Origin of the sequence: Dyadobacter bucti, from assembly GCF_005869225.1 — a bacterium.
GTDB lineage: Bacteria > Bacteroidota > Bacteroidia > Cytophagales > Spirosomataceae > Dyadobacter > Dyadobacter bucti.
Genome location: NZ_SWFP01000013.1, coordinates 1 through 115,343 on the forward strand (window position 1 = coordinate 1; position 115,343 = coordinate 115,343).

Sequence of the window (115,343 nt, forward strand, 5' to 3'; positions counted from 1 at the left end):
AAAACGTCGGCATCAGGATAAGCATATTGCAGGGATCAAACGACGGGACGGCCTCTTATGTGGAAACGCATGCAGCGGTTACCAATGCCAATGGGCTCGTAAGCCTGGCCATCGGGACAGGGACAATTGTTTCCGGCACATTTGCCGCTATCAACTGGGGCAGTGGGCCGTATTTTATCAAAACAGAAACCGATCCGATCGGAGGCACAGCTTATACCATTACCGGGACCACAGAATTACTGAGCGTACCTTATGCTCTTTATGCAAAAAATACAGCACCAGCCAGCTCCTTAGGGTTCGCGGATTTTTTCGCACTAATGCCTCCTGACAATGCAGCAACGGTTGCGCCGGGCACCGACGTAAGTTTTCCCCAGGATGGCCCGACGAGTGCAAGCGTGATCTCACGCACCGGGCCAAGCACTTTCAATCTAGCTGAGACGGGTACCTATCAGGTATCGTTTCAGGTCAGTATCTCTGAGGCTGGCCAGCTGATCCTGACTCTCAATGGGGCCGATCTACACTACACGGTTGTCGGACGGGCAACTGGCACTTCGCAAATTGTAGGGATAGCATTGGTTACCACCACTGTAATCAATTCAATCCTCACTGTCAGGAACCCAGCAGGAAATGCGACAGCATTAACAATCACTCCGCTTGCCGGAGGTACACGCCCGGTTTCCGCGCATCTGGTTATTACCAAACTTTAATATTATCACATGCACTTAGCAGAGGCATCCTATAGATCTTCTCTGTGGGATGTCACCGCTCAAAAATGAAGAAAGACCATGTAAAAAGCGATTATATAGTCGCCTTTTGCATGGTCTTCCATACTATAGAACTGGTCAGTTTCATAATACTCCCGATGAGGTTGTGCTGTATCATAATTGGTGTAAGAAAATGACAATTGAGCAAGGTTATCCAGCCGGCAAACCAATGCCAAAATGGATAAACAAGCGGCAAGCTTTGTCACATCAATTGGAAGCGGCCGATGTTTTCCAGTACCGAGTAATCAAATCCAGCAAATCCTTCAACTCATTAAATTCCGTTGGCTTCACGAAAAATCCCTGAGCTGATTCGCAGTACGCGTCGATCACATGCTGGAGATATATCGCCGTTGTCAGGTAAAGATGGGGGACACATTTCAAGGCTATATCCGCATTTTTTCGCAATTCTGCCCGTAATTCAATTCCGCTAAGTTTTGGCAAACTTATGTCTGATAAAATCAGAAAGGACGGTTTACTTGGTCCGCCCAGATAGTGAAGTGCAGCGTGGCTATCAGGTAAGTAGATTCTTTGATTTGGTATTTCAAGCTCTTTAAAAGCTTCTTCGAAAAAAAATTGATCGTCCAGGTCGTCCTCGATCACAATAATGACTCCATTTTTATTCACTGTCGGGGTTTGTAGTTGTATTCTTATCCCTACAATTAATAATCCAGCGCGACACAATCCAGAACCAATTATGCCGCAGGTGAGTGGGAAAGGGAATAAATAGCAATCCCGCGTCAGCAAATTTCCTTTATTCGGAATTGATCTAAATTAAATACAATGATTTGTATCAAAATTGATATTTGTGTAGACCTATTGCCCATTATTGGGAAACCCCAACCGGGATAGCGGTTCAATAAATCAAAATACTCTGGTATCGACTCAGTAAATGGCATATTCCACCATCATCGGCTCAACGGTGCAAATTGCATCGAAATATTCTTAAACCTTAACCTTAGCGATCTTCGTCCTGTGGTTGAGATACCAAAAATGCAGGCTGCCGTAGAGAAGCTGGTTACCGGGAACCTGTTGTTCGGTGCCGGCAGTTATAAGCACCGGATTGTTTTGGGGCTTGTTGACCTGATCAAAAACTATCCCAATTCAGATATAGAGAAAAGTGTAATCCTGGATCTTTTCCTAAAATCCGCCGTTGAATTTGATCAGATCATCAAACAGATTTCAAAACAGACCCAGTGCATCCGATGAGCATTATAAAGTGTATTTCTCGCAAGTTGTGTCAGTCATTGTACGATGCTAAGCTGAATCAACTTCTGATTTCCCTTCGCATAAAAAGGTAATATGAACAGGCAAAGCAAAAAAGGGTGGCGGCTAAAAGCCCGCTTACCTGTGGCCAGACTACCATTAGACTTTCTTTAAAAGGCAGCGGTGAGGGAATAGCCCCTGCCATTTGTTCCATGCTCATGGGACCCAGGCTTCTCACCGATGGCATCAGCAATGTTGTTGTTGCATCGGAAAATAGCTGGCTTGGCGCTAAACGAAGAAGATTTAAAATCATATCATTGTACTTGATGGCATCGGGCTGGGTCAGCATCGCCTGTTCAGGAATGAACATCTTCATGGCCATATTGACGACAATCGGATAAAACACCGTGAAAAATAACCACACGCCTACCCCCGCTATGGCTGAGGTGGCTGTCTGTTTAAAACCAATTGAGAACACGATGGACAGACTTAACCAAAAACCGACATAAATGATGCTAATGAAGATAAAACTAAAAATTCGAAGTACCTCTATCGGTTCCATATTAGCGCCGGTGATAATTAATCCGGCGCCAATCATCAGCAGAGCCAGGGCAATGAAGAGGTGGCTTATGATGATTAATGCGCTCACAAATTTAGCCAGGATGAGATTGTCCCGGTACACTGGCTGGGCCATCAGGCGTATCAGGGTACCGTTGCTCTGCTCCGAATTGATGGCATCAAAACCGAGGGCAATTCCCAGTAAAGGCCCCAGGAAGTTCAGAAACACATGAAACGGGGGCATACTGCCGTCCGTTATCGTAAGTAGTTTCAGGTAAACAAACGTTCCGTCCGGATCCTGTTCAATTGTAACTGCGTTTTTAATATTTCCCAGCGAAACGTACAAAGACCCCAGAAATGTGAGCACAATCAGGGCCAGCAATACGATGAACCGCCAGCTGCGGATTTGATCGGCCACTTCTTTAGCCACCATCACCTCAAAAGGGCCAGAGGCAGTTTCAGCGCCTCTATCCCTGGTCAAAATTCCTTTATAAAGTATCCCCAGACTTTTCATTGGTTTTGTATTCGACTAATTGTTATCAAAATATTTTTGATAGATCTCATCAAGCCCGAATTCTTTCTGGTGAACGCCTGTCACGTCGAGGCCCTTTGTTACAAAAAAGCGGACAATGTCGGGCGTGATATCGGAAGAACAAGCAATTGTGGCGACGTTTTCATGAATGTCTAATTTTCGGGCACCATGGATACTTAACAGTTCCGCCGCGTGTTCCCAGGGTTCAGGGAATTGGTTCCTGAGGATGATATTTACCGAGTAAGGATCTTCGGCAAAAAGATTTTTTGAGAGCGTTTCGAGATTCCCTTCCAATTGCATTTTGCCGGCCGCAAAAATTCCAAAGCGGTCGCAAACCTGCTGTACCTGATGCAAATGGTGCGACGACAGCAAAACCGTCAATCCTTGCTCACAGCTCAGTTGGCGGATCAGGGCAAGAAATTCCCTGACGCCCGCGGGATCGATCCCCAGCGTTGGTTCATCCAGGATAATTACCTCAGGCCGCTTGATCAGTACTTCTGCCAGGCCAAGTCTTTGTTTCATCCCTCGGGAAAAAACGGAAGTTTTTTTATGCATTGCATCGCCCAATCCGATCGCGTTCATCAGTTCCGTGGCACGTTTGTTAGCCTCGGTCGCCTGGATCCCGTTCAGCTTGCCGGTGTACACCAGGTTTTCTATGGCTGACATGTTATCGTAAAAGCCTACGCTATCGGGCATGTAACCTACTTTGCGTTTCACCGGGATAGGATTTGTGGTTGCATTCATGCCACAGACCATGGCCTTTCCGGAAGTAGGCTCGGTAAGTCCCAGCATCATCAGGATGGCCGTCGTTTTTCCCGCCCCATTCGGCCCCAACAAACCGAATATCTCGCCCTTGCCGATGGCCAGGTTTAGGTTATCAACTGCCCGCAGAGGTCCGTAGCATTTTGTCAGCCCCTGCAGATCAATGACAGGATTTTCCATGCTTTTTATCGTCTACCGTACTTTTTGATTAATCTGTAAACGAGCCCGATCGCCAGCAAAATGACCATTATTCCGAACCAGCCCGACAGTACAGAAGTCTTTACGGTAATCCTGAAAGTGGTGTCGGAATGAGTATTCTGATTTTTTGCCGTAAAAGTAGAGACATAGTCGCCGGCGATTGTTTTATCCGGAACCTTGATTTTAGCGGTCACATCTATCGATCCGGCAGGGTCTATACGTTCTATCTTGGAAGGTTCAAATGTAACTTCCCATTTTGGGGGCGTCTGGGACGTCAGCTCTACATTTTCAAGGGGTAGGGTACCGGTATTTTTAATCGTGCATATGATCTGTTCCACACTGCCTTCGGTAACATTTTCACTAAGCCTCCCCGTTGGGGTAGTGAGCTGGATACCGTAAGATCCTTTTAGTACCGCTTCCAGATTGAGCCTAAGGGTGTCTTTCGCCGAAACAGCCGTGACAGGGATTTCATACTTATGAGGCTTGGCATATGGGCTGGCGGCAATCTCTATGGACACTTCCTGGGTTTTTCCAGGGTCGACCTGTACTGCTGTGATTTGGCTGCCTAATGTTTTAAAGGTGATAAACCATCCGGGCGGGAGCTTCGCATTCAATGCGTAATACCTGGATTCTCCTGAGCCATTTTGAAGCGTTGCTGAATACCTAAATGCCTCGTTGCCAGTTGACTCCAGATTAAACAAGGAGGTTTTGAAAGAGGATTTTTCGTCGGATTTTTGGGTTGTTTGGGATTGTACATTTGCGGTGGATCCGATCAGAAAAAGTAAACCGCAAAAAGAGCAAATACTGGTCTTTTTTGAAATTGGGTGAAAAACGGACATGATCTTACAAACAAAAGTTATCACTAAGCTTTATTTATAAAAGAATGGCTGCAAATTCTTCGTCAAGATTTTGCATGACATGATGCCGCGAAAATAAAAAAGGACCGAATTTTTCACAAAGGCCCCGGGAATTTTTTTTCCGGTCACCGGGGTAAAAATTTTCAAGGCTCCGTGACCGCTAACGGCTGGCAGCATTTATGCTAAAAAGAAGTCGCCGCCCGGGGCAGGTAGCAATCGGCTCAATTTTTCCGACTGGTGAAATTATGGCTTGTAGAATATCGAAAGCTGATCCAGTCGCTGCCTGACCAGCGCATTTTTCATGGGTTCAAACCGGGCCAGCTCCATATTGTTTTGGGTAACCACAATATAAAATGGCTGCTTTAACTTAGTGGTGAGGTGGTAAATGGTGGCAAGCTCGGCGATATCCTCGGACCACGCGGCCATTGCATACAAAGAAGGAAACGGTGTTTTTGAGAGCCGGCTATAAACACCAGGCGCCAGGCTGATCGGTACTGGCTTTCCGCTCCGGAAACGGGTTTGTTCCAGCAGAGAATCAATGTATGGTTCGGCAGGCACATTCATCAGGCGCCAAATGTCTTTTGTAAACGCGGTCGGTTGCATGGCTGCCTTGGCTTCGGTCTGGTGCGGGGTAATGTTTGTCACCACATCAATAATATGCGTGGCCTCATGCAACAGCACATAAACGATCCCGTCCATCTTACCTCCTTCGACGCGCACGCTGTAATTTGAATCTGCCTCCTGCTTGAAACAAGTATTTTCTTTCCATGTCGCCCACTGAGATATGTTCTCGTCGAATAAGCTGGCCCGAAAAGTGATGTTGAACATTTTTGTTGCGCCAGCTGTGTCAACGGGTGAGGTCAATGCCGTGTTCGGCATGTTGTCCATGAAGCTGATGCTTTGCAGATGTTGTTTCAAAATGCGCTGATGCAGTGGCGGCAATAGCGTAAAAGCGTGAGTCACTTTGTCTTTTTCAGTTGGAGTCAATGCATGGTTAACCGGCTTCATACCAGCCTCGCGGAAACTTTTAAAAACACTTTCAGGCGCAATTTGTATGCGTTGAGAAGGATCTTTCTGAAGGGAGGAATTCGACTTTTGTGCAAAAATAAAAGCTGGATAAAACAGCGTTAAAAAAGCTGCAACCGATAATTTGAACCCCAAATTTCTGATCATAAATGTTTTCGATATTTGAAATGAAAAAGGTTTTGCAGGAAGGCTTGTCGCAGATTGTCTCAAAGCATTCCTGCAAATTTGAACATTAAAGTATTAATCCGTAATCTTCAACGAACCAATAGACGAACCATCCAGTTCAAGGTGATAATCCATTACGGCCGGACTGCCCGGAAATGTGCCGCTTACTTCTACGGTGAGTTTTCCTTTTGAGCCGCTTTGCATAAAGTCAACGGGGGTCAACTGCATGTTATACTTTTCAGTCGCCGATTGTATCCATTGCTTGATTTCCTCTCTACCCGAATAGGAAGATCCTTCATCGGAAACGGTTGCATGTTCTGTAAAGTAATTTGCAAATGCCGTGCTGTCCATTTCATTCTGCGCTTTAATAAAGCCTGCTATGTTTTCAGGAAGTTTCATGATCATGAATGTTTGTGTTATTTGAAAAATGGTTTTTGTACTGAAATGAAATTGAAAACGCCTGCCTAAATCGTAGGCGAGATACGTTTAAGACAAAATTCAGCACAATACGTATTAATGACAAGTACGGATTTACGATTCATATAGGGATCAATTTATCCCTGTTGGTCCGGCAAAGCAAGCCAGGAATTGGCGTACCGCCCGTATTGTCTTTTCATTCGCATCAAGTTAACATGACAGGGGCTGCATTGAACCACGTCCCTAAACTGATGCAAAATTCAGAGGCTGAAATATGGGGAAATGGACAAAATGGATGGGCAGGAACATTTCGCCAACTCTTGTACCTTCGACATTAGCGTTGGGAATACTTTTCGTCCAGGCAAGAGTCCAATGGTTATTCAGTTGTTTTTGTTCGGTTTAAGATGACACTCTTAATGAATGGGCGATTTTTTTCTCCCCATTCGTTCATCTGCCTCAAAAGAGGCATCAATGTTTCACCGCGTTCGGTAAGCCGGTATTCTACCTTGGGCGGTAGCTGGTGATAGATTTTCTTTTCAATCACTTCGAATTCTTCCAGTTCCTTCAACTGCAGATTTAAAACCCGTTTGGTTGACTGCGGGATGGCACGGTGTAACAGGCTTGGGCGATTGATGCCCTCCGATATGGCAAGTAACAAATTTGGTTTCCACTTGCCACCCAGGATTTCTCTTGTCATCACCAGGCCGCATTCGAGCGGCAGGGGTATCTTTTTTTCGTACATTTTCTTTTTTGTATTGTATACAAAAGTAAGCATAGATCCAGACCTGGCATACAGGGGACAAAATTATCCCCGGAGGAACATTATCCCTCTTATTGCAATCCTTCTACACCGACGCCAACTTTGTAAGCAAAAAGAACAATGCAAAATCATTCAAAAATAAGGGTAGGAATTGTTGGCCTGCAAGCAGGCAGTAGCTGGGCTGCCGTTGCACATCTGCCCGCTCTTCGTCAATTGAGTGACCAGTATGAGATAGTGGGTGTCGTGAATTCCAGTCTGGAAAGTTCGCGCGCTGCTGCCGAAGCTTGCCGAATTCCATGGGCTTTCGGCAGCGTTGAAGAAATGGCTTCATCGAACCAAGTGGATTTGATTGTTGTGACGGTCCGGGTCCCACTGCACTACGATGCTGTCAAGACGATACTTTCGCACGGAAAGCATGTTTATTGCGAGTGGCCACTTGGGCGCACCCTGGCCGAAGCAGAAGAATTAGCAGCACTGGCACGTGGAAGATCCCTGGTTGCTGTTGCAGGGACGCAAGCCCGTGTTTCTGTGGCCTTGCGTAAGGTGGCCCACCTGATTAAGAATGATCTTATCGGCTCTATCCTGTCAAGCAGCATACGGGGGTGGGCAACTCCCTGGGGGGATACGATCAGTAATACAAAAAATGAGGAATATTTAAGGAAAGAGCAGAGTGGTGCTGATCTGTTAACAATTCCGTTCGCTCACACACTTGCGGCAGCCTGCGATGTCTTGGGAGATATCAGGCATTTGTCCGCGATAGTTCACACACGATATCTAAAAGTTAAAGCGCTTGACACCGGCAAGGTGATTGATGCTGACGCTCCTGATTACATTTCGGTAATTGCAAACCTCAGTAATGGCGCCCCGCTTTCAATTTATTTCCAGGGTGGTCATCCGGAATATGGCGATCCTTTTATTTGGGAAATAGAAGGGTCAAAGGGTAAAATTGTTCTTAAAGCCCAAACCGGGCACACCCAAATGGCAGATTTCACAATTCACCATTATATACCGTCAGGCCAGCAGCCAGCGCTGATCAACATTGCTAGTGCAGATGATCGCTTTGGACCCCATACCAATGTCGGAGAAATATACAACAGAATCGCCAGCGACATTTTGCATGGAACAAGTTCAGTCCCTTCATTTGACGATGCCGTTATCCTGCACAAACTGATTGATGATATTCGTCTTTCTTCCACTCAAAGACAATGGGTAATGACATCATCGCATGGCAGAATTCTGCCCGAAGTTTAATATTTTGGCAGAATTGGAAAAGAAAAAAGCCTGCTAATCTGTTCTTTTGATGCTTTTTGTTATTTCTTCAATTGATCCCGATGAGAACAATTTAATTCCTGAAGACGCTTGTATGTTAATTACTTGTAATTCCTTCCAAAATAGGTAACCAAAATGATAATCGATTCTTTTAGCCAGTATTGACACATTTTAGTGCATCGATTTGTTGTTTAGAAGATACACAAAATTGAAGCATCTTCAAAGGTTTTAGTGGAAAGAAGAGATTATCCGTGTAGGGGCGCTTGCCCATCAGTATGTAAAAATTAGACATATTCAGCTCGAAGATTTCTTCTGTTTGGCCATCGCGGATTTCAGGGATTAGTAAATAGCCGTCAGTCCACGTATCAATAATGTCGAACCAAAACTGTTTTTACTGCGATAATATGAGTGATCTAGTTTTCAACCAACGTGGTTTATGTAGGATAATCTATGAATGTACGCGTTAACGGCAAAATCTGCATTTCATTCTTCCGGATTAAGTGATTATAATTAGCACGACGCATAAAAGTTAGAGATGACAGATAGAATTCGATATAAGACAAAGATTATGGTCATCGGTGCCGGGCAGGCCGGCCTGTCGGCAGCTTATCATTTAAAGAAATTCGGATTGGAGATTGGACCTGACTTCATCGTACTAGACGCGGCTCCGTCAGCGGGTGGTGCGTGGCAATATCGTTGGCCGTCGCTTACGCTTAGTATTGTGAACAAGATACATGATTTACCCGGAATGGCTTTCGAAGAAACCCTGGATAAAGCCAGCCCGAGCGTGCAAGCGAGCATTGCTGTACCCCATTACTACGAGCTTTACGAGCAAAAATTCGGTATCCGGGTATTTCGCCCGGTGAAAGTAGAGAATGTGTACCTTCACAACGATCGGTTCTACATTGATTCTTCGAAAACGTTGTTTTCAGCATTGGGGATCATTAACGCCACCGGTACATGGGAAAACCCGTACATTCCTTCTTATCCGGGAGCAGACTTGTTCATGGGTGAACAGTTGCACACAAAAGATTTTAAAACAGCCGATTATTTCAAGGGAAAGCGCGTGGTTGTGGTTGGCGCTGGTATATCTGCCATCCAATTGCTCGACCAGATTTCAAAAGTGACCACTACTATCTGGGTCACCCGCCGCGTGCCCGTTTTTAGAGAAGGTCCTTTTGACGATGTTGCCGGCCATAACGCCGTGGCGATGGTGGAAGAAAGGGTGAGAAACGGTCTGATACCTTCCTCTGTCGTTTCCGTAACCGGGCTGCCTTTTTCGCCGGAAGTTGTAGACATGAAACGTAGAGGCGTACTGAACCGCTTTCCGATGTTCAGCGAGATCACCCGAAACGGTGTTAAATGGGAAGATGGCAGGGAAGAAAAAGCCGATGTCATCCTCTGGAACACCGGCTTTCGAGGGGCGCTGGATCATTTGAAATCCGTTTTACCCAGGGAAGAAACCGGTGGCATCATCATGTCCGGCCGGTTGGCAACCATGGTCTCAAAAGAACCCCGCATTCATTTACCAGGATACGGTCCGTCCGCGTCCACTATTGGAGCCAACCGCGCCGGGTTGGTGGCGGCTCGGGAGTTGATGGCGACTCTGGGTTTGGTCGAACGGCTGTCTAACTGATTTACAAGTAGCCACTTATAGAAAATACAAGGTGTAAGCCGCTGAGCCGGCAACAAGGAACAATACATGTCGACATATTCAACCTTAACCGATTTGCAATTGATCGATCATTTAAAAAAAGACGATGGCAATGCCTTTTCTGAGATTTACAGTCGATATGCAGCTTTGTTGGTAGGTTTTGCAAGTTCCAAATTATGGATGTGGGCTATGGCCTTATGACGCGTATTGTCCGTAACGATGCTTTTCAAAAGGTTTACAGATGCCGGATTGTGTTTATTTGTAGAAAATAATTGTTACGACTCCCCAGAATCCTGATTTGGGATCAGTTTTGAAAATAGCTTTCGATTTGAAATTCAACAAGTTAGTTGATAAAAAGGAATTGTTTAATCGCTAAATGAGCTGACAATCGTTATAATTGGTTTGATACCTTAGGTCGATAAGACTTTCAGATTTCGATACAAAAGGCAGATACAGGCGCTTATCAATTGACTTAAAATAGTCGATACCAACCTTGGGGAGCTATCCAAAAATCGTTCTGATGCTGTTTCAGGTTGAGCTATTTCCGTTTGAAATCACTTTTTGACGGATTTGTGAGGTAAGTGATTGCTACACTGACCGAAAGGAAATATTTTTACTGCTTTCCTAATCAGTCCCAAAGCATCTCCAAAATGAACGTATTAATCATCGAAGACGAAGAGCTAGCCGTTCGTAAACTGACCCGCTTGCTCAAAGAAGCGGACCCCTCTCTCAACGTGGTGGAAACAACCCCTAGTGTGCGGGCCTCGGTGAAGTGGCTCGAAAGCCACGCCCCCGGCCAGCCCGACGCCCCGGACCTGATTCTGATGGACATCGAGCTGGCCGACGGGCAGAGTTTCGAGATCTTCGAGCAGACCACCGTCACTGCCCCTGTCATCTTCACCACCTCCTACGACGAATACGCCCTGCGGGCTTTCAAGGTAAATAGTATCGACTATCTGCTCAAGCCCATCAAGCTACAGGAACTGCAAGCTAGCTTGGAAAAGCACCGAAAATTGAGTAAAAACCCTGCCCCCGCTGTGGCTATCGACGCTCTGGTGCAGCAACTCCGCCAGCAGGTGGCCCCACCTGACTACCGTCGCCGCTTTCTGGTGCGGCACCTAGCGCAGTGGGTACCCGTTGAAGTGGGCGAGATCGCCTATTTTCATAGCGAGGCGGGTGTCAGTCTGTTTCGTACCCGCACTAACCAGAAATTTACACTAGACTACACGCTTGACGAATTGGATCCGATGCTCGACCCAACTCAGTTTTTCCGTGCCAACCGGCAGTACATTGTGAATATCGGTGCAGTACAGCAGATTCATCCTTATTTCAATAACAAGCTAAAACTGACGCTTAAACCCGGCACTGACGACGAGGTGCTGGTGAGCCGCGAGCGGGCTACCGAGTTCAAGAAGTGGATGGGGAAATAATTTTGAAAAAATTAACGCGCTGCCTCAATTAACGGAAGCGTTACTGTGAACTGCCCGTCATCATCCTGAATCATCGGGGCGGGTTGGTTCAGAATTTCATACTTATTGAGGATGTTGGATAAGCCCACTCCGTTGGACGACACCCGGACATTCTTGCGCTGCACATTATTGCTAACCAGCAAATATCCATCCTTATTGGTAATGATATCGATTATCAGCGGCTGATCGGGCAGCACGATATTGTGCTTAAATGCATTTTCAATCAGCAGTTGCAGGGTAAGTGGCGGGATTTTATGGTGCTGGTATTGCTCATCTATTTTAACATTCATCCGTAGCCCGTCGCCCAGTCGGGTTTTTAGCAGGTGATAGTACGACTGGATAAAGTCCAGCTCCTTGTTCAGTTCGGTTAGGTGGTGCTCGTTGGAGCGTAACAGGTAGCGATACACCGTGCTGAGTTCTTCCAAAAACACACGGGCCTGCCTGGGATCGTCCTCGATGAGCGAATCCAATACATTCAAGCTGTTGAACAGGAAGTGGGGATTGACCTGCTGTTTCAATGCGTCGAGCTGGCTTTGCAGGTTGGCAACCCGGAGTTTTTCCCGTTCCTGTTCTGACTGTATGAGCCGCTTTTCCCGAACAGAGGAGTCATGGATGAAGAACATGATTTCGTAAATGGTCTGGAAGAAGATGAAAGTAGTGACAGCCTGGACGAAATCGAATTCGTACATACTGAGGGCAATTTTCCGGTTACTGATCGTTATGCTCCCAATTTCATCACCGATCCGGTAAATGGCCGGCGACCCGCTGGTGACCCACTGCTGCAAAGCACTAAACAGCCAAATCACCAGCGTAGTCGCGATGCTGCCCGACACAAACGTAAAGGCCAGTCGCTGGACGGTATGTGTTTTATGAGGGTATTGGCGTCGGAAATAAAAAATACATGCCCGCATCACCTGCCAGAACACAATGATAGAAATCAGGGTAACCACGGCTTTGAGTGCCATCCGGGGCCTGAATGGTTGATCATAATAGTCAGTTACAGAGATGCTGATAGCCAGTAGCAAGGCAATGCCAAAGATACGCAGCCATTTATCGTTCAATCGGTCCAAAACAAAGTAAGGTAAGGCGGTCTAAAATCGTGCAGTTAAGTATAGGCTATTTTCGCGAAACTTTATCATCGGGGTCCCGATGAAACCGGAACGGCCGGAAACGGAGCTGCACTTTACTGCTATGACCCGTATTTTCTCATTCACTAACTTCAATACTCAGTTTGTATCGTCCTTCGGCTCCAGTGTACGCCGGATCGAAGCTCGCCGTGACTGCGGCACCGTATTCTTGTCCGGTATTGCGTACCCGCACCCGTAAGAATTGTCCACCGATGCTGGCCTTGACCGTGTACTTACCCAGCGGCACGTTGTCCAGGTACGACTGTTGGGGTTTGGCGGTGATTGGTTTTCCAGTTGAGCCATCCAGCAGATTGCCGACTGGTTGAAGGTTTAGCATAATTTGCTCAGTGGGCAAGCCCCAGGCAAATACTTCTATCTGGCCTCCATAAAAGCCATCGTTGCCAAACTGCCCCGTGCGTTCGCCCGCTATTCTCAGGCTCAAATTACGCACTGCACCCTCTGTTCCAGCGAAGGGGGTGTCGGAATCGGGATGCAGATCGAGGACGTAGTTCTTGTTGTCAAACCGGATTTTAGTAGTTCCCCGCACATACCACGAACCGGGTGTGAGGGACAGGCTGTACTTTCCCTTAGCGTCGGTTTCTCCCAGAACGTTGTGGTTGTAAAACTGTGTGTTGTTGACCACGATCGTGGCATTGGGCAGCGGCTTACCTGCCGCATCAGTGGCGCTTCCCGAAACGATGCCTTTTTGTGGCCGACCGGGATCGGGACTGACTTCTTGGGTGGCTGACTGCGTGCATGAGAAAAGAGTCATTACAGCACCAAGCAGCATTGCAGCTACAATCGTAGGCACAAAGGTTTTTGCCATTTCTATTCGAAATTTATGTTGTTTGTTATGATTTCGGACCGATCCCGAACCGGGCTGCTGTTTGGGGGACTAACCCAAAAAACACGATACCCATCGCCTGAATCAGCATGTTGCCACGTTTATCCCATGGCCGACAGAGAGGCCGGTTTCGTGATTATTGGTTCGAGCGGCTTTGCAACCAGATCTTGGATATACTGCATGGCCAATTCGTTGGCGTTGTATTCGGAGAATTCCAGGCTCATTTTCCGTATGTTTCGACGGTAGCTAACGTCGTTTAGTACCTGATCCACCGCCTGACGGATTTGTCTGGGCTTCGGCGTTTCGGTTTTCAAATTGACTCCTACCCCGCAGTAGCCTACGCGGGCAGCGATTTCGCTCTTGCCCTCATGTACGCCCGCTGCCACAATGGGCAGGTTATGCTGTAGACCTAGCATCACTCCACCATAGCCACCGTTGGTCACGTATACGCTGGCGAAATTCATCACGGAGTGGAAATCAATAAAATCTTCGATGATAAAATGTTCCTGTGGGAAACGTTTGCGTAGTTCAGCCGTGCATGAGCCGCCCGTTGTGGCAATTACCAGTGTGCCGGGGTCATCAGCAAATGCTTGCAGGGTGGGGGCGAGAATTTTTTCTACATCTTTTTCTACGGTTCCCTGGGTCACAAGTATCACTCTTTTGGCCACCAGGGCTTTGTCGGCGTGTTCAAAACGTTGTTTGACACCTCGATGGTGAGGCAGCATGGCACCCACAAAACGTACATTAGGGCTAATGTGCTGGCGTGGGTATTCAAACGATGGCACGCCACTTTGTAGGTATAGATCGGCCGAACGGACCGCATAATCGAAAAGAGAGTCCGATGTGGGGGCCAGGCCATGTTGTACCCGGATTTTATTGTGCAGGTCGTCACAGGGCTTAAACAGGATATCCTGAACCAAGTAGTTCAACACCTTTTGCGCCAGACGTCCCGGCCAACTCCGGGCTGGGATCTTCCCCAAGCCCATTGGCGGGAGGTTGTTGTCCGACTCGAACAACGGTGACACACCTACCGCCACGGATTTTACGGGGAGGATTTCACGGATCATGGAGCCGCCCAGGAACAAGACGTCGTGTACGATCAGATCAAATGGCCACTCTGCATAAATTGCTGTCAGGTCTTCGATAAAATTGGGTACCGGATGCAGAAACACCCGGTTGATATCGAAGCGTATACGGGCTGCAGTTCCCCTTATTTTCGAAGCTTCGGGAAAGAGTTTGTCTAGATTTTCCTGGTTTAAGTCCTGGGCTTTGGTGTAAGGATAGTGTGCAAGCTCCAACTTTTTAACTTTTTCACCGTAGGCTCCGCCCACGTACCAGCGTACGTCGCAGCCCTGAGCCTTAAGATGGACCGCCAAACTGGTGAGCGGACTAAAATGCCCGTCCATGGGCATGGTAGCGAAAAGGATATTCAGATTTTTCATGACTGTTTTTTGTTTTTTTAAAGTTCAGGTCTACAGACCGGATTCCGATTGCCAAATTTGGGCTTAGATTGGCTGGCCCCCAACGATGGATTCCCTGAAACGGAAAAAGCCACTGATGAAGCGGCTTTTAGAATAAAGCAAGATTGGCAACGCAGCTAGTAAGCCGCCGGAATCAAAGGTAGAGCCACGACAAACTGCCCGTCCAACTCCTGATCTGCGGCATTGACTGGCCCAGCATGGCGTATTTGGCCAGGATGTTGCTGACCGGGGAACTCGCCAGCATCACTAGAAAGTCATTGTGGTCAAGCGTGAAGAATTTTTTCATCCAATGGATTTACTACAAATAAATTTAGCAGTCGAAAAGGTAAAATGCCATAAATCGCTGGGGGAATATTAGAAATCAACCGTATAGAGCATTTCCAATTGCCGCTCACTCAGAGAGGAGGGTACTCGCCGGAACAGGTAGTTCCTTGTCCGGGTCAGGAGCGGATTACTCCACTGCGCCACTTGCCCGATACGCCAGGAAGTGTTGGTAATGGTCCGGGTGCGCGCAAGGCGTCGTTGCTCAAAGTCACGAAAGGCGGTTTCGAACGAAACGTTCTTCGCCATTGTGTCGGCAAGTACTGCGGCATCCTCAATCGCCTGGCAGGCACCCTGACCCAGGTTGGGTGTGGTGGCGTGGGCAGCATCACCCAATAACAGGATTCTCCCGAAGGCGAAGCGCTTCAGAGGCTTGAGGTCGATGATGTCGTTCCAGAGCAGGTTTTCGTCCGGTGTACCGGCCAGAAGATCGGAAATGGGTGCGTGATAGTGCCTGAAATGATCGGCCAGATTGCGACTCGTCAGTAAGCCCATCTGCTGGTTTTGAGGTGAAGCATTGATACACGCAAACCAATAAACCCGCTCCCCTGTTAGTGGCACGATGCCGACCCGGCCACGGCGACCCCAGGTTTCCGAGGCTTCGGTCAGGGGTAGATCGGGCCGGTGCGCCACGCCGCGCCAGCAGGTGTAACCTGCATACCGCGGGGCCGACTCGGGCAGTAACTGCCTACGAATGGGCGAATGAATGCCATCAGCTACCAGCAGATAATCGGTTTGGTGGCTGGTACCATCCTCGAAGAAAACAGTTACGGCTTCGGGTTGCTGTTCCATCCGGATTGCCTTTTTACTTGTAAAAACACTGGAGGAAGGTAGATGATCAAGCAATACCTGATGTAGCTCTGCCCTGTGAATGGCAAAATTGTCGATACCGTAACGTTTACTGATAGCCAGGCTGTCGGTGCGGGTCACCACCCTTCCCGATTCGTCATAAATCGAGAGCGCATGGAGTTGACGTCCGCGTTGGATGACCGCGTCAGAGACGCCCAGCCGTTCGAATGCCTGGATGGCATTTGCTGCAAGGGCCAGCCCCGCACCCAACGGACGAACATGAGGTGCGGCTTCAAAAACGGTGGCATTCAGGCCAAGTCTGGAGAGGGCAATGGCAGTGGTGAGTCCGGCGATGCCCCCGCCGATGATGGTGAATGATGGATTGGTTTTCATAAAAGATGAATTTAAATTACCAGCAAAGGTCGTCGCGTATATAATCGAATTTGATACCTGACTTGATGAACCGTAAAAAGCCACCGGTCAAGCGGCTTTTTGATTCTGAAAAGGCCAGGATAAAGCATATGCTTTATGCTGTTACCCCGGCTCTCCAATACTTCATAACCTTATTTTTCAATCAGCACATTTTCTTGTACGTTAGACTCGAAAATATTGGCGGTGGTGAGATCGGTATTGGTAGATGAACCGTGCCCTACCATTACCCCGTAACCTCCGCTGCCGCTTATTTTGGTATTTTTGATGTTCATCGTAGCCTTGGTTCCCCAGATGGCGATGTTGGCTTTTTTGCCGGATACAATGATATTGCCGCCTGCGTTGCGAACCTCAGTGTTTTCAAGGAACGTCTTAGGATCGGCCGAGTAGCAGATAATACCACGCCAGTAGGCCGATGAGCCGTCGGCGCTAGTAAAAATAACTTTGTCGTTCGTGGTGCCTATGGCCGAAAGGTAGCCGCTGGTATTGATACGGATCACCGCGTCGCGGTTCATTTCCATCGTAACGCCTGGCTTGAGTTTCCAGCCTGTATTGACGTTCAGTTCGCCGTTGATTCGGTACGGAGCTTTATCCGCGAAGCCCGGCCAGGTTATTTCGGTACCGGTTTTAAGGTTAGAGGGTGTTACCTCTACCACATTGCTGCCGTTGTTTCCTTTAAAGGTCGAATTGTAATCCAGTTTCTCTACGTTGGCCGCGTCGAGCAAAATACCTGCCTGCGTATTGTTCCGAAAACCATTCTCGGTGAACTCGCGCAGTATCCCTCCCTCGTAAACATATATTCCATAGCCATCATTGTCGGTAAAAGCAGTGTTCTTGATCGTCATCTGTGCTTTGCTTCCCCCCGAGAAATACAAAGCCGACTTAGTGGTGCTGTATATGGGACGACTTCCTGCGTGGCTTACCTCTACATGCTCCAGGATGTTGGCGTTGCTGCCCGAATAGTGGGCGATCCCAACCCAATATGCCTTGGTTCTCTGCACGCCCACAAACTTGATCTTGTTGGCGGCTTCGCCTCTGGCGATCAACAAACCGCCGTTGTCGTTGACATTCATACGCACATCGCGCTCAAAGGCAATCACCACGCCAGGATTGATCGTCAGCTCGTGACTCACATCGATATTCTGGGTCACGATGTAGTCGGGCAGGTCGGGGTGGGCAATCCGATCTGCCAAGGTGGTCTTGACCGTGATATTGGCGCTTATAGCCAGCGGTTCGGCGACATTGGCGGTTACCAGTACCTTATCGGTGGCCTTCCCATTGGGACTGGCGACGGTGAGTTCCAGTTCGTACTCACCCACTTCATCGGGTTTGAAGGTAGGTTTGAACGAGGCAGCTTCGGAAAGTGTAACGGAGCTTTTGGCAGGCTTGCGTAGCACCGCCCATTGGTAGGTGAGCGGCTTGCTCTCACTGTCGGTCGAGCCCGAGCCGTCGAGCGTAACCAGTTGACCTACCTGCACCGTCTGGTCGGTCCCGGCCTTAGCCGTTACGGCCGCGGAAGGTGCAACTTCTTCTGATTTTTCCTTACAGGCAGTGGCCAGGAAAAGCCCCGTAAGCAGGATCAGTAGCCTGATGCGAAGGGTAGGGGACAGGGTAGAGATGAACGCGGGTTGCACGCGAATGGGTTGGGTAGTTGGGTATTTTGTTTTCATGGCTAATATTGGAGTTATTCGGGATGGTCCCGAGTTAGTTATTGGGTTTTTGTTTTTTTGTTTTTCAAAAGTAGGAGCTCGCCTTAGAATGGTCAGGAGGAAGCCACATGGAGCGTAAAAATGGTGTGATGAAACGACAGAAATTGTCACTTTTTGCAAAACCAAGCTTTCTCGTTCATTGTACAAAATCCAGCACTGCCCGATTGAATTTCTCGGTTTCGGTAATGAAAGGTTCATGCCAGGATTCGCTGAAACGTGCTTCCGTAACCGAGGCATTGGTCAGCACTTTCTTCGTGGCGTCGCCCACCTCAACCGGCACTACACCATCCTTTACGCCCCAAAACAAGCCCACCGGTATACGGATATCTTTCAGCAATGGTCCTTTCTCGAACCTGCGACTCTCGACGTTTCCGTAATAAGTGTATGCTTTTGCGTGCGTAAATTGCGCCAGCGCGGTGTTAGGAGAGTTGAAGCTGTAATTCAGGAGGTACTTACCATCTTTATAGAGCGATACCGGATTTCCGCCCAGCTTGTACATCCAGCGGTAGATAGGTTCCCACTCGATGGTGGCAGCGTTTTCGGGTGTGACCGGGTTGGCCAGCAGGTAAGTTTCGGCTTCTGTCTTTTTCTGCTGCTTCGCTTCGCGCAACGCCCAGTCCCGCACCGCCGCCAGCCAGTTAGCAAACGAAAACATGCCGTTTACCACGATTAACCCTGCAATCTTTTGTTGGTTAGTACCCGTCGTCAGGTACTGCCAGGAAAGCTCGACGCCGAAGCTGTGGGCCAACAGGTAGACTTCTGCATCTGGATACTGTGTTTTTAAAAGTTGCACCACATACCCAAGGTCCTCGCTGAACTGGGCGTAACGCAGGGTACTTTCGTCAACTTTTCCGGAGGATGCCCCGGCTACGCGCTGATCCCAGTAGGCTACCATCGTTTCGGTTTCCAGTCCCTTCAGATAATAGCGGTAACACATGGCGCAGTCGCCCGGCCCGCCGTGTACATACAGAATTATCTTTTTGGATTGCCGTTTTCCTTTGACCCAAATGGGCATATCGGCTCCTTTGTTGCGTAGAAACAGTGTGTTATTTTCAATGGGTTGTGGGTCGCGGTCTCCACACGCCAGCAGCATCAGCAAGCTGGCAAGAGCGAGGTAACTATACATAGATTTCATCGTTTTTTGAGAGAAAAGTTGATGCCCGCTTCCAGGCTGAATCGTATGAGTGTCGAGGTATTATAGGGGCGTTGTTGCATCACGTTCAAGCGTGTAAACCACGCGACAGGTACCTGCCGCCGAAGTGATAAATCCTTTCCTACGCCGACAAAAACCGTAGGCAAAAAGGCGTCTTGACCCGCCCAACGCACCCTGCGGAGTCCCCCCGACTCGTCGGGGGTGTAGGTAGCTCCTTCCAGAAAATAGTAAGCATATGCCGGGGCCAGGCCAACCTCAAAAATCCCTCCGCGCCGACTCGTCCGACGGTAGGTCAGTTCGGGAAAGAGTACCAGTCCAATATGGTTCTGCGGGTGGCGATACGTAGCCAGGGCTGGACCGACCAGAAATTCTTTGCGCGCCTGATTGCGCTCTTTAATATAGCTTTTTAACGACCACTCAGCGGCTACTTTAAGGCCGTAATGGGTCACGGTTTCACCGTAGTAGCCTACCCGTAGCGATTGAGCTTGGACTGAAAGTACCCCCAGGACGAACAGCCCCAACAAGATTATTATGATTTTCATAGGTTGGAATTGCTATTTTTTGTCAATTCTATTGTACCCGCTTCATGCGAAAAACGCCTTTAATGTTGGCGGTACCCATCGGATCCAGTGGCGTAGAGGTTCTGATCCAACCGGCGGGATTTAGAATAAAGGTACCCAGTGCCCAATCGGGGTGCGAGTCGTCCACCTTTAGCGAGCCACCGCTGACTGTTGCCTGAGTGCCATAAATATGCTGGTAGATCATAGGGCCTGCTAGCAGATTGAAGGCTACATCGGTGCTTTTAGTCCAGTGGTAAGTGCCGTTTGGTGCACCTTTCCATATAACAGAGGCCGATTCGGAACCGATTTTTCCGGTCACGACATTATGGGTTGCATTGATGTTTGCCCCGCCTGGGAAGGTCCGCCAGTCCCCGCCATCGATCTGCACTGAAATCCCTTCCGGTGCTACATATACGTTGGAGATCAGCCGGATGTCTTTGTATTCCCTGCCTTCAATCGTAACCGATCCTTTCAGGAATACCGAAACAGCGGCTGGGTTGGTGGCGGGTATGGAGTTGGGAGCCTGGTAGTCAGCGGAGGTCTTATTAGGTGTCAGCGTGCCTTCACCGGCTAATTGCCAGCGATCGAGGTGTTTGGCATCAGTCCTTACGGGTAGGTGCAAAACTAGCTCATCATCGGTGCTGGTTTGGGCTACGGTTTCAAAAACATCCAGTTGAACCTTGCTTCCAGGGTCTACAATGGCGGTCAGGGGATTGATAAACATCCTTTTAAACAAAGCCCAGTCACTGAAATGGGTCGTCTCTACGGTTACGGCGTGATTAGTGGTGTCCAGCCCCTTCACGACAGGTGCCTGCCAGTGTCCTTTGTCGGTTTGGTACGCCACTTGCAATGCCTCAGGGGCAGAACCGTTTACGTCATGTTCATTGTATTGGAAGGTAATAAGAGCGGCTTTGGCGAATGTAAGGCCATGAGGAGTGAGCCGAAAAGCTTTGCCTGCCCCAGCCGGGCAATGGTTTCCAATTGGCTGTATTGAGATGGTCTTGGATTGGGTCAAGGCTCCGGCAGGGATGGAAATTGTGAGTCTCTGGTCGGCAGATTGGATCGTACCTCCAGCCGGACCGATGGAGGCGGTCTGGACGGGCCCTTCGGGAGTACCCACGGGAGTGATGGTACCAGTGGCCGGCGCGGTGGGCGTTACGGGTTCTTTGTCGGCATCGCAGCAGAAACACAGGATGGCCAGTGAAAGGCCGAGCAAAAGGTTTAATGATTTTTTCATGGCTTTTTTGGGTTGTTTTGATAGCCCAAAATTGCGGCCTTCCCCTGACCTGCCCAGCGAGTTGTTTCTTGAACCGGTATAATTTGCCGTTGAAACGGACTAATGGACGTGGGCTATTTAACTAATAGGGTTCCGGCTGCTATGGTAAGCTCTCCTACGTGATGCGGATCGCAGTGAACTGGGCTGCCGGGTGCCCATCTGCGATATAGATGCGATTTTTAGCAGTTATCCACTGTGCATGATTGGCAAATGTTATGCCGGATCTCGCCCGGCATAACACCTCCAACAAGCCGGATTGGCGGGCCGTCAGACCCACCTGGCAAGTGTAAATTGCCTATACCTTCTCCGGAGATCATTTTTTTATCATTTACAGTTCAGCATTCTTGCTGTCAATGTCATTCTTGATCTTCGGGATAGTTTTCAGGTAGTCGTAGATCGCCCCTACCTCCCGATCAGAAAGTCCCATCTTGGGGGTCATAGGGTATTTAAGGATACTACCGTCGGGCCTAACGCCCAATTTGACGGCTTTTATAAATTGCTCTCTGGTATATTTTCGTCCGATCCCGGTTTGTTCGTCGAAGGTCAAATTTGCTGTAAGCACCTTTTGTCCGTCTATGCCTACCATCTCGTTGCCACCGCCGTAATAGCCCTTCGTGCGTTCGGTATGTATTTTGTCCTGATCCGCGAAGTCGGCCGAATGGCAACCGAAACAATCACCGAGCGCATCGGCCGTATATTTGCCCAAAGCCAGCGAGTTGGTGCTATCCGGAGGGGCAACGAAATGCTGGGGATAGGGTAAGGGTTTCATCACAAGATGGGTCAATAATTTTGTAAAGATGCTGAACTCCGACGACCGGGGTTCTTTCGAAGTGGCCTGTACCGGAAAACGGTCTGATCGCAACCAGGCTACCACCGCGTTCAAATCTTCATCTGAGAGGTTGGGGTATTGAGGCATCACTGGAGCGTAGGAGCCATCCGCCCGGAGGCCCGTACGCAGGAAATAAATCAGTTGACCGTCGGTCCATTGGCCGATCCCATTCTCTTTATCCTGGGTGATGTTTTTAGAATAGATTTTACCGAACAGGGCGGGTACTTCGCCCATATATTTGCCTGTCAGCTGGTTGTTGTTATCCGAGTGGCACCCCATGCACTGGATTTGGGAGATTATTTCACCTCGTGACACCCGTTCGGGCGTTACTTCGACTGAAACGACAGGTACGTTGGGTTTGTCGTAGGTAGGTACCCCCACGATGGCTACATACGTACAAAAGGAACCCGCCAATAGCACAAGGCTACCTAGAATGATTCCAAGAACTTTCAAAACTTTTTTCATGTGCTTGATAAATAAAGATGGCCAGTAGATGCAATCGGGCCCACAATTGTGTGGCCCGGGACAAAAGTGAAAAAGCGTGCTCAAGCATTGAATGACCGGAAGGATGAAACGGGAATAAAAGCCAATGGAGTGCATATTTTTGGCCTTGACTTACCCTTGATGAATAAAATTCAAAATCCCTATGAAACCGTCCAAATGTCGGTTCTCGGGGGAATGCAATATTTGACTGACATTAGGAATATTTGCAAGTTGAAAATTTCACATTAATTTCTGAAATATCGAAACGATACACTTTTTTGGCCTTTCAAGAAGGTTCGGGTACAGCTATCGCCGATCGCAAAAAACTGACGTCTCGTGAGAGTCATAATTGCCATGTGGGTATGTAAAGTCCATCGTACTTGTGTTTTGATTTTGTGAGTAATAGGTAAGTCAATGGCCCAAAATTGGCCTGTTGTTTTTCAGGCATCAACGAGTAACCCGATGAAACGTTCAAAGCCGCTGGCGAAGCGGCTTTGAACAGGTTTACCGGCTGGTGTCGGACGAACAGTAATTGGTTATTCAGGCAGCGTTCAGTAGCTTTGACTACCTGAATCTTTCGACATTTCGATGAAATCGCCCGCTAACTCCCGGTATTTTATACTCCTGCAAGTCGCTATCATCCCGCTCTGCTGCGGCCTTATAAACTGGATACTTATTGGTACGGTTTATTGGCAAAACTGGCGCACATTCGGCCTGGCATCAAGCATTATCGTGATCCTTTCCATCAGTAACTTCATGGTCAACGGGTTTATCGTCCCCAGACTGCGTGAAAGTAGCCCCGAACCAGCCCAATACTTGACCAAAACGATCAGGCAGTATATGAGTACTGCCACGTGTTCGTGTCTGCACTTCGGCCTTGCCTACTTTATTTATCAATGGATCGACCTGCCCGGTTTCGTACCCGACCCTCTTCGGCTGATGTTCTGCGTACTGTTCACGCTACTCGCAGATGCTGTTGTTACGGTATCCTATGAAAACATCTACAATTTTGGCTACTGGCAGCAATCACGTCAGGAGGTAGAAACGCTCAGCAAGGCGCAGCTACAGGCCCAGCTGGACGCCCTTCGCCAGCAGGTGAACCCCCACTTCCTCTTCAACAGTCTCAACACCCTCACGACTTTGATTGGCGAAGACCCTCAAAAAGCAGAAATCTTCTGCTATGAGCTAAGTTCAGTCTATCGGTATCTTCTCCGAAGCAATGAGACAGCCCTAGTGCCGCTGACTAATGAACTAGAGTTTATAAACTCGTACTATCATCTGTTGAAGACCCGTCACGGCGATGGAGTAACGCTCGTTACGCACATCCAGCCCGGTTTGAAGGCCTTGCATCTGCCGCCCTTAACGCTGCAACTGCTTATTGAAAATGCCGTGAAGCATAACGTCATCCTGCCTGAAGAGCCCCTGACTATTACGCTTAGCACCACCGAACAACAGCGCCTGACGGTCAGCAACAACCTGCAACGCAAGCCCCATCGGGATATGTCCAACGGCGTGGGCCTAAGCAACATACTGACCAAGTACCAGATGCTCAACCTGCCCGCACCTATCATCGAAGATGACGGGCGCGAGTTCCGGGTAACTATATCCCTTGTCTGAAAGCAGGCTGGATGGGTCGTAGATAGCCCCCACCTCACGATCCGACAGCACCGTAGTATCCCATGGTACGCTCGGGGTGCAATTTATCCAGATCGACCAGTTCGGTAGGCACTGAAGCCGGCCAGCAATAACACGATGATGACCAGTACAAGGCCGGTAATTTTCATGGCCATATCTTGGTTAAAAAAAGAGGAGTAACCGATGCGGGAACGGCTATCGCTGCCGACGGGATGGGTACAAAGCTTACCTACTTGTGTCATCGACCCAACTGCTTGCTCACCGAAACGAGAAAAGTTGGCTATGAACCGTCAGAACAGGGATGTTAAATTGGTACCGCAACCGGCTTTACTACTTACTGTGCTACCCATCCGGTTGAGCGTCTTTTTCTCCTGTGTCGGCGCATATCAGTAAGAATGCCGGAAGTGACTACGCTATTTTGTGCTGAATAAACCTGACCCAGACACCAACCCATCACTTCTGAACAATGGCCGACCCGCTTACCTGAATCGTTTCGCAATCTACAAAAGAGCTTTGCGAGGTCTCCATAAACGGCAGCAGCCCCAGTTGACAGTTCGGAGTTGCTTATGGAACAGTGTATAATTACTTGGCTAAGAAAAAGGAATAATCCCAAACCGATATTTTCTGTCCATTTGTAACGGGAACAAACATTCTTTGATTGCGGTCTCACAAATCAATGTCTCAATATCAGAAGTTCCCCAAATAGATGAGACATGCACAAATAGAGGAAAAACTGCATGTATGGATTCTGTTTATTGGAATGAGTCGGCCAATTATTCGGTGGTTTTTCTGTACTTCTAGGCACCAGAATCTCTTCACGTTTCATTCGACTAGATTTTGAGCATATCTATTGTGCTTTTTTAAAGATCTATTCCGTTCATAATCGAATTTCTTTGGCCATCAAATTTCAAGAGAAGATCTAACAATGGCACTATAGTAAGTTGACTATAACCATTTGAATATCAGAAAACTAAATAAATAGTAAGTTTGTCTCTAATAATCTGATCCAATTAGAAATGAGCAACAAACATTTTTATAGTATTTCGGTAAGTTTTTTCTTGGTCACCATGTTGTGTGGTGCCTTACCTATAAAGCTTCATGGCATCCAGGGAACCAGGAGGAATAAGGCAACATATGCCATCAAGAATGTAAATATTATTCCGATGACTGGGAAGAACGAGGTTATTCATAGTGCTACTGTGGTAATTAGGGATAATAGAATAGAATCTATAAATGGACAGATTCCACAAGGGGTGGAGATTGTTCAAGGCAAAGGTAAATGGCTTGTTCCAGGTTTTATAGATATGCATGTACATGTACCCACAGACTTTCATATTGGTGCAAAGCTTCCTACGCAAGAAGCCTCTGTTTTCTTCGATATTCAAGATCTCATGACGCCTTTTATAGCTAATGGCGTTACCACAATATTCAACCTAAACGCAACTACGGGCTCTTTTTCCCAGAGAAATGCGATTGCCAGGGGTAATGTTACTGGACCTAGAATGGCTTTTGCTGCCCTCATTGACGGGGGGCAGGGGACGGGAAGAAAGGTAAATACTGCCAGTGATGGGCGTCAGGCTGTCCGCAGTGCAAAGGCCGAAGGATACGAATTTATAAAAGTGTATTCAGCCCTAAATGTTGACACTTATCAAGCAATTATCGATGAGGCCCACGCCCAGGGATTAAAAACCATCGGGCATATTCCTGACGCATTTCAAGGAAAGTTGAAACGGGCTTTCGTTCCTTACTTTGGAATGGTAGCGCATGCTGAGGAATTCGCCAAGCACTCGAAAGATTTTAGTGAACAAGACGCCCAGCAATTTGCAGTGATGGCAAAAGAGAATGGAACCTGGCTGACTCCAACCTTAACAGCCTTATCATGGATTTCAAGCCAGGTTCGTTCTCTTGAGGAGCTTCGCTCGTTACCGACGCTTCAATATGTACACCCGCTCTTGCAGAGCAAATGGTTGACCGCTAATAACTACCATCGGGATACCACCTCAGAGCGCCGGGATTATTTTAAGAAAATGGTTGATTTTAATAAAAGGCTGGTTCGCGTATTTAAACGCATGGGTGTGCCGATTGTAACAGGAACCGACACAGGAGTTTCAGGAGTTGTGGCTGGCTTTTCAATGCATGATGAAATGGAGCAATTAGTAGAAGCTGGCTTGACTCCGGAAGAGGTGTTGTGTTCGGCAACAAGCCTTCCCGCGATCTGGCTTGGACTAGAAGGCGAAATTGGAACGGTTGAAAAAGGTAAACGCGCGGATCTTGTCTTACTTGATGCTAATCCGCTCGAAGACATAAAAAATACAAAGCGAATTGCCGGAGTTGTCGTAAATGGACAATGGCTTGATAAATCCTCGATATCCAAAATGCTTTCAGAATTGTCCAATCGAAACACTGCGGCAAAAGAAAAATACGATTGGAATAAAGTTATGGGAAAGTAAAGCATTTGTGTTTTTCTTTTCAACTCTTATGTCACCACTTGGAGGATTTCAGAAATTCGGTGGTTGAAATGAACTGTTCTTAATTGGTCGTGATTATAAAAAAGTGCCTGTGATTAATTCATAGGCACTTTTTTGTTCAATAAACTCGTCGAAGGGCACTTAAAAATGTACACTTCGATCAGAAGAACAGGTACTCATTCATTTTCTGGTTGGAGATGATTGGAATTTGGCCGGTGTATTTGCTCAATAGCCGCTGGGCTTGCGGCAGAACGGGGATCGTAAACGGTGCATCCCCTTTCTGGCGGGTGAACTGGATGATGTCGCGGCCCTGTAACTGTACAATATGCTTCCTGGCATCAAAGCGTTTGAGATCACAATAGGCCAGGCCGGTGTAGCATTGGAATAGGGTAGCGTCTACCACTCTCTCGAGATGGTGGGTCAGAAGAGGGTTGTCCGTCATCAGTGCCAGTTCATGCTCCGTATAAAATAGGATCTGCCCCGGTTCCTCCCTTTCTTCATTCAATTGAGATAGGGGGTTTGTCGACAAGTAGCCGTCAGCCTGCGCCTGGTCAAGTATTCGTTTCAGGTGGCTTGCGTTTCGTACGATGTAATTTTGCGAGTACTGCTTTTCATCCTTTAGAAGCTGACAAACCCTTTCCCAAACGCCAGGCGGATTTCAAGGAGGTCGATATCTTTTCGTTTGAGGTAGGCAAGATAATTCCTGATAATACGATCCATGCTCTTGTGGCCCTTCCTCGTTCCGCCATTGTAGCCTCGGCTCCCAGTCTTTTTGAGAATACTGTGAGGTGGTGATCGTAGCAGTTCAGTAATGTTCGTTTTTCTGATCGCCTGCAATACGTGTTTCGCAGATGATGCGCTGTGATATCGTCTTTACTTCTTTTCAGTTCCTTGTAGATGAGCTTGATGTCATCGATAATTTCAGAAAGCTGATCATTCTCGAACTGGTATTCCTTGCAATTGAAATGCTGGCTGGCCTGGTCCCAGTGGTCGGTATGCCGGATGTGGGTTGAAAAATCGGTAGCGTCCACGCCGTTCAGTTTGATGCGGCAATAAATGAATGCGTTGTTTCCTTTTACCTGTTTTTTAGGCCGGAAATTAATTCTGAGAGGGATATGTTTTTTAAGCATAGCGGTGTAGAAAAAGGTATTAATTGGTTGATAGATAGTTCAGTACCTCTTATAATACCAGTCAGTTCACGATCTATCTTTTGCACGATTATCATGATTATTCACCGGCAGGCGCGAGTTACCAAACGGCAAAAAAATAAAAAAAGGCCCTTCTAATTGCTTAGAAAGGCCTCTTCGAATACTCTGAACTAATTCTTTATGAAATAGTGTCAATTTGGTGATCCCGCTGGGATCATAGTTTTTGAGATAACAAATTATTTATCAAGTACTTACCTCCGGCTAAATCTTATACTCACCTTGTCACTCACCAACTTGCAGTGACTGGCTTGCAATTGTTGTAAAGATAGGAATTATTAAAACTACCTAGCTAAGGTCAGGATGGAATTTGGATCAGGTATGCTTGACAACTAAGCTGGTCAACTAATTTTGTCTAAATCGCTCAAATGTTTGCCAATATTTGTCCTTAAAAATGTCATATTGGATTTCAAAGCTATTGTGATGCTTACGTTGAATCTCATCAAATATCTTGGATGGCCTTCTGAAATCTTTGCAAGCGAAATAAATATCTCTCTCATTTTTCGCAGTTTGCCTTCCGACATTCAAAAATCCCTCGCTATCAATTAGATACGTCATAATTTCATCCTCAATCTCATTCATTAACGCATAGTCGACACTGTTCGGCAGACCATTGCTTTCACTTCCATCATAATTTATCGTCACAATGGCTAACCAAGGATGCGAAGCTTGCCTATCCCACGCAAGCAACTTTGAATTGATCACTGCTAAGAGGGGGCTACCATTCTCTAATTCAGCTTCCAAAATTGAATACTCATCTTCATTTGTATCATATCTGGTGCCCTCATATTTCTCCACAAATTCTTTTGCTCTCCAACCTAAAAAGTCTTTCAACTTGCCAATAGGAAACAACTCTCCTTGTGCTTCATTTTTAGCAATGACTTGCAGATTGTCAATATTGTTTACAAAGTCAAGTTCTCCTAAATAGTTTTCCAAAAAGATATAGATTCCCCTGATTATCTGCTCACGATTTTCATCTGTCATATCACTATGGACGATGCAAACATCAATTTCATCCGGATAGTCGCTGTGGTCGTTGGCATAAAAGAATAAATTATCTGAATGAAATTCTAAGTCGGCCATTGAAATGGAAACATTCTCGATGTCCGTAGCGGGTTTTAAGGCTGTAAATTTCCATCCAGCTAACTGAGGGGCGGACTGAACAAGCTCTTCTACAAACACTATATTTTTTACATTCCCATCGGCTGTCAAAATGAGCTCCGCAGTATTATCGTCATACATGCCCGCTAGATAAAAGTATCCATCCCGCAGTTCTTCCAGTTTCTCCGAGAGTTTGTTGAAAAAATATTTTTCTATATTCTGGCCACTTTGAACTTCTTTGAAAAATTTCCTCTCATTTTCTGCAAACCATTTCCAGAAGTCTGAACAGTTTTGGATTGGCTTGCCTTTTATGCCCAGAATGCTTTTTACGAAACCCATATTCAACATAATTGTGTTTGTTGTAACTAAGCAAAAATCTCTCAATTGAGTGATACATTCGCAAAGTTTATTTTCCTGATCTCAGAATATTTATAAAATTCTCCCGCCAGCGACTCCGGAGCGTTTGGGCGGGCCAGATTAGATTGTGACACAATCTGACATCTGGCCGATTGCGGTTAAGAGGCAATCGATACTTTAAAAGCTGTGAATCTACTTGGCAAACACACAAAGGAAAAGTTATAAGCTCGTTCAGGGAATGATGGATATGAGATTCAATCTAAACTATGTAAAATGATGTATCTTGATTAAATTGCACTTACGAAAACTGAAATAAGGTGTATAAATATATTGGCGCAAAAGGCTCAGTATTGCAGATCAGATTGATTCTGATAGTGATATGCATAATTTTCTTTTGGCTATTTGTCTCGGCTATCTGCGACAACAGTGACACATGGGTATTCATCTTTCTTACGTCATCCTTGCTATTGTGGATGTATTTAATCTTTGCATTCTCAGGTGTAAAGTACGACCATTCGAACATAGTTATTGTTAATGTTCGAGGTGAGATTCGGTATCGAAAAGAGGATTTGAAGACAATTAGACCAATCTTGTCATTTTTACCGTTGTATACAATTGTGTTCCAAGACGGAAAATTTTATCGTTTTAGCGCGACCCCTGGAAGAATTATTGGCTTTACCGACGCAATAAATGGAGCCGAACAGATAAGGTCGGAGCTCTTGTCTGTTGATTATTACTAACGGTTTGCAATAGGTTGATTCACCGTCAGATGATAACGTCAGTGATAAGAGGCTGATGGCAGGAAAGGTCTACCAATTTCCTGAAACACGAAATAGTCCCGCGAATTATCTTTTCGCCTTGCTATTTTCACTTTCTCTCTCGCGATCCCCTTTCACAATTAGGAGGGGTCGTGAGAGAGAAGGTGCAGCGCTAACCTTCCGTGCCAGATCGCTTGGAAAGCCGTCCCTTTAAAGCCTGCATATCTTCACTAACCTTGGTATCCAGGATCTTCGCATAGATCTGTGATGTACGAATGTTAGTATGTCCAAGAATTTTAGAAACACTCTCAATCGGAACACCATTTTGGAAGGTAACAGTCGTCGCGAAAGTATGCCTGGCGACGTGTGAAGTAAGAACCTTGTCAATCCCGCAGATTATGGCGATTTCTTTTAGGTAGTCGTTCATCTTCTGATTGCTCGGTACAGGCAACACGAGGCCGCGAGATTCACAGAGCGGATGGTCTTTGTATCGGTAGATGATTTGAAGCGCTTCCGGCAGTAGTGGAATATGCGATTTGACGTTCGTTTTCTTCCGCTGGGTGAAAATCCATTGCTCGCCATCAATTCCCCTTACTATCTGACCTTTTTCGAGTTTCTGAACATCCGATAAGCCAGGCCGGTGAAACAACAAAAGAGAAAAGTGTCTCGAACCTGAGTGAGCCGATCGCTCGCGAATTCCTTAGTGGCCATTAAATCTAGCTCGGCTCTGGTCAGGATCGCCTTATCGACTTTCTTGTACTTGCCTTTGAAGTTCAAATACGGATCAAGGTTCATCCAGCCATTGCCGAGGCAAAGGTTTACGATCTTGCGGAACATTTTCATGTGCTTCACCACTGCATTATTGCCCATCTGGCGGACAGAGCGCAGGTAGAACTCGTAATTTGCGATGAAAGCGAAATCGATACGGCTGATGTCAAATTCAGTGGTATTGAAGTTCTCTTTCAAAAATGCCAATGTATGGCGCTGCAAAACCTTATAGCGGTTGAATGTGCCTATCGCATATTCTTGGCCGACCAACGCCTTCATTCGCTCGTTATGGTCAGCGATCACTGTCATCAGTAACCGCTGCTTAGGACCCACGCCAAGAAATTTGTTTTTGATTGTCTCCGCGGTTATCAAAGCATCGTCACGAACCAGGGCGGCGTGGGCATCTAACAATTGCTGTTCGAGATTACCGAGATAGGCATTAACAGACTTCACGGCCTCTTTCGCGCCAGTCACTCTGCCAGCAACCGCATTCCACCGGCTGGGCTCACATTCTCGTCCGGTGGTAAATTCCACCCTTTTACTTTCAACCGTAATCCGCAAGTAAATTGGTACAGGCCCTTTTTGATAATTCTTCGGCTTCTTCAAATAGAAAAGCAGACTGATCTTTGTTTTCATACCTTTTTCAGGTTAAAAGTTGAACAAAAGTAGTCTTGCAAGCCTAATCAGCACAAGATGTTTACGCCGTAAACATCTTCGCATACAATGAGTTACAGCGATTCTGGTGAGTAAAATTTGCAGATCTCCGAACTCACCGAATTACTCACCAAAAATTTGTGAAAAATTGAATATTTTGGCACATCCGGAAAAGAAAAAAGCCTGCTAATCTGTTGATTTGCAGGCTTTTGATGCTTTTTGTTATTTCTTCAAGTGATCCCGCTGGGATTCGAACCCAGGACCCATACATTAAAAGTGTATTGCTCTACCAGCTGAGCTACGGAATCCTATTATTGATTTACTGTTCAATATCAGTTTGTGCAGTTAAGGTAAAAGGCCCAGGGCCCATACATTAAAAGCGGACGCCGCGCGGTGTATTGCTCTACCAGCTGAGCTACGGAATCCTATTATTGATTTACTGTTCAATATCAGTTTGTGCAGTTAAGGTAAAAGGCCCAGGGCCCATACATTAAAAGCGGACGCCGCGCGGTGTATTGCTCTACCAGCTGAGCTACGGAATCGTTTTTGGCTGTTACCTGCTTTTAAACACAGGTCGAAATTTAAATTGAATAGCCAAACAAAACTGCCAACTGTTAGTGCTATTTGTAATTGTTGCCAACCACATTTATTGCTTTATAAGATTGTATATCAATGCCTTACGGCGATGTAATTAACTTTCTTATTGATTTAAATTCCGTCATTGCTGATGGTGGTGCAAAAGTAGATTTTTGAAATTTAAGATGCAACTCCAAAGAAGAAAAAAATTACTTTTTTCTGAATAATAAATGTAGCCCCGGCATACCTTAAAGGGCGAAAAATGACCGAACCTGATCATTTACAGATGGGTTACGCCTAATTCTTTCCGAACGGCAGGCGCCACTTTTGTTCCAAATAATTCTATTGCCCGAAGTACTTTCGCGTGCGGAATGTAACCTGTCACCAGCTGCGCAAGGAATCTTGTGTTCCCGAACAGCTCGTGCTGATGCAAGATTTTCTCCGTAACTTCTTCGACATTGCCCACCATGAGGGGGCCATAATTGCGGTTGTATTCAAACTTGGAGCGGTTAAGCGGTTCCCACCCGCGTTCGCGGCCCACCCGGTTCATGAGTATTTCGTAGGATGGATAGAACTCGTCGGCCGCCTGGTCGGAGTTGTCGGCAACGTAAAACTGGGAACTGACGGCCAGTTCTAGCTTTGAGGGATCATGGCCGGCTTTTTGTGCTGACTCCCGGTACAAATCCACAAACGGCACGAACTGGTCGGCACGGCCTCCAAGAATCGCCAGGGCCATAGGAAGGTTCATTCTCCCGGCGCGTACTGCCGATGCAGGTGTGCCTCCCACAGCCAGCCACACCGGGATGGACTCCTGGATCGGACGGGGATATATGCCTCTGCCAGGGATTGGTGCCCGGAATTTTCCATTCCAGGTAATAGTTTCGGATTGATTGATTTTAAGCAGCAGGTCGAGTTTTTCTGTGAACAGTGCGTCGTAATCGCTGAGATCGTAACCAAAAAGGGGGAAGGATTCAATAAAAGAACCGCGACCGGCCATGATTTCCGCACGTCCGTCCGAGAGGAGGTCCACAGTGGCAAAATTCTGAAAAACCCGCACCGGATCGGCTGAACTGAGAACGGTCACCGAGCTCGATAATCTTATGTTTTTGGTAACAGCCGCGGCGGCGGCCAGGATCACTTCCGGGGCAGATATGACAAAGTCGGGCCGGTGATGTTCGCCGAATGCATATACATCCAGGCCGACTTCATCTGCCAGTTTTACTTCTTCCAGCAATTCTTTCATACGCTGGCGGGCATTTACTGCCTTCCCCGGCAATCCGTCGGGCTGCACTTCTCCGAAGGTACTTATTCCTAACTCCATGCTATTTTATTTTGTATTCGACTGATATAATTCTGGTAATTTATCTTTTAATACAATGGAAAACGGATAATAAATCCCGGAGACGGGCTGAAAAAGGTGTCCGTGACAGTATTGTCGCAATACGCCTCCAACAATGTCGTATTCACCCATTCTCGCTTTTGAAGGCGCCACATAAATTTGCATCTAAGGTTGAATTAACAAATCACGAAAATAACGATCATGGAAACATCAGAAAAAACAGCCATTACAGTAGAAACAACAGTGAATGCACCAGTAGAAAAGGTGTGGAAATGCTGGACTGAGCCGGACCACATCACCGGCTGGACCTTTGCGTCGGACGACTGGCATGCACCTTACGCAGATAACGATCTTCGTAAGGATGGTAAATTCAAGACAACCATGGCGGCAAAGGATGGCAGCTTCAGCTTTGATTTTGGGGGTACTTATACCGACGTAACGGAACACAGCCTGATCGCTTACACAATGGAAGACGGGCGGAAAGTGAAAGTCTCATTCTCCGGCGACGGGGACACCACAAAGGTGGTTGAAACTTTTGATCCGGAAAATACACATCCCGCTGATTTTCAGAAGGCAGGGTGGCAGGCTATTCTTGATAATTTTAAAAAATATACGGAAGCTGCTGCCTAGAAATATTTGCAGGGCTGGTTTAAAACCTGGAAGTTTAAATCGCACGAATGGTGTCCGATAGCGGACATTGTTTGTGTGATTTATCTTTTTTAATGTATTGTAAATTAGTGACATATAAGATTTTTTTCTTTTGGCAAACTATTTGAAGTCTACACGGAAATTCGCTTCGACAATCGCATAAAATCATTAGTGGCACTCTAATAAGCTCTGATATATGTTAACTAATTATCTCAAAATCGCTTTCCGTAACCTTTTGAAAAATACAGGGTACTCAGCCATCAATATTGGTGGCCTGGCAGCGGGAATGGCTGTAACCATACTGATCGGTTTATGGATACTCGATGAATTTTCATACGACAAGTACCATAAAAATTATGGCAGGATCGCGAAATTGATGCAAAGCGGAGAGTTTAACGGTGAAAAATTCAAGGGTGAATACATGCCTGCACCGATCGGCAATGAGCTGAAAACAAACTTCGGGGCGGATTTCAAGTATGTTGTAATGTCGTCGTGGACCGGGGAGCATATCCTGGCCTATGGTGACAGAAAGTTTACAAAAAAAGGAAATTACCTGAGCGAGGAAGCGCCCGATATGCTGACGCTGAAAATGCTTCGTGGCACACGTGCCGGCCTGAAAGACCAATCGTCGATCATGTTGTCAGAATCTGTTGCAAAGGCATTGTTCGGACCTGAAAATCCGATGGACAAGATTGTCAGGATGGACAACCGTATGGATCTGAAAGTGACGGGAGTTTATGAAGATCTGCCTTACAATACCGAGTTCAGGGACTTGACTTTTATTGCGCCCTGGAATTTGTATGTGGCTACTCAGAACTGGGTGAAAACTGCGCTGGACAATGTGGAGTGGAACAATAATTCCTGGCAGACGCTGGTACAGATCAGCCCCAATTCGGATTTCGGTGTTGTTTCGGATAAAATAAAAAATATCAAGCTGGAACGTGCTCCTGAAACCGCTTTTTTTAAACCGGTTATGTTCCTGCATCCTATGGAACAATGGCATCTGTATTCAGGCTGGGACAAATCCGGAAACCTCGAAGGGCGTATTCAATATGTGTGGCTTTTCGGGATCATAGGTACGTTTGTGTTGCTTTTGGCTTCTATCAATTTCATGAATTTGAGTACCGCAAGATCGGAAAAGCGGGCGAGGGAAGTAGGTATACGCAAAGCGATTGGTTCGATGCGGACGCAACTCATAGGCCAGTTTCTGAGTGAATCGCTGATGGTGGTTGCGATGGCTTTTGCGGTATCACTTTTACTGGTGGTGCTGATGCTACCGGTTTTTAACGAAGTCGCCGACAAAAAAATGTCTTTCCCGTGGGCAAGTCCGGGTTTCTGGCTGCTCAGTGTAGGTTTTTGCGTGATAACGGGAGTGATCTCCGGCAGTTATCCTGCTTTGTATCTGTCGTCTTTTCAGCCGGTAAAAGTATTAAAAGGCACTTTCAATGTAGGCCGTTTTGCTGGTGTGCCGCGGAAGGTGCTGGTCGTGCTCCAGTTTACAGTTTCGGTGACGCTGATCATCGGTACAATCATTGTTTACAGGCAGATAGAGCATGCCAAAAACCGGCCGATCGGCTATGACCGCAACGGTCTCATAACGGTGAACATGAATACACCTGAGCTGTACGGCCACTACAATGCTTTGCGCGAAGAACTGCTGAAAAGCGGCGGCGCACTGGAAATGTCGACCTCGTCCACTCCCGCCACTGATTTGAATTCTACGAATGGCGGGTTCGACTGGGAGGGAAAAGCCCCCGATTTTAAAGAATCTTTCGGTACAATTGGTATGAGCCATGATTTCGGTAAAACGATTGGCTGGCAATTTGTAGGCGGACGGGATGTTTCAAGGCAGTTTACGACGGATTCTCTGGGTATGGTGCTGAATGAATCGGCTCTGAGGTACATGGGAAAACACAAGCCGGAGGATATCATTGGCAAAACCGTGAAGTGGCATGATGTACCGTATAATGTGGTCGGTGTGGTGAAGGACATGATCATGGATTCGCCTTTTAACCCTGTGTTTCCAACTGTTTTTATGGTCAATTACGGCTGGGCAAATGTGATCAATATCAAACTGAACCCGGCTTTGCCGGCGCGGGAATCTCTGGACAAGGTAGCAGCAGTTTTCAGAAGATTTAACCCCGGAAGCCCGTTCGATTACAAGTTTTCGGATGAGCAGTATGCACGGAAATTTGCGACAGAAGAGCGCATTGCGAGACTGGCATCGGCATTTGCATTGCTGGCAATCCTGATCAGCTGCCTTGGACTGTTCGGACTTGCATCGTTTACTGCCGAGCAGCGTACCAAAGAGATCGGGATCCGCAAAGTGCTCGGTGCGTCGGTCGCTAATCTTTGGGCCTTGCTGTCCCGCGATTTCGTGTTGCTGGTAATGATATCCTGTGTTGTTTCCATACCAATCGCTTATCATTTCCTGAGCGGATGGTTGCAGAAATATGAATACCGTACAGAAATTTCCTGGTGGATATACGCATCTTCCATCGCCGGAGCTCTCTTAATTACTGTGTTGACAGTAAGTTATCAGGCCATTAGAGCTGCCTTACTGGATCCGGTAAAGAGTTTGAAGGTTGAATGAATGAATTGGGGAGGAAGGAGGAAGGGGAGGATGGAGAAAATTGCTTTCTCCCTTTTCTCCGTTTCGTCCCCTTTCGTCCGCTTTATCCTTTCTCCTAATTAAGATCCTCTGCCTTCAGAGTCTTAGCCTGCCCTTTTACCAGTGAGACTTTGGTTATTTTGGAGCCGTATTGGATGGTCTTTTCCTGGGTCGTTTGGGATAAAAGCGTTACCGTACTGAGTTTTCCGGCTTCCCAGGTTTCGTCTACGGTTACATTTCCTCTGGCTTTAAGACCCTTAACCTGTCCTGTCGGCCAGGCTTCCGGTAATGCAGGAAGCAGTTCTATAACGCCGGTTTGTGACTGCAGGAGCATTTCGGCTACGCCGGCAGTGGAGCCCATGTTACCATCCAGCTGAAATGGGGGGTGTGCGCACAGCAGGTTGGCATAAGAACCGCCGCCGTCGGACATATTTGTGCCCTTGTTGCTTACCGGCCGCATTACACTTTTAAAGAGCTTATGCGCCCTGTTTCCATCCTGCAACCGCGCCCAGAAATTAACTTTCCACGCCAGCGACCAACCGGTACCATCATCGCCACGCGCATTCAGACTGACTTTTGCAGCTTGTGCTTCGGTTGGTGTTTGAGTTAGTGAAATCTGTTTTCCCGGATGTAGTGCAAAAAGGTGCGAAACGTGACGATGTTTGTTTGTTGAATCGTCCACGTCTTCCCGCCATTCCTGGAGTTGCTTCCATTTTCCGATCTGGAGCGGTAAAATTTTATCCCGGATAGTTTTTGCTTTTTGGGCAAAATCGGCGTCCGTGCCGAGCACTGCGGCTGCATCAATGGTGTTGGTCAGTATATCCCAGGCGATTTCGTGGTCCATGGTTGCGCCTGTAGATATGCCGCCTTGCTCGGGAGAGTACGAGGGGGCGGACACCAGGTTTCCTTTGCCGTCGTCGGTCAGGTAATCCATCCAGAACAGGGATGCTTCTTTCATGATAGGGTAGGCGGTGTTTTTAAGATAAGTTTTGTCGCCCGTGAAAGCATAATGTTCCCACAAATGCTGCGACAACCAGGCAGCTCCTCCTGGAAAAAATCCCCAGGGGAAATCCCAGCCCGGAGCGGTATAACCGTAGGCGTTCAGCATAGTATTGACGATCCATCCTCTGGTATCGAAAAACTCTTTTGCCGCAAGCTTGCCGGGCTCTACAATAGATTTTGTAAAATCAATCAGCGGCAGGTGACATTCCGAAAGGTTGGTTACCTCAGCTGGCCAGTAGAGCATTTGCACGTTAATGTTGGTGTGATAATCGTTCGCCCACGGCGGGTTGGTGCTGTCGTTCCATTTTCCCTGCAAGCTCATGGGCATTGTGCCGGGTCGCGTCGAAGATATCATCAGATAACGCCCGTACTGGAAATACAACTCTTCCAGGCCCGAGTCAGCCTGCCCGGCATAGTAAGCCTTTTGCCTTTGGTCTGTCGGAATGCTTTTTAGCGCGGGTTTTCCAAGGCTCAGTGATACCCGGTTAAAGAGATTATGGTAATCTTTTTGTTGCTCGGCCAGCAGCTTTTCGAAAGTTTTGCCCGCCGCCGCGGCCATGACGGTTTTGTTGGCTTTTTTGTAATCGTTCCCCTTGTAAGCTGGAAATTGCATCAGGTAATCGGTTGCAATGGTGTGTATTAACGTCACTTTTTTGGCACCGGTTATGGTTAGTATCCCGTCATTAAAACCAGGTTTCCCATCGGTATCAATTCGATAAGTTGTTTCAAATTCCTGATGATTGTCTTTCAGGCTTCCTCCGAAGGTGTACTGATTTTTTGTAAACTGCTCATAATCTTTTTGATGCGGAGAAACAAAACGGATCGTATAAGTTTCCGGGGCGGTCGATGTGAATTTGTACACCATCACTTTGGACGGATAATTGCCAAAGAATGTCCTCGTAAACTTTCCGGTACCGGCCTCATAGGTAACTTTTCCGACAGCATCCGATATGTTCAGTTCCCGGTGGAATTTTTTGATGGGGCCTGTGTGGGACACTTTTACAAATAAATCTCCCGCGGTTTGTTGTGCCCCAAAATCGCTGCTGGGTGTATTCTCCTTTTTTTCATGAATAGCCCCGGTCATTTCCTTGTTGGCCAGTTTGTGCGCTTCCTCCGTTTTACCGGCCGCCAGCAGCTCTCTGACTTTCGGAAGGTATTGATATGCCCCTTCTTTGATACCAAAATTATATTCGGCGTTCGCATTTTTTCCGCCTGCCCACAAGCTTCCTTCCGAAAATTGTATGCGTTCTTCGTCAGGATCGCCGAAGAACATGGCGCCAATGTGACCGTTTCCTATGGGGAGCGCCTCGGTCATCCAGTCCTTTGCCGGAGAATTATACCAAAGTCTTAGCGGTTCTTTCTGAGCCAGAACCCGATCGGTCAGGGAAAGTAGACATAGTACTGTGAAAAGTCTTGTCAAGCAAATGTTCATAATGCAGGTTTTGTATATAAAAGTCAAAATTATGCGCCCGATCCGGATAAAAAAAATTCGTGAAAATCCGTGCATCCGTGGGAGCATCACTCCAAAATAATCTTGTCTGGGCCACTAAGTTTAAAGTCACTCTTCCGCATATTCTCCAGGCGAACGTTTTTGCCAAGTACATCTCCCTCCAGTTTGGTTCCTGAGATCTGAACGTCGGAGCAGCCGTTGAGATAAAACATCCCTTTATTTTCCGACTGAGGGGCCAGATCATGCGTGCGGACAATCGTATTATTATTGAAAATCAACCCCTGCGTGCTTTTTGCATACAAAACAGGATAGTCAAAAGTTTTGAAGACATTGTTTTCAATTCTAATATTGAAATGGACCGGCTTTTTTACATCTGCTATCTTGTTCGACGGATGTATGGCAATGATCGTATTGCCTGGCCCGCCCTGGTAGGCACAATCCACAAACTCATTGTTTCGGATGGTCACATCGCGCACGGGCCCGGATTCGTACCAGCCTTCGGCATCGGCTTCGATCAGGATCGCGCTCATGCCCGTCCGGAAAAATGTGTTGTTTTCCACGATCGCTTTTCTGGGTGTCGTAAGCAAAACGCCACGGGTGTTGGTACGGGTAAAATGATTGCCCCGGATCAGCACTTCCGGTGTCCAGGTCATATTTTCAACGCAGTCGTGCGCTTCCAAGCCGTCGGGAACGTTGTTTTCAAATGTTACCGCAATTTCCCTGTCGCTAAGTCTCTCTACCGATTTTACCCGGCCTTTTTCAAACCGGATCATTGACGCCGCGTGAACAAAAGCCACAGTATCTCCGGGGAAAAATGCATTGAAACCATAGCTCTGGCCGTGCATAAACCGCAACTTTAACTTGTTGTTACTTAATTTCTCAGTCATGCGCAAATTGGTCCCGTGTACGTTGATGGGATCATCGTGCGCACCTGAAAACCGGCAATTTTCAATAGTGACTTTCCCGCGGCAACCTGAAAAATGCATAAAATCAGCCGAGGACGCTACTATCCGTTTGGAGTCGGGCCTGGGCGCACATGTAACCCGGCGCATGGTGATGTTTTCGGTGTACTGGCTCACGATACCGAGCCCATGCATGTAGTGCATCCCTACATTTTCCAGATTGACATTTTTACTTTCAAGAATGAACATCCCGACCTGATCGCGAATGATGTCGCGAACAGTGAGGACATTGCCGGGTTTGGTTTTGAATGATTCGGGGGTGTCAAAATGGATCAGGTTGGGGCGGATTTCAGTTGCTTTGCTTTTATTAAAAGTGCCCCAGTCAGCGTAACGCATGGTTTTTAGCGTAGTGTCAAATTCAACGGCATGGAAATGGCTGGTTTTCCACCCTTCGCCATGCCATATCAGTTTGCCGTCAACAACCGAGTATCTGGAATCGGGATGGATCTCAATGTCTGTTCCTTCCTGACTTTTTACATAACGCATTTCCGACATGGTAGGACGTTCGAAATCCACCTCAATGTTTTGCAGCGTCACATTTTCACAATGATCCAGGACAACCGTCGTCATTTTTCCATGAAAAACAAAGAGGGAACCATTTCCGTCAACTGACAGGTTTCTGGCATTTTTAAACAGCATACCGATGGTTTTCACCTTGGAAGAATCCTCCTGCTCGGTAGAAGTATTGGAAACGAAGTACTTTGCACGGGTTGCGCCTTCCGGCCAGAAATCGTAACGTCCTTTGGGGAAAACGAGTCTTGGCTGGTTATGCTTTAAGGCGTAATCAATAACATTTTGAATTCCTAGGGTTACATTTTCATAAGTATCGGGCATGATACCAAAATCTGCCACAGAAACGGTCTGGCTCTGAGCCGACTTTACTGAAATCAATGTTACTGCAATCAGACCTGTTAACTGCAGCAATTTATTCTTAAATAGCATAAACATTTGGGATGTCAATTATTCCCGGAAATAAACGAAAATCCGGCATAGCTGGGGCGGATTTCATCTATTTATTTTAATCCGGCCGTTTGATTTTTGCGGCTCGCTGGAGAAGTATTTTCGATGTATTTTTGAGATTGGACGCAAAAAAAGCGGAACAGGCCTGATATAAGCTGTTCCGCTTTGGTGAACGAAGTGTCCGTTTGTTACAATGTATCGGCGGAGCGTGTTTTCCGCGCAGAATCTTTTACATCCTCTATTTTATGGCACAGCAGCCACTTTTTGAAATCCCGGGTGTTGGACGGCTCGAAATGGATGACACTCCCGTCTTTCAGTAAAATCGTAAAGAGCTTGTCGGCTTGCAAAAATCGTATTAATTCCGGAGAGGGATGACGGAATTCAGGAAAGAAATGGCTTGAAGCATCCTTATTCATATTCAAAGCTAATGTTAAGAAATGAAGGGGTTTACTCAAAAACTTTTGTAATCCGGATTCCGGATTGGTCAAACTATAAAAGCCAACTCTTTTTAGATTAGGCCGGACTAAGCTTTTCATTTCAATTCTTTCTCCAATGTTTTTATCCTGTTCAAAACTTTCACTAAGCCACATCGAATTGGGAAAATTCCTGCTTAACTTTTTCGTGAAGTTTAAAAATCCGGTTGGACACCGCAAGGCACTCCTGTTCAGACATCTGATCAATTGTATTTACCGCTGCGCTTCTGATTATTTGTCCGTCTTCGTCAAGCCTCGGGCCTTTTTTAACAACAAGCTCACAGATACTGTCCCATTCCTCTGAGAGATCTATTGAAAAATATTTTGACGGAATTACCTGAAAATAACTGGCTTGTGATTTAAGATATTGCTTGCAAAGTGCCAGGTTTGTCGTCAGGCTATTGGTAAATTTGGACAGTTCGATGTAGACAAAAATGTTTGACTTTTTCATAAATAATAAAGTTGAGAAATAAGGAAATTAGCTTTTGGTAAACTGCTTTTTTTATAACGTTTGACAGTATACGATCCTAGGTTTATCAATAGAAAAAGAAACAATTATTACAATTCTTCTCAATTGTTTAAGCCTGCATCATCACTATGAAACTATCGGGCACGGGCTTCATTCTGCCCTTGCTGTTCATAGCATAGTGCAACTGTTACTATTGAGGGTTCTATTTTATAACACTGATGAGAGTTCAGCCATACAACTGCATTCCAATTCATCCCGGTTTTTCGTCTCTAATTCCTATTTATCAAAGGAATTAAAACTGTTCCCCGGAAAATCAGCGGACTCCACCCGTATAACTTTTTGTTAAAAATCGTCAAAAAACGCCGGTTTTTTGAGGCTGCTCATGCAAAACGGACAAATTCAATAATAAGACGGGCAAAATTCCTCTTATGCCGGGCAGGTGATTTTGCGATTTTTGTCTTATATAACTGGCAGTTTAATCATATTTTTTTCTCTTTGTGAGAAAAAACAATTACGGCATCAGGCAATATTCCCCACCTGCTGTGAATTGTTCCCCAAATTGTGGAGATCAAAATCAGGTATGACCTGTGGCGGCGTTTGCCACTGCTACACGAACGGAATATCGAATACGCGAATTAGTTCACATCATTTTACAGGCTCATCTTTGATCCGCGCTGCTGGCTACAAGTTTGCGCTTAGGGTCTACACTGCTTTTTTGATTAAATCTGTTGATGCTGATCCCGCTTGAATTGATCGCCGTTAGCAACCACTGCTGATTTTCGTTTCCCCTCATCAAAATACTTTTACGCGCGTCGCCACGCAGTATCAGTCCGCTCTGCGCGCAGCTGACAGGGGAAAAACCGCCTTTGCCATTACCGAGCAGCAGTAACCCTACTGATGCATCCTGCCTGCCCATATTGACTTCGTTCGGGAAGAAGTTTCCGCTCAGGACGAGATCGGTGTGCCCATCTTCATTGACGTCCAGGGTCACAATTCCGAAGACAGGCGCTTTCTGGGCTTCTACGGGCAAACTATGCATTTTGAAATTGCCGTCGCCCAGGTTTTCGATGTAAGAAGTCTGTAAACGGGTGACTTCGGCTGCATAGGCGTCTTTCTTTTCTTCACTGTTCAAAAGATCATCATACCTCACCTGGGCATAGTCTGAGTAGTGTTGAAATTTCCTTCTGAACTGGATCACCTGCTGGTTGAGTGCGTCCCGGGGAACGCTTGGGTAGCGGGTCCCTTGTATGTAATAGCCCATCAGCGGGTCAAACGTGCCGTCACTGTTAAAGTCTTTTGCAAGAATACGGATAGGTTCTTTTTCCGAAGCCCTGTAAAAGGTATTTAATCCTTCGTTACCAGCAATGAAATCGATATCACCATCATTGTCAAAATCTCCGGCAGCGAGACTGTTCCACCAGCCGGTGTGCTGGTTTAAGCCGTTTTCTTTTTTCTGAGGATGAAAGGATCTGCCATTTTTATTTTCATACACCTGCACCGGCATCCATTCCCCTGCCAGTACGAGGTCGTCGAACCCATCCTTGTTGGTATCTGCCCACAAGGCCGCACAAACCATCCCGGCATGCATCAGACCCGGCGAAAATTGTTGGGTAACATCCGTAAATACCGGTTTCCCTGCTTTTGAATCGTTCCGCAGGAGGTAGCTCCTGGCTGGAAGCGGATATTTTCCGGGAATAAGCCGGCCGCCGACAAAAAGATCCTGGTCCCCGTCTTTATCAAAATCATTGGCAACCACACACGAGCCGCTTACTGAGATATCAGGCAGGGTACCGGAAGATGAAAGGGCAAAATTGCCCGCGCCGTCGTTGATATAAAGCTGGACGGCGTAAAACGATTTATCCGCGGCTGGCTCTTCATTGCCCCCATTGACAATGATCAGGTCCGGATCCTTGTCACCATCTGCGTCAAAGAATGTGGCAGCAATATTTTCATGCAGGGAATCGGCGGAAACCGCACGTTTTTCGAACCGGCCGGAGGGTTGCTGCAAAAGAAGCGTCGGCTTGCCCGCCTTGTAACTACCTCCCGCAAAAATGTCGTCCAGGCCGTCGCTGTTAACATCGGCGACGGCAATCGGGAAACCGCCCTTTGAGAGCATTTTATGCAAAGTGGCAGTGGTTTTGAAATCAACATAACTGGATTCCGCGTGCAGGAATCCCAGATTAATCTCATCCGAAATATCGGTAAAGTATCCCTCATTGGCGGGTTTCAACGGTTGTCTGACGCCATTTGCTGCGTCTTTTTGCGAAAGTACAAGCCGCTTGTTCGCCGCAACTTTAAAGAGTTTCTGGGTTAACCCTCCCGGCCATACCACTTCCAGGCTATCGATCTCTTTTTTGTTTCCTGTGCCAAAATGCAGCACCGGGTCTACAGAAGATTGAAAACCCCGGATCACACTCATTTCCGCATATTGCGCCGCGCCGCCGGTCCAGATCGTAACTTTACTGCCGATGCCCTGTAAATTTCCCTTGTCACCCTCAAGTATGATGCTGAGCGCATTGGTCTGATCTTTTTCTTTGCTGGTATTTTGGTATACAAATGCTTCTGAATCAATGTTGTTGACTACCAGGTCAAGATCGCCGTCGCCGTCCAGGTCCGCGTAAGCAGCGCCGTTGGAGTAGGCAAGTACATCCAGTCCCCAGTTTTTGGAGGCATCTGAAAAAGTGAGATCACCGGAATTTTTGTATGCATAATTGGCGATTTTCACCTCCGGTACTTTTTCGATCAGTTCGAGCGCATTTTGCTGTTTGAAATTATTGGTGCCAAAATTTGAAAAGTCCTCTTTGAACTGAATGAAATCACGATCGGTAACGTCGCGGCGATACCCATTTGTGATAAAAATATCCTTCAGGCCGTCGTTGTCATAATCTGCGATCAGCGGCGCCCAACTCCAGTCCGTTTTAGCGACACCGGCCAGTAACCCGATCTCGCTGAACATAGGTGCACCGGTCTTTTGCTCCCCCGAATGCACTCCCAGGTTCAGTTGCAGCATATTGCGCATGTATTGCAGCTGGTATCCGTACTGGTCCGAAATGCTCATTTGTTTCCGGTCATAATCCTGGCCCGCCAGCATTTTCTTTTGCCGGTAGTTGTCTTCGGGAAGCATGTCCAGTTGGAAAATATCCGGGTAAGTATCGTTATTGATATCGGCAATGTCGAGTCCCATGCCGTAAAGGCTGGTGTGTGCGGTAGCCTCCCTGATCACATTGTCGAAAGCAGGTTTGTGATTGTTTTTTGATGCTGTATTGAGGTAAAGGATATCGCTGCTGATGAAGTCATTGGAGCAATAGATATCTGGAAAACCATCTTTATTGAGGTCACTGACCGCCAGCCCGAGCCCAAGTCCTTCAAACCGTACACCTGCCTCTTTTGAAATATTGGTATATACCGGAAGGCCATTGTTTCCAATGCCTTCATTCATATAAAGCCTGCCAGTGCTCGGGTACGATCCGTCGTCATAGGTTTTGCGCAGATAGTTTGGATTCTGGAGATCAGGAGCGGTATTCATCAGATAGGCATCCAGGTCGCCGTCCAGGTCCGCGTCGAAAAAGGCAGTCTGAACGGTGAAAGCGTTGTCGTTCAGCCCGTATGCCGCTGCCATTTCGCGGAACACCGGTTTTTTATTTTGATCCAATCCCTGGTTGATGAACAGCAGATTTTCGGAATTGGCCATGCGCTGGTGTTTTGCCACACTCACATAAATATCCAGCAGTCCGTCCTGGTTGATGTCCACCATTGAAATGCCGGTGCACCAGCGACTGGTTTGCACTCCTGCCTGTTCTGTAACGTCTTCGAATTCCCACTTTTGGGCCAGCGTGTCTATGTGGCTGACATATAGCCTGCTGCTGACCTGGTTACCTCCGAAGAAAATATCCGGTTTCCCATCATTGTTCACATCACCGATTCCGACACCTCCGCCATTGTAAAAATTGGTAAAAGTGAACGGATTGATGGAATCGTTCGGGGTTAATGTATTGGCAAAGCTGATCTTCGTTTCTCCTGAATTACGGGCGATGAAAAGATGGTCCTTTTTTTCGCCACATCCTGAAAAAAAAGCAACGACCAAAATCAGAAAGCCAGGAAGCCGGATTATTTTCATGGGGGTAAAAAGTTGTATTTACGTAAATATGACTATAAATGACACCAATCGGTAATGTCATTTATAGTCATATTACAATCGAAATGATCAGTATCCGGGGTTTTGGTCGCCGGGCTCTATTTTAGGGTTGTTGTCAACTTCCTGCTGCGGGATCGGTAACAGCTCATGTTTGTTGGCCTGGAAATATGCCAGTGGTTCCACTTTCAGCTTTCCAAGCTTTCTCCACCGTAAAATATCCCGGTTGCGGATTTGTTCGCCGCTTTGCTCTACGCGCTTTTCATGCACTATGGCCGCAAAAACCTGGTCTTTGGTAGTAACCGGGAATTTTGCAGTCGGGTACGGCGGCATGCTTACGCTTTTCCGTGCGCGGACCATGTTCAGATATTTCACCGCCTCGGCAATATTGCCAGCCTCGTTTTCCACCTCAGCCAGGGCAAGGAGTGTTTCCGCATAACGCATAATCCGCTGGTTGATCCCGCCGGTCAGGAACGACTCGTTCATTTTGTACATGAGCGAATATTTCTGCCAGCTTACTTTCATGGTGACCCCGTCCACTACAGATGAGTTTCCGTTTTGTTGGCCGTCGGTCAGAGTACTCGCGCCGTTGTTGTATTTCTCTCCTGAAAAGTAGAAAGAGTCGTCATAGCGCGGATCTGTTTTGGCATCGCCTTTTGTTGTTTTTTCAAATTCTGCGAGCAGGCTGTTTGAAGGAATTACGTTCCGCCAGCCAATAGCCGAATATTCCTGGGTTCTTACGGTCTCCGTTCCGGCTGTTGCGCCGTTTCCGTCCCCGTCCCAGTTGTACACACCGCCGGACGGGAAGAAATTAACCTCGAAAATAGATTCTTTGTTGAACTCTGTCTCTTCCAGGAAGTTGTCATTGTAGTTGTCTACCAGCGCATATACTTTTGAATCGTATATCTTCATAAGTTCGGTTTTGGCATTGGCATAATCGCCTTTCTGAAGATACACCCTGGCGAGCAACATCTGCGCAGCACCTTTGGTAGCCCTGCCCTGATTGGCGGCGTCATAGGTAGCGGGAAGCAGGGCCTGTACAGCCTGAAGTTCAGAGATCACATAGGCATACACTTCGTCAACCGGTGTGCGCGGTAAGCTTCCGTCGACTGTCAAAACGTAATTCTTATACAAAGGCACATCGCCCCACATGGCAGCCAGCTCGTAATATGCAAAAGCTCTGAGGAAACGGGCTTCGGCGAGCAGTCTGCCTTTATCCGCGTCTGCCAGGTCGGTGACCTTTTCGGAATTATCGACAACCGAATTGGCACGATGGATCAGGCGGTAATAGGCGAGCCAAACGGTACCCATCACCCCGTTTCCTGTATCGTGTGTTCCGAGCAGCAACTGGTTACGGGGTGTTTCCAACTGCCCGCCACCGGCAGCCACATCGTCGCTCCGCAAGTCGTGGTTAAAAAACCATTCACGGGCCACAAGGTTATTGGATTTCAGCATGGAATACACACTGGTGACCCCGCTCGAAAGCTCCGCTCCGTTTTTATAAAATCCATCTACGGTAACGCCATTGGGGTTTACCTTTTCCAGGGAGTCGTCGTTGCAGGCAAAGGCGATGCCAAGCAGAAGCGCGTATATGATGATAAGTTTCTTTTTCATTTCCATTCAATATTTTTCTTTTGAAGAAATTTTCAGCCTAAAAACCAACACTCAATCCCACCTGCAAAGTCCTTGGTTGCGGATACATACCATAGTCAATTCCGTTGATGAGCTGCGTGGCCGTATCATTGGATGAACCGTTCACACCGATTTCCGGATCGAGTCCCGAATATTTAGTGAAAGTCAGCAAGTTGGTCGCAGCCACATAGATCCGGGCTTTTGTAATGGCATCACGCGTGAGGGCCGCAAGTGCCTTGGAAGGAATAGTGTATCCGATGCTCAGGTTTTTGATACGCATATAAGAGCCATTTTCAACAAAACGGTCGCTGGTACGGCTGTTATTATTCGGGTCACCGCTGATTGCCCTTGGGACATCCGTATCGGTATTGGTCGGCGTCCATGCGTCGAGGACAGCGGTACCTGCATTAAACAAACGAAGCATTCCCTGTTCGATCACCTTCGTTCCGTTGTAAATTTTGTTACCCTGAACCCCCTGCAGATAGACCGTAAAATCGAAGTTTTTGTAGCTGCCGCCAAAGTTTCCTCCGTAGCTGAATTTAGGGATAAAACTTCCGAAATAATCTCTGTCCCTGTCATCGATCTTGCCATCCCCGTTTATGTCCTTAAAACGGATATCGCCCGGGGCCGCCTGGTCCTGGTATTTGGTTTTATCGTCTCCGTCCAACGCATTGTATCTGTCAATTTCCGCCTGATTTTGGAAAATGCCGTCCACTTTCCATCCGTAGAACGATTGGATAGGTTGCCCGACTTCTGTTTTGGTGATATCAAATCCGCCGAAATCCGCATTTAATCCGGAGAATAAGGTGGCGTTGGCAGTGGCGAGGCTCAGCACTTTGTTACGGGTAATATCCAGGTTAACAGAAGCATTCCATTTGAAATCACCGTCATTTTTGCTGTAACCCAGCTGGAATTCATAGCCCCAGTTTTTCATGCTTCCAATGTTGGAAAGCGGAGAAGATGAGTAGCCCAGAGAATTGGGGATCGGTACTTGCAAAAGCAGCCCGTCGGTTTTGCGGTTGTATGTTTCAGCAGTGAAAGTAACGCTGTTATTGAAAAGCGCGAGGTCGATCCCCAGGTTGGTCATGGTTGTGCTTTCCCATTTCAGCTGGGTGTTGCCCAATGCACCGAAATAGGAGCCAAGAACTTTGTTTCCGCCAAACACGTAATTGGAGTTATCGGCGGCCACGAGCGACTGCCACGCATAACTTCCGATGCCGTTAAAGCCAGTCTGCCCGTAGCTGGCGCGGATTTTCAGTTCGGAAATGGCAGGCACAGCTTTCAGGAATTCTTCTTCGCTGATTCGCCAGCCGAGTGACAGGGAAGGGAAAGTACCCCATTTGTTTCCCGGTGCGAAACGTGAAGAACCGTCGCGGCGGATAGAGCCGCTTAACAGGTACTTGCCTGCATATTCATAGTTTAACCTGCCAACATACGAAATCAGAGAACTTTCATCCAGCGTACTCGATGCATTCGGGTTGGAAATTCCCTGCATCTGGTCAATGTCATTGTTTGGCCTGTATCCCGAACCGTTCAGTGTATTTGTCCGGAAAGTTTGTTTGTCCACGATCGCGGTTACATTCAGCTGATGTTTTCCGAAAGTTTTATCAAACGTAAGCTGATTGGTAATAACAGGAGAAAAAAAGCTGGTGCGGCTGTCACGGATCTCGTACTGAATGCGTGATTTGAACCCGTCATTATAGATCGGGAACTGATTGGAAGTCGTCGCTGACACAACATCGGCTCCGAAGCTGAAACGGTAGTTCAGAAAGTTTGTAATTTTCACATCCGCAAAAATGGAGCCCAGCACTTTGAAACGCTGATTTCGTGTAACGTCCTGCAATGCGATCCGCACCGGATTGTCGGGGTCGCTGCCATCAGCTGCGGTAGGGGAGCTGTAACCGCCAACTTTGGTGGGATCGCTCACCGGCCAGTACGGGAGGTTACGGATCATCTGCATCACAGCCGTCCTTCCTCCGCCAAAACCCTGTTCGCCCCGCGCTTTATCATAAGATACTGTCAGCGTCTGGCCGATGTTTAACCATTTCCTGACCTGGTGGTCAGAATTGAGCCGGACATTTGCCCTTTTATAATTGGTACCGATCAGAATACCTTCCTGATCGAAATAACCCGCAGAGGTGAAGAAACGTGAAAACGCGTTACCGCCGGATACGGATACCTGGTGCTGCTGCACAGGAGCGCTGCGGAACATCACATCCTGCCAGTTGGTCTGGGTTTGAGCGAAGGTTTGGCTGGCACCTTGGTAAACAGGCTGGTCCATATTGGAAAAACGGCCGGGCAGGGCAATTCCGGCATTTCCCAGCAAAGCGGTTGCATATTGAATATACTGGTCTGTGTTCAGCACGTCCAGTTTATTCCAGGCCGCCTGCGTACCAAAATACGTGTCCAGATTGACGTGCAGTTTGCCATCTTTCGATCCTTTTTTGGTGGTAATAATGATCACACCGTTTGAAGCCCGGGAGCCGTAAATGGCAGCCGAGCTCGCATCTTTAAGTACTTCCAGCGATTCAATGTCTTTGGGGTCCAGATTGTTGAGGTCTCCCGCAGGAATTCCGTCGATCACATACAGCGGGCCGGAAGCATAATTGATAGAACCGATACCCCTTATACGAACGATCGGCGTCTGCCCCGGGCTACCGTTGTTCACCACACGGACCCCCGGAACACGCCCCTGCAGGGCCTGTTCCGCGCTGATGACGGGAAGTGCCGTGAGTTCCTTCGGAGAAACCGATGAAACCGCGCCGGTCAGCGACGATTTCTTTTGAGAACCGTAACCGATCACGACCATTTCTTCCAGAGCCTGGTTTTCCGGGATCATCTGGATGTCGATCCGGGCGCGGTTTCCTACCGTAAACTCCTGTTTGGCATAGCCTATGAAACTGAATACGAGGATGCTTTTTTCAGATGGCACATTGAGTGAATATTCTCCTTTGGTATCCGTAGTTGTTCCGATGCTGGTTCCCTTGAGTGTAACATTAACACCGGGCAATATGTCTCCGTCCTCAGTTGTCACTTTTCCGACTACCTGCTGGTCGGCAATGGTTGAGGCAGAAACATAATCGAGAGGCATCCACATCAGGGCCATCACCCCGAGTAACCAATGTCCTTTTAGACGGTAAAGGAATTGTAGCTTTTTCTCCATTTTACTGATTGATTAAATGTTTAAAAGACACTTTTAAAATTTGACATAATCATAGGTTACACAAAACGGCTACAAGTTTATTCCTGTTTTTTTTTGTATCAGTATATGGTAACTAACGGCTAATAAGTATAAATATATGAATATAAAAAAACACTTCCACTTTGCAAATAGTAAAAAAGTAAGAAATTATTAAAATTTATCATAATAGTGTCAGGATTGGATAAAAATGGTATAGTCGCAGCATTATTCGTACTACACTCGAATTCGATGGAGTAGGGAAAAAGTCACCGGGAGGGATATTGCTGATTTTGAATTTTGAATGACTGAGTGAGTGATGTTGACTTGATAGTCATATGTTGTCATCCGTCGTCATGACAACCCGCACTGTTTCAGATCGAAACTGATGAAGCCATTGACATCGCGGAAGCTTATCTGAAAATTAGCTTTGACTCCACAGAAAGCAAAGGCAATTTACGGGTGACGGAGAAGAGTATGATTACGACATGAACGTCACCCTAGGTATGCGACCTTAAACTGGCCTTTATTGATGAAAAAGAGGAAAATAAACGGATTGGTACTTGATCGAATTGGTAAGTTTGTCGATCACAAAATCCATATCAATATTTAGCGTGTGTGATCAAGTAAATTACAAAAAAGAGCTTACAATGGCAATGGGTGAATTTGAGGGAGATGGTTGCCATGACTACACCTGACCACAAATGATCGCGCATCACCCCCTCCTCCCAACCTCAAAACCACTTTTCAACCAAATCCCGAACCCTGTTGATATCACAGCCAAATACAAAAATCCGTGTACGCGGGTCGGCGGGGCCTCCGTAGGGAATACTGTCTTTTTGGAAGGGTATTTTTCGGTTGGACAGCTCTTGGATCAACCGTTTCTCTGAATCCTTGTCTTTCAGAAAACCGAGCAGGTGCCTTTTTCCGTAAGCATCGTCCCGGATGATCGGGAAGGCGTACGCTACGGCTTCCTGCTCAGAAGCAAAATGTTTCAGATAGTCCGCAACGCCTCGTTCGGTGTAATACCAGCACCAGACATTCTCTTTCATAGTAAGGCCGTAGCCTTCATGAATGACCCTGTTCGCGATTGCGTAGGAGTCCGGGTAACAATTCGCTGTCATCCATTGGTCGAGCTGTGCGATGGTTGTTGGTTCGTTCATAGTGAGGGGGAATTTTGAATGAGCCGCCGTGGAACGGGGAGTGAATGAGTGAATGAGTGAATGAGTGAATGAGTGAATGAGTGAATGAGTGAATGAGTGAATGAGTGAATGTGGGCAAGTATTGTAAATATCTAATGACAACTAATGACAACTAATGACAACCCCTGACACCCCTTCTTCCCCTTCTTCCCTTTATTCCTGTTTCCCGGATTCAATAATATTGAAAAATAAATTAATTTTTACATAGGTGTTTTTCTGGACGTGAACGTCTCTCTTAATAGAAAGATATTCCTAAGCGGCCGATCACATAACATGGATAACTCAGTATGGAGAAAGCAGGCAATTTTAACTATGGCGAAGTGCCCGAAGGCGTTCCATTGCGGACTCATGAGGACGCGACAGCATTGCGCGGAAAAGGGTTTAACCTTGATTCGGAAGTGCTGATCAAAAAGGCATTTGAAACCAACAGTAATCAGGGTATCGAGCTGCTGTTCCGGTATTATTACCGCTCGCTCTGCAGCCACGCTGTGCGTTATGTCTCTTCGAAGGAAATTGCGGAAGACATCGTTTCGGACGTCTTTTTTAAGTTTCATTCCGAGCAGACTTTCCTGGATGTGAAGACGTCTTTCAGGGCCTATCTTTTTACGTCGGTCCGCCACCGTGCTTTTGACTACGTCCGCGTGGAGCTCAAAAGAAGCACTTCCATGCAATTTGCCGAATTCATCCCGATCCAGCCCGACCAGCAGCCCGATCATATCACCCAGTACGAAGACTTATATAACGATGTCGAAAATGCGGTAAACAGCCTTCCTCTCAAGCGCCGGAGAATTTTTGTAATGCATCGCTTTGAAGGTAAAAAGTATCAGGAAATTGCCGCCGAGCTCAATTTGTCACTCCGTACCGTAGAAGCTCAGATGTTCCAGGCATTGCATCAGGTGAGGTCGATCATCCGGGACAAATGGTTTGTCCTGCTGCTTGCCTTTATGGAGTGACAGTACACACAGACTTATCAAATCAAGGCCGTCACGATTCGGCGGGCTCATTAATAGAGGATTCAAGATGAACACAGAAATAAACAAGGCACTTATTTTTACTTACTTTTCGGGAAGGGCTACGGCTTTTCAGAAAAAGATGATAGAAGAATGGGTTGCAGAAGCGTCAAGCCGCGAACAGTTCTTTGTCTGGCTGCAGGAATGGGAGCAGGAGAATTTACAGTATTATGCCGATGTGGACAACGGTATCGCCCGGCACTGGCAGCGCCTGTACCAGGAGGAGCATACCGGCGGGTTTCACGCGGATGATGTCCATGAATCTGACCGGAAAAACAAAAAGTCAATTTTTAGCAAGGTTAACTGGCTGGTTGCAGCCTCCGTATTGGTCAGCTTTTTTTCGCTCCTTTGGTTTTTCAGGGATCATGTACAGTATCAGGTGCATCAAACGGATTACAACGAAACGAGAAGGATAGAGCTGGCAGACGGAAGCAAGGTGGTGCTCAATTCAAATTCTTCCCTGCGTGTCCCCCGTTTCGGATTCGGTACCAAAACCAGAAAGGTACTCCTCTACGGAGAGGCGGATTTTGATATCGTGCACACCACCGATCACCAGAAATTCGTGGTGAAAACCGGCAAGGATGTTGACATAGTGGTGCTGGGGACGGAGTTCAACGTATATGCCCGACCGAGAGGGACAAAAGTGATGCTGAACAAGGGGAAAGTACAATTGCGTTACCAGGAGGGCAGTGCCAAAAAAATGCTGACCATGAGACCGGGGGATTTTGTGACGATGGATGTAAACGGCCGCCCTAATCTCCAGAAAACGAAAAACCCTCAAAAATTCACCGCCTGGAAGGCCCACCGCTTTATTTTTGAAAAAACAACCTTACGGGAAGTGTGCCATTTGTTCGAAGATAATTTCGGGCTGCAGGTACAGATACCGGATACCAATCTTGCTCAGCTGACAATTTCGGGCTCTTTTACTGCTCTCAATGCAGAGGAACTCCTCGAAATCCTCACGGAAGATTCAGGCCTTAGTTACGAGAAATCCGAAGATGGCCAGGCGATAATTTTGTCTTTTTAAGTACGCGTATTCCAATATTCCTAAACCTCTTATTTAAAACCTTTAATCACTTATGAAAAAAACGATACAATCATTTGTATTGATGGCGTTTTTATGCTGTAGCATTCAGCCGGGATTTTCTCAGCTCATCGCCAGTGTTCAGAAAGAGCCGCGTCCGGTAAGTATCCAGCCTTCTTTCAAAAGCCTGAAAGATGTCCTGCAGGATTTCAAAACGCATTATAAAGTAGATATACTTTATTTTGATCATCTGGTGGAAGGTTACAGAGTATCTTCTGACGCAGTGGTGCTGGATCCGAGTGTGGAGCAAAGCCTGGGGAATTTACTGAAACCGCTTGGTCTTAAATATAAGAAAACAAGCACCGGAGGTTTCATTATTACAAAAAAGAAGGATTCAGAGAAAAAAGAAAAGAAGCAGTCCGCTCTGGACGAATCCGGTTTGCCAAAAATTGAACTAAAGGGCTTTGACCTCTCTGATCGTCTTGCTTCCGCTGTGAAGGTAACCGCCGCAGTTGCGGGCACAGTAGTGCCGGACAGGGTTATAACCGGAAGAATAACCGAATCGGAAAAAGGGGAGGCGCTGCCCGGGGTGAACATACTCATCAAAGGAAGCACCGTTGGGGCGGTGACGGACGTGAAGGGAAACTATTCGATCAATATACCCGATGGCGCAGTGAGCCTGGTTTATTCTTTCGTCGGGTACATCAGCCAGGAAATTCTGATTGGCTCGAAAACCGTGGTGGACATTTCCCTGAGCAGCGATACAAAAGCTTTGGAAGAATTCGTGGTCGTTGGTTATGGTACGCAGAAGAAAATCAACCTGACAGGTGCGGTTGCTAATGTGGGTTCCGAAGTCATCGAGAGCCGGCCGGTTGCTAACGTGGGCCAGGCATTGCAGGGAACCGTTTCAAACCTGAACATCACCCAGAGCAGCGGTGCATTGGGTAGCGGCGCTTCCTTTAACATCCGCGGCAATACTTCCATCAGCGGCGGAGGGCCTCTGATACTCGTCAATAATATCCCTATGGATGTTAACCTGATCAATCCCAATGATATCGAAAATGTGACGGTGCTTAAAGATGCTGCCTCTGCCGCGATTTATGGTGCGCGTGCCGCTTATGGTGTGGTGCTGATTACTACGAAAAGCGGTAAAAAATCGATGAGGCCGCAGGTAACATTGTCTATGAACTACTCTACGAACAAGCCAGTCGTGAAGTTTGAGACGATGGATGCAATGGAACGGATGACCTATATGAACACGGCGAATATGCGCGTCAATGGCAGGCCTTACTATCAGTTTGATGAATTTTATGAAAAAGCGATCATTGCCCATTATAACGATCCAAGCCAGCCGGAAACATTCCAGCACCCCAACGAATCCCCGAACGTTTACGCGTTTTCAGCCAATACGGACTGGCCGAGATTGCTCCTGAGGGACAGCTATCCCATGCAGCAGTACAACGCCACAGTATCAGGCGGTTCGGATAAGTTCGACTATTACACCTCAGTTGCTTACTTCCGGGCCGACGGTATCCCCAAGAATTTTGATGAGCGATATACACGCTACAACGTGATGACGAACCTTAACTATGATGTCGCCAAGTGGATCCGGATAGGGAGTAAGATTTCCGTTAACAACAGCAAGAAAGTGTACCCTCCCAACGACAGGAGCAATAACTTCGACGAAAGCCGGAACATGTTCCAGGTGCATTCCTGGGCAAACTGGCCGGCTTATCTGCCCGATGGAAACTATGCATCCATAGGGTCTGTGCCTAACGTGCTGCAGATGCACAGGGAAGGTGGCTACCGCCAGCGCGATATCATGGATTCCTGGCTTACGGGTACGGTAAAGCTGACGCCCGTCAGGCACATGACTTTTAACATGGATTATTCCTTCAACATCAAGGATACCAAAGAGCTGGATTATCGCAGGCAGCTTCCCATGTTTGACAGGAAAGGAATTGCCGGTTATTATCCCTATACCAACCCAAGCTCAGTGACCCGCAGCAATTACAATACCAGATATTCGGTTTTTAATGCTTACGCGGATTATGAAAACACGTTCAGCGGCAAGCATTATGTGAAGGCAATGGCAGGGTTCAACCAGGAAAATGCGACCTACGGATTTTTCTCGGCATCACGTGAAAAACTGATCGTCGGAAGTATGCCATTTATGAACCTGGCCTACGGTGAAAGGTTTGCCGCCGATTCATTGTCCGAATATTCCATCAGAGGCGCGTTTTCCCGTCTGAACTATAGCTACGACGACCGCTACCTGATCGAATTCAACGGACGTTACGACGGAAGTTCCAAGTTCCCCAAAAAGGACCGTTTTGCATTTTTCCCATCGGTATCGGTGGGCTGGCGCGTGGATAACGAAGGATTTTTCAAATCCCTCAGAAATACCGTTAATATGCTGAAAATAAGGGCCTCATACGGTAATCTTGGCAACCAGAACGTATCGGGATATTATCCGTATATCGCAACTTACTCAACGAGACTGGCGGGATACCTCTTGAATGGCGAAAATCCGATGACTGTGACCGCACCGGGCCTTGTGAGTCCTACACTTACCTGGGAAACGGTGATTCAGCAGGATCTTGGACTGGACTTCTCTCTTCTTGGGAACAAGCTGAGCGGGTCGTTTGACGTGTACCGCCGCGATACCAAGAATATGCTGACGAGATCGCAGACCCTGCCTTCTGTTCTGGCAGTGAACGAGCCGCAGGCCAATGCTGCCAATATGAAAACGACCGGGTTCGATTTTACCGTTTCGTGGAACCATAATATAAACCAGGTTAAATACGGCATAACACTTTTACTGTCGGATTACTCAGCAAAGATCACCAAGTTCAGCAACCCGTCAGGGATCATTTCTGATAACTATGTAGGCAGGAACGTCGGCGAGATTTGGGGACTTGAAACAGGAGGCATATTCCAGTCCGATGAGGAAGCGCTGACGCTGGACCAGACACAGATCAGCGGGAGAAAACGTGAAGCAGGTGACCTGTTTTTTGTAGATCAGGATGGTGATGGCAAAATTACAAGAGGCAAGCAAACGCTTGACGATCATGGCGATATGCTGGTGATCGGTAACAATACGCCGCGTTACAGTTACGGGTTCAGGTCCAATGTTTCCTGGAAGGGTTTCGATCTGGACCTGTTCTTTCAGGGAGTAGCAAAACGTGACATGATCATTTCAGGAAACTATTTTGTAAACCAATATAACGACGAATGGGGTGTGCAGGGTAAAATCGGAACAGACTGGTGGTCACCGGAGAACCGCGACGCTTACTTCCCGCGTCCGCTTATTACCGGAGGTACGGACGTAACGACCGCCCAGACCCGATACATGCAGAATGCAGCCTATCTGAGGCTGAAACAACTCACATTTAGCTACACCATACCGACCATCATCACTCAGAAAGTGGGAGCAAAAAGGGTACAGGTGTATTTCTCAGGAAATAATATGTGGGAAACCACCAAAATGATCAGGATCTCAGATCCGGAGCAATCGAGCGCAATGTCCTATCCTTTGAACCGGGCATTTTCAGTAGGTGCAAATATTGGGTTCTAAATTATTTTATAAAAAACGCCTGTCAAGATGAAAAATATAAAGTACTCATTTGTAATGCTAGCCTCTCTCTTCATGGTGATGGGATGCAATGACGATTTCCTGGAAAAGTATCCGCAGGACAGGATAAATGACGCCAGCTACTGGAAATCGGCCGCTGACGTGGAGATGTATGCCAATCAGTTTTATACGGTACTGAAAGACCCCAACTACATTTGGCAAAGGGACAACATCACCGACAATCAGGGACCTGGTGCACGGGAAGCCTATGCCTGGAACGAATACACGGTTCCTGCGACTGGCGGAGGCTGGGCAAAGAGCGACTGGCTTGGGATACGCAGTTGTAACTATGCGCTCGACTATATCGCTACCATGACCAAGGACGCCGCGCTGGCGACCGCCGAGGCAGAGATCAGGTTTTTCAGGGCTTTCTACTATTTTGCAAAAGTAAAACGCTACGGTGACGTGCCCTGGCTGGAACATGTGCTGCAGATTGATTCCGAAGAATTGTTTTATGCCCGCGACTCCCGCGAAACAGTTACTGCCAATATCCTGAAAGACCTGGATGCTGCCATTGCCAACCTTCCGGAAACATCCGCAGCCGACCGTCTTACAAAATTCGCGGCCCTGGCATTCAAAGTGGAAGTATGCCTTTATGAAGGTACTTTCAGAAAGTACCACAAGATTGCAGGCCATGAGGCTTTGCTTAGAGACGCAGTTACGGCCTCCGAAACCATTATCAATTCCGGCATGTTCGCGTTGTATTCTACGGGAAATCCTAAAAGTGATTACTTCGACCTTTTTGTTCAATATGAACTGAAAGGAAATAAGGAAGGAATCATGATACAGCGTTTCCTTGCCGATAAACGTATGCATAACAACGTTCGTCAGCTTGGCGAACCGCATACCGGGTTTACCAAAGATTTTGTGGAATCGTACCTCTGTACAGACGGGCTGCCCATCTCCCTGAGCCCGTTGTACAAAGGAGATGCTACGTTCGGAGTGGAATTTACGAACCGCGATCCCCGCATGGAGCAGTCTGTTTATCAGCAGAACAGGGTGTACCGGATCTATGAAAATGGCTCAAAGGAATTCCGTCCGATGCCCGAGTTCGATAACAACTATTCGCCCACAAGCTACTATATCCTCAAAGGCTATTCTCCTTACGAGCGCGACAGACTGCAACTTCAGTGTATCGTGGATGACTTTGTGTTCCGCTATGCCGAAATTCTGCTGAGCTATGCAGAGGCAAAGGCAGAGCTGGGAGAAGCTACGCAAGCCATATTGGATAAATCGGTCAATCTGATCAGGGCAAGGGTAGGAATGCCCGCCATGAAAGTGGAAGTAGGCTTTGTAGATCCGGCCTGGCCGAAATGGGAGGTGGCTGTGAGTCCGCTGATCAACGAAATCCGACGGGAACGACGCCTTGAACTTGCAGCAGAAGGCAAAAGGTGGGACGACCTTGTGCGATGGAAAGCAGGTAAATTACTTGACAACGTAAAAACATATCAGGGCGCACGCGACCCTGCAACAGGAAGCAACCGCGTTCTGTATCCGGGTTTTACAAGAAAATGGGTGGATAAATTGTACCTGTATCCCTTGCCGACACAAGAAATAGCACTGAACCCGAAATTAACCCAGAACCCGGGCTGGTAGGGCTCGGCTGGCGATCGCTTCAACGATTAACCAAAAAATGATAAAGAAAGCTCTTTTCCCAATCATCACCGCACTGGTAATTCTCACGGGCAAAAGTACTTCAGCGGCTGGTTTTCCAGTCGCTGAAATCCCAGCCGCCGACTTGTACATTGGAACGGCTTCGGTGGACATTACACCAGCACTGCCTGCTGCGCTGGATGGTCAGATGAACGTCCGGATCGCGACCGTGGTGGAAACACCGCTTACCGCTAATATCATTGTAATGGATTCTCAGGACAAAGGAAAGTCGGTCAGCAGTACCGTACTGATTTCATGCGACCTGGTGGCGATCCCTGCTGAGTTAAGGGATATGATCAGACAATCCGTGGCCGCAAAAATAACCGGGTTAGATACCCGCAAGATCATCATCAATGCTACCCATACGCACACGGCAGCGGTTGTCCGGGATGGATGGTATACATTGCCAAAGGAAGTTACACAGGTAAAAAGCTATCAGCATTTTATCGCAGGACAGATAGCCGGCGCAGTTAAAAAAGCATGGGCCGGCAGGAAGCCGGGAACGGTAAGCTGGGGATTGGGTTACGCCAAGGTTGCCTATAACCGCCGGGCGGTGTATCGCGACGGTACCGCCAAAATGTATGGAAACACCGATAGCCCGGAATTCAAAGGAATTGAAGGGTATGAAGACCAGAGTATCAATACACTCTTTTTTTCGGACGAATCGGGAAAACTGATCGGCGCTTGTATTAATATCGCCAGCCCGGCGCAGGTGGCGGAATCCCGCTCCACGATCAATGCGGATTACTGGCATCCGGTCCGCGTTTCACTCAGGAAACTATATGGAAAGGATCTCTGCGTACTGGGATGGATCGGTGCTGCGGGCGACCAGACGCCCCGCCCCATGTACAGCCAGGCAGCGGAAGCCAGAATGATGGAATTGATTAAGGGCGACAGAAAAGTGGATCATGAATACAGAAAGACGGATCTTTCAAGTGATGATTACATGAATGAAGTGGCACGACGGGTAGTTAACTCGGTAAGGGACACTTATACAGCAGTAAAGAATGAACGTCACAAATCTCCGCTCATCAGCCATAGTGTGGAGGATCTTGAACTTCCGGCCAGAATTGTAACTGCTGACGAATATGAGACCGCAAAGAAAATGCGGGATGAAGATAAAAATGATGCTGCAAAGGCAATTCAGCTCAGCAGGCGCATTGCGTGGAATGAAGAGGTGATGACAAGGTTTGATAACCAGAAAAAAAATCCCCGGCCGATGTATACGGCAGAAGTACACGTGGTGCGGATCGGGGATATTGTTTTGTGTACCAATCCTTTTGAGTTATTTACAGAATTTGGCATACAAATGAAATCCCGGAGCAAGGCGCTGCAAACCTTTGTTCTGCAGCTGGCTGGCCCCGGTACCTATGTACCTACAAAAGAAGCGGTACGGGGAGGACATTATTCAGCCATCATCCAGAGCAACCGTGTCGGCCCCGAGGGCGGACAGCTCCTGACCGACCGGACAGTACAAATGATTAACAAACTTTGGCCCTGACGTAATGAAATGCTTTTTTAAATTAACCCTGATCCTTTTTTGTTACATTCATTTTTCATCAAAATCGCAGGCGAACGATCTGCTGTATATAGGGCAGGCGACTGTCGATATCACCCCGGCATTGCCCGTTGCCGTAACCGGGCAGTTTAACCTGCGTATCGCAGAAAAGGCCGAAACCCCGATCATTGTCAGCGTACTGGTACTAGAAACCCGGAGGAACAAACAAATTGCCGACCTCGCCATAATGGTTTCCTGCGATCTTTTGTATATCCCTACAGACCTGATCCGGGAAGTGCGGCAGGAAGTGAAAAAGAGGATCCCTGACATGGATATCAGCAAAATTATTCTCAATGCAACCCATACACACACTGCGCCGGTGCTGGCCGATGAAGGTGAATATTCGATTCCCAAAGAAGGTGTGACACAGGTACGCGACTATCGTTCTTTTTTTGTAAAACAGGTTTCAGCCGGAATTGCCGCAGCCTGGAACAACCGGGCAGAAGGAAGTGTGGCGTGGGGGTTCAGCTATGCAGTAGCCGGGTATAACCGACGCATCTCCTATTCCGACGGTACTTCCGGCATGAGCAGTAAAACCGATCTCCCCGAGTTTCAGAATCTGGAAGGATCGGAGGACCACGATATCAATACCCTGTTTTTTTGGGATAAAAAAGGAAAGATCATTGCTACTGTGATCGGTGTTGCCAGTCCTTCTCAGGAAGTGGAAGGACGTTATGCGGTCAATGCAGATTATTGGCATGACGTTCGGGAAGGGATGAAGAAACGGTTTGGAAAGGAGGTCTGCGTGGTAGCGTGGCTTGGCGCGGCCGGCGACCTTACCCCGCATATCCGCTATCGTCAGGCCGCCGACGACCGCATGCGCGAGCTCAGGAAGTTGAGCAGAACAGAGGAAATAGCGCGCCGCATCGTTCTGTCGGTGGAAGAGGCGTATGCTGCTGTTAAGGATGACAGGCATTCAGCCTTGCTTCTGGAACACAAGACCGAAATGCTGCCTTTGCCGGAAAGGCTTGTAACCCAGAAGGATTATACCGAGGCAAATGCTTTTGTTACAAATGCACAAAAACAGATTGCCGCCGATCCGAAAGCGGCTGATAATCTGTATCGTATGATGAAATGGCAGGAAGCAACCCTGGACAGACATAAAAAACAGCAGACCAATCTGAAGCCAGTTTATGACATGGAATTACACGTGATCAGGCTGGGGGATGTGGCGATCTGTACCAATGAGTTTGAGCTTTTTTCGGACTACGGCATCCGCATTCAGTCGCGCAGCAAAGCATTGCAGACATTCGTCATACAGCTGGCCGGAAGTCCCGCCTGGGGCGCTTATCTGCCGACGGAAAAAGCAGTGCGCGGCGGGGCATATAGTGCTGTGATCCACAGTTCGCTGATTGGTCCGCAGGGCGGGCAGGTGCTGGTAGACAGGACCGTGGAATTGATCAACGGTTTTTATCCGTAACAGCTGCCTGAAAATCCGGTCCCATACTTACATAAAAATTCATCATGAGCGATGGCTTTAAAACAAACTACTGCGTTTTTTAAACTGTATGCCGGCGCATTGCTGACATTGTTTTTGTGCCTTTTTTCAACTTCCGGTAACGGCCAGGGAAAGGTTTTTAAGGCGGGCGCATCCGTGACAAATATCACGCCTCCGCTGGGCGAAGGTATCGTCGGGAATTTTGGGAATCCACCTCCGGCCATGTATGTACACGACGATTTGCACACCCGCAGTCTTGTCCTGGACGACGGCCAGACCCGTCTAGCGTTTGTGATCTCAGATAATGTGGGCATCACCCACGAGGTTTTCGACCATGCCCGGCGAATGGTGCACGAGGAAACAAAAATCCCGTTGGCCAACATCCTGATGTCATCCACCCATACCCATTCCGGAATAAGCGCAAGCGGTGATTTCAACGAAAGAAAACCCGGCCTGGAGAAACCGCTCGATGCCTATCAGCAGTTTATCGCCAGACGGATGGCCGACGGTGTGCGCATTGCCATTCATAACCTTGAACCTGCCCGTATTGGCTGGGGCGTGGGCAGTGTTCCGCAGCATGTGTTCAACCGCAGGTGGATTATGAAAGAAAAAGTACCTAATCCTTTCGGAGAAATGGATCAGGTGCAGTTTAATCCGGGTGTAAATAATGCCAATAAAAAGGAACCCGCCGGTCCCACAGATCCCGAGGTTTCATTTCTCTCGGTTCAGTCGGCAGGTGGCCGGCCGCTGGCAGTTTTGGCTAATTACTCATTGCATTATGTTGGCGGGGTACCCAAGGACCACATTTCCGCAGACTATTTTGCAGTATTTGCCGACCGGCTTCAGGAATTACTGAAAGCCGACAGGCAGGAAGTCCCTTTTGTGGCCATGATGACCAACGGTACGTCGGGAGATGTCAATAACATTAATTTCAGGGGGCCTGCCGAAAATCATCCGGCTTATGCAAAAATGAAAATTGTTGCCAATGATGTTGCCAACGAAGTACTGCGTGTATACAACAAGGTTCAATATAAAGACTGGGTGCCCCTCAAAGCCGCAGCGTCGCAGCTGAAACTGGCAGTCAGAAAACCATCCGCACAGATGCTGGCCCGTGCCAGAAGCATCAACGCCAGGCCCGACAACATCAAACCCGATCATCCGCTGGAAAAAACCTACGCGGAACGCACCATACAAATGCACGAATTATGGCCGGATTTTGTCAATGCGACCATGCAGACCTTCCAAATTGGAGAGGTCGGTATTGCAGCCATTCCGTTTGAAGTTTTCACGGAGATTGGATTGGAGATCAAGGCAAAAAGTCCTTTTAAACCAACATTTACGATAGAACTTGCCAACGGGTGCTACGGATATCTGCCGACACCGGAGCAGCATTTGCTCGGCGGTTATGAAACCTGGCCTGGTACCAACCGGGTAGAAAAGGAAGCATCCAGGAAAATTGTTGCCGAGATCCTGAAACTTTTTAATGAGATCAAATAGCCTTTCCCGGGATACGGGGAATACACTCAAGAAATAAATAATCACTAATCCTAAACCCAATCATATGCATCAGACCAACTTGCCTTGTAACGCAGGGTTTCTCCGCCATTTCAGAAAAATTCTGGTCGCGGGCTATCTCTTTCTGTGCTGTTGCGCAGGAGCTGCCAATGCTTCGGAGATCTATGTCGGTTCGGCAACTGCTGATATCAGTCCCAAACTCCCGGTGGCATTAATGGGACAGTTTAATCTCCGGGTCGCTGAAACCGCTGAAACTCCGCTGTACGCCGGTGTCGTCGTCATGGAGTCCAAAGAAGGAAATAAGTCGCTCGACACTGCAGTCTTCGTTTCCTGCGACCTGATTTTGATCCCTGCGATTTTAAGGGAAGAATTGCGTGCGGAGGTTAAAAAGCTGCTGCCGGGTTTTAATGCCAATAAGATCATCATCAGCGCTACACACACGCATACCGCGCCAGTGCTCGAAGACGATGAGGAAAAGTCTTCGTTCGTATATCCGATCCCTGCCAACGTGCCGAAGGTAAAAACTTACCGGGATCTGTTTGCAAGAAGAGTGGCTGATGCCATCGCAAAAGCATGGACCAGCCGGGGCAAAGGGAGTGTCACCTGGGGCCAGAACCGTGCCGCAGTGGGCTACAACCGCCGTGCGGTTTATAAAGACGGGACTACCGTGATGTACGGGAAAACAAACCGTGCCGATTTTCAAAATCTCGAAGGATATGAAGACCATGATGTGAATTCACTGTTTTTCTGGGATTCAAAGGGGAAACTTATCGCTATGAGCATAGATGTTGCCTGCCCTGCACAGGAGTTTGAACACCGGACCAGTGTGAATGCAGACTACTGGCATCCGGTACGTCAGGCTTTACAAAAGCGTTTTGGACCGCAGCTCAATGTGATGGGCTGGATCGGTGCGGCTGGTGACCAGTCGCCTCACAGCATGTACCGCAAAGCCGGAGAAGCCCGTATGCAAAAGCTCTCAAACAAAACCCGGATGGACGATATTGTTGCGCGGGTCGTGCGGGCAGCAGAAGAAACTTACGACATTGTAAAGGATGACCGGCATTCGGATATTGCATTTGCGCACAGAACGGAAAAACTGGACCTGCCGATGCGTATCATTACAGAAGCCGAATTCAACGAATCCAAAAAAGTACAGCAGGATTGCGCCGCACAGATCGCAGCCGATCCTAAAAAGAGTGGCGACCTGTATGCAAAAATGACATGGTTCGGTGATGTACTTAAACGTTATGAGGCGCAAAAAGGTAAGAAAAACCCGATGTATGAGAGTGAGATCCATGTGCTGAGGATCGGGGATGTGGCTGTTTGTACCAATCAATTTGAACTGTTTACAGACTATGGGATCAGGATACAGGCACGCAGCAAAGCCGTACAGACTTTCGTGATACAGTTGACGGGCCCGGGCACTTATCTGCCTTCTGCCAAAGCTGTGGCAGGCGGGGGGTATAGCGCCGTTTGTCAGAGCAACGTGGTAGGCGCTGAGGGTGGCCAGGTGCTGGTGGACCGTACCGTTGAAATTATCAATGGGTTCTGGCCCTCGGCTGAATAAATCCGATGCCCTGTTCAGAGGGCGTTCCGTTTTCCGACATTAATTTTTTGAATCGTATTCATTGTATGAAAAAAACAAACCAGGATCACTTTTCCTTAATCTTTTACACAACGCTATTCCTCACTTGGTGCGTTATTTTGACAGGCTGCCGGAAAAAAGAAGAAACAGGGTCCAGGGAAGGTTCCACTCCGCCGGATAAGGCGATAGCTACCTTTGAGCTGGAGCCTGGGTTTAAGATGGAACTATTGGCGAGTGAGCCCATGGTAGCCAGCCCGGTGGACATGGAAATAGATGAGTACGGCAGGTTTTATGTGGTTGAAATGCCGGGTTATCCGCTGGATAAAAGCGGGACTGGCCGCATTAAACTACTTTCCGATTCGGATGGGGACGGGGTGATGGACAAAAGCACGGTTTTCGCAGAAGACTTGATTTTGCCCAACGGTATCCTGCGGTGGAAAAAAGGCATTATGATCACAGATGCTCCGAATGTACTCTATCTGGAAGATACCGATGGCGACGGAAAAGCGGATGTGAGAGATACTTTGCTGACCGGTTTTTCACTATCAAACCCGCATGTGAATGTCAATAATCCTGTTTATGGAATTGACAACTGGATCCATCTTTCGCATCTGGGGGCGATCGGAACACGTAAATATGGGACCGAATTTGGCGACCTGGGCAGCGAAATCCATTTTCCAGGCCAGCCCGACGGCCCCCGCCTTCCCAAAAATGCCGACAGTCGCAATGTCCGGTTCCGGCCGGAGTCGCACGAGCTGGAATTAGCCTCCGGCAAATCGCAGTTCGGACATACTTTTGACCAGTGGGGACACCATTTTTTTACACATAATCAAAACCACATTTATCAGGAAGTGATCGGAGCGTCTTACCTGGCGCGCAACCCCGACCTGCTGATTTCGGATGCCACCCAGGTGATTTCGGATCACGGAAAATCCGCGGAAGTTTTTCAGATCACTAAAAACCCGGATCGCCAGCTCTTTACCCCGGTAGGTGTTACTACGTCTTCCAGCGGGCTTACGGCCTATTTGGGTGGCGCCTTTCCGCCTCCCTATGACGGTACCGTAACTTTTGTCGCGGAATCGGTGAGTAACCTCGTACACGTTGACATTGTGAAAGACAGCGGCGCCACTTTTACGGCAACCCGTCAGCATCCTGATAAGGAATTTCTGGCGTCGAAAGACTCATGGTCGCGGCCGGTGAACATGTACGTGGGGCCCGACGGAGCACTTTATGTACTCGACTATTACCGTCAGACGATCGAACACCCGGAATGGATGTCGGATGAAGCAGTGGCGGCGGGCGGCTTGTACAATGGCCACGATATGGGGCGGATTTACCGGATCACACCCACCAATTTCAAAAAACCGGAATGGACAAAGGGCCTTAAACTCGGGGACGCTACCAGCGAACAGCTGGTCACATACCTGGAAGATCCCAATAGCTGGTGGAGACTGAATGCGCAGCGTTTGCTGGTAGACCGTGCCGATCAAAAAGCAATACCGGCGCTGATCAAAATGAGTGAAAATCCGGCCTCACCTATGGGGCGGCTGCATGCTTTGTGGACATTGGAGGGAATGAAATCGCTTACAGCCGACCTGGTCGCACGGGCGCTGAAAGACCAAGTTCCGGGTATCCGTGAAAATGCGATCCGGCTCGCCGAACTTCATAGGAAAGATTTTCCGGGATTGTCGGCAAACCTGCTGGCCATGGTGAATGATAAAGACCCGAAAGTGAGGTTTCAGTTGCTGTGCACATTAGGTTACAGCAGTACGCCCGAAGCCGGAGCCGCTCGTCAGCAACTGCTCTTCCGCGACCTGAACGACGATTGGGTGCAAATTGCTGCGCTTTCTGCCAATTCGTCCCAAACTGCCCCTTTGTTAAAAACTGTGATGACTGCCTACCGGTCGGATAACCCGGCTTACGCGTCTCTGGTACAACGGTTGACAACAATCGTGGGCGCCGGTAGCGATCCGGGGCCGATCAAAGCGTTGATAAAGAGGGCGATCACTCCGGTTTCAGACAAAAAATCCGGCTGGCAGCCCGCCGTACTGGCTGGTCTGACGGACGGTTTGAAACGCAAGAAAATAGATTTTGCAGTTTTGGAAAATGAGCAAAAACAGCTGATTAGCAGCGCGTTTAACAATCCGCAGGCAGCCGTGAGAAAAGCTTCTCTGCAGGTTCTGAAAGTGACGGGCGTTAGGGACAGCCTTTACTTGGCGAAAGAAATAGAAAAGGCCATGTCCATTGCCCAAAACAAAAAACTCGGTGATGAAAAACGGGCAGAGGCGCTCAATTTCATGGCATTAGGCTACCCTGCGCCGTATGCAGGAACACTTCAACAATTGATCGTTCCGCAGGAACAGCCCGCCGTGCAGCTCGCCGCTCTGAAGATCCTGGCCCTGGTACCCGATCTCACAGTGACCAATTATGTGTTGAAGCAATGGGATGCCTTAACTCCCGATGTTCGCGACGCTGCCATGAACACCTTTATGACCAGCCCGGAAAGGGTTACCCAGTTATTGACCGCAATCGAAACCAAAAAAGTGAAGCCTGAAAGTGTGGGCTGGCCGAGAAGTGTACAGCTGATGAGCCACTCGGATGAAAAACTGAGGGACAAAGCGCGGACGCTCCTTGCTAAAAATGATAAAGATAAAGTAAACAAAGATTACCAGAAGGCACTCGAACTGACCGGGGACGCAAGCAAAGGAAAACTGGTATACATGCAGAACTGCGCCCTTTGTCACCAGGTAAGAGGAGGCATCGGCGTATCTTACGGCCCCGATCTGGGAACGGTGCACAACTGGCTCTCCAAAGATCTCATGGCCAACATACTGGATCCGAGCCTGTCCATTGCACCCGGTTTTGATCTTTGGGAAGTGGAACTGAAAGATGGCGATCCGGTACAGGGTATGATCATGAGCGAAACTTCTGCCGCTATCAATCTCCGTACGGCGCCCGGTATTGATAAAACAATCAACAGGCAGGATATCAAATCTTTAAAAGTCCTCAATTTGTCGGTAATGCCGGTTTTGGCAAGCCAGATCGATCACCAGAAAATGGCGGATCTCATAGCTTTTCTTAAAAACAGCAAAACCGAATAAACCCGGTCCATATCATGAACAGAAATATTTTTATTAAGAACAGTCTGCTCGCCGGCGCCGCACTAGTAGCAGGTGAGGCCAACCCGCTGGCCGCGCAGCGCTTGCCACGGAAAAAGGAAAAAGCCTTCAATATGAAGTTTTCGCCGGAATTCGGGATTTTCAAAGAGGTGGTCGGTAAGGATCTTGTTGAGCAGATCAAATGGGGATATGACCAGGGGTTCCGAGCCTGGGAAAATACCTGGCTGGCAAGGAGGCCTGTGGATGAGCAGGAGCGGATCAGCAAAACGGTACAACAGCTGGGTATGGAATTCGGGCAGTTTGTAGGTACAATGAATTTCAAGGAACCCACTTTTGCCAGCCGCGATCAGGCGATCAGGGACCATGTTCTCAAAGAGGTGCGTGATTCTGTTGAGATAGCCAAAAGAATGAATACCAAATACATACACAATGTATTAGGCATGGCCGATCCGAAGTTGCCCTGGGATTTTCAGATGGCCAATGCCATTGAGCTGCTGAAACGGTGTGCCGCCATTTATGAGCCCCATGGCATTGTGATGGTGATGGAAACAATGAACCATAAGATCAACCACCCCGGTATGTTCCTGCATACGATCCCTCAGGCGTATGCGATGGCGAAAGCGGTAGGGAGCCCGAGCCTGAAAATACTCTTCGATTTTTACCACGTACAGATCCAGGAGGGAAATATCATTCCTACGCTGGACTATGCATGGGATGAGATCGGCTACATGCAGATCGGCGATACGCCCGGCAGGAATGAGCCTGCTTCAGGTGAGATCAATTTCGTGAACGTGTTGCAGCATGTGTACGACAAAGGTTACCGCGGCTTTATGGGTATGGAACACGGGATCAGCAAACCCGGGAAAAACGGCGATCTGGCTGCGCTGGCCGCCTATCGCTCGGTGGATCCGAAATGATGACATTCCAGAAAAGTAACTTCTGCGTATAGTAATATTATTTCAGTACTGCCTTTGTTTGGTGCCTGCAGACAATATGGTTTGCAAAAAGGCATGAAAGTAAAGAAAGCACTACCCATTTAATTTGTAAAAAATGATCCACCATTCCGTTATTTTAAAATTGAAATACCCGAAAGGCTCTTCGGAAGAAACCAGATTTATAGAAGCCGCCGCGAAATTATCTGAAATTCCGGGTGTGCAGAATTTCAAAGTACTGAAACAAGTGAGCCCGAAAAACCAGTTCGATTACGGACTTTCCATGGATTTCAACAATCAGGAAGCGTATGATGCCTATTCCGCCCATGCCGATCACGTCGCTTTTATCGAGCAGTTCTGGTTGGAATATGTCACAGATTTTCTTGAAATCGATTACGTAGCCTATTAATTCATCAGCCCGAAATCCGTGGCCATCTTGATGACGGTCGCGGTATTGGGCACCCCAAACTTTTCCATCAGGTTTTTGCGGTGGCTCTCCACGGTATGGGTGCTGATAAAAAGTTCACCCGCAATTTGCTGGGTCGTGTAACCTCTTCCGATCAGTTCTAGGATCTCTTTTTCCCGCCTCGTAAGTCGCGGAACTTCCTTTAAATCACTGCTTTCTCCACTGTTAAGGACTTTCTGTGTTCCCCTGCAAAGGTAGATCTGGCCATCCATCGCTGCATGCAGGGCCGATATGATATCCTCGCCGATCGCGTTTTTTAGCACGTAGCCGCTGGCACCGCTTTGCAGTATGCCCATGATCACTGTCCGTTCGTTGTGCACACTCAATGCTATGATCTTTACCGACGGACATTTTTGCCTCACTTTCTGGCACAGCAGGATTCCATTGATATCGGGGAGATTAATGTCCATCAGCATAGCGTCCGGCACCTGCGCGTCCAATGCAGCCAGTGCGGCTTCCCCTTCGTAATAAATTCCGGTCACTTCTATATTCTCCCGGCTTTCCAGCAGTTTCTGCAGGCCTTCGAGCACGATCGGGTGATCATCGATAATAAATACTTTCATAGCTCAGATATTACATTCCACCACCACCGAAGTACCCTTTTGCGGCGCCGACTGGACTTCGAATTTTGCGTTCAGGAAATCCGCCCGCGCCTTGATATTGGAAAGCCCGGCACCGGCTTTACTGTTCGTTTTTTCCATATCAAAACCCTTACCATCGTCTTCAACCGTCACAAAAAGAGTGTCCCCGCTTTGCTGGATAATGACCAGGATCTGCGAAGCCGCGGCGTGTTTCACGGCGTTGTTGACAAGTTCCTGAATAATCCGGTAAAGAACAACCTGCTTTTCCTTCGCCAGTGAATCCTTGTAATTGAATACCTGGCACACCAGATTGATACCCGTCTCTTTCAATGTTTTGCAAAATTCCCGGGTGGCTTCGGCGAGTCCGTACTTCATCAGGATCTCGGGCATGAGGCTCCGTGCGATGCGCCGGAGCTCGTTCACGGCATCGTCCAGATGCGAAAGCGTTCTGTCGAGCCCGGTTCTCAGCCTGGTATCTTCCTGCCCGGCGATCTGTGAAAGTTCTATTTTGATGCTGCTCAGTAATCCGCCCAGGCCATCGTGCAGGTCGCGGGCGAGGCGGGTACGCTCCTGTTCCTGGCCTTCAAGCATGGCCGACAGCATTGAAATACGGTGGTCCTGTTTTATTTTCTGCAATTCCAGTTCGTGAAGCTGCTTTTGCTGCGTCCAGAGTCTTTTATTGTTTCGGTAAAACAACAAAACCAGCACAGTTACAGCGAGCAGGAACGTGCATACTACAGCCAGTAGCCAGCTCAGGAGCCGGTTATTTTTGATCGTGAGCACTGCCTTTTCGTTTCTGGCCTGAAGCTGGTATATTTTCTTTTCTTTTTCGGACGACTGGTACTTGGCTTCCAAAGCCGCAATATCCGTTTTGATCCGCTCTTCATTGGTACTGTCGGCCAGCAACGCATATTTATGCAGCCATTCGTAGGCATCCGTCATGTTGCCGATATGCGCATGGACCAGCGACAGTTCATAATAATACAGCATCCGGTTTTTGGAAAAAGGCAGGATCTCCTTTTCAGTAGCAAGGGTTCTGATGATCTTCAGTGCCTCCGGATATTTTTCCATCGCCTTGTAGGTAAAGTACTTTTGCAGCATGATTCCCTGATAATCATAAGGTCTTTTCAGGCTGACAGCCAGAGTAAGGCCTTTGTCAAAACTTTGCATGGCTTTGTCAAACTGCCGCAGACGCGAATAATACATGCCTTCTACCATGTAATAATCAGGAAGGTAAGTGGACGCAGGATCGGGTGCCAAAATGGCTATTGCGCTATCCAGCATGGGTTTTACGGGCGGGTATTCTTTGAGGTAAATGTAATTTTTAGCCCCGAAAATATAGGCTTCCACCATGCTAAGCGACCTTGGTGCTACTTTTTGCAGGATGGAAATGGCCGAATTGAAATACTTTTCTGCTTTGGTATAATCTACCTGATTGGAAAAGATCAGCGCCAGGTTCTGGTAATTCTTGGCTACCCTGGCACTGTCCCCGGCCTTCATCGCCAGCGGGATCGCCTGATTGATCAGGATTTCCGCATATTTTTTTTCATTGTCTTTTCTTTGCTGAAGAGCACCGTAATTATGCCAGGCGCGGGACCGGTACACCAGTGCCTCCTTGTCCCGGAATTTCCTCAGGAGTTTTTCTGCTTTCAGATAGTGGGTTTCACTTTTGGGTACATCGGTATCAAAATAAGCACCTGCCCTGTAAAATTCCACGAGCGCAGCCTGGTAGGAGTTTGGTTTGCTGAGTTTCCCGGCCTGCCGCACATAATCCAGCGACCTGGCGGTGTCTCTTTCACTCCAGTGGTCCGACAGTTCCAGTAAAACGTAGACACGTTTTTCATCGGGTATTTTTTGTTTCAGAACAGCCAGCAGACTGTCCGTATAAGTATTGCCGGGGACGATATTTTGCCCCCGGCTTTGGTAAGTGCATAGTGCAGCAATAAATAATACCAGATATCTTGTCATATCATTTTTATATATCAAAACCCGCTACCTGGGTTGTAATTCCCTGATCATGAGCTGATCCCACGCGCCGGGTGTATCGCGTACCGCCCCAGAGCTGACCGGTTTTACGTTCATAGCTGTTCCCAGCCTGGCATTTGCCGCAGGGGCGATGCCTATTTCCCGCATGGCGGCGTTCAGCAAAGTTTCCGTTTCGTCCCCGAAAGGTTTGTAAGGAATGGAAAAGTCTTCCACTTGCCGCGATGCAGGTATACCGTTCACAGTTCCGTAGTCCGACTGCCCGTCTGCATTGGTCGTTTGGCCCAGCATCATATACAATCCGTAGTTCCATCTCTTTTTCTCATCACCAACGAGCGACCCGAAAAGGTTCTTGCCAGCCGTGTGGTCGCCGATGGTGATGACTTGCATGTAGGGTTTCAACCCATTGATGATCAGCTCGCTGGCTGATGCAGTGCCCTGGGAGGTGAGAACAAAAACCCGGTTGAGACGACTGCCGATATTATCTTTTTCCTGTTTGAATTTATATGTCAAGGCATCGGCACCGTTCTTTTCCTTCCAGTATTTGATGTACTTGTCATTCCATTGTTCCTCATAAAAGACCTTGCCCGACGAGTTATTACTGACGATCAGCGAAGCCAGCGTCACCGCCGAGCTCATAAATCCACCACCGTTCAGGCGCAGATCGAGTACCAGCTCATTGACCCCGGCAGTTTTAAATCCGGCAAAAACTGCACGCAATTCATTGTCATATCTCTCCTTGTCCGAATCCGTTCCGGGTACAAACTGGGTGTAAACCAGATAGCCTAGTCGCACGTTTTTCCTTGGAATGACACCTGCATAGGCAACCGGATCTTCCGTTACCACCGCCTTGGTCAGTGAAATTGTCCTTGAATCATCGGTTGTTATCACATTACCGTTTACCGTACCGAGGTTAACCCGGATCGTTTCCGGGCCGCCGATCAGCTGGGCGTAATTGTCTTTGGTGAGCTGTGTTCCGTTCACTTTGGTAATGATGTCTCCGCGTTTCAGCCCTGCCGCATCAGCCGGGCTTCCCTTGGCAACATGGCTCACAAAAGCAGCTACATTGGATTTCCCGCCGTCAATATATGCGAATACGTTATGCAGACCGAAGGTTTTGGTAATCCCGTTAAACTGTTGCTGCAATGCATTGATATCGTCGGTCAGCATTGAGAACCGGTCGCGGGTTTGCCGCTGGTATACCAGTTTTTCGAAATAATCCTTCGGTGCCAGATCGTTGTCAGTTTTGTTTTTAGCAGGCATCTGGTCATACCAGAAGTAGGCGTCGTTCATCATATTATAAATCCAGTCGTTCACACCGGACTTGTCTCCCGTTACCGGATCGATCGTTCTGATTTTGTCTTCGAGGCACGAAGTCGAAAAAAGCAATGTACCTCCGGCAAGTATCAGGCATATTTTTCTGAGTAGTTTCATGATAAGCGTTCATTGAGGTTTGTAGATGCGGCTGATGAGATTATCGATGATGTAGGATTTGGTCCGGGAATAAAAAATGTCCAGGTCTTCCAGGTAACGATGGTAGAAGTAGCTGAGGATCAGCCCGAGGAAAAGTGCAATGAATGTTGTGTCAAACGATACATTCAGGCTTTGGGTGATCAGGGGCATACCTTCTTCCGTTTTGGCAAGATGGAACAAACCGATAGAACCCGCCAGGTGCAGGATCGTGCCGATAAATCCCAGGGAGGCAATGGCGTTGATCAGGAAACGTGCAATTTCAAGCCTGCCTTCCAGTTCGGTTTTGCTGTTGTCGATCTGCGCGTGCAACACCTGCAGCGTTTCGCTGATCGATTGATTGTTTCGGTACTGTGTGCAGGCCCTTTTTACAAAATCCGTTAGCAGGAAGCTGAAACCGTGTTTTTCAAGATCGATCACATTGAGTTTGATCTTTGCGACCTCGTCCGGCGACAACACCAGCTGATCCTGAACAGGCAGCAGGTTCAACTTGAAACCCTCGTTCTGTTTTTTGATAAATTTTTGATAATCAATTATTTCTAGTAAGCCAAAAATAAAAGCCGTGTAAATGACTGCGTGCACATACCCGCCAAAAGATCCGCCGAAAGCTTCAAAAAATCTTTTCAGGGCCGGCGCGCTTGTGAGGGAGGAAAGCAAGATCAGGGAGAACCAGATCATCACCGCCACCACGAGGCTGATCGCAATATGATAAAGTCTTTTATTTGACATCATTGTCTGGAAGTTTTTAAAATTAAAATCTGATGATTAATTCTTTACAAGCTGAAATTCACCGTTTTCTGTGAGGGTTATAGTCCCGATCAAAGTACGTTCCGGCGCGTTCAGGGTGAGCGCAGCTGAAAACGGCTCGCCTTTTTCCTCCCCGGCGTCATTCCGGGAATATACCAGCCCCCTTATGCTCACAGAAGCATTGTTCTTGACACTCTCCTTAAACCTTGCATAGAGCTTGTACTCGCCGGGGATAATCTTTTCAAACTGCCTGACAGCCTCCTGGGTGGTACGCAGATCGCTGCCGAAAAACTTCGTTTTGGCCTTACCGCTATCCCATTGCCCGATATCCCTGATCTCCCGCGCACCGCCGGACACACATTTGTTATTCTTGCAGACAAACAGGTCCACATTGTCGCCTATATCGTTCCAGCTGATTTCGAACGATACCTTGCAGGGAACACCCGGCGGGTCGCCCAGGTATTTGCTTTTTTTGAGGTCCTCCGGTTTGGGAGGCGTTTCGGGCACAGTTTTCCGGGCGGAGTCTGGTTTCGGTAAGTCTGTTTTACTCACACTCCTCACCGATGCGGCTATGTTGTTTTCGGCTGTCTGACTATCCTTCGGGCAGTCGGGGCACTGCGGGCACTCGGCGAGGCCCGGCACCTCTCTGTAATCAGCCAGTACCACGAGGAGGGTATCGCCCGGTCGTTTGTTTTGAAGGCTGTCGCTGATGGTTGCGAACAGCTGCTGGTGCACAGTGTCGTAGGACATGGTCACCTGCTGTCTTTTGGACGGGGAGGAGCCACCTTTGGGTACGGCAATGAAAAGGAATATGACCGCGCCCAGCGCTCCGCAAATCACGTCCAGGAAAGAGATATTAAAGATCTGAGGTTCCCTGTTTCTTGCCATGATCGATATGGATTGTCTTGAAAGGTGTTTTGATCCGCACCGGAAACCGGCAGTCGGGACATTTCATGAAATGGGTGCCGATCTGGCTGCCGCAGTTGATGCACTGCATGGTTTCCATGGCAGTTTTTCCGTCGACTGCATCCGCATGATAGGTAAATCCATTCTGCATCCGGCAGTTTTCGCAGGCGGTAACGTCGTCTGCATGGGCATAGCCGCAGTTGTTGCATACTTGCATGGCATCCGGGTTTGGTTGGAAGTCAGTATTTGTCTCCGAAAACGAAGTGGTGCGTATAGCTTACACTCAGGATGGTTGAGATATTGATGATCTTCCCGTCGGCGCCCAGGGCAGAGCTGCTGCGTTTGTTGACTGCGTTTCCGCCCAGGTCCCAGACGATGTTCAGTCCCAGTTTGCCGCGTTCGCCCACCGGCATCTGTACGCCCGGACTGATCACAAATGCGGGCTGGAACCTGCGGTAAGAATCCGTGATGCCGTTGCCGAAGCGGACGGTCGACGACTCGCTGCGGCTTCCCCCGTTGGCTGCCTGAAGTTCCAGTTTTAAGTTTCCGGACAGCCCGATATTGAAAGACGGACCTGCCGCCAGGGTAAGGCCGAATTTTTCACCTAAAAAACGATAGCGGAAAAGCAGCGGGATATTGATGAACGACGTGTTTTCCCGGGCCTTGATATAACCTACGTTACCGCCTTCCAGATTGTAGTTGTCCGTTTCAGAACGTGTACCTTTCTGGATGTAGCTCACACCCGAAACGATCGCCATTTTATTGAACTCCATCCCAAATACCAACCCTCCGTTGAGGCCCGGATTCACCCTGGAAGTCGTCCAGATATCGGCGTAATCAGAAGTATAGCCGTACATGGACAGGTTTGCGCCTCCCGAGCCTCCTATAAAAAACGAGCTTTGCTGGGCTCTGGCAGGGGTATGATAAAGGGTTAATAAAAGGAAAACTAAGACGAGTGGCTTTTTCATGGTTAGAAGATTTAAGGTTTATGTTTTGATGTGAATCAGGATGGTTGCAAAGTTCGTCCAAAGAAAAAAGCCGCGGTATCCCTGATTTCAGCCAATTTCAGGGATATGAAATATGGCTGAAATCAGGGATGGTTTTTGTTTGGCCGGATGCGGAAATTTGCGTTTCACCAAACCAAACAGGCTATGAAAAAGATCATTTTGCTGATATTCTTACTTCAGTCCGCCATCGGGTTCGCCCAGGAGGCCAGCTTAAAAAGAGGTAATTCGGTATATATTGAGGCACCCAAAAGTGATATCGGGAAAAGTGCGGCAGGCGAACTGCAGGCAGCGCTCCGGGACTGGGATTACTGGAAAGTAGCTTCTTCAAAAAAGGACGCTGACTTTATACTGAAACTGGACACGAAGATCTCAGGAGGAGTTACCTGGACTTCCTGGGGCGGAAAATCGGTAGCCCTGAGTGCTTCCATGCGTGATAAAAATGATGGGGAAATCTGGCAGTCGGAGTATTACAAAGCCAGTCCGAACGGTTCGAACGGCTTTAATTCCCAGTCCGCTGCCGTGAAAAAGCTGGTCAGGGGACTGAAGAAGAAATTCAATTAAAATCTTTGTACATTTTCCCAAAATAAAAAGGCGATTTTCTAGTGAGAAAATCGCCTTTTTATGCTCCTATTGTTACGGAACAGGCCGGCAGGGATCACAATTCAGGGAAAGGTTTATGCATTTCAATACATTCACAAAACAATTGTTTTTTTTCTGCGTCCTGGCGGGTGTCACCGGATGCGGAAAGGATGACAAAAAGGAAGAAAAAAGCATACCGGAACCAACCTGGGAGAAGATCGGGCCAGGGGGCGGGGGTGCTACTTTTATTCCGACCTTTTCTTACCATAACCCCCTGGACTTCCTGCTACGCTGCGATATGACAGGCTCTTACCACACCAAAAATGGCGGAGAGTCGTATCGGCAGACCAATTTTCCCAACGGCGCAGCATCGTTTGCGTACGATCCGGCCGATCCCCAAACCATTTACATTGGCTCCAATTACCTGAGCCGAAGTACCGACGGAGGGAAAACCTGGACAAGGATTTTCCCAGCGAAGCAGGACATTGTCTCGGAAAGCTATTCGGGAGACCACGCCAGTTATTCGATCGGGGCCAGATCCGGATCCCTGTATGAGCCAGGGGAGGAAAGGATCGGCAATGTCCGGGTAGATCCCGCAAATCCGTCAGGTTTGTTTTTCAGCATGGGGCCCTTCCTCTTCTATTCGCAGGACAAAGGAAAAACTTTTGCCAAAAAGGATGTAGGTCAGAAAATTGATTATCTGTACAGCAATAGTGCCGGCCTGAAAGATGAGCTGGTCATTTTTACAGACAGCTCGGTTTTTGTTTTTAATAAATCGTCAGCGGAACTCACCGCAAGGCGATTCCCCAAAGAAATGAGTCCCGCATTTTCTTTTACAGCAGGCAGCGAATCCAAAGGCGGCCGCGAAATATTCTACGCCCTTCACCACGATACCACTCAGGAGATCGACGAAGAGTTCGGACACAGTGAAGTGTGGATGTCCGAAGACCGGGGTGTAACCTGGACGCATGATGTTAATGAATTCATTACCAATAAAAAAGCAGGCGTAAAGCCGAGTTACTCGATGATAGCTTGTTCGGAGTTCAATGCCCGGCAGGTATATTTGGTCACGAATCGTTTTGAAGAAAAAAAAGGTAAAGGACTTATCTACTGGTATGGTGCTTTGAAAACGGCCGACGCGGGGCAGAAGTGGGAATGGGTATGGAAAGGCGGGGGCGGATCGGGGCAATACGGGGTGAAAGACGGAGTCGGTGTTGCGAACCTGAAAGATGCCTGGGCAGAAAAAGCGTTTGGGGGCGAGTATATCAGGCTTATGGACGTGGGCGTGTCGCCCACTGACGGCAATGTAGCGATTGTGACGGACTGGTACCGTTCCATGAAAACCGTGGACGGTGGCAAAACCTGGCGGGAAATTTACAGTGAACCGCAGCCCGGCGGGACTTTCAAGACCAGGGGCTTGGACGTAACAACTACCTATGGCGTTCATTTTGATCCTTTTGACCGAAATCATATCGCCATCAGTTATACAGACATAGGTTACCATCATTCTTATGACGGCGGCAAAACCTGGGCGCGGTCGGCCGAAGGTGTGCCTGCTGAATGGGTCAATACCTGTTACTGGCTTGAATTTGATCCGAAAGTGAAGGGCAAAGTATGGTCGGTGTGGTCGGGAATGCACGATTACCCCCGCGGAAAAATGACCCGTAACCCTTTGTGGAAGCAAAAAGCAAAAGGTGGCGTATGTGTTTCTTCGGACGGAGGGAAAACCTGGAAACCCAGTAACGATGGTATGGGCATGGACGCCCCGGCTACTTCTATCGTCATGGATCCGGAATCACCGGCTGGCAACCGGACTTTGTACGCCAGTGTGTATTCCAAAGGTGTGTTCAAATCTACCGACGACGGCAAAACCTGGCAGCTGAAAAACAAGGGCATAGGCGACAATACCTGTGCATTCGAGCTTACCCGCACGGGCAACGGAACACTTTTCCTGACGGTGAGCGCTACGCCCATGCACAAAGACGGAAAACCGGGCAGGGAATTTTATTCGGGCGCGGTATACCGGTCGACCGACGGGGCGGAAAGCTGGACGAAACTGAATGTTTCCAATAGCCTGCTTTTTCCGCACGGCATGGATTATGACCGCAAAAACCCTGACCGGCTTTACCTTGCATGCTGGGCCGATATCGACCTCAGTGACCTGATCGGTGGCGGGCTGGCGCGAAGCACGGGTGGAAATGAGAAACTCAAAATGCCGGGAGGGATTTTTCTGTCGGAAGATGGTGGGACGACCTGGAAATCAATATTCGACAATAAACAATATGTGTACGACGTGACGGTGGATCCCTATCATCCGGGAAGACTGTACTGCAATACGTTCAACAGCGCGGCCTACCGGAGCGATGATTTTGGTAAAACCTGGAACAAGATCAAAGGATATGATTTCCACTGGGGACAACGGATCACAATCAACCAGCACGACCCCGGCGAGATTTTTATCAATACGTTTGGAAGTAGTGTCTGGAGGGGCAGGGGAGGTGATTGAATGAGCCGCCGTGGAATGGGGAATGAGTGAATGAATGAATGAGTGAATGAGCCGCCGTGGAACGGGGAATGATTGAATGAGCCGCCGTGAAACGGGGAATGACTGAATGAGTGAATGTCATGGTGAGTGGAGTCGAACCGGTTGACCACCCCTGACCATTTCATGACAACAAATGACCAACCCTGACTACCAATAACGCGATCGCGCGAAAATATTCATTGTTACCTCTGGAGGAGACATCTGGTATGGTCCGGTTGCCGGCGACCCCCATGCAGTGGAAGATATCATAACACCTCTGGTTTACAGGTAGTTTACGTTTTTTAGTCCTTTTATTGATAAAACTTATCAGTCATATTTTAAATATATTCTGACCGTTATGTTACTACTGAATACGTTGGGTTTGAATTTGCAAAAAATAAAAATTGCTGGTTTTTACATCGGCATCGTCCTGCTGGCGGCTGGATGTAATTCAAAAAAAACGACCGGGAAAGAAAGTCAGGCGATAAGGGCGGTGAATGAAAAAGAGATCGGGACCGGCAAAAATACCGTCGCCATAACCGGCGCGACGATCATTGACGGAAACGGCGGGGAGCCTGTCTATGATGGCTGCGTGATTGTGACCGACGGCAAGATCGTCGACGTAGGGAAAAATGGCGTGGTGAAAATCCCGGAAGGTGCACAGGTAGTAGATGCCAAAGGCCGGGCGTTACTGCCAGGGCTGATCGACTCTCATTTTCATCTCGACGGGGTGAAAGACCTTCCCGCGTTATTTCTTCAGCATGGCGTGACCTCACTCCGCGATCCGGGCGCCTGGATCGAAGCTTATGACGGAGAACGGCAGTCCGGCAAACCGATTCCCCGGCTGTTTCTGGCAGACCCGCATCTGGATATGTTCCCGCCGGCATATCCCAAAGATGCTTATGTGGTCAGGGATGCCGATGAGGCTGTTTATCAGGTTAATAAAATGGCTGATAGGGGTGCATCGGTGATCAAGGTTTACTTCCGGCTTCCTTCCGGGATTATCCGGGAAGTTTGCAATGCTGCGCACAAACGCGGGCTTCCGGTTACCGGCCATCTCGAAGTAACGGAAGCGATGGAAGCAATTGAAGCGGGCCTAGACGGTATTGAGCACATCACATCTTTCGGATTATCCCTTCAGCCGCAGATCGAAGGCGAAAAATACCGGCAGGCGGTTTTGGCTGATAACAATGCGAGAAAGCAAGGACGATACGATGTATGGAAAAAGCTCGATGTCAATGGTCAGAAGGCCGATTCCCTTTCAAAATTCCTTGTGCGAAAAGGCACATTTGTGAGTCCTACACTCGGGGCTTTTGAATACCAGTCGCCTGCGGAAGGCGAAACGGATACGGTAAGGCTGGCGGGGTTCGGGCAGATGAAGGCTTTTACGGGAAAATTGAAAAAGGACGGAGTCAAAATCGTGGTGGGTTCGCATTCGATGATCACATACGCGGAAATGGGCTGGGCCTACCAACGGGAAATGGAGCTCCTCGTGGACAGCGGGCTGAGCCCGGCACAGGTAATCTCCGCCGCAACCATGGAAAACGCCCGGTTTTTCAGGATCGACGACCGCCTTGGCAGCATTGAAAAAGGCAAGATCGCCGACTTGATTTTAGTAAAAGGCGATCCGCTCAAAGATATCAGTGCGTTCAGGAACATTGAAAAAGTAATGCTGAACGGAGTTTGGGTGAAAGGAAAATGACTCCGCCCAGCTTGACAATTTACACTACAATTTCGGCTCCGCAGATAGTAGGAAAATACTTGGATCCCTCAGAAAAGCAGCGATCCAGATCAATACAAGCGGAATCATGGCATTAAAAAAACTGCTGCCATGAGAAAGGTCGGTCGCCATGGCACCCGCGAAATAGCATGACAAAAGAATAAAACCCAGCTTCATGGTTTTGGGATAAATAAAAAGACCGGCGAATACGATTTCCATGATGCCCAGGTAATCAAGATATTCGCCTACGCCGAAAGCAGTCAGTTTTTCTACGACCTCAGGGCTTTTCATCAGCTTCATGACACCGCTCATGACCGGCATGGCGGCGGCAAAAACAGTAATAGCAATAGTGATAATTTTTTTAGCTTTCATAATTATTTGACAGGGTTATTTGACCTGACAAAACTATTGTATATTTACTTACCTTTTATTAGCAGTAACGTAAAGGTTAGCTGCTGTTATCGATGATAGTTCAGATATTTATGGAGTTAGAATTAGAAAAAAAAGTAATCACACAGCACGAATGCAACGCCAGTCTCAACGCTGTGGGGGATGCATTGTATGCGATCGGCGGCAAGTGGAAACTCAGGATCATCGCTGCGTTGTCTTCGGGGAACAAGCGGTTTAATGACCTCCAGCGCGAAATTGGCGGTATTTCGGCCCGGGTGCTTTCCAATGAGCTGAAGGATATGGAGCTGAACGGTTTTGTAAAAAGGAACATTGACACAGGTTATCCCGTGGTGATAGCATACGAGCTGACAGAATACAGCCAAACGCTTGAAAGTGTACTGAAAGCGCTGGATGAATGGGGCAGGATGCACCGGGAAAAGGTCAGGAGCGGGTTATGATCTGACCGTTCAATAAGGTTATGTTTCCTCAAATGCAACTTGGTTTTCGACGTGCGTATATTCGGGTAGGTAACGCTAAGCAACGGACATGAAAACATTTGGATTATTATTAGCTCTGCTGGTTACAGAAATAGCTTTCTGCCAGTCCGGTAAAAAACTGTTTAAAACAATAGGTGGAAAAGCCGTTTTTGAGGTCGCGGATAAAAACCTTTATATTTTTGAAAGCGGCATGATGATCGACGCTGACGGGGCACCGAAAGCCTATCATAAAGACAATCGGATGGCCCTGGACTTTCTGGCCAATGCGGGCAAACCCGGTAATTGGTGGGCATTGGTGACCGACACCGGCAAGCGGGATGGACAACCGGTAACACAAAGCTCCGGTGATCCTGCGCCGGGCTATTATATTTCAATGACTTCACTGGCAAACGGGGCAAAAAAGACGACAGACCCGAGCAGGTATGTGAACTCTTCCGGGGTTCCTTATATCGCGATTCCGCCGAAATTCTCCGCCAGCTTCAAGCTGGGCGATATAGCGCTGGTTGTGAATAAAAAGAACGGTAAAAGATGTTATGCCATATTTGCGGATACCGGCCCGGCGAACAAGATCGGCGAAGGCTCTGTTTTTCTCGCCGAAAAACTCGGTATCGTCAGTAATCCGAAACGGGGAGGTACCGATAAAAAGGTGGTGTATATACTGTTCAAGAAATCGGGTACCGGCAAGGTTTTAAGCAATGAAGAAATAGAGTCCAAAGGTAAAGCCAGGTTAAGCGATGCTGAGATTGAGGATTTGATCAAATAGAAGATCAAGTGCGATTTGTACGTATTTTTTCCGTACATATAATCCGAAGATTATAAGGTAAATGCAAATGAAAACAACTGTCAACGACCGTATTGATGTTCGGATCAGCAAAGAACATAAGGAGCTCATTAAGTATGCATCGAAAATAAGCGGGTTTAAAAATTTGTCTGAATTTATCGTGTTTTGCATGAATACCGAGGCAAAAAGGATCATTAAAGAGCATGATCAATTTCTTCAGTCGGTGGAGGATAAAAAGATTTTTATCGAAACTATATTGAATCCGCCTGCTCCCGGAAAGCAGCTCAAGGAGGCTCTGACACACACCCGATCGATGAGCAGGCCCGCAAATTCTACCGGAAATACGCGTTTATAGAGCTGGCGACCAGCACAAGGATGTTTCTTCCAATGAAAACGATAAGAGACCTGTTCGGCCCGATGAGCCGGGAACAATAATTATAGCATGATATGACAACCGCATCAAGGCGGCTGGTAACATTGCGAATCATATTATGGAATCTATTATTGAGAAGGAAAACGAATTCAATGACCAAACGTCCGCAGACATAAAAACAATTGTTGTGGCCGGTGCTACCGGTAAATTGGGCGGACTTATCGTGCATTTTCTGATCCTGCGTGGTGCATCTGTGAAAGCGCTGGTGCGAAGGGGTACTTCCGCAGACAAGACCGGAGAACTCAGCGGAGCCGGTGCTGTGGTGGGGCAAGTGGATTTTGATAATGTTCCCGAACTGGCGGAGGCCTGCATGGGAGCTGCCTGTGTGGTTTCGGCTTTATCAGGTTTGCGGGATGTTATTGTGGATGCACAGTCGAGATTGCTGGAAGCTGCTGTGAAGGCCGGTGTTCCGCGTTTTATCCCTTCCGATTATTGTATTGATTATACAAACCTCCCGCCAGGCTCGAACCGGAATCTGGATTTGCGCCGTGAGTTCAATGACAGGCTGGATAGACTCCCTGTTATGGCTACTTCGGTGCTGAACGGAATGTTTACAGACCTGCTCGCCGGAGAAGCGCCCCTGATCCTTACCGGCCCCAAACTGGTCGTTTTTTGGGGAAACGCAGACCAGCCGCTGGATTTTACAACCATGTCCGACACGGCTGCCTTCACTGCCGCCGCCGCACTCGATTCTTTTACACCCCGGTATCTGCGGATTGCCGGAGAGGTGGCAACGCCAAAAGGATTGAAACAGGCCGCCGAGGATGCAACCGGAGATAAATTCCGGCTGCTGAGAGTCGGCGGCCTTGGTGTTCTTAAAGCGATGATTAGTGTCACGCGAACCTTATTCCCTCAGAAAAATGAAGTTTTTCCGGCCTGGCAGGGCATGCAGTACTTGCATAATATGCTCGGCGGGCGGCCTAAGTTGCACCCGCTTGACAATAATCGCTACCCGGAAATCCATTGGGAGGGCGTTCGTGATGTTTTGTCCAGACCGAAATAGGCTATAATTTTTATTTGCTGATAAATGGCAGCGGCGGCATAACCGGGTGACTGGTTTTAAATTCTTTGCCGACCAGACGTGCGATGCTCGAGGCAATCTGTCCCTGGTAATACTGGGCCTTGGCGGTACTTTCTCCCACCGGCTTAATGGATGGTCCTATTGCGGCGATCCATATCCCGTCTGCTCCGGGAATTTCGCTGCCATGGTCTCTCCATGCACCGCCTTTTGCTGCGCCGCGTCCGTGGTCGGTGGTGATGATAAGCGTTGTTTTATTGGCATAATATGGATTTGACTGGATGTAATTCCAAAGCTCCCGGATCCAGGCGTCCGTCTTTTGTGCCGCGTCCAGATAGTAATCATACTGTCCGGCGTGGGCAAATTCGTCCGTGTCGCCAAAACCGAAATGGATCAGTCTGGGCTGGTTGGCTTTCATATATTCCATCCCGATATGAAAAGTAGCGACATCGAGCCGCTCGCCACCGTGAAACAGGTCCGGCAGTTCATGCTGGAGTTTGTTAAGGGCGATTTGTTTTTCATTGAGTTTGCCAGGAACGTCCCGGAAGCCGTCGTTCACCAGGAACCCGCTGCGTTTTTCATTTAATATGGACGCAAAAACGTCCCAGGATCCAAATGAGGCCACTTTTCCTTTGAAGTCCGGCAGTTTGTTGAGGAATTCAAATACATTTTCATTCTTGTTAGGAACCTTGGCATTTGAATTGATCGTCGAATCGGGAAAACCGGTGAAGATTTCATTATAGCCCGGGTAAGAGAACCAGTGCGGATTGGCCGTGCTGACCATATTGCCGGCATTGCGGTTACCGGTCAGAATTCCTTTCGGGACCAGTTCCGTCCAGAGAAAAGGCAGTAACTTTTGTCTTCTCTCATTTGCGGTGGCTGACCAGAACTTATTCGCAATGTACTTGGTGCTGTACCTGGCGGTGCTGTCGAACGATAGCAGGCTGTCGGCGCCCGTGAAAACTTCCTGCCAGCGGAAACCGTCCAGCGTTACAATTACGACATTTTCTGATTGCACGGCCTGTGCGGATGCAAAGGACAAAGCGCAATTCAGCAGGATAAAAAAGGAAAGTTTTTTCATGATATGTATGATGTGTTATAGTTATGCCCGAAACCGGGAGAAAAACACCAGAAATATAACGCTATGTTTTCAAAGCACACGGATATCTTTGTACGTGAAAAAATCTGAAACATTTACAATTATACGGTATCTGCTAAGGTGGACTATCCTTATCGTTCCAGTCGCAACAGGGATAGGCTCCATGGTCGCGCTGTTCCTCTGGCTTCTGAGGCTTGCGATCCAATTCCGGTTTGGACATACCTGGCTGCTCTACCTGCTGCCGCTGGCCGGGGTTTTGATCCATTTTATATATCAATCCATAGGCAAATCCGCCGAAAAAGGGAATAACCTGATCATCGAGCAGATCCTTGCGGAAAGTGGGGACGTTCCGAAAAGGATGGCACCTGTGATCCTGGTTACTACTGTCCTTACCCATCTGTTTGGAGGTTCGGCTGGAAGGGAGGGTACTGCCGTTCAGATCGGGGGGAGTATCGCGGCCATGTTCGGCGGATGGTTCGGTTTAAAAGGCAGGGATATGCGGATGATCCTCACCGCGGGGATCGCCGCGGGATTCGGCGCTGTTTTCGGGACGCCGGTGACAGGGGCCATTTTTGCAATGGAAGTCCTCACTGTCGGTCGCATCCGGTACGATTCCCTGCTACCCGCACTCATCGCGGCCGTCATCGGGGATATGACGGTAGGCGCGTGGCAGGTCCCGCATACACATTACCATATCGATAACATTGCCGCGTCACCTTATTTCATGTCTGGTTTTTTCAGGACGGATGTTCTGCTGCTCGGAAAAGTGATACTGGCGTCCGCTGCTTTTGGTCTGGCTGCCTTTCTTTTTGCAGCCCTGGTTCACGATATCAAATCTTTTTTACTTAAAATCTTCAAACAAGGCTGGCTGATCCCCGCGGCGGGAGGTGTGGCGGTGATTGTATTGACTTTTCTGGCAGGCAAACCTGATTACCTGAGCCTCGGCGTGGAACCGGAATATCAGGGGGCGGTTACCATCCAGTCCGCGTTTCAGGCGGGCGGGGCGGATGTATGGAGCTGGCTCTGGAAGACGGTCTTTACGGTTGTCACGCTTGGCAGCGGCTTTAAAGGCGGCGAAGTAACCCCGCTTTTCTACATTGGGGCCACCCTCGGCAATACTTTATCCGAATTGTTGAATGCGCCGGTAAGCCTTTTTGCAGCGCTCGGATTTATCGCTGTTTTTGCAGGATCAACCAATACGCCGGTAGCTTGTACATTTATGGGTGTAGAGCTGTTTGGCGGCGAGCATGTGCTGTTGTTTGCGGTGGCTTGTTTTACGGCGTATTTTTTTAGCGGGCATTCCGGCATTTACGGTGCGCAGCGGATCGCCGAGCCCAAAGTTTCAGGCGAAGATCTGGAAGATGTTTCCTTGTCCGATGCCATGAAACGCAAAGGATATTTTTACGAAAAACTCGAAAAATACCGACTATTGAACCCAGTAAAGAGGAAATAGAAGTATCCCGATTCTTAATACTGTTACAATTCTGGTATATCATGCGACTTTTCGTAATTTAGAAGAAATACTACATCTTTTGACGTATTATGTATGATCGATCAATCCTGCACCCGGAACCCTGCGGCCTTGCTGAACAAAGAGCTTTTTTTTGAAATATCACATGATCTCCTTTGTATTGCCGGATACGACGGATACTTTAAACTGGTGAATCCAGCGTTCTCCAAGTTGCTGGGGTACACGCATGAAGAGCTTCTTTCGGAGCCGATTGATTCATTCATTTATCCCGACGACCGTAGTTTAACGTCCATATACCGCGAAAAGCTCAGACAAAGCATTCCGCTTCTGAACTATGAAAACAGATATGTTACAAAAAGCGGAGAAGTGGTGTGGCTGTCTTGGACATCTATCCCGAGAGACAAGGAACGGCAGGTTTTTGCCATCGCTAAAAATGTCACCCACACCAAAATACTGGAAAAGGACCGGAACGAATTACTGACCAACCTCACCAAAATCAATCAGGACTTAAAACAGCTGACTTACACGACATCCCACGATTTGCGCTCGCCGGTGAGCAACCTGCTGTCGGTTTTCAGTTTGCTGGATACATCCAAGATCGAAGATGCGGAGACGCTCGAATTCATATCGATTTTAAAGTCAGCTACGGAAAGCCTCAAAGATTCGCTCAACCAGTACGTAGATATCCTGGTACAAAAGGACCTTCTGACGGTCAGGAAGGAAGAAATCAGTTTGTCCAAATCGCTCGACAAGGTGCGTCTTTCGTTACGATCACTGATAGAAAACTCAAAAGCCACTATCCATGTGGATTTCTCCGCATTTGATACGGTGCAGTTTAATGCAGCTTATATGGAGAGTATTTTCCTGAACCTGATCACCAACTCCATCAAATATGTGATCCCGCAGCATTACCCGGTTATATACGTCCGCACCAAACTGATTGACGGGGCCAGACAGCTTATTTTCTCTGATGAGGGGATCGGTTTTAACCTCGAAGCCGTCAAGGACAGGGTTTTTGGGCTGAACCAGACTTTTCACAACCATATCGACGCCAAGGGGATCGGTCTTTACCTTGTTCACAGCCAGATAACCAGTCTGGGCGGGAACATCACTCTGGACAGCAAACCGAACCAGGGCGCTACTTTTGTGTTGACGTTCCGGTAACCCAGGGTTGAAACCCTGGGTTACCGGGGGCGGGGACCGTTGAATCGTCCATATTCACCGGAGGAAAAGTCAGGTTAGCCAGGGAAGATTTATAAATGCGGATGCATTCGGATATGATCGGCTGTCAACATTCTTTTCCGTTTCGACAGGAATGAAATGGAGAAGGCTGACCTTATCAGGTGAATTCAGACAAGATATCATACCAATTGCCCGCGATCATAGCGCAACAAGTATTGTGAGCCGAGGTTTGTTTGGCAAAGCATCATGTAGTTTATTTTCGTTCAAGAAGCGGTAGGCAGGGTTATGGGTGGTCTGGATTAAATAATTGTTATCAATGTTTATACATGCTCTGCTGTTTTTGTGAAAAAGCGGACATTTGCTGCGTCGGAACTTGCATGTGGCCGGCCGATCAATCCGGATGAAATTTAGGCTCCGGCGAGGTTTACAAACAGACACCGGCGTGGTAAAATATTAAGTTGGTTCAGGTGCAGGCCCCGGAATATTTTGATATTTTGGGGCCTGTGTTTTAAAAATGAAATTTGAAAAATGATCAAGCCTTTATTATTAATTACTTTTTTTACGGTTTTTGCCCTCTCAACATCAGCTCAGAATACACCCGGATACACGACTGCCCAGGCACATTCCCATAACGATTACGAGCAGAAAATACCTTTTTACTTAGCTTATTATCAGCACTTTGGTTCGGTGGAGGCAGATGTTTTCCTCAAAAATGACACACTTTTTGTGGCACATGCAGCCGCCGATATGAAACCTTCCCGCACTCTGACCAGTCTGTACCTTAAACCCTTGGCTGAGATGATCGGAGAAAACAAAGGGAAGCTTTTTGCTGACAGCGACCAGTCCATGCAGCTATTGATCGACCTCAAAACCTCCGCCGCCCGGACAATGCCTGCGCTGGTTGCGGAATTGAAAAAATTTGAAGCCATACTCGCTCCGAAAGGGCCGGTAAAAGTGGTACTGAGCGGAAATACGCCTGCACCGGCGGAATTTGAAAATTATCCGGATTACATTTTTTACGACGGCCGGCCCGGGATCAGCTATACGCCTTCGCAGCTGCAAAGGGTAGGGCTTATCAGCCAGGCTTTTGCAAATTATACACGCTGGAACGGTAAAGGTGTTTTGACGAAAGATGAAAAGGCGAAGATCGAAAAAGTGATCGCAGAGGTGCATGACAAAGGTAAAAAAATCAGGTTCTGGGCGACTCCCGATCATATCAACGCCTGGAAAATGCTGATGAACCTGGGCATTGATTATATCAACACGGACAAAGTGCAGGAGCTGGGCAGTTATCTTAACGGTCGCAAAAACGCAGAGTTTACTTCCAAAGAAGCCTATCTTCCATACAAGCCGACCTATCGCAACAACGACAGCCGCTCGCAGGTGGACCATGTTATTCTGCTGATCGGGGACGGCATGGGCCTTGCGCAGATCTATTCCGGGATCACTGCCAACCGTGGGCACCTGAACCTGACGCAATTTCTCAACATCGGATTTTCAAAAACCAGCGCTTCGGACAGCTATATTACCGATTCGGCGGCAGGCGGCACCGCCATGGCCACCGGACAAAAAACCAGGAACCGGGCTATCGGCGTTGACAGCAATTTTGTGGCCGTGCCCAGCCTCGCCGACAAGCTGAAACCGATGGGCGTCAAAACCGGCATTATTTCGGCGGGAAGCGTTACAGATGCCACGCCGGCTGCATTTTACGGACATCAGCCTTACCGTGAAATGGAAAAGGAAATTGCCCGTGATTACCTGAGTTCATCGGTGGATGTTCTGATCGGCGGTGGTTCGCGCTATTTCAGACAGGGTAAAATCGCGGATTCATTGCAATTAAAAGGTATTATGTATTCCGAAAAATGGGCAGATCTGCCCAAAATGAAGGCGCCTTTTGTGATGCTGGATGATTCCAAAACGGTTTCAGTTGAAAAGGGCAGGGGCGAGTTTCTGATCCCCGCTTTTACCAAAACTTTTGAGGCGTTGCAATCTGGCAAAAAAGGTACGTTTATCATGGCTGAGGGCGCGCAGATCGATTATGGCGGACATGCCAACATCGTTTCGTATGTGGTCAGCGAGATGCTGGATTTCGACCGGCTGGTGGGCGAGGCGATGCGCCTGGCTGATTCAAACGGAAGAACGCTGGTGATCGTCACTGCCGATCATGAAACCGGTGGCCTTACTTTGCTGGACGGCGACCTCAGGAAAGGTTATGTGGACGGGCATTTCAGTACGAATGACCATACAGCTGTGATGGTACCAGTTTTTGCCTATGGGCCGCATTCGCTGGATTTCCGGGGCGTGTATGAAAACACAGAGATTTATACCAAGATTCTTGATATTTTCAGGAAATATAAAAAATAGATGAAGGTCAGGGTGTGCTTTTTGTTGCTGCTATTTATCTGTATATCAGTGCTATATGTTCATGCTCAAACTGAAAATTCCTTTTATGACCCTGAAAGCAGCAGCGAACGTATTATCAGCAGTTTTTCCCGACCCGACTCCATGCTTCTGGCCACCCGGGCGAAATACAACCAGGCTGCGCAGCGCAATGCTGATCTGGAAGCGGCTGGTTATTTGCAGGAAATGGGGAGGATACTGTTCTTTTCCGGGCATTACCCTCAGTCGCTGGATTACCTTTTAAAAGCCGACAAAATTTTTCGTGACAAGGACGACAAAAACCTGCTGGCCGGAAACCTGGGGACGCTGGGTGAGCTTTTCTACCGGAACAGGCAGATACCGCTTGCCCGTAAACAATATGACGAGGCGCTGCGGTATTATGAAGAATTGAAAAACGAATCCGGAAAAGCTGAAATTTACGGCCGTATCGGTCATTTGTACGAAAAAAGACAGCTTTATGACAGTGCATTTTATTTTCAGCACAAGGCTTTGCAGGCATATCAGCATGTCAACCACCGGGAGGGTCTTGCCAAGATTTACGAAAACCTGGGCAGTATTTACGAGGACCAGATGCACTACGATTCGGCTTATTCCAATTTCAACCGGGCTTATGTCCTTAATAAAATACAGGGAAATGATCGGGCGCAGATTGAAGTGATTAATAACCTGGGTGATGTGTTAAGAAAAACCGGAAAGTACCGTCAGGGCCTCGTTTTCAGCTTTCAGGCCATGGATCTGGCAAGGCGGCAGGGCGATTTTTACCAGCTGTCGAGTGCATTTAATGATATTGCCAAAGGTTATAATTTCCTCAATAAAAACGACAGCGCCTTTTTTTATCTCGCACAAAGCCGCGAATACCTGAGTGCGATTTATTCGCAGGAAAGCAACAAACAGCTTGCGTTGCTGAAAACGCTTTATGACATTGAAAAAAAGGATAACGAGATCGAAAAACTCACTCAGGCCCGGAAAACGGATCTTTTGATATCCATTGGAACCGGCGTCGTGGTTTTGCTCGTCATTTTTATCGCCGGGCTGATCATCAGCAGGCAGAAGCTGAAATTGCGCAACGAGCAAAAGCTGCACGCCCAGAGCATGCAAGTATACGAAACGCAGAACCAGCTCATGGAAGCAGAACTGCAGAATAAAAAACTGCAGGAAGAAAACCTGAAACAGCAACTGGAGATCAAAACGAAAGAACTCACCAGTTATACCTTGCATGTGATCCGCAAAAACCAGCTGCTGGAAGACCTTCAGACACGCCTGGAAGAGCTGGGCAAAGAAGATAAAAGAGACCAGAAAAAACAGATCCGTCAACTGTCAGAGCAAATCCGCCTGGGGCTGAACGACGACCAGCACTGGGAAGAATTCCGTACGATATTTGAGCAGGTCCACCAATCTTTTTTTGATAGGTTGCAGCAGCAATCGGAAGCACTTACCTCCAATGACCTTCGCCTCGTGGCACTCATCAAAATGAACCTTACCTCCGCCGATATGGCGACGTTGCTCGGCGTGTCGCAGGACAGCCTTCGGGTAATGCGGCACCGCCTCCGCAAAAAACTCAACCTTCAGCAAGGCGATAATATTTCTGCATATATCCAGTCGATTTAGGCTCTTAACAGTTTCTTAACATTGCCGTAACACAATGTTAATGGCTGTTTAGGTATTTATAAGTATTTGATTTAAAGCATTTTAAATACAAAAAATATCTTTTGTTGCCTTCCTGTAACGCTGCTCCTGACGTCGTTGCTTTTTTGTAACGCCCGCCATTTGCATGGTTCGTCATTGTTTTATCACTTCGCTTCACCATTGGGGAACACCTCCAAAAAGTACCGACTAACAAAACAAACGTCCCTGATTTGAAAAATGATTTATAAAAAATACATATACCTGGCAGTATTTCTGCTCGTCTCTTTATCGCTGAATGCAGGCACAATTAAAGGTAAATTGCTGGAAGCAGCCAGCGGCGAACCGGCATTGGGTGTGGTGATCAGCATTGAGGGAACAGATTATCATGGTGTATCGGGAATGGACGGGACCTTTGTGATCCCCAATCTGAAAACCGGATCATACAGGCTCGTAACCCGGCATATTTCTTATACCGTTTTACAAAAAGAGTTTACGATTGGTGCCAATGAAACTGTCCAGCTGGAACTTTCGCTGGAAACTGCCGAGAATCTTAAATTGAACGAAGTAGCTGTTTTGGGTAAAAAGGACGGTGCATCGGACCATACAGCACGGTCGATGGAGCGGAACGCAAGTCAGGTTATGAACATCGTTTCCGGTAAAGCCATCCAGATATCCCCCGACCTAACCGTGGCGAATGTGATTCAAAGGGTTTCGGGTGTGAGCATTGAAAGGAACAGCAATGGTGACGGCCAGCACGCCATTTTGCGCGGTATGGACAAAAGGTACAATTACACGCTCGTGAACGGTGTGAAAATACCCAGCCCGGATAACAAGTACCGGTATGTGCCGCTGGACATATTTCCTTCCGACTTGCTGGACAGGCTTGAAGTATACAAGGCCCTCACGCCGGCTATGGAGGGCGACGCCATCGGAGGCGCGATCAATATGGTGATGAAGGATGCGCCCGACCGTTTTACTTTCTCCGCCAATGTTTCCACAGGCTACAATGAATTGTTTATGGAACGCAAATTCATGGGCTACGATCACCGGAGTGTAAGACAAGAGTCTCCCTACGAGACCAACGGGAATCAGTACAACGCTACCCCTTCGGATTTTACAAAACCGGCTGTCGATTATACGTCAAAATCCCCGCTGCCCAATCTGCTTGGAAGCCTGGCTATTGGTAACAGATACCTGAACAACAAGCTGGGCGTATTACTCGCAGGCAGCTATCAAAACACTTTCCGTGGCAGCAACAGTCTGTTTTTTGACTCCCAAACTGTAGATACGCTCCGGGGAGAAACGCTGACGAAAATGAACGAACGCCAGTATTCCGAGCAGCAGACAAGATATGGTTTGCATGCGAAAATGGATTACAGGATCAATGAAAAACATAAGATCCAGTTTTATAATGCATTTATGAGCCTGACCAATGTACAGGTAAGGGATGTAAAATCAACCCAGCTGACGATAGGAGGGTACGATCCTGCGCTCGGCAATGCAACTCTTGATTATACGACCCGTTCGAGGCTTACTAAACAGCAGATCTTTAACAGTACACTTCAGGGGAAACATCAGCTCACCGGTAAGTTTGCAGTACAATGGTCGGCGGTGTATTCCAAAGCAACCAATGAAGTGCCCGACAATACTACCGTGCCTCTGCTGGGAATACGCAGGAATTTTGTGGAAACCCGGACCACCGTGGGCGATGGCTCCCGCCGGTGGGAACACAATTCGGACCGTGACCTGGCGGGTTATCTGAACCTTTCTTACACCATGCCGATCGGAGATATACAGGTGGAATGGACCGCAGGCGGGCTGTACCGGGACAAATCGAGAAGCAACTTTTACAATAATTACCAGCTCAGACCGTCGCGCCCGTTTGACCAGTACGGTATCGATTTTACAGAATATGCGCAGATCGGTTGGGTGGTGCAGAACCCCAGAGGCTCGGTGGCGTCGGCGCTGAACTATGATGCTACTGAAAAAATTATTGCCGGGTATGCACAGTTCAAAGTGACTTCGGAGCAGTTGGAAATTCTGGGCGGCATACGGGCTGAAGCGACGGATCAGGGCTACAAAATGCTTTTCCCGATCGGGGAGGACAGGCCGGAAGCCAGCCAGGTATATACCGATCTTCTGCCAAGCCTGCATTTGAAATACAAACCCGAGGAAAATGTAAACCTGCGCGCTTCCTATTTCCGGTCGTTGAACCGCCCTGGGTTTTTCGAAATCGTGCCTTACCGTATTGTACAGGAGGAATATCAGGAACGCGGCAATGCGGATTTGAAACGGGCGATTGCCGACAACATTGACCTTCGTTATGAGCTTTTTCCGAAGCCCTCGGAACAATTGATGATGGGTGTTTTTTACAAACATATACAAGACCCGATCGAATATACCTTGCAAAGAGACGCCAACCGAGGGCAGGACGTGTACTATGCGCCGGGGAACTTTGGTAATGCCACCAATTACGGCCTGGAACTGGATTATATCAAATATTTCAGGGTGATCGGGATCAAGGCCAACTATACCTACACGCATTCCAAAATTACGACTCCGAAGTCCAGACGTATCCGCAATGCAGGCGGCGACCTGGAAACGATCAACACCGACCAGTCACGACCGCTTTACGGGCAGTCGGCGCATGTAGGTAATCTTTCGGTATTGTATAAAAATGCAAAACAGGGAATTGACGCGCAGCTGGCGGGGTCGTATACAGGTGACCGTATCAATACCGTGTCCCAGTTTTTAAACAATGACCTTTGGCAGAAAGGCTTTGTACAATTGGATGCATCCCTCGAAAAAAACTTTACCAGCGGCCTGGGCATTTTTCTGAAAGCAAACAATCTGTTGAACACCCCTATGGAAGTGTACATGAAAAACCGCAGCCCGGCCAACGAAAACGCGCCCGGTCAGAAAGATGGAAACACTACGCTGATGCGGCGGGACTATTACCAGCGGAGCTACCTGCTGGGTATACGATACAAATTTTAAACAAAAACAAATAAACATGAACAACCTGAAAATGAAGAATCTGTTTGTAATCGCTTCCCTGGCTATTTTTGCTTTGGCGGGATGTAGCGATGATAAAAATGAGCCCGGGCCGGAAGTAGTACCACCGGTGGAAGAATCCGTATCCGGTGAAGTATCGGGTACCTGGACCAAGGGAGGAACTTACAAAGTGACAGGTCACATACAGATACCCGAAGGGAAATCCCTGACCATTGAAGAGGGAGTAACCGTCCTTTTCAGCGATTCGGTGGTGAAACCGGAAGTGGTGGTGAAAGGCAATCTGTACAGTCTGGGTACTTCCGAAGCACCGGTGAAATTTACCGTGCCCGACGCCTGGAAAACAGTTGCCAACCAGTTTGGCAATCTTTGGGGCGGACTTATTGCAGGACCTAACTGTACCGAATTTGTGTTGAGCCATACCATCCTGGAATACGGAGGCGCCGTGACAACCGAAGAGTCTCCTTCCGTAAAGGCAGGGTTGTACAAGGCAGAGGCCGGGGAACACGTGCCGGTGGCTTATTTCCTGAATATCGCGGGCAAGTTTATTGTCGTCAACAGCATTATCCGCAATTTTAATGAAGATGGTTTTTACATTGAAGGCGGTAAGGTGATCATTGCCAACAACATGTTTTATACGACCGGCGTGTCGGGCGGTGACGCGATCAATATCAAGTCGGGCGTGCAGGCTGATGTGGCTTTCAACGTGATTTACAGCCCCAATACCAATGCGTTGAAATTGTCCAATTCCGGTGAGCGCAGTCCGCAGGCTTATGTGGTAGGTTACAACAATACCATTATCAATGCGGGTTGGAGACGGCCAACTACCAAAGGCGGCTCGATCTGGCTGGAAGCCCGGGTACGCGCCGACCTGTATAATAATCTCTTGGCCAACGACCGTTTTGGAATTAAAAGAAACGCGGGCGACGCAGAAGACGACCGTTCTGTGATCAGCAATACTTTTTACTACGGTGCCGATCAGACAACAACAGACCAGTTCCAGCCTTCTGCTGAAATCGTGAAAGGGGTTAACGATCTTCTTTCTGCCAAAGCGGGCGAAAACGATCCCAAGTTTGTAAACTATCCTTTGACAACAGCCACCAATAACGCTGCTTTTGATACAAAATGGGATTTCCATCTGCAGGCAGGATCACCCGCAATCGGAAGAGGGAAAACCGACTTTACCCGTTTGTACGCTGACGGTTTAGTGGTGAATGGCGTCACTTACAAATCGCCTGCGCCTGCGAATTATGCCGGGGCTTTGGGGACAAAATAATTGCCCTGCTCCGGAAGCACCTCATTTATATCTCTAATTTTTGTGAAACGATACGTTCTCTTTTCTTTAAGCCTTGCAGTCCTGCTTTTTTCATGTTCTGAAAAAAAGCAGGAGGCTGCAAGCACGGTAGGCGCTGATGCCGTAACTGATACCAATGTGGTTGTAAAACCTTTGTACGTCACTGATACGGTCGCGCATGACACCGACGATCCTGCCGTATGGATAAATCCTGCCGATCCGGCTGCGAGCCTGATCATCGGCACGGACAAAGACCAGGATGGCGGTTTGTATGTATTTGATCTGAACGGTAAAATACAGAAAGACAAAACCGTTCGCGGTTTGCAGCGGCCGGACAATGTGGATGTAGAATACGGACTGATGCTCAATGGAAAGCCCACCGACATCGCAGTGACGACCGAACGTTTTTCACATAAGCTGCGGATTTATTCTTTACCTGATATGAAACCCGTTGACGGCGGCGGTATTGAGGTTTTTGCCGGAGAAAAAGGTGTAAATGAAAGGGACCTGATGGGGATAGCGTTGTACAAAAATCAGGAGGGAAGGATATATGCTATTGTGGGACGCAAGTCGGGCCCGACGGATGGCACTTACCTTTGGCAGTACCTCCTGGAAGACAACGGACAGGGGAAAGTTTCGGCAAAAATGATCCGCAAATTTGGTGCGTACAGTGGTCTGAAAGAAATAGAGGCTATCGCAGTGGACGACAGGCTGGGTTATGTGTATTACTCGGATGAAGGAAAAGGAGTGCGGAAATATTATGCGGACCCCGAGAAAGGAAATAAAGAGCTTGCGCTTTTTGGGACAACAGGCTTTACCGAAGACCACGAAGGCATCTCGGTTTACCAGCTGACGGACACGACGGGCTATATCCTAGTTTCAGATCAGGGGGCTAATTCTTTCCAGATATTTCCCCGCGAAGGCAATGGTACAAATCCGCACAACCATCCACTTGTCAAAAAAATAAAAGTTGCAGCCAACAAAAGTGACGGTTCGGAGACAGTATCCATTCCTCTTAATAAGGACTTTCCCAAAGGCCTCTTCATCGCCATGAGCGACGACAAAACGTTTCATCTTTATCGTTGGGAAGATATTGCGGGGAAGGAGTTGAAGGGGATACGGTAGTGGGGGGAATGGTACGGTTCAAAGGTTAAAATTTTATCAACGGGATTCGTTTAAACCGGAAATTTTTATCTTTGATCAAAAAGAACTTAAAACAGGCTTAGTGTTGCCGGTTCTACACCCTAAATAAGAAGCTATACATAACAATTAAGATGAAATACACAGGAAACACTATATCCAAACCAGTAGTGGGCAAAGAAGCTGAGGCGCTTTCCCAGGCTATTAAAACAGGCGGTTTTGTCGCCAATAGTCAGGCACTTGAGACCATCCGTAAAATTGCGGAAAGGGTTAAAACTGAGAGGCAAAATAGAGATAAGTAATGCCGGTCTCTAAATTTGATGGAATCGATTTTACTTCCCACGAAGTGATAGAGCTAAACCCCGACCAGGAAAATCTTGGTGGGGGTTTTCGTTGTAGCAGGGGTGAATTTGTTGCTTTTATAAGAAAGGGCAAAATCATCAATGAAATAAATTCCCACATCACCAGATGTTGGATTATCCAGTGCGACCAGGGATTAGCGGCTTACATCACTTTACTTGCCGATAAATTAAGTATGGGTTCTCCTATTCTGATGGACGAATTGGTAAACTACAGCACGTTTCCAGCAGTTAAAATAGGTTGGCTGGCAGCTGATCAGAGAGCTTCCAAATCGGGCACCAGGTTGGTTGAATGGGCAATTGAGTATGTTTCATCTGATTTGTCGGGTAAGCTTGGGATTCGATTTTTAACTGTTGATGCACTTTATGATATCGATGCGAATTATGACGCATCCGGGTTTTATGAAAAAATTGGGTTCAGGTTTGTAGATCCCGAAGAGGAGTTACCTCCAAAAGATGGATACAGATCGATGTATTTTGACTTAAAACCGATGATAGATGCACTCAAGTCCATTTGACAACACCGCGCACCTTGGTACGATAATTTTATTCATAAGGTTAATACATTAATCTTCTTAAATATGAAAAAATTATTAGTTGCGTTTGTCTTGTTTGTGTCTGCTCATTTTGCAGAGGCTCAAACATTTAGCATTGGCCCGAAAGCTGGTCTTAATATTAGTAATTATACCGGCGGGAACATAGAGTCGGATGCTTTGATGGGGTACCATCTGGGTGGGATAGTAAATTATGGTTTTGGGAATGTTTTTTCGATACAGCCGGAGGTTCTTTTTTCCACACAAGGCGCAAAGGTGCAGAATAACGGAACGAAATCTGATTTCAAGATCAGCTATGTAACAATTCCTGTCATGCTGAAATTCAAGTCGAACGGTGGTTTCTATGTTGAATTCGGCCCTCAGGTTGGGTTCAGGTCATCTTCCGATATCCCGGATCAGACTATCAATAATTTTGCGAAGAATCTGGATCTTGCGGCAGGGGCCGGGATTGGATATCAGTCACCGATCGGCCTGGGCGTGGGTGTAAGGTACATTGCAGGACTTTCCAAAGTGGGTGATTTTTCAGGGCAGAATATTGACCCTGATTTCAAGAACAGTGTCATCCAGGCAAGTTTGTTCTGGGCTATTCCTTTGGTTAAATAGGTTTTAACTGCTCTGAAACCAGGAATGCCTGAATAATTGTTTCTAAAATGCTGCCTGTTAGAAGGCGGCATTTTTTGTTTTGTACTGCTTGCTGCTATGTCACCCCTGTCGCGGTTGGAGATTATCGGATATGCTTGTCTCCTTATAAAATTTCAGCCCCCAGGGCTTCTAAATGTCTCTAAAAATGCAACATGCCAATCCCGTAGGGATGTAATTTTTGCGGAAAAACGATATATAATAAAAGCGGGAAACCCCGTGAGGGGTGACATCGTTGAGGGAATGCCACAGTCTCGTAAGGCTATGTAAAACTTTCCTCTATTTTGCTTTTTGACTTCCCGTTGAACGCATGATTTTCAGTTCTTCCTGCACATCCCTGACCGCCCTGGCCAGCGACTGCAGGTCAGTTTGTGATTCAGGAAATTCCCTGGTCTGGTAACTATGGAACTGCCATATTTCCAGTACTTCCGACACCGGTACCGTATAAGGTTCATAGGCAGTGTTAAGGGATTTGAGCAGCAGTTCATCCTGCATGACAGTCACCATTTTAAACACAAAATCCTGGTCACCTTTGAGAATAACAATGCAGGGTGTACCGGGTTTTATATTTTTCCAGTCTTCGGCATAATGTGTGGTAACATCGCTGCCGTCCGGAATAGGCAGCATGGAATCCCCGGAGATGGGGAAGATACGATGTGTTCCCTGGGGTAGATTAGGCATTGAAAACCTGGGTAGAGTAGCCAGGAATTCCGGGTCAGCGTAACTGCTCCGATAGCCTGCTTTCGCTTTTACAGGCACATACTCCACATTTTCCCGGTTATTATCATTCACGGTAATGGCCAGCACCCGGATATGGGTACCCGTCATGTATACATCATTGCCGGATTCCAGTTCACGCAGTTTCAGTTCCGACAGTTTGGACAGGTCCACTTTCAAAAGACTGTCCACGCTGATCTTAAAGTACTCCGAAAATTTTATTACATCCTCGATCGAAGGATTTTTGACCACTCCTGTTTCAAGAGGCTGAAGCTTATTTCTCAATAAACCAAGTGCTTGCGCAATGTCCTCCTGCGTAAGTTTTTTTCTTTTTCTGAGAAAACGGATGTTGCTGTGAAAAAAAATCCTTGCGGTTGTCATACTTAAATGTTATAATTGACAACATTTATTTGTTGTTGATAACAACAAATATAGGATTTTATTTTATAAATTATGTACCAGCGGGCTATTCATAACGATATGGTTGAAAAACTGCAGAAAGATATCCTTTCTCTGCAGGGTTTCAGGGTTCCGGCAGAGGGCCAGCGTATCAGTTTTGGCCTGGGAGCTATTGAGAATGCATTTCCTAACAGGATTTTCCCGACAGGCGCAATCCATGAATTGCTGAGCGATACCCGTGAAAATGCCGCCGCTACTACCGGTTTTGTGGCAGGCCTGCTGGGGAGTATCATGCAAAAGGGTGGTATATGCTTATGGATCAGTAACAAACGTACCTTGTTTCCGCCGGCGCTGAAATTTTTTGGTATCGAACCCGACAAGATCATATTTATTGATGTACAAAATGAAAAAGACCTGCTGTGGATGGTGGAAGAAGCATTGAAATGTCAGGCATTGTCGGCTGTGGTAGGAGAGTTAAAGGAAATCAGCCTGACGGAATCAAGGCGGTTGCAGCTGGCTGTGGAGCAGAGCCGTGTGACTGGTTTTCTGCACCGTTTTAATCCCAAAAACACCCATACCATTGCTTCGGTGGCACGCTGGAAAATCTCTCAGCTTCCGAGCGAAACAGAAAAAGGCATGCCCGGGGTTGGCTTTTCCCGCTGGCATGTGGAACTGCTGAAAGTACGCAATGGCGAACCGGGTAGCTGGAAGCTGCAATGGTCCGCCGGAAGGTTCGAACATGTGATCCGGTACAAAGTGACAAAGCCCGAACCGGACCTGATGAATATTGCATAACTATGGAAAAGCGGTATATGTCGGTATGGTTCCGTCACCTGACGACGGACAGATGGATCGTCAGCCAGCCGGAGCTGAAAGATGTACCTTTCGTGCTGGCGGCCCCGGAACGCGGCAGAATGGTGATCAAGGCTGTGAATGTGCGTGCCGAAGTAATGGGCATTGAAAACGGGATGGTGGTAGCGGATGCCAGGGCGGTGCTGCCCGCCCTGCTGGTGTTCGACTATAAGCCCGGTTTTGCTGAAAAGCTGCTGCTGGCATTTGGGACCTGGTGTATCCGTTTCACTCCGATCGTGAGTGTAGACCCGCCTGATGGGCTGATTCTGGATATTACGGGCTGCACGCATCTGTGGGGAGGCGAGCGGGCTTATCTGAAAGATATTGTTAACCGTATCCGGGGTGCGGGCTATGATGTGCGCGCAGCGATCGCCGATACCATTGGTACCGCGTGGGCGGTTTGCCGTTTTGGAACTGTTACACCCCTGATTCCGCCTGAAGGAGAGCAGGCTGCGCTTTCAGCCCTGCCGCCGGCAGCTTTACGGCTTGAAGCGGATACGCTCGAAAGAATGCAGAAGCTGGGCTTTTATCAGATCCGTAATTTTATGAATATCCCCCGCTCTGTTCTGAGAAGGCGGTTCGGGCCGCATCTTTTGTACAGAATGGATCAGGCATTGGGTGCTGAGGAAGAACTTATTGATCCGATCCGGCCGGTGGAGCCTTACCAGGAACGGTTATCGTCGCTGGAACCGATCAGGACTGCTACGGGAATCAACATTGCACTCAGGAAACTGCTGGAAGCGCTTTGCGGAAGATTGTCAAAAGAAGGAAAAGGTTTGCGGAAAGGGGTTTTTATGGGATACCGCATGGATGGGAAGATCGAACAGATCGAGATCGGCACCAATAGTGCGTCTTGCCATGTGGAGCATTTGTTCCGGCTTTTTGAGCTGAAAGTGTCTTCAATTGAGCCTGCATTGGGTATAGAACTGTTTATCCTGGAAGCTCCGGTCGTTGAAGAGCTGGATCAGATGCAGGAAACCCTCTGGAATATAACTGGTAACAATAACCAGTCCGAGATCACCGAGCTTCTCGACAGGCTGACAGGCAGAGGCGGTATGCAGATTGTGCACCGGTACCTGCCCGACGCGCATTACTGGCCGGAAAGGTCTGTCAAGGAGGCTGTTTCTATCCAGGAAAAACCCCAGATCGAGTGGCGTACGGACAAGCCCAGGCCGGTCAGTCTCTTGCCAAAACCGGAAAGAATTGAAGTTGCAGCACTGCAACCGGATTACCCGCCCGCGGTTTTCCGGCACCAGGGTAAAGTTTACCATATCAGAAAAGCCGATGGCCCGGAACGGATCGAGCAGGAATGGTGGATAGAGGAGGGTTTGCACAGGGATTATTATTGTGTGGAAGATATGAAGGGCGCACGGTACTGGATTTTCAGGTTGGGGCATTATAATGAAGACAAGGAAGACATGCCGGAGTGGTTCATTCATGGATTTTTTGCCTGAAAAAAATGAAAGAAGAAAAAATAGAGAAAATCCCGTATACCGAACTGCAGGTAACCACGAATTTCAGTTTTCTGAGAGGGGCTTCACATCCTGAGGAGATGGTGGTTCAGGCATTTAATATGGGTTATAAAGAAATAGCCATCACCGACCATAATACACTGGCTGGAATTGTGCGGGCACATGCTGCCGCGAGAAAAACAGGCATCAGGATCATCCCCGCCTGCCAGCTTAATCTGCTGGATGGCCCCAGCCTTCTTGCCTACCCGACCTGCAGAGAAGCCTATGCGAGGCTTTCGGCCCTGCTTTCAACCGGCAATCTCAGAACGGAAAAGGGTAAATGTGATCTCTACAAAGCCGATGTGTATGCGCATGCAGAAGGAATAAAGTTTATCGCACTGCCTCCCGGTTCGCTGGATAAAAACTTTGACTTTGACCCGGTTTTTGAAAAAGTATTAAAAGAATACAGGGAAGCGCTGGGGGAGGACTTGTACCTGGGTTCGCACCGATCCTATCTTGGGGACGACGGAAAAAAACTCTTCCGGCTTTCTGAGATGGCAAAGCGCCTCGATATCCCTATGGTGGCCACCAACGATGTGTATTATCATCATCCGGAGCGCAGGCAGTTGCAGGATATTGTTACTTGTGTCCGTGAAAAATGTACGATTTATAATGCTGGTTTTCTTTTGCACCAGAATGCAGAGCGGCATCTGAAATCGACCAAGGAAATGAACCGGCTGTTCAGGCAGTACCCGGATGCCATACAGCGCACACAGGAAATAGCCGAAGCCTGCCAGTTTTCGCTCGACAGCCTGGAATATGTGTATCCGGAAGAAATCACGAGCCAAGGCAGAACCCCGCAGGAGGAGCTTATCTATCTGACCTGGGAAGGTGCGGAAGAAAGATTCAATGGAAATATTCCGGAAGAAATCAGCAAAAGGATCCATGAAGAGCTGGATTTTATGGAGCGCAAAAACTACGCGTCCTATTTCCTCACAGTTTATGATTTTGTGCGTTTTGCCAGAAGCCAGAATATTCTGTGCCAGGGAAGGGGCTCGGCTGCGAACTCCGTTGTATGTTATTGTCTGGGGATTACGGCAGTTGATCCAACCAAGATCAAACTGCTTTTTGCAAGATTTATGTCCGACGCCCGGGACGAACCGCCTGATATCGACGTGGATTTTGAGCATGAGCGCCGGGAGGAAGTGATCCAGTATATTTTTAATAAATATGGCCGCGACCGCGCTGCTATCGTAGCTACCGTAACCCAGCTGCACCGGAAAGGGGCTGTCAGGGATGTAGGAAAGGCCATGGGGCTGTCTGTGGATGCGATCAACCAGCTTTCAAAATCCCTCTATGAGTTCAACGAAGAGTGGCTGGAAGGAAAACAGGTTTCCGAGCATGGTTTTGATGCCAATGATCCACACCTGATCAAAGTATTGCAGCTGACAGAGCAATTTGTACGCTTTCCGCGGCAGCTCGGGCAGCATACCGGAGGTTTTGTGATCACCCGCGGTAAGCTGTCCGACCTGTGTCCGATCCTCAATGCCCGTATGGAAGACCGTACCTGTATTGAATGGAACAAGGATGATATCGAGACGCTGGGGTTTTTAAAAGTGGATGTATTGGCACTGGGCATGCTTACATGCATCCGCAAGGCTTTTGATCTGGCCAAAAAACATTACGACAAAAACCTGACATTGGCCAATATACCACAGGATGATGCTAATGTATATGAAATGATCAGCGAAGCGGATACTATCGGTGTTTTCCAGATCGAAAGTCGTGCGCAGATGTCCATGCTGCCGCGTTTGAAACCGAAAGAATTTTATGACCTGGTCATAGAAGTAGCGATCGTGCGGCCCGGACCCATACAAGGGGATATGGTGCATCCTTACCTGCGACGCCGAAACGGGGAAGAAGAAATAAAATATCCGTCCAAGGAATTGGAAAACATACTGGGCCGGACGCTGGGTGTACCCTTATTCCAGGAGCAGGCGATGGAAATAGCCATTGTCGCAGCCGGTTTTACACCGGCTGAAGCAGACGGGTTAAGAAGAAGCATGGCTACCTTCAAAGCCAAAGGACTAGTAACCCAGTATGAAACCAAGCTGGTGAATGGAATGGTCGCCAATGGATATGAGGAGGAATTTGCGAGAAGGGTGTTTAAGCAACTTGAAGGTTTTGGGAGCTACGGTTTCCCGGAAAGTCATGCGGCCAGTTTTGCCTTGCTGGTATATGTGTCGAGCTGGATCAAGCATTATCATCCCGATGTTTTCGCAACTGCTCTGCTGAACAGCATGCCGATGGGTTTTTACCAGCCCGCGCAGATTATTATCGATGCCCGGAAACATGGGGTGGAAGTGAGGCCTGTGGATGTCAATTACTCTTTTTGGGACAATACGCTGGAAGAAAAGATTGGCGATTCCTGCCCCATACGCCTGGGTTTCAGGCAGGTAAAAGGCTTGCAGGAAAGTGAGGTGCAGATGCTGGTAGAGGGCAGGACGCAACCTTACAGTGGTATCCATGTTTTGAGGGATATGGGGGTTTCTCAAACCACACTGGAAAAGTTGGCCGATGCTGATGCTTTCAGGTCAATGGGTATGGACAGGCGCAAAGCGATGTGGGAAGCGTCCGCTATGGCCGACCGGCCTATGGGATTGTTTACCGGCCATGCTTCGCAAAGCAGTTTTGAACCCCAGGTAGAATTGCCTGAAATGACCCCGTCCGGGCATGTTTTTCAGGATTATGCTTCCACGGGATTGTCAATCAAAGACCATCCCGTAAGTTTTGTGCGTAATAAGCTGTCTGCAAAACGTGTGGTGCGGGCGCAGGATCTAAAAAATTGTAGAGACGGTGCCATACTCAAAGTCGCGGGACTGATACTGGTCAGGCAGAGGCCGGGAACAGCCAGCGGGATCTGTTTTATTACGATTGAGGACGAAACCGGTGTGGCCAATCTGGTGGTATTTAAAAAACTGTTTGACCAATACCGCAAGGAAATTCTGCGCTCCCGGTTGCTGATGGTGGAAGGCAAGCTGCAAAGGGAAGGGAAGGTGATCCACATCGTGGTGAGGCGATGCTATGATGTATCCGGCCTCATGCGGGAGCTGAATATTTTCGAAGAAAAGGACCCGGATGTGCTCACCCTTTCTCGTGCCGACGAAAACGATGGCGAAATCCCATCCGGCAGGGTCAAAAAGGAAAAAGCTGCCAGAACAATCCAAACGGAGATTTTTCCGGCAGGCAGGAATTTTAAATAGTATAAAAATAAAAACCATCCGGATTGTTGCTGGGGGCGGCTATGAACGGTAATCTATATGGTGTTATATTTATCTAACAGTGATAGAAAATCTTCAAATGCGACGACCGGTCTGCGGGGCCAGGATCTAATCGTGCTGATTGCGTGGTTTAATAGCTATTTGCCGAACAGCATTTTGTCAATATGAAAAAGAGGGTAAGGCGATGCCGGGTTCTTGAAAACAAAATACAGATCGTGTTTTCCTTTGGTCGGTTTCAGTGAAATGGCTACATCTTTCCAGCCAGTTTTCAGGTCGTCAAGCTTACCGGGGTTAACATTCAGAGATCCTATGAGGGGGCCATCTTTGCCACCGGTACGCACTTCAATAATTCCGCCAGCACCGTGTTCCTGCAATCTCAGTTTTATCGACCTGATCTGGTTTAGATCAATATCATCGTAGCGCACATACTTTCCATTCCTGATATTGGAGATGTACGAAACGTAGCCGGTGTTCAGCGTTGCGATCACCACACCCACGTTCCCGTCCGAATAGTCTTCCATTTCGATCTGAGGATCTCGCAATACCACATGTTTGCTGGTCCGGATCGGGGAAGCGGTTTTGGTGCCGCCGTCGGTGTAGGATGCCTGCAATACATACGCACCTTCGGTCCCCTTGCCTTTGTGGCTGCCCAGCAATTGTTTTCCCTGCAGAGGAAGAGAATTATGTTTTTGGTTCAGGCTCAATATATAATCTGTGATTTCCTCAGCTTTTTCAGGCGAAAGGTCGGGATGCGGGGGCATGGGATAGCTTCCCCAACTGCCGCTGCCGCCGGTTATGATCTTTTCGGCAAGCTTTGTTTTGGCATCTTTTTGTCCTGCGTAACGTGTCGCGATTTCATTCAGGGCCGGGCCGATAGAGCGGGTCTCCATAGTATGGCAGGCCTTGCAGTCCAGTGTGGAATAGAATTTTTTGGTATTGGCAAACCGGGCGTCTTCATCCCCGGAAGACAGCACGCTGGCCAGGTCCTTCCCGAAAGGCAGGTAGTGAAACGAAACTTTAACCCTTTCTTTTACAATGGGTTTATCTTCTTTGTCCGTGATGGATACTTTGTAGTCGAATTCCTGATCATCCCAGTAAAAGCTCTGGTTGGAAAGAGTTGTTAGTCCCACTTTCGGAGGAGCATTTCCTACTTTTACCTGGGAGGTGGTGGTGCCCTGAGCACCCTGGGAATCAGTTACAGTAAGCAAAATGTCGTAGGTGCCGGGTTTTGTAAAAGTATATGCGGATTCTTTACCTTTCAATTTTGTCTTGCCGATTGTCCAGGTGTAAGTCAGCTTGTCGTTCTGGTCAAAATCCTTTGAACCGTTTGCCGACAATGTTATTTTCATAGGTACCGCACCGACCGTTTCGGATACATGCGCAACTGCGATCGGACGGCGGTTTCCTTCGCTGTATTCTACTCTTATGATGCCTGAATCGGTGTTTTTTGCAAACCAGTTTGTCCCGTAGGCAAGTATGTAAACGGCCCCGTCCTTTGCGATCTGCATATCCATCGGCGCCACCACTTTGAGCTGTGGCAGAAAAGGCTCCATACTAACATAATTCCCTTGTTCATCCAACGTCACAGCCATCATCCATTTTCGGATCCAATCATAGATAAGCAGCTTTCCGTTGTAGTACTCCGGCAATTTGTAAGGTGCATCCTGGTAAAGATCACTGTAATAAACCGGGCCGGCCATCGCGCTCGCTCCGCCTTTGCCGACCAGCGGCCAGCGTTTGGACGGGCCTTTTCCATACCATATCCAGGCCGGCTGGGCGGGTGGCAGGTTTTTGATACCTGTGTTATTGGGCGAATTGTTTACAGGATGCGCCGGGTCCTGGCCGGGGCCTTCTTTTTTTGTTTCAAAATCATATTTTGGAAAAACTTCATTGGCACCCAAAAAGTAAGGATACCCAAAAAAGCCCGGCTTACGCGCCTGGTTGATCTCATCATAGCTCAGCCGGCCTTCCTCCGCGGGTACCTCCGTGTCGGGGCCGACGTCTCCCCAGTATACAAAACCGTTTTTGGCATCTACCGACATACGGAAAGGGTTTCGGCACCCCATTACATATATTTCCGGACGGCCCTCCTCACCGTTTTTCGGGAAAAGGTTACCATCCGGAATAGCGTAGGTTCCGTTTGCTTCGGGCTTGATACGCAGGATTTTCCCGCGCAGGTCGTTGGTGTTGGCCGAGGTGCCCTGTCCGTCGGAAAGCTGCCTTCCCGGACGCTCGTCGGTAGGATTGTGGCCTTCAATTTCTTCGGCATTGGTATTGTCGCCGATGGAGAGGTATAGCAGCCCTTTGGAATCAAAAGTAAGGTAACCGGCTGAATGGCAGCAATATGTTCGCTGGGTCGGAACTTCGAGCAGTACTTTTTTGGATGACATATCCAATGTTCCGTTTTTATACTCAAACCTCGCCAGTTCGCTGATGTGCCGTTCGCCACCGAGACCGTAATAGAGGTAGATCCAGTTGTTTTTCTCATAACCGGGATCAATGGCTACACCCAGCAGCCCATCTTCAATCCCGCTGAATACGTTCAGATGGGCAACTGTGCCCAGTTTTTTCGCTTTGGCGTCATATAATCGCAAAGCGCCTTTTCTTTCCGCCACCAATATGCTTTGATCGGGCAGAATAGCCATCTGCATGGGTTCATCAAAACCGGAGGCGAGTGTACTGTAAGTAAAGCGGGTGGAGTCGGGAGCTGACTGGCTGTGGGCTTTCTGACAAAAAACAGAAGCGAGTACGAGCCAGGTTGCTGTACAAAATTGACGTGTTGTCAAGGTTTTTTGTATTTAAATTGACGAATGGACTTGTGATTATTTTGGGCCGATCACCATAACCAGCGGCAGGTGGTCGGAGGCATAGGTCTCGTTCACAGTTTCATACGAAATCCGCCTGTACTTTTTTACGGCTTTGCGGTTCAGCATGAGATAGTCGAGGGTTTTCACCGGTGCATCAGCCGGAAAAGTATGTTGGCAATCGGTGCAGGGGATTTGCAGGTGTTCGGCCAGGTTTTGGATCGTCGGATTGTCCGGTGTGGTGTTCAGATCGGCGCCGAGGATAACGGGCAACCCGCTATGTTTCCCGATGATCTTGTTCAGCTGCAAGATCTGATGCGCGCGGTCTTTGTTACTGAGATGGTCCAGATGGGCAGATAAAAACACTAGTTTTCCGATTTCAGTCTTTACAGTCACCAGCGCTACCGCCCGTATTTCGCTGTCGGGATGATCCGAAACCACCGTCAGACGATAACTTTCGGTTTTTTTAATCGGAAATCTTGAAAGGATCGCAACCCCATATTCACCATTGCTCCGGTCGACTGCTTTGGCAAAATGATAATACATTCCCGTAAGCTCGGCCAGCTTTTTCGCCTGGTGCGAGCCCTTTCCCGACCGGTCGGTGAAGGCGTCTACTTCCTGCAAAGCCACCAGGTCGGGTGCTTGTTTACGGATTACTTCCGCAGTTGCCGCCAGATCCGTAAATCCCCATCCTTTGGACGGCGGGCTGGCGATCCTGATGTTATAGGACATGATTTTGAGCGTTTTTTTACCGGTGTCATTTTCCCTGCTGCTGTTTGCCGGGTTTATTGCTTTGGATAAAAAAGAGTGCAAAAGAAGGGTCAGGATCAGGAAAAGGGCACTTTTTGAAAAGGTCATGATGTATTGTTAATGTTGTTTTGGATGTCAGGCCAAGCGGCTTCGAGGCTGTCACCGGTCGCTCGGTGTCGATTTTTAATGGGTTCAGGAATAGTCGGTTTCAGTCCAGATGGAATTCGTATTGGTCAAAAGACTCGGTACGCCAGGCCAGGTGCCTGGTAGCAGGTGAAATGGCAAACAATGGGGAGAATGTCCTGACCTTCACAGTTTTTTGATCCGGTAAAAATTCAAGTATCCTGATCCAGCCGTCGCCTCCGTTGCCTTTCCAGTTGCCGCCCTCGTTCTGCGCATTGAATAGCATTTGATTGACAGTTTTCCCGCCAGCATTTTTGTCGGTACGAAAACCGACATGGCCAGCATGACTAGGCTGATCGATCACATGGCCGCAAACCACCATTTTGATATTGGAAGCAGGCTGAACCAGTTGTTCGAAAATCTCTCTCCCTAGCGTGGCATCTGTGAACCCGGGCGGATAATCCTCTTTCACAATGTGTTCGTTATGCCGCACCGTAGATCGCATGTAGCTGTGCGTGAGCACCATGCCTGTATGGTTTTTGTATTCCGGTCGTGCTGCCACTTCTTTGGCCCACGCTAGGGTATTTTTACGCGGCGCAAATTCCAGTGAAAACACCAGCATCGGCTGACCAAACGGCGGTTTCAACTCATAACAAGCATTTTCCAGCGTTTTTACGCCCTCTCCATTCGGGGCCATTTCAACCAGTATATTCTTGTTCAACGGGTTTTTCCCGGGTGGAAAATAGCTGTTAAACTGAGAATATCGGTTTTCGGTAGCACTGGTGCCATAGTCGTGGTTTCCGGTACAAAGAATATAGGGCACCTTGCCATCGAGTTTCCCGAAAGCATTGGCCACACATTGCCATTGAGAAGTACTGAGCTGGTCTCCGTTTTCTTTGGGCAGCTCAGTGATATAATTTTGCTCCACCAGATCACCTGTACACAGTACCATACCTATGTTCAGTTTCTGCAGGTTATCATCGATCCAGGTGACCATCAGGTCCAGCAGTGGCTGGTTTCGTTTAAACTTGGTGTAGCCCTGCGGATCGGGCACAATGATGACCGACCAGGAATTTTTGTCGCTCAATGCCGGCGCAACATATTGTTGCGCCGTGGCTGTAAGCGCAAAAAAGGTAAAAATAAGCGTCCACCAGATGCCGGAACGATATCGGGGCTTGGAATGTAAAGTAATCATTATGAATGACTTAGGCTATTATCGGTCGGCTTTTGGCGGTCGGCTATCGGCAGTCGAAGCAGACTGCTGACGGCCGACCGCTGCTGGCCGACAGCCTACTTATTGTATTTCATTTTATAAACCATTACCCCTGAAGTCGAGGCTGCGTTGGTGGCCATGGTTGCGTAGAAATATACCTCGTTACCCCTTACATCAGCAACAATGTCGCCGGAGCGGTTGTAGTTGGTACCGCCGTAAGCCTCGGATTCAAAGAGCATAAAATCCGAATAGCCTGCACCGCCGGGCACGAGATTGAATCTGGAAGGATCGTTTGTTTCAAAAACTTTCAGATGTGTGGCGTCCCAGGCATAATATCCCTGGGTTAGCATGGCGGTAAATTCCTCTCCCTGCACCTTGAAAGTGTTGAAGCCCAGAATTTTGTAATAATGGTTTCTTGTAGCCATGGCCGTTACTTCCATATCCGGGGTGAACGATACAAACCGGCTTCCCTGGGTGAGGTTCGGATCGGAGGTGTTATAATTGCAGTAAGTGAAATAATGATCCGACAATGGATCCAGTGACTTGCGCTGAACGGCGGCAAATGTCCAGGCCTCAGCTCCTGCGTACCGGATTATGGTAGGCTCATTTTTTAAAGCAACGCCGTCTTCAAACTCCCAGTAATGAATGCTGTTGTTTCCGTTGGTAGTGGCATAGATGAAAGCTTTGCCGCTTTTGAGATTACCGATCACGCTCACTTTTCGTCCCAGGTTCACAGGGCATCCCGCCGCCGCAGTGTAATTCAGGATTTGTTTCGGTACGCTGTCGATGTCATCGTAGTAATAAACCACGAACCCGGCCGAGTACACATTGTACCGGTTGACGATGAAGTGTCCGGCATCATCCGAATTGACCTGCATACAAAATGTGGTGGGCGGGGCAATGGATTTGACGAGCTCGCCTGTGTTTTTATTCAAAACACGGATACCATCATCCACAGTGGTATTTCCACCGTTAAAATCGGCCACAAGCAAATAGTCCCCGGCAACTGCCAGCCCTGAAATGTTGGTACGTTTGATACCCAGCACATCGGATGTTTTAAACCACAGTTTGGAAAAAACGGTTTTGGGCAGGCTGGGGACAACCTTTACCACATACCTGGCAACCGCCCCGGCCCCATCGGTAACCCGGATGGTGAGCGGGGAGGAAAAATCCATCGTTCCGCCCAATGCAGGCTGAATAGTGCTGTTGTGATCCAGGCTGGCGTAAGGCTTCAGGCTTTTCAGGTCCAGCGGGCTCTCTTCCGTTGACGGTACATTGATATAAATTGTATCGCCGTCGGCATAAGGCCCTGCGACCGTGGCGGGATACTCGGTAGCCTGGTTTGGAATGGCTATGGAGAAGTTCAGAAGCCCTTTTCTGGCGGTTACTCCTTTGTTGAGGTCCACCTGCTCGCAGGAGAGGAGGCAGAGGAGGCTGAGCATCCAGCAGCCCGCCTGATATATGTATGATCGTTTCATTTATTTTTCTTTTGGGATAAAAAATAATGCGGTGCCTGTGTTATTTCCACTCGTCGAATTGTTCGATAAGCGCATTTCGCTGCAATTCGGTGGAAGGGATCGGAAAACGATTGTATTTGGGCAGATAAACCCGTTTTTTACCATTGTCCGCATCTACCTCACGGTAAGTGAAAGTGCCTCCGGTGCCAGGAACCGGTACGCGGCCGGTCAGGTTTGTGCCGTTCAGGACGGTTCTGGCAAGGTCCCATCTTCGCAGGTCCCAGTAGCGGTGACCCTCAAAAGCCAGCTCTATCATACGTTCGTGGCGCAGGAGTTTCATAAAATCCTCCTTGCTTCCGGCCAGTACATTTTCTGCAAAACCTGCTCTTTTACGCACTTTGTTCAATGCTTCCAGTGCCCCCGCCAAATTACCCTGTTCGGCCATTGCTTCCGCTTTGATCAGAAGAACTTCGGCATAGCGCATAAAGTAAAATGTGAATTCACCCGGCTGAAAACCTTCGTCCTGCGTTTTTACGGAACCATCGAAAAATTTGCGCAGATAATAGCCTGTGCTCGTGGTGCCGCCTCCAATGGCATAACCGTCTACCGCGCCTTCGTTGGTAGCGATGGTACGGCCTTTCCAGGAAGCGCCATGATACAATATGGAGGCATAGAACCTCTTTTCACGGCCTTCATACGGTCTCGCAGCTTTGGCGGTGTCCGACCAGCTGAAATTGGTGCCGTCGGCCATCTGATAGGCTGATACCAAGTTTTCGGTGGGGCTTACCTGTGCGTAACCTTTGTCGCCGGGAGGGCAAAAGAAATAATCGAAAGAGTAACCGAAATTGGGGGACGAATAGCCGAATTCCAGGATGCTTTCCTTGTTTTCAAGATGTTGTGCACGTTTCATCTGAAACAGTTTTTCATAGTCCGGATAAAGATCGTAAATGCCGAGACCTTCCAGTTCAGTGATGGCATCGGTAGCCGCTGACCAGCGTTTTGCATAAAGCATTGTTCTCGCCTTAAAGCCAAGCGCAGCTCCTTTGGTGAGCTTTCCCGTTTTGGTGGAAGGTACAGTTACCGGTAAGTTGGCCGCAGCGAAATCAAGATCGGCTGCAATGAAATTCCATACTTCTTCGGGTTCGTTGCGGGTACGCTGGGAGCCGTCGGGCAGCCTGTCGAAAATGATAATGCTTGCTCCATACCTTTTTGCCAATTCCAAATTGACATAAGCCCTGAAAAACCGAACTTCTGCTTCTGCCTGTAATTTGACCTCTTCGGACAATTTTCCGCCATTGGTTTGCATACCGTCCAGAAACTCATTGCAGTTACGGATCCAGGTATAGCCCCAGTCCCAGTTGCCTAGCGGATTTTCTCCGGGGGTGATGAAAGACGAGCCGAGGGTAAACAGGTTGGAACTCTCGGAAGGCGTATTTTTCTTCAGAATATCAGCGAATGCGTCCTGATTGATATGGGAAGTATAATAAGTCTGGCCGATCAGCGGGTAGAATTTGTTCAGCGAAAGTTCCAGGTTGGCTTCGCTGGACCATGCTACTTCTTCACCATAAACATCGGTCAGCTCGGGGTCAATGCTGCAACCCGACAGCACTGCGATGCAGCAGGCTATCAGTATGTTAAATTTATTAATCAGTTTCATGATTTTGAAAAGTTGTAATGCTTAGAATGACAAACTCAGACCTGCTTCCAGCAGCTTTTGCTGGGGATAGTAACCCTGGTTAACGTCAGGCATTTCGGGATCCAGGTAATCCAGTCCGCTCAGTGTGAACAGGTTACTGCCGGAGACATGCACACGAAGGTTTTCAATTTTGAGCTTGCGGGTGATGCTGGCAGGCAGCGTGTAGCCGATCTGCGCGCTTTTCAGACGTACATAGGATGCGTCACGGATCCACCAGGACGAGAATTTGCCGCCGCTCTGGGCTGAGATGGTGCTCAGGCGGGGATATTTTGCATTGGTATTTTCGGGCGTCCAGGCACCCTCTGCCAGATATTTAGGAGCATTTCCGTCCTGATAAAATGCCATGGTGTAAAATGTATTGTCATATACGCCACTCGATGAGTACAGCCCTGAAAGTGCCACATCGGCCATTGCAGCGCCCTGGAAGAACAGGTTGAAGTCAAGCGCCTTGTAGCCGCCGCCGACATTCAGACCGAACATCATTTCTGGCGTGCTGCTGCGTCCGATCACTGTCCAGTCCTGGTCCCAGGTTATTTTCCCGTCTCCGTTGAGGTCTTTCAGCTTTACTTCTCCTACGCGTGAAGGGCCGAAAAGGGCACTGTTCGCGATTTCTTCTTCGCTCTGGAAAAGCCCGTCTGCCACAAATCCGTATTTCATGCCGATCTGACGGCCCGTACGTCTGAGGTAGTCAGGAACATTGGCGTTTTCGGTGGTTTCGATCACCCGGTTACGCGCCCAGGAAACATTTCCGCGGACATTGTAATAAAAATCGCCGAGGCTCTTGCGGTGGGTAAGGATCAATTCAAAACCGCGGTTATCGACAATTCCGGAGTTAACTTTTGCCGGAAAATATCCGCCCATTGAAGGAGGCATCAGGCCACCCTGGTCTTGCAGGATATCTTTGGTAACATTGTAAAAAGCATCTGCTTCCAGTCCGAGCAGCCCGTTCCAGAGCGTACTTTCAAAACCGACATTGTAGGTAGTGGTCGTTTCCCATTTGATATTTGCGTTGGGAACGCCTTTCACATTCAGTGAACGT

The 115,343-nt window shown here is 48.1% G+C and carries 87 protein-coding genes and 1 tRNA gene (1 of these 88 running past the window's edge); 40 read left to right on the top strand and 48 right to left on the bottom strand.

Translation table 11 applies throughout. The features are described from left to right. Positions 1-707: hypothetical protein (locus tag FBF61_RS34930; protein ID WP_374756637.1), on the top strand; the 707-nt coding region annotated here is incomplete at its 5' end. Between the two features lie 264 nt (positions 708-971). Here the strand turns inward: FBF61_RS34930 and FBF61_RS30275 are convergent. Beyond that, the gene (locus FBF61_RS30275; RefSeq protein ID WP_138484830.1) at positions 972-1,388 is read right to left on the bottom strand and encodes a response regulator; all 417 of its coding nucleotides are present in this window, start codon (positions 1,386-1,388) and stop codon (positions 972-974) included. A gap of 366 nt (positions 1,389-1,754) precedes the next feature. Between FBF61_RS30275 and FBF61_RS30280 the strand changes: the two genes are divergently transcribed. Beyond that, complete coding sequence (locus tag FBF61_RS30280; RefSeq protein ID WP_138484623.1) at positions 1,755-1,970, top strand: hypothetical protein; 216 nt, start codon at positions 1,755-1,757, stop codon at positions 1,968-1,970. Between the two features lie 58 nt (positions 1,971-2,028). Here the strand turns inward: FBF61_RS30280 and FBF61_RS30285 are convergent, their stop codons facing one another. The 6 genes from FBF61_RS30285 to FBF61_RS30310 form a co-directional block, all read right to left on the bottom strand. Beyond that, positions 2,029-3,039 carry an ABC transporter permease gene (locus FBF61_RS30285; RefSeq protein WP_138484625.1) on the bottom strand — a complete coding sequence of 337 codons (1,011 nt, stop codon included), beginning with the start codon at positions 3,037-3,039 and terminating at the stop codon, positions 2,029-2,031. 15 nt (positions 3,040-3,054) lie between these two features. Then, a complete protein-coding gene (locus tag FBF61_RS30290) occupies positions 3,055-3,999 on the bottom strand; it encodes an ABC transporter ATP-binding protein (protein WP_138484627.1) in 945 nt (314 codons plus the stop codon). Positions 4,000-4,004: 5 nt separating this feature from the next. Continuing rightward, positions 4,005-4,718: a COG1470 family protein gene (locus FBF61_RS30295; RefSeq protein ID WP_229215289.1), complete on the bottom strand. Its 714-nt coding sequence runs from the start codon at positions 4,716-4,718 to the stop codon at positions 4,005-4,007. 399 nt (positions 4,719-5,117) lie between these two features. Continuing rightward, on the bottom strand, positions 5,118-6,047 hold the full coding sequence (locus FBF61_RS30300; protein ID WP_229215290.1) for a hypothetical protein: 930 nt from the start codon (positions 6,045-6,047) through the stop codon (positions 5,118-5,120). Between the two features lie 93 nt (positions 6,048-6,140). Beyond that, positions 6,141-6,464 carry a nuclear transport factor 2 family protein gene (locus FBF61_RS30305; RefSeq protein ID WP_138484631.1) on the bottom strand — a complete coding sequence of 108 codons (324 nt, stop codon included), beginning with the start codon at positions 6,462-6,464 and terminating at the stop codon, positions 6,141-6,143. Positions 6,465-6,858: 394 nt separating this feature from the next. Continuing rightward, positions 6,859-7,224 (bottom strand): winged helix-turn-helix transcriptional regulator, encoded by a 366-nt coding sequence (locus FBF61_RS30310; RefSeq protein ID WP_138484634.1) that lies wholly within the window; start codon positions 7,222-7,224, stop codon positions 6,859-6,861. A gap of 138 nt (positions 7,225-7,362) precedes the next feature. Between FBF61_RS30310 and FBF61_RS30315 the strand changes: the two genes are divergently transcribed. The 3 genes from FBF61_RS30315 to FBF61_RS30325 all read left to right on the top strand — a co-directional run bounded on the left by FBF61_RS30315 (position 7,363) and on the right by FBF61_RS30325 (position 11,595). Next, positions 7,363-8,493 (top strand): Gfo/Idh/MocA family protein, encoded by a 1,131-nt coding sequence (locus FBF61_RS30315; RefSeq protein WP_138484636.1) that lies wholly within the window; start codon positions 7,363-7,365, stop codon positions 8,491-8,493. Between the two features lie 553 nt (positions 8,494-9,046). Further along, positions 9,047-10,147, top strand: coding sequence for an NAD(P)-binding domain-containing protein (locus FBF61_RS30320; protein ID WP_138484638.1), 1,101 nt, complete (start codon positions 9,047-9,049; stop codon positions 10,145-10,147). 668 nt (positions 10,148-10,815) lie between these two features. Further along, positions 10,816-11,595, top strand: coding sequence for a LytR/AlgR family response regulator transcription factor (locus tag FBF61_RS30325; RefSeq protein ID WP_138484641.1), 780 nt, complete (start codon positions 10,816-10,818; stop codon positions 11,593-11,595). An 11-nt stretch (positions 11,596-11,606) separates the two neighbouring features. Here the strand turns inward: FBF61_RS30325 and FBF61_RS30330 are convergent, their stop codons facing one another. The 10 genes from FBF61_RS30330 to FBF61_RS30370 form a co-directional block, all read right to left on the bottom strand. Continuing rightward, positions 11,607-12,704 carry a sensor histidine kinase gene (locus FBF61_RS30330; RefSeq protein ID WP_229215291.1) on the bottom strand — a complete coding sequence of 366 codons (1,098 nt, stop codon included), beginning with the start codon at positions 12,702-12,704 and terminating at the stop codon, positions 11,607-11,609. A gap of 136 nt (positions 12,705-12,840) precedes the next feature. Next, a complete protein-coding gene (locus FBF61_RS30335) occupies positions 12,841-13,587 on the bottom strand; it encodes a carboxypeptidase-like regulatory domain-containing protein (protein ID WP_138484643.1) in 747 nt (248 codons plus the stop codon). Positions 13,588-13,706: 119 nt separating this feature from the next. Further along, positions 13,707-15,047, bottom strand: a complete 1,341-nt coding sequence (locus tag FBF61_RS30340) for a glycosyltransferase (protein ID WP_229215292.1) — start codon at positions 15,045-15,047, stop codon at positions 13,707-13,709. 172 nt (positions 15,048-15,219) lie between these two features. Further along, positions 15,220-15,372 (bottom strand): hypothetical protein, encoded by a 153-nt coding sequence (locus FBF61_RS34780; protein ID WP_166444654.1) that lies wholly within the window; start codon positions 15,370-15,372, stop codon positions 15,220-15,222. A 68-nt stretch (positions 15,373-15,440) separates the two neighbouring features. Further along, positions 15,441-16,589, bottom strand: coding sequence for an FAD-dependent monooxygenase (locus FBF61_RS30345; RefSeq protein ID WP_138484645.1), 1,149 nt, complete (start codon positions 16,587-16,589; stop codon positions 15,441-15,443). Between the two features lie 170 nt (positions 16,590-16,759). After that, complete coding sequence (locus FBF61_RS30350) at positions 16,760-18,295, bottom strand: right-handed parallel beta-helix repeat-containing protein (protein WP_138484647.1); 1,536 nt, start codon at positions 18,293-18,295, stop codon at positions 16,760-16,762. A gap of 175 nt (positions 18,296-18,470) precedes the next feature. Next, the gene (locus FBF61_RS30355; protein ID WP_229215293.1) at positions 18,471-19,460 is read right to left on the bottom strand and encodes an alpha/beta fold hydrolase; all 990 of its coding nucleotides are present in this window, start codon (positions 19,458-19,460) and stop codon (positions 18,471-18,473) included. 5 nt (positions 19,461-19,465) lie between these two features. Continuing rightward, on the bottom strand, positions 19,466-19,936 hold the full coding sequence (locus FBF61_RS30360; protein ID WP_229215294.1) for a hypothetical protein: 471 nt from the start codon (positions 19,934-19,936) through the stop codon (positions 19,466-19,468). 121 nt (positions 19,937-20,057) lie between these two features. Continuing rightward, positions 20,058-21,284 (bottom strand): hypothetical protein, encoded by a 1,227-nt coding sequence (locus tag FBF61_RS30365; protein ID WP_138484653.1) that lies wholly within the window; start codon positions 21,282-21,284, stop codon positions 20,058-20,060. Positions 21,285-21,651: 367 nt separating this feature from the next. Further along, a complete protein-coding gene (locus FBF61_RS30370) occupies positions 21,652-22,617 on the bottom strand; it encodes a c-type cytochrome (protein ID WP_138484655.1) in 966 nt (321 codons plus the stop codon). A gap of 606 nt (positions 22,618-23,223) precedes the next feature. Here FBF61_RS30370 and FBF61_RS30375 point away from each other — a divergent pair. Together FBF61_RS30375 and FBF61_RS30380 are read left to right on the top strand one after the other, a co-directional pair. Next, positions 23,224-24,252 carry a sensor histidine kinase gene (locus tag FBF61_RS30375; RefSeq protein ID WP_138484657.1) on the top strand — a complete coding sequence of 343 codons (1,029 nt, stop codon included), beginning with the start codon at positions 23,224-23,226 and terminating at the stop codon, positions 24,250-24,252. Between the two features lie 1,034 nt (positions 24,253-25,286). Next, positions 25,287-26,720, top strand: a complete 1,434-nt coding sequence (locus tag FBF61_RS30380) for an amidohydrolase family protein (RefSeq protein ID WP_138484660.1) — start codon at positions 25,287-25,289, stop codon at positions 26,718-26,720. Positions 26,721-26,898: 178 nt separating this feature from the next. On the opposite strand, the gene FBF61_RS30385 is transcribed toward FBF61_RS30380, so the two are convergent. From FBF61_RS30385 to FBF61_RS30410, 7 genes are all read right to left on the bottom strand, one after another. Continuing rightward, entirely contained in the window at positions 26,899-27,243 is a 345-nt protein-coding gene (locus FBF61_RS30385; protein WP_138484662.1) for a site-specific integrase, read from the bottom strand. 106 nt (positions 27,244-27,349) lie between these two features. Further along, a complete protein-coding gene (locus FBF61_RS30390) occupies positions 27,350-27,868 on the bottom strand; it encodes a hypothetical protein (protein WP_138484664.1) in 519 nt (172 codons plus the stop codon). A 420-nt stretch (positions 27,869-28,288) separates the two neighbouring features. Continuing rightward, entirely contained in the window at positions 28,289-29,383 is a 1,095-nt protein-coding gene (locus FBF61_RS30395; RefSeq protein ID WP_138484666.1) for a DUF695 domain-containing protein, read from the bottom strand. Positions 29,384-30,331: 948 nt separating this feature from the next. Then, on the bottom strand, positions 30,332-30,811 hold the full coding sequence (locus tag FBF61_RS35185; RefSeq protein ID WP_229215295.1) for a site-specific integrase: 480 nt from the start codon (positions 30,809-30,811) through the stop codon (positions 30,332-30,334). Beyond that, positions 30,754-31,563, bottom strand: a complete 810-nt coding sequence (locus FBF61_RS30400) for a phage integrase SAM-like domain and Arm DNA-binding domain-containing protein (protein ID WP_229215296.1) — start codon at positions 31,561-31,563, stop codon at positions 30,754-30,756. The genes FBF61_RS35185 and FBF61_RS30400 overlap by 58 nt, the downstream gene beginning before the upstream one ends. A 253-nt stretch (positions 31,564-31,816) precedes the next feature. Further along, a tRNA-Lys gene (locus FBF61_RS30405) sits at positions 31,817-31,889 on the bottom strand. 548 nt (positions 31,890-32,437) lie between these two features. Beyond that, positions 32,438-33,478: an LLM class flavin-dependent oxidoreductase gene (locus tag FBF61_RS30410; RefSeq protein ID WP_138484668.1), complete on the bottom strand. Its 1,041-nt coding sequence runs from the start codon at positions 33,476-33,478 to the stop codon at positions 32,438-32,440. A gap of 219 nt (positions 33,479-33,697) precedes the next feature. Between FBF61_RS30410 and FBF61_RS30415 the strand changes: the two genes are divergently transcribed. Together FBF61_RS30415 and FBF61_RS30420 are read left to right on the top strand one after the other, a co-directional pair. Further along, the gene (locus FBF61_RS30415) at positions 33,698-34,126 is read left to right on the top strand and encodes an SRPBCC family protein (protein ID WP_138484670.1); all 429 of its coding nucleotides are present in this window, start codon (positions 33,698-33,700) and stop codon (positions 34,124-34,126) included. Between the two features lie 214 nt (positions 34,127-34,340). Then, positions 34,341-36,737, top strand: coding sequence for an ABC transporter permease (locus tag FBF61_RS30420; RefSeq protein WP_138484672.1), 2,397 nt, complete (start codon positions 34,341-34,343; stop codon positions 36,735-36,737). Positions 36,738-36,831: 94 nt separating this feature from the next. Here the strand turns inward: FBF61_RS30420 and FBF61_RS30425 are convergent, their stop codons facing one another. The 8 genes from FBF61_RS30425 to FBF61_RS30460 form a co-directional block, all read right to left on the bottom strand. Further along, the gene (locus FBF61_RS30425) at positions 36,832-39,189 is read right to left on the bottom strand and encodes a glycoside hydrolase family 95 protein (protein ID WP_138484674.1); all 2,358 of its coding nucleotides are present in this window, start codon (positions 39,187-39,189) and stop codon (positions 36,832-36,834) included. An 86-nt stretch (positions 39,190-39,275) separates the two neighbouring features. Further along, entirely contained in the window at positions 39,276-41,111 is a 1,836-nt protein-coding gene (locus FBF61_RS30430; protein ID WP_138484676.1) for a right-handed parallel beta-helix repeat-containing protein, read from the bottom strand. A 206-nt stretch (positions 41,112-41,317) separates the two neighbouring features. Continuing rightward, entirely contained in the window at positions 41,318-41,545 is a 228-nt protein-coding gene (locus tag FBF61_RS30435; RefSeq protein ID WP_138484678.1) for a hypothetical protein, read from the bottom strand. A 163-nt stretch (positions 41,546-41,708) separates the two neighbouring features. Further along, complete coding sequence (locus FBF61_RS30440; RefSeq protein WP_138484680.1) at positions 41,709-42,053, bottom strand: hypothetical protein; 345 nt, start codon at positions 42,051-42,053, stop codon at positions 41,709-41,711. Between the two features lie 676 nt (positions 42,054-42,729). Beyond that, on the bottom strand, positions 42,730-46,188 hold the full coding sequence (locus tag FBF61_RS30445) for a VCBS repeat-containing protein (protein WP_138484682.1): 3,459 nt from the start codon (positions 46,186-46,188) through the stop codon (positions 42,730-42,732). 87 nt (positions 46,189-46,275) lie between these two features. Beyond that, on the bottom strand, positions 46,276-47,817 hold the full coding sequence (locus tag FBF61_RS30450) for a RagB/SusD family nutrient uptake outer membrane protein (RefSeq protein WP_138484684.1): 1,542 nt from the start codon (positions 47,815-47,817) through the stop codon (positions 46,276-46,278). 37 nt (positions 47,818-47,854) lie between these two features. Continuing rightward, entirely contained in the window at positions 47,855-50,998 is a 3,144-nt protein-coding gene (locus tag FBF61_RS30455) for a SusC/RagA family TonB-linked outer membrane protein (RefSeq protein ID WP_138484686.1), read from the bottom strand. Positions 50,999-51,747: 749 nt separating this feature from the next. Then, positions 51,748-52,176, bottom strand: a complete 429-nt coding sequence (locus tag FBF61_RS30460; protein ID WP_229215297.1) for a hypothetical protein — start codon at positions 52,174-52,176, stop codon at positions 51,748-51,750. A gap of 326 nt (positions 52,177-52,502) precedes the next feature. Between FBF61_RS30460 and FBF61_RS30465 the strand changes: the two genes are divergently transcribed. From FBF61_RS30465 to FBF61_RS30515, 11 genes are all read left to right on the top strand, one after another. Next, complete coding sequence (locus tag FBF61_RS30465; RefSeq protein ID WP_138484688.1) at positions 52,503-53,168, top strand: RNA polymerase sigma-70 factor; 666 nt, start codon at positions 52,503-52,505, stop codon at positions 53,166-53,168. A 67-nt stretch (positions 53,169-53,235) separates the two neighbouring features. Next, positions 53,236-54,252, top strand: a complete 1,017-nt coding sequence (locus FBF61_RS30470) for a FecR family protein (RefSeq protein ID WP_138484690.1) — start codon at positions 53,236-53,238, stop codon at positions 54,250-54,252. Positions 54,253-54,304: 52 nt separating this feature from the next. Further along, entirely contained in the window at positions 54,305-57,826 is a 3,522-nt protein-coding gene (locus FBF61_RS30475; protein WP_138484692.1) for a SusC/RagA family TonB-linked outer membrane protein, read from the top strand. Positions 57,827-57,853: 27 nt separating this feature from the next. Further along, positions 57,854-59,479 (top strand): RagB/SusD family nutrient uptake outer membrane protein, encoded by a 1,626-nt coding sequence (locus FBF61_RS30480; RefSeq protein ID WP_138484694.1) that lies wholly within the window; start codon positions 57,854-57,856, stop codon positions 59,477-59,479. Positions 59,480-59,516: 37 nt separating this feature from the next. Further along, complete coding sequence (locus tag FBF61_RS30485; RefSeq protein WP_138484696.1) at positions 59,517-61,037, top strand: hypothetical protein; 1,521 nt, start codon at positions 59,517-59,519, stop codon at positions 61,035-61,037. 4 nt (positions 61,038-61,041) lie between these two features. After that, entirely contained in the window at positions 61,042-62,514 is a 1,473-nt protein-coding gene (locus FBF61_RS30490) for a hypothetical protein (protein ID WP_229215298.1), read from the top strand. A 51-nt stretch (positions 62,515-62,565) separates the two neighbouring features. Further along, positions 62,566-64,029 (top strand): neutral/alkaline non-lysosomal ceramidase N-terminal domain-containing protein, encoded by a 1,464-nt coding sequence (locus FBF61_RS30495; protein WP_138484698.1) that lies wholly within the window; start codon positions 62,566-62,568, stop codon positions 64,027-64,029. A gap of 64 nt (positions 64,030-64,093) precedes the next feature. After that, positions 64,094-65,614: a hypothetical protein gene (locus FBF61_RS30500; protein WP_229215299.1), complete on the top strand. Its 1,521-nt coding sequence runs from the start codon at positions 64,094-64,096 to the stop codon at positions 65,612-65,614. 65 nt (positions 65,615-65,679) lie between these two features. After that, on the top strand, positions 65,680-68,733 hold the full coding sequence (locus tag FBF61_RS30505; RefSeq protein WP_138484700.1) for a PVC-type heme-binding CxxCH protein: 3,054 nt from the start codon (positions 65,680-65,682) through the stop codon (positions 68,731-68,733). A gap of 14 nt (positions 68,734-68,747) precedes the next feature. Next, a complete protein-coding gene (locus FBF61_RS30510) occupies positions 68,748-69,668 on the top strand; it encodes a hydroxypyruvate isomerase family protein (RefSeq protein ID WP_138484702.1) in 921 nt (306 codons plus the stop codon). Between the two features lie 133 nt (positions 69,669-69,801). Further along, complete coding sequence (locus tag FBF61_RS30515; protein ID WP_138484704.1) at positions 69,802-70,092, top strand: Dabb family protein; 291 nt, start codon at positions 69,802-69,804, stop codon at positions 70,090-70,092. Here the strand turns inward: FBF61_RS30515 and FBF61_RS30520 are convergent. From FBF61_RS30520 to FBF61_RS30550, 7 genes are read right to left on the bottom strand one after another with little or no spacing between them, the layout of a single operon-like run. Further along, positions 70,089-70,712 (bottom strand): response regulator transcription factor, encoded by a 624-nt coding sequence (locus FBF61_RS30520; protein ID WP_138484706.1) that lies wholly within the window; start codon positions 70,710-70,712, stop codon positions 70,089-70,091. The genes FBF61_RS30515 and FBF61_RS30520 overlap by 4 nt on opposite strands. A 3-nt stretch (positions 70,713-70,715) precedes the next feature. Beyond that, on the bottom strand, positions 70,716-72,698 hold the full coding sequence (locus FBF61_RS30525) for a tetratricopeptide repeat-containing sensor histidine kinase (RefSeq protein WP_138484708.1): 1,983 nt from the start codon (positions 72,696-72,698) through the stop codon (positions 70,716-70,718). Between the two features lie 24 nt (positions 72,699-72,722). Then, positions 72,723-74,147, bottom strand: a complete 1,425-nt coding sequence (locus FBF61_RS30530) for a S41 family peptidase (RefSeq protein ID WP_138484710.1) — start codon at positions 74,145-74,147, stop codon at positions 72,723-72,725. Between the two features lie 9 nt (positions 74,148-74,156). Then, complete coding sequence (locus tag FBF61_RS30535; protein WP_138484712.1) at positions 74,157-74,915, bottom strand: MotA/TolQ/ExbB proton channel family protein; 759 nt, start codon at positions 74,913-74,915, stop codon at positions 74,157-74,159. A 33-nt stretch (positions 74,916-74,948) separates the two neighbouring features. Continuing rightward, positions 74,949-75,818, bottom strand: a complete 870-nt coding sequence (locus FBF61_RS30540) for a hypothetical protein (protein ID WP_138484715.1) — start codon at positions 75,816-75,818, stop codon at positions 74,949-74,951. Next, positions 75,787-76,053 carry a hypothetical protein gene (locus tag FBF61_RS30545; protein ID WP_138484717.1) on the bottom strand — a complete coding sequence of 89 codons (267 nt, stop codon included), beginning with the start codon at positions 76,051-76,053 and terminating at the stop codon, positions 75,787-75,789. Before FBF61_RS30545 ends, FBF61_RS30540 begins: the two co-directional genes overlap by 32 nt. A gap of 22 nt (positions 76,054-76,075) precedes the next feature. Beyond that, on the bottom strand, positions 76,076-76,804 hold the full coding sequence (locus FBF61_RS30550) for an outer membrane beta-barrel protein (RefSeq protein WP_138484719.1): 729 nt from the start codon (positions 76,802-76,804) through the stop codon (positions 76,076-76,078). 183 nt (positions 76,805-76,987) lie between these two features. On the opposite strand from FBF61_RS30550, the gene FBF61_RS30555 reads away from it, so the two are divergent. From FBF61_RS30555 to FBF61_RS30565, 3 genes are all read left to right on the top strand, one after another. Continuing rightward, the gene (locus tag FBF61_RS30555; RefSeq protein WP_138484722.1) at positions 76,988-77,404 is read left to right on the top strand and encodes a hypothetical protein; all 417 of its coding nucleotides are present in this window, start codon (positions 76,988-76,990) and stop codon (positions 77,402-77,404) included. Positions 77,405-77,519: 115 nt separating this feature from the next. Then, complete coding sequence (locus tag FBF61_RS30560) at positions 77,520-79,928, top strand: WD40/YVTN/BNR-like repeat-containing protein (RefSeq protein WP_138484724.1); 2,409 nt, start codon at positions 77,520-77,522, stop codon at positions 79,926-79,928. A gap of 376 nt (positions 79,929-80,304) precedes the next feature. Continuing rightward, positions 80,305-81,648 carry an amidohydrolase family protein gene (locus FBF61_RS30565; protein ID WP_138484726.1) on the top strand — a complete coding sequence of 448 codons (1,344 nt, stop codon included), beginning with the start codon at positions 80,305-80,307 and terminating at the stop codon, positions 81,646-81,648. A 24-nt stretch (positions 81,649-81,672) separates the two neighbouring features. On the opposite strand, the gene FBF61_RS30570 is transcribed toward FBF61_RS30565, so the two are convergent. Then, entirely contained in the window at positions 81,673-82,038 is a 366-nt protein-coding gene (locus FBF61_RS30570; protein WP_138484729.1) for a DoxX family protein, read from the bottom strand. Between the two features lie 110 nt (positions 82,039-82,148). On the opposite strand from FBF61_RS30570, the gene FBF61_RS30575 reads away from it, so the two are divergent. From FBF61_RS30575 to FBF61_RS30595, 4 genes are all read left to right on the top strand, one after another. After that, on the top strand, positions 82,149-82,514 hold the full coding sequence (locus FBF61_RS30575; RefSeq protein WP_138484731.1) for a winged helix-turn-helix transcriptional regulator: 366 nt from the start codon (positions 82,149-82,151) through the stop codon (positions 82,512-82,514). Positions 82,515-82,602: 88 nt separating this feature from the next. Next, complete coding sequence (locus FBF61_RS30580) at positions 82,603-83,316, top strand: glycoside hydrolase family 75 protein (protein WP_138484733.1); 714 nt, start codon at positions 82,603-82,605, stop codon at positions 83,314-83,316. A 67-nt stretch (positions 83,317-83,383) separates the two neighbouring features. Continuing rightward, on the top strand, positions 83,384-83,689 hold the full coding sequence (locus FBF61_RS30585) for a type II toxin-antitoxin system TacA family antitoxin (protein WP_138484735.1): 306 nt from the start codon (positions 83,384-83,386) through the stop codon (positions 83,687-83,689). A gap of 136 nt (positions 83,690-83,825) precedes the next feature. Continuing rightward, on the top strand, positions 83,826-84,770 hold the full coding sequence (locus FBF61_RS30595; protein ID WP_138484737.1) for an NmrA family NAD(P)-binding protein: 945 nt from the start codon (positions 83,826-83,828) through the stop codon (positions 84,768-84,770). A gap of 10 nt (positions 84,771-84,780) precedes the next feature. Here the strand turns inward: FBF61_RS30595 and FBF61_RS30600 are convergent, their stop codons facing one another. Continuing rightward, the gene (locus FBF61_RS30600; protein WP_138484739.1) at positions 84,781-85,866 is read right to left on the bottom strand and encodes an alkaline phosphatase family protein; all 1,086 of its coding nucleotides are present in this window, start codon (positions 85,864-85,866) and stop codon (positions 84,781-84,783) included. 94 nt (positions 85,867-85,960) lie between these two features. Here FBF61_RS30600 and FBF61_RS30605 point away from each other — a divergent pair, with 94 nt between their 5' ends. The 10 genes from FBF61_RS30605 to FBF61_RS30645 all read left to right on the top strand — a co-directional run bounded on the left by FBF61_RS30605 (position 85,961) and on the right by FBF61_RS30645 (position 99,525). Further along, entirely contained in the window at positions 85,961-87,337 is a 1,377-nt protein-coding gene (locus FBF61_RS30605) for a voltage-gated chloride channel family protein (protein ID WP_229215300.1), read from the top strand. 93 nt (positions 87,338-87,430) lie between these two features. After that, positions 87,431-88,519, top strand: coding sequence for a PAS domain-containing sensor histidine kinase (locus tag FBF61_RS30610; RefSeq protein ID WP_138484741.1), 1,089 nt, complete (start codon positions 87,431-87,433; stop codon positions 88,517-88,519). Between the two features lie 546 nt (positions 88,520-89,065). After that, positions 89,066-90,901, top strand: coding sequence for an alkaline phosphatase (locus FBF61_RS30615; protein WP_138484743.1), 1,836 nt, complete (start codon positions 89,066-89,068; stop codon positions 90,899-90,901). A gap of 48 nt (positions 90,902-90,949) precedes the next feature. Then, complete coding sequence (locus tag FBF61_RS30620) at positions 90,950-92,545, top strand: tetratricopeptide repeat protein (RefSeq protein WP_229215301.1); 1,596 nt, start codon at positions 90,950-90,952, stop codon at positions 92,543-92,545. Between the two features lie 255 nt (positions 92,546-92,800). After that, entirely contained in the window at positions 92,801-95,560 is a 2,760-nt protein-coding gene (locus FBF61_RS30625) for a TonB-dependent receptor (protein ID WP_138484747.1), read from the top strand. 16 nt (positions 95,561-95,576) lie between these two features. Beyond that, positions 95,577-96,851: a right-handed parallel beta-helix repeat-containing protein gene (locus FBF61_RS30630; protein WP_138484749.1), complete on the top strand. Its 1,275-nt coding sequence runs from the start codon at positions 95,577-95,579 to the stop codon at positions 96,849-96,851. Positions 96,852-96,893: 42 nt separating this feature from the next. After that, positions 96,894-97,994: a phytase gene (locus tag FBF61_RS30635; protein WP_138484752.1), complete on the top strand. Its 1,101-nt coding sequence runs from the start codon at positions 96,894-96,896 to the stop codon at positions 97,992-97,994. A gap of 149 nt (positions 97,995-98,143) precedes the next feature. Continuing rightward, positions 98,144-98,311, top strand: a complete 168-nt coding sequence (locus tag FBF61_RS34785) for a hypothetical protein (RefSeq protein ID WP_166444655.1) — start codon at positions 98,144-98,146, stop codon at positions 98,309-98,311. Further along, entirely contained in the window at positions 98,311-98,886 is a 576-nt protein-coding gene (locus tag FBF61_RS30640; protein WP_138484754.1) for a GNAT family protein, read from the top strand. Before FBF61_RS34785 ends, FBF61_RS30640 begins: the two co-directional genes overlap by 1 nt. A 63-nt stretch (positions 98,887-98,949) precedes the next feature. Beyond that, positions 98,950-99,525 (top strand): porin family protein, encoded by a 576-nt coding sequence (locus FBF61_RS30645; protein ID WP_138484756.1) that lies wholly within the window; start codon positions 98,950-98,952, stop codon positions 99,523-99,525. Between the two features lie 315 nt (positions 99,526-99,840). Here FBF61_RS30645 and FBF61_RS30650 read toward each other — a convergent pair whose 3' ends face one another. Beyond that, complete coding sequence (locus FBF61_RS30650; RefSeq protein WP_138484765.1) at positions 99,841-100,659, bottom strand: XRE family transcriptional regulator; 819 nt, start codon at positions 100,657-100,659, stop codon at positions 99,841-99,843. Positions 100,660-100,758: 99 nt separating this feature from the next. Between FBF61_RS30650 and FBF61_RS30655 the strand changes: the two genes are divergently transcribed. Genes FBF61_RS30655 through FBF61_RS30665 form a run of 3 tightly spaced genes read left to right on the top strand, consistent with a single transcriptional unit; the run spans position 100,759 to position 106,243 of the window. Beyond that, complete coding sequence (locus FBF61_RS30655; RefSeq protein WP_229215302.1) at positions 100,759-101,472, top strand: ImuA family protein; 714 nt, start codon at positions 100,759-100,761, stop codon at positions 101,470-101,472. Positions 101,473-101,474: 2 nt separating this feature from the next. After that, positions 101,475-102,983, top strand: a complete 1,509-nt coding sequence (locus FBF61_RS30660) for a Y-family DNA polymerase (RefSeq protein WP_138484769.1) — start codon at positions 101,475-101,477, stop codon at positions 102,981-102,983. Positions 102,984-102,988: 5 nt separating this feature from the next. Continuing rightward, positions 102,989-106,243 carry an error-prone DNA polymerase gene (locus FBF61_RS30665; protein ID WP_229215303.1) on the top strand — a complete coding sequence of 1,085 codons (3,255 nt, stop codon included), beginning with the start codon at positions 102,989-102,991 and terminating at the stop codon, positions 106,241-106,243. A 155-nt stretch (positions 106,244-106,398) separates the two neighbouring features. On the opposite strand, the gene FBF61_RS30670 is transcribed toward FBF61_RS30665, so the two are convergent. The 6 genes from FBF61_RS30670 to FBF61_RS30695 all read right to left on the bottom strand — a co-directional run. After that, positions 106,399-109,047 carry a PQQ-dependent sugar dehydrogenase gene (locus tag FBF61_RS30670; protein WP_229215304.1) on the bottom strand — a complete coding sequence of 883 codons (2,649 nt, stop codon included), beginning with the start codon at positions 109,045-109,047 and terminating at the stop codon, positions 106,399-106,401. Between the two features lie 36 nt (positions 109,048-109,083). Beyond that, entirely contained in the window at positions 109,084-109,923 is an 840-nt protein-coding gene (locus tag FBF61_RS30675) for an endonuclease/exonuclease/phosphatase family protein (protein ID WP_138484771.1), read from the bottom strand. Between the two features lie 100 nt (positions 109,924-110,023). Further along, positions 110,024-111,133 (bottom strand): metallophosphoesterase, encoded by a 1,110-nt coding sequence (locus tag FBF61_RS30680; RefSeq protein ID WP_138484773.1) that lies wholly within the window; start codon positions 111,131-111,133, stop codon positions 110,024-110,026. A gap of 95 nt (positions 111,134-111,228) precedes the next feature. Next, the gene (locus FBF61_RS30685) at positions 111,229-112,629 is read right to left on the bottom strand and encodes a DUF5018 domain-containing protein (RefSeq protein ID WP_138484775.1); all 1,401 of its coding nucleotides are present in this window, start codon (positions 112,627-112,629) and stop codon (positions 111,229-111,231) included. 40 nt (positions 112,630-112,669) lie between these two features. Beyond that, on the bottom strand, positions 112,670-114,265 hold the full coding sequence (locus tag FBF61_RS30690) for a RagB/SusD family nutrient uptake outer membrane protein (RefSeq protein ID WP_138484780.1): 1,596 nt from the start codon (positions 114,263-114,265) through the stop codon (positions 112,670-112,672). A gap of 21 nt (positions 114,266-114,286) precedes the next feature. After that, a protein-coding gene (locus tag FBF61_RS30695) for a TonB-dependent receptor (RefSeq protein WP_166444656.1) crosses the window boundary here: on the bottom strand, positions 114,287-115,343 show its final stretch. 2,330 nt of this gene lie beyond the right edge of the window; the window shows 1,057 of its 3,387 coding nt (coding positions 2,331-3,387); the start codon falls outside the window, past its right edge; it ends in the stop codon at positions 114,287-114,289.

Bases quoted from the DNA above. Each gene is read 5' to 3' on its own strand.
- FBF61_RS30280 (WP_138484623.1), top strand. From the start codon at position 1,755: ATGCAGGCTGCCGTAGAGAAGCTGGTTACCGGGAACCTGTTGTTCGGT.
- FBF61_RS30285 (WP_138484625.1), bottom strand. From the start codon at position 3,039: ATGAAAAGTCTGGGGATACTTTATAAAGGAATTTTGACCAGGGATAGA.
- FBF61_RS30290 (WP_138484627.1), bottom strand. From the start codon at position 3,999: ATGGAAAATCCTGTCATTGATCTGCAGGGGCTGACAAAATGCTACGGA.
- FBF61_RS30300 (WP_229215290.1), bottom strand. From the start codon at position 6,047: ATGATCAGAAATTTGGGGTTCAAATTATCGGTTGCAGCTTTTTTAACG.
- FBF61_RS30305 (WP_138484631.1), bottom strand. From the start codon at position 6,464: ATGAAACTTCCTGAAAACATAGCAGGCTTTATTAAAGCGCAGAATGAA.
- FBF61_RS30310 (WP_138484634.1), bottom strand. From the start codon at position 7,224: ATGTACGAAAAAAAGATACCCCTGCCGCTCGAATGCGGCCTGGTGATG.
- FBF61_RS30315 (WP_138484636.1), top strand. From the start codon at position 7,363: ATGCAAAATCATTCAAAAATAAGGGTAGGAATTGTTGGCCTGCAAGCA.
- FBF61_RS30320 (WP_138484638.1), top strand. From the start codon at position 9,047: ATGACAGATAGAATTCGATATAAGACAAAGATTATGGTCATCGGTGCC.
- FBF61_RS30325 (WP_138484641.1), top strand. From the start codon at position 10,816: ATGAACGTATTAATCATCGAAGACGAAGAGCTAGCCGTTCGTAAACTG.
- FBF61_RS30335 (WP_138484643.1), bottom strand. From the start codon at position 13,587: ATGGCAAAAACCTTTGTGCCTACGATTGTAGCTGCAATGCTGCTTGGT.
- FBF61_RS30340 (WP_229215292.1), bottom strand. From the start codon at position 15,047: ATGAAAAATCTGAATATCCTTTTCGCTACCATGCCCATGGACGGGCAT.
- FBF61_RS34780 (WP_166444654.1), bottom strand. From the start codon at position 15,372: ATGAAAAAATTCTTCACGCTTGACCACAATGACTTTCTAGTGATGCTG.
- FBF61_RS30345 (WP_138484645.1), bottom strand. From the start codon at position 16,589: ATGAAAACCAATCCATCATTCACCATCATCGGCGGGGGCATCGCCGGA.
- FBF61_RS30350 (WP_138484647.1), bottom strand. From the start codon at position 18,295: ATGAAAACAAAATACCCAACTACCCAACCCATTCGCGTGCAACCCGCG.
- FBF61_RS30355 (WP_229215293.1), bottom strand. From the start codon at position 19,460: ATGTATAGTTACCTCGCTCTTGCCAGCTTGCTGATGCTGCTGGCGTGT.
- FBF61_RS30365 (WP_138484653.1), bottom strand. From the start codon at position 21,284: ATGAAAAAATCATTAAACCTTTTGCTCGGCCTTTCACTGGCCATCCTG.
- FBF61_RS30370 (WP_138484655.1), bottom strand. From the start codon at position 22,617: ATGAAAAAAGTTTTGAAAGTTCTTGGAATCATTCTAGGTAGCCTTGTG.
- FBF61_RS30375 (WP_138484657.1), top strand. From the start codon at position 23,224: ATGAAATCGCCCGCTAACTCCCGGTATTTTATACTCCTGCAAGTCGCT.
- FBF61_RS30380 (WP_138484660.1), top strand. From the start codon at position 25,287: ATGAGCAACAAACATTTTTATAGTATTTCGGTAAGTTTTTTCTTGGTC.
- FBF61_RS30390 (WP_138484664.1), bottom strand. From the start codon at position 27,868: ATGCTTAAAAAACATATCCCTCTCAGAATTAATTTCCGGCCTAAAAAA.
- FBF61_RS30395 (WP_138484666.1), bottom strand. From the start codon at position 29,383: ATGGGTTTCGTAAAAAGCATTCTGGGCATAAAAGGCAAGCCAATCCAA.
- FBF61_RS30400 (WP_229215296.1), bottom strand. From the start codon at position 31,563: ATGAAAACAAAGATCAGTCTGCTTTTCTATTTGAAGAAGCCGAAGAAT.
- FBF61_RS30410 (WP_138484668.1), bottom strand. From the start codon at position 33,478: ATGGAGTTAGGAATAAGTACCTTCGGAGAAGTGCAGCCCGACGGATTG.
- FBF61_RS30415 (WP_138484670.1), top strand. From the start codon at position 33,698: ATGGAAACATCAGAAAAAACAGCCATTACAGTAGAAACAACAGTGAAT.
- FBF61_RS30420 (WP_138484672.1), top strand. From the start codon at position 34,341: ATGTTAACTAATTATCTCAAAATCGCTTTCCGTAACCTTTTGAAAAAT.
- FBF61_RS30425 (WP_138484674.1), bottom strand. From the start codon at position 39,189: ATGAACATTTGCTTGACAAGACTTTTCACAGTACTATGTCTACTTTCC.
- FBF61_RS30430 (WP_138484676.1), bottom strand. From the start codon at position 41,111: ATGCTATTTAAGAATAAATTGCTGCAGTTAACAGGTCTGATTGCAGTA.
- FBF61_RS30435 (WP_138484678.1), bottom strand. From the start codon at position 41,545: ATGAATAAGGATGCTTCAAGCCATTTCTTTCCTGAATTCCGTCATCCC.
- FBF61_RS30440 (WP_138484680.1), bottom strand. From the start codon at position 42,053: ATGAAAAAGTCAAACATTTTTGTCTACATCGAACTGTCCAAATTTACC.
- FBF61_RS30445 (WP_138484682.1), bottom strand. From the start codon at position 46,188: ATGAAAATAATCCGGCTTCCTGGCTTTCTGATTTTGGTCGTTGCTTTT.
- FBF61_RS30450 (WP_138484684.1), bottom strand. From the start codon at position 47,817: ATGAAAAAGAAACTTATCATCATATACGCGCTTCTGCTTGGCATCGCC.
- FBF61_RS30455 (WP_138484686.1), bottom strand. From the start codon at position 50,998: ATGGAGAAAAAGCTACAATTCCTTTACCGTCTAAAAGGACATTGGTTA.
- FBF61_RS30460 (WP_229215297.1), bottom strand. From the start codon at position 52,176: ATGAACGAACCAACAACCATCGCACAGCTCGACCAATGGATGACAGCG.
- FBF61_RS30465 (WP_138484688.1), top strand. From the start codon at position 52,503: ATGGAGAAAGCAGGCAATTTTAACTATGGCGAAGTGCCCGAAGGCGTT.
- FBF61_RS30470 (WP_138484690.1), top strand. From the start codon at position 53,236: ATGAACACAGAAATAAACAAGGCACTTATTTTTACTTACTTTTCGGGA.
- FBF61_RS30475 (WP_138484692.1), top strand. From the start codon at position 54,305: ATGAAAAAAACGATACAATCATTTGTATTGATGGCGTTTTTATGCTGT.
- FBF61_RS30480 (WP_138484694.1), top strand. From the start codon at position 57,854: ATGAAAAATATAAAGTACTCATTTGTAATGCTAGCCTCTCTCTTCATG.
- FBF61_RS30485 (WP_138484696.1), top strand. From the start codon at position 59,517: ATGATAAAGAAAGCTCTTTTCCCAATCATCACCGCACTGGTAATTCTC.
- FBF61_RS30490 (WP_229215298.1), top strand. From the start codon at position 61,042: ATGAAATGCTTTTTTAAATTAACCCTGATCCTTTTTTGTTACATTCAT.
- FBF61_RS30495 (WP_138484698.1), top strand. From the start codon at position 62,566: ATGGCTTTAAAACAAACTACTGCGTTTTTTAAACTGTATGCCGGCGCA.
- FBF61_RS30500 (WP_229215299.1), top strand. From the start codon at position 64,094: ATGCATCAGACCAACTTGCCTTGTAACGCAGGGTTTCTCCGCCATTTC.
- FBF61_RS30505 (WP_138484700.1), top strand. From the start codon at position 65,680: ATGAAAAAAACAAACCAGGATCACTTTTCCTTAATCTTTTACACAACG.
- FBF61_RS30510 (WP_138484702.1), top strand. From the start codon at position 68,748: ATGAACAGAAATATTTTTATTAAGAACAGTCTGCTCGCCGGCGCCGCA.
- FBF61_RS30515 (WP_138484704.1), top strand. From the start codon at position 69,802: ATGATCCACCATTCCGTTATTTTAAAATTGAAATACCCGAAAGGCTCT.
- FBF61_RS30520 (WP_138484706.1), bottom strand. From the start codon at position 70,712: ATGAAAGTATTTATTATCGATGATCACCCGATCGTGCTCGAAGGCCTG.
- FBF61_RS30525 (WP_138484708.1), bottom strand. From the start codon at position 72,698: ATGACAAGATATCTGGTATTATTTATTGCTGCACTATGCACTTACCAA.
- FBF61_RS30530 (WP_138484710.1), bottom strand. From the start codon at position 74,147: ATGAAACTACTCAGAAAAATATGCCTGATACTTGCCGGAGGTACATTG.
- FBF61_RS30535 (WP_138484712.1), bottom strand. From the start codon at position 74,915: ATGATGTCAAATAAAAGACTTTATCATATTGCGATCAGCCTCGTGGTG.
- FBF61_RS30540 (WP_138484715.1), bottom strand. From the start codon at position 75,818: ATGGCAAGAAACAGGGAACCTCAGATCTTTAATATCTCTTTCCTGGAC.
- FBF61_RS30545 (WP_138484717.1), bottom strand. From the start codon at position 76,053: ATGCAAGTATGCAACAACTGCGGCTATGCCCATGCAGACGACGTTACC.
- FBF61_RS30550 (WP_138484719.1), bottom strand. From the start codon at position 76,804: ATGAAAAAGCCACTCGTCTTAGTTTTCCTTTTATTAACCCTTTATCAT.
- FBF61_RS30555 (WP_138484722.1), top strand. From the start codon at position 76,988: ATGAAAAAGATCATTTTGCTGATATTCTTACTTCAGTCCGCCATCGGG.
- FBF61_RS30560 (WP_138484724.1), top strand. From the start codon at position 77,520: ATGCATTTCAATACATTCACAAAACAATTGTTTTTTTTCTGCGTCCTG.
- FBF61_RS30565 (WP_138484726.1), top strand. From the start codon at position 80,305: ATGTTACTACTGAATACGTTGGGTTTGAATTTGCAAAAAATAAAAATT.
- FBF61_RS30570 (WP_138484729.1), bottom strand. From the start codon at position 82,038: ATGAAAGCTAAAAAAATTATCACTATTGCTATTACTGTTTTTGCCGCC.
- FBF61_RS30575 (WP_138484731.1), top strand. From the start codon at position 82,149: ATGGAGTTAGAATTAGAAAAAAAAGTAATCACACAGCACGAATGCAAC.
- FBF61_RS30580 (WP_138484733.1), top strand. From the start codon at position 82,603: ATGAAAACATTTGGATTATTATTAGCTCTGCTGGTTACAGAAATAGCT.
- FBF61_RS30585 (WP_138484735.1), top strand. From the start codon at position 83,384: ATGAAAACAACTGTCAACGACCGTATTGATGTTCGGATCAGCAAAGAA.
- FBF61_RS30595 (WP_138484737.1), top strand. From the start codon at position 83,826: ATGGAATCTATTATTGAGAAGGAAAACGAATTCAATGACCAAACGTCC.
- FBF61_RS30600 (WP_138484739.1), bottom strand. From the start codon at position 85,866: ATGAAAAAACTTTCCTTTTTTATCCTGCTGAATTGCGCTTTGTCCTTT.
- FBF61_RS30610 (WP_138484741.1), top strand. From the start codon at position 87,431: ATGATCGATCAATCCTGCACCCGGAACCCTGCGGCCTTGCTGAACAAA.
- FBF61_RS30615 (WP_138484743.1), top strand. From the start codon at position 89,066: ATGATCAAGCCTTTATTATTAATTACTTTTTTTACGGTTTTTGCCCTC.
- FBF61_RS30625 (WP_138484747.1), top strand. From the start codon at position 92,801: ATGATTTATAAAAAATACATATACCTGGCAGTATTTCTGCTCGTCTCT.
- FBF61_RS30630 (WP_138484749.1), top strand. From the start codon at position 95,577: ATGAACAACCTGAAAATGAAGAATCTGTTTGTAATCGCTTCCCTGGCT.
- FBF61_RS34785 (WP_166444655.1), top strand. From the start codon at position 98,144: ATGAAATACACAGGAAACACTATATCCAAACCAGTAGTGGGCAAAGAA.
- FBF61_RS30640 (WP_138484754.1), top strand. From the start codon at position 98,311: ATGCCGGTCTCTAAATTTGATGGAATCGATTTTACTTCCCACGAAGTG.
- FBF61_RS30645 (WP_138484756.1), top strand. From the start codon at position 98,950: ATGAAAAAATTATTAGTTGCGTTTGTCTTGTTTGTGTCTGCTCATTTT.
- FBF61_RS30650 (WP_138484765.1), bottom strand. From the start codon at position 100,659: ATGACAACCGCAAGGATTTTTTTTCACAGCAACATCCGTTTTCTCAGA.
- FBF61_RS30655 (WP_229215302.1), top strand. From the start codon at position 100,759: ATGGTTGAAAAACTGCAGAAAGATATCCTTTCTCTGCAGGGTTTCAGG.
- FBF61_RS30660 (WP_138484769.1), top strand. From the start codon at position 101,475: ATGGAAAAGCGGTATATGTCGGTATGGTTCCGTCACCTGACGACGGAC.
- FBF61_RS30665 (WP_229215303.1), top strand. From the start codon at position 102,989: ATGAAAGAAGAAAAAATAGAGAAAATCCCGTATACCGAACTGCAGGTA.
- FBF61_RS30675 (WP_138484771.1), bottom strand. From the start codon at position 109,923: ATGACCTTTTCAAAAAGTGCCCTTTTCCTGATCCTGACCCTTCTTTTG.
- FBF61_RS30680 (WP_138484773.1), bottom strand. From the start codon at position 111,133: ATGATTACTTTACATTCCAAGCCCCGATATCGTTCCGGCATCTGGTGG.
- FBF61_RS30685 (WP_138484775.1), bottom strand. From the start codon at position 112,629: ATGAAACGATCATACATATATCAGGCGGGCTGCTGGATGCTCAGCCTC.
- FBF61_RS30690 (WP_138484780.1), bottom strand. From the start codon at position 114,265: ATGAAACTGATTAATAAATTTAACATACTGATAGCCTGCTGCATCGCA.